General features: G+C 42.5%; 81 protein-coding genes and 2 pseudogenes. 42 read left to right on the forward strand and 41 right to left on the reverse strand.

Going from position 1 to position 115,343, the window contains the following annotated elements; translation table 11 throughout:
* The first annotated feature begins 496 nt into the window (after positions 1-496).
* Positions 497-961: a helix-turn-helix domain-containing protein gene (locus OO184_RS08625; protein WP_265378819.1), complete on the forward strand. Its 465-nt coding sequence runs from the start codon at positions 497-499 to the stop codon at positions 959-961.
* A 78-nt stretch (positions 962-1,039) separates the two neighbouring features.
* On the opposite strand, the gene OO184_RS08630 is transcribed toward OO184_RS08625, so the two are convergent.
* Positions 1,040-1,918, reverse strand: a complete 879-nt coding sequence (locus OO184_RS08630) for a PhzF family protein (RefSeq protein ID WP_265378820.1) — start codon at positions 1,916-1,918, stop codon at positions 1,040-1,042.
* 353 nt (positions 1,919-2,271) lie between these two features.
* Here OO184_RS08630 and OO184_RS08635 point away from each other — a divergent pair, with 353 nt between their 5' ends.
* Both OO184_RS08635 and OO184_RS08640 read left to right on the forward strand, forming a co-directional pair.
* A complete protein-coding gene (locus tag OO184_RS08635) occupies positions 2,272-3,585 on the forward strand; it encodes a glycoside hydrolase family 30 protein (RefSeq protein WP_265378821.1) in 1,314 nt (437 codons plus the stop codon).
* A 41-nt stretch (positions 3,586-3,626) separates the two neighbouring features.
* Positions 3,627-5,069 carry a 6-phospho-beta-glucosidase gene (locus OO184_RS08640; RefSeq protein ID WP_265378822.1) on the forward strand — a complete coding sequence of 481 codons (1,443 nt, stop codon included), beginning with the start codon at positions 3,627-3,629 and terminating at the stop codon, positions 5,067-5,069.
* A gap of 52 nt (positions 5,070-5,121) precedes the next feature.
* Here OO184_RS08640 and OO184_RS08645 read toward each other — a convergent pair whose 3' ends face one another.
* Positions 5,122-6,306: a XylR family transcriptional regulator gene (locus OO184_RS08645; RefSeq protein WP_265378823.1), complete on the reverse strand. Its 1,185-nt coding sequence runs from the start codon at positions 6,304-6,306 to the stop codon at positions 5,122-5,124.
* A gap of 319 nt (positions 6,307-6,625) precedes the next feature.
* Here OO184_RS08645 and xylA point away from each other — a divergent pair, with 319 nt between their 5' ends.
* The 7 genes from xylA to OO184_RS08680 all read left to right on the forward strand — a co-directional run bounded on the left by xylA (position 6,626) and on the right by OO184_RS08680 (position 12,055).
* Positions 6,626-7,945: a xylose isomerase gene (gene xylA / locus OO184_RS08650; RefSeq protein WP_265378824.1), complete on the forward strand. Its 1,320-nt coding sequence runs from the start codon at positions 6,626-6,628 to the stop codon at positions 7,943-7,945.
* A gap of 192 nt (positions 7,946-8,137) precedes the next feature.
* Positions 8,138-8,329: a DUF5397 family protein gene (locus OO184_RS08655; RefSeq protein ID WP_139654836.1), complete on the forward strand. Its 192-nt coding sequence runs from the start codon at positions 8,138-8,140 to the stop codon at positions 8,327-8,329.
* Positions 8,330-8,611 carry a virulence factor gene (locus OO184_RS08660; RefSeq protein WP_265378825.1) on the forward strand — a complete coding sequence of 94 codons (282 nt, stop codon included), beginning with the start codon at positions 8,330-8,332 and terminating at the stop codon, positions 8,609-8,611.
* Between the two features lie 173 nt (positions 8,612-8,784).
* Positions 8,785-9,354 carry a hypothetical protein gene (locus OO184_RS08665; RefSeq protein ID WP_265378826.1) on the forward strand — a complete coding sequence of 190 codons (570 nt, stop codon included), beginning with the start codon at positions 8,785-8,787 and terminating at the stop codon, positions 9,352-9,354.
* Between the two features lie 291 nt (positions 9,355-9,645).
* Positions 9,646-10,020, forward strand: coding sequence for a VOC family protein (locus OO184_RS08670; protein WP_265378827.1), 375 nt, complete (start codon positions 9,646-9,648; stop codon positions 10,018-10,020).
* Between the two features lie 392 nt (positions 10,021-10,412).
* Entirely contained in the window at positions 10,413-10,745 is a 333-nt protein-coding gene (locus OO184_RS08675) for a helix-turn-helix transcriptional regulator (protein ID WP_283256263.1), read from the forward strand.
* Positions 10,745-12,055, forward strand: coding sequence for a type II toxin-antitoxin system HipA family toxin (locus tag OO184_RS08680; RefSeq protein WP_265378828.1), 1,311 nt, complete (start codon positions 10,745-10,747; stop codon positions 12,053-12,055). Before OO184_RS08675 ends, OO184_RS08680 begins: the two co-directional genes overlap by 1 nt.
* Before the next feature lie 43 nt (positions 12,056-12,098).
* Here the strand turns inward: OO184_RS08680 and OO184_RS25180 are convergent.
* The 20 genes and pseudogenes from OO184_RS25180 to tssB form a co-directional block, all read right to left on the reverse strand.
* A pseudogene (locus OO184_RS25180) lies at positions 12,099-12,283 on the reverse strand (integrase core domain-containing protein); the annotation flags it as partial.
* 114 nt (positions 12,284-12,397) lie between these two features.
* Entirely contained in the window at positions 12,398-12,811 is a 414-nt protein-coding gene (locus OO184_RS08685) for an Exc2 family lipoprotein (protein ID WP_265378829.1), read from the reverse strand.
* 344 nt (positions 12,812-13,155) lie between these two features.
* On the reverse strand, positions 13,156-16,761 hold the full coding sequence (locus tag OO184_RS08690; protein ID WP_265378830.1) for a transporter substrate-binding domain-containing protein: 3,606 nt from the start codon (positions 16,759-16,761) through the stop codon (positions 13,156-13,158).
* A 3-nt stretch (positions 16,762-16,764) separates the two neighbouring features.
* On the reverse strand, positions 16,765-17,391 hold the full coding sequence (locus tag OO184_RS08695; RefSeq protein ID WP_265378831.1) for a response regulator: 627 nt from the start codon (positions 17,389-17,391) through the stop codon (positions 16,765-16,767).
* A gap of 3 nt (positions 17,392-17,394) precedes the next feature.
* Complete coding sequence (locus OO184_RS08700; protein WP_265378832.1) at positions 17,395-18,663, reverse strand: hypothetical protein; 1,269 nt, start codon at positions 18,661-18,663, stop codon at positions 17,395-17,397.
* Positions 18,664-18,735: 72 nt separating this feature from the next.
* Positions 18,736-21,318 carry a type VI secretion system ATPase TssH gene (tssH, locus tag OO184_RS08705; RefSeq protein ID WP_265378833.1) on the reverse strand — a complete coding sequence of 861 codons (2,583 nt, stop codon included), beginning with the start codon at positions 21,316-21,318 and terminating at the stop codon, positions 18,736-18,738.
* The gene (locus OO184_RS08710; protein ID WP_265378834.1) at positions 21,311-24,805 is read right to left on the reverse strand and encodes a type VI secretion protein IcmF/TssM N-terminal domain-containing protein; all 3,495 of its coding nucleotides are present in this window, start codon (positions 24,803-24,805) and stop codon (positions 21,311-21,313) included. Before OO184_RS08710 ends, tssH begins: the two co-directional genes overlap by 8 nt.
* 15 nt (positions 24,806-24,820) lie before the next feature.
* Complete coding sequence (locus OO184_RS08715; RefSeq protein WP_265378835.1) at positions 24,821-25,444, reverse strand: DotU family type IV/VI secretion system protein; 624 nt, start codon at positions 25,442-25,444, stop codon at positions 24,821-24,823.
* On the reverse strand, positions 25,441-26,838 hold the full coding sequence (tssK, locus tag OO184_RS08720) for a type VI secretion system baseplate subunit TssK (protein ID WP_265378836.1): 1,398 nt from the start codon (positions 26,836-26,838) through the stop codon (positions 25,441-25,443). Before tssK ends, OO184_RS08715 begins: the two co-directional genes overlap by 4 nt.
* A gap of 3 nt (positions 26,839-26,841) precedes the next feature.
* Positions 26,842-27,519, reverse strand: coding sequence for a type VI secretion lipoprotein TssJ (locus tag OO184_RS08725; protein ID WP_265378837.1), 678 nt, complete (start codon positions 27,517-27,519; stop codon positions 26,842-26,844).
* A gap of 8 nt (positions 27,520-27,527) precedes the next feature.
* Positions 27,528-28,610 (reverse strand): type VI secretion system protein TssA, encoded by a 1,083-nt coding sequence (gene tssA / locus OO184_RS08730; RefSeq protein ID WP_265378838.1) that lies wholly within the window; start codon positions 28,608-28,610, stop codon positions 27,528-27,530.
* 13 nt (positions 28,611-28,623) lie between these two features.
* Entirely contained in the window at positions 28,624-28,923 is a 300-nt protein-coding gene (locus OO184_RS08735) for a PAAR domain-containing contractile injection system baseplate protein (RefSeq protein WP_176414618.1), read from the reverse strand.
* On the reverse strand, positions 28,923-29,519 hold the full coding sequence (locus OO184_RS08740) for a DUF6931 family protein (RefSeq protein ID WP_265378839.1): 597 nt from the start codon (positions 29,517-29,519) through the stop codon (positions 28,923-28,925). The genes OO184_RS08735 and OO184_RS08740 overlap by 1 nt, the downstream gene beginning before the upstream one ends.
* A gap of 34 nt (positions 29,520-29,553) precedes the next feature.
* Complete coding sequence (locus tag OO184_RS08745; RefSeq protein WP_265378840.1) at positions 29,554-31,560, reverse strand: type VI secretion system Vgr family protein; 2,007 nt, start codon at positions 31,558-31,560, stop codon at positions 29,554-29,556.
* A 25-nt stretch (positions 31,561-31,585) separates the two neighbouring features.
* Positions 31,586-32,542, reverse strand: a complete 957-nt coding sequence (gene tssG / locus OO184_RS08750) for a type VI secretion system baseplate subunit TssG (RefSeq protein WP_265378841.1) — start codon at positions 32,540-32,542, stop codon at positions 31,586-31,588.
* Positions 32,533-34,344, reverse strand: coding sequence for a type VI secretion system baseplate subunit TssF (gene tssF, locus OO184_RS08755; protein ID WP_265378842.1), 1,812 nt, complete (start codon positions 34,342-34,344; stop codon positions 32,533-32,535). Before tssF ends, tssG begins: the two co-directional genes overlap by 10 nt.
* A gap of 4 nt (positions 34,345-34,348) precedes the next feature.
* Positions 34,349-34,789 (reverse strand): type VI secretion system baseplate subunit TssE, encoded by a 441-nt coding sequence (tssE, locus tag OO184_RS08760; RefSeq protein ID WP_132346045.1) that lies wholly within the window; start codon positions 34,787-34,789, stop codon positions 34,349-34,351.
* Positions 34,790-34,843: 54 nt separating this feature from the next.
* Positions 34,844-35,338, reverse strand: coding sequence for an Hcp family type VI secretion system effector (locus OO184_RS08765; RefSeq protein ID WP_049581567.1), 495 nt, complete (start codon positions 35,336-35,338; stop codon positions 34,844-34,846).
* 56 nt (positions 35,339-35,394) lie between these two features.
* Positions 35,395-36,876, reverse strand: coding sequence for a type VI secretion system contractile sheath large subunit (tssC, locus tag OO184_RS08770; RefSeq protein ID WP_049582140.1), 1,482 nt, complete (start codon positions 36,874-36,876; stop codon positions 35,395-35,397).
* Between the two features lie 7 nt (positions 36,877-36,883).
* Positions 36,884-37,432, reverse strand: a complete 549-nt coding sequence (gene tssB / locus OO184_RS08775) for a type VI secretion system contractile sheath small subunit (protein WP_265378843.1) — start codon at positions 37,430-37,432, stop codon at positions 36,884-36,886.
* A gap of 725 nt (positions 37,433-38,157) precedes the next feature.
* Here tssB and OO184_RS08780 point away from each other — a divergent pair.
* Together OO184_RS08780 and OO184_RS08785 are read left to right on the forward strand one after the other, a co-directional pair.
* Positions 38,158-38,586 (forward strand): putative toxin-antitoxin system toxin component, PIN family, encoded by a 429-nt coding sequence (locus OO184_RS08780; protein ID WP_265378844.1) that lies wholly within the window; start codon positions 38,158-38,160, stop codon positions 38,584-38,586.
* Positions 38,579-38,833, forward strand: a complete 255-nt coding sequence (locus tag OO184_RS08785; protein ID WP_049581564.1) for a hypothetical protein — start codon at positions 38,579-38,581, stop codon at positions 38,831-38,833. Before OO184_RS08780 ends, OO184_RS08785 begins: the two co-directional genes overlap by 8 nt.
* 160 nt (positions 38,834-38,993) lie before the next feature.
* Here OO184_RS08785 and OO184_RS08790 read toward each other — a convergent pair whose 3' ends face one another.
* From OO184_RS08790 to OO184_RS08800, 3 genes are all read right to left on the reverse strand, one after another.
* Positions 38,994-39,965, reverse strand: coding sequence for a phage tail protein (locus OO184_RS08790; RefSeq protein WP_265378887.1), 972 nt, complete (start codon positions 39,963-39,965; stop codon positions 38,994-38,996).
* Positions 39,966-40,387: 422 nt separating this feature from the next.
* Complete coding sequence (locus tag OO184_RS08795; protein WP_265378888.1) at positions 40,388-40,804, reverse strand: type II toxin-antitoxin system VapC family toxin; 417 nt, start codon at positions 40,802-40,804, stop codon at positions 40,388-40,390.
* Positions 40,804-41,058: a type II toxin-antitoxin system Phd/YefM family antitoxin gene (locus OO184_RS08800; RefSeq protein WP_049581562.1), complete on the reverse strand. Its 255-nt coding sequence runs from the start codon at positions 41,056-41,058 to the stop codon at positions 40,804-40,806. The genes OO184_RS08795 and OO184_RS08800 overlap by 1 nt, the downstream gene beginning before the upstream one ends.
* 218 nt (positions 41,059-41,276) lie before the next feature.
* Here OO184_RS08800 and OO184_RS08805 point away from each other — a divergent pair, with 218 nt between their 5' ends.
* Entirely contained in the window at positions 41,277-41,519 is a 243-nt protein-coding gene (locus tag OO184_RS08805) for a CopG family ribbon-helix-helix protein (RefSeq protein WP_376712545.1), read from the forward strand.
* 973 nt (positions 41,520-42,492) lie between these two features.
* Positions 42,493-44,343 carry a polyurethane esterase gene (locus tag OO184_RS08810; protein WP_265378845.1) on the forward strand — a complete coding sequence of 617 codons (1,851 nt, stop codon included), beginning with the start codon at positions 42,493-42,495 and terminating at the stop codon, positions 44,341-44,343.
* 78 nt (positions 44,344-44,421) lie between these two features.
* Here the strand turns inward: OO184_RS08810 and OO184_RS08815 are convergent, their stop codons facing one another.
* A complete protein-coding gene (locus tag OO184_RS08815; RefSeq protein WP_265378846.1) occupies positions 44,422-45,399 on the reverse strand; it encodes a helix-turn-helix transcriptional regulator in 978 nt (325 codons plus the stop codon).
* A gap of 296 nt (positions 45,400-45,695) precedes the next feature.
* On the opposite strand from OO184_RS08815, the gene OO184_RS08820 reads away from it, so the two are divergent.
* From OO184_RS08820 to OO184_RS08870, 11 genes are all read left to right on the forward strand, one after another.
* Positions 45,696-47,702, forward strand: a complete 2,007-nt coding sequence (locus tag OO184_RS08820) for a TonB-dependent receptor (RefSeq protein ID WP_265378847.1) — start codon at positions 45,696-45,698, stop codon at positions 47,700-47,702.
* Positions 47,699-48,943 (forward strand): MFS transporter, encoded by a 1,245-nt coding sequence (locus tag OO184_RS08825; protein WP_265378848.1) that lies wholly within the window; start codon positions 47,699-47,701, stop codon positions 48,941-48,943. Before OO184_RS08820 ends, OO184_RS08825 begins: the two co-directional genes overlap by 4 nt.
* Positions 48,936-50,735, forward strand: coding sequence for an ABC transporter ATP-binding protein (locus tag OO184_RS08830; protein WP_265378849.1), 1,800 nt, complete (start codon positions 48,936-48,938; stop codon positions 50,733-50,735). The genes OO184_RS08825 and OO184_RS08830 overlap by 8 nt, the downstream gene beginning before the upstream one ends.
* A complete protein-coding gene (locus tag OO184_RS08835; RefSeq protein ID WP_265378850.1) occupies positions 50,635-52,473 on the forward strand; it encodes an ABC transporter ATP-binding protein in 1,839 nt (612 codons plus the stop codon). The genes OO184_RS08830 and OO184_RS08835 overlap by 101 nt, the downstream gene beginning before the upstream one ends.
* Before the next feature lie 40 nt (positions 52,474-52,513).
* Positions 52,514-58,636, forward strand: coding sequence for a non-ribosomal peptide synthetase (locus tag OO184_RS08840; protein ID WP_265378851.1), 6,123 nt, complete (start codon positions 52,514-52,516; stop codon positions 58,634-58,636).
* Positions 58,636-70,332 (forward strand): non-ribosomal peptide synthetase/type I polyketide synthase, encoded by an 11,697-nt coding sequence (locus OO184_RS08845; protein ID WP_265378852.1) that lies wholly within the window; start codon positions 58,636-58,638, stop codon positions 70,330-70,332. Before OO184_RS08840 ends, OO184_RS08845 begins: the two co-directional genes overlap by 1 nt.
* The gene (locus OO184_RS08850; RefSeq protein WP_265378853.1) at positions 70,329-71,426 is read left to right on the forward strand and encodes a Gfo/Idh/MocA family oxidoreductase; all 1,098 of its coding nucleotides are present in this window, start codon (positions 70,329-70,331) and stop codon (positions 71,424-71,426) included. The genes OO184_RS08845 and OO184_RS08850 overlap by 4 nt, the downstream gene beginning before the upstream one ends.
* Positions 71,426-72,223: a thioesterase II family protein gene (locus OO184_RS08855; protein WP_265378854.1), complete on the forward strand. Its 798-nt coding sequence runs from the start codon at positions 71,426-71,428 to the stop codon at positions 72,221-72,223. The genes OO184_RS08850 and OO184_RS08855 overlap by 1 nt, the downstream gene beginning before the upstream one ends.
* A 35-nt stretch (positions 72,224-72,258) precedes the next feature.
* Complete coding sequence (locus OO184_RS08860) at positions 72,259-75,156, forward strand: salicylate synthase (protein WP_376712548.1); 2,898 nt, start codon at positions 72,259-72,261, stop codon at positions 75,154-75,156.
* Between the two features lie 189 nt (positions 75,157-75,345).
* Positions 75,346-76,512 (forward strand): cupin domain-containing protein, encoded by a 1,167-nt coding sequence (locus OO184_RS08865; protein ID WP_265378856.1) that lies wholly within the window; start codon positions 75,346-75,348, stop codon positions 76,510-76,512.
* Positions 76,513-76,775: 263 nt separating this feature from the next.
* Positions 76,776-77,390 (forward strand): rhomboid family intramembrane serine protease, encoded by a 615-nt coding sequence (locus OO184_RS08870; protein WP_265378857.1) that lies wholly within the window; start codon positions 76,776-76,778, stop codon positions 77,388-77,390.
* On the opposite strand, the gene OO184_RS25185 is transcribed toward OO184_RS08870, so the two are convergent.
* The 4 genes from OO184_RS25185 to OO184_RS08885 form a co-directional block, all read right to left on the reverse strand.
* Positions 77,366-77,485 (reverse strand): hypothetical protein, encoded by a 120-nt coding sequence (locus OO184_RS25185; RefSeq protein WP_376712546.1) that lies wholly within the window; start codon positions 77,483-77,485, stop codon positions 77,366-77,368. The genes OO184_RS08870 and OO184_RS25185 overlap by 25 nt on opposite strands.
* 58 nt (positions 77,486-77,543) lie before the next feature.
* The gene (locus OO184_RS08875; RefSeq protein WP_265378858.1) at positions 77,544-78,587 is read right to left on the reverse strand and encodes an acyltransferase; all 1,044 of its coding nucleotides are present in this window, start codon (positions 78,585-78,587) and stop codon (positions 77,544-77,546) included.
* A 10-nt stretch (positions 78,588-78,597) separates the two neighbouring features.
* Positions 78,598-79,254 (reverse strand): SGNH/GDSL hydrolase family protein, encoded by a 657-nt coding sequence (locus OO184_RS08880; protein ID WP_265378859.1) that lies wholly within the window; start codon positions 79,252-79,254, stop codon positions 78,598-78,600.
* Between the two features lie 514 nt (positions 79,255-79,768).
* A complete protein-coding gene (locus OO184_RS08885; protein WP_265378860.1) occupies positions 79,769-80,683 on the reverse strand; it encodes an Rpn family recombination-promoting nuclease/putative transposase in 915 nt (304 codons plus the stop codon).
* 576 nt (positions 80,684-81,259) lie between these two features.
* Here OO184_RS08885 and OO184_RS08890 point away from each other — a divergent pair.
* The 3 genes from OO184_RS08890 (at position 81,260) to OO184_RS08900 (ending at position 85,151) form a co-directional block, all read left to right on the forward strand.
* Positions 81,260-82,000 carry an NADPH-dependent oxidoreductase gene (locus tag OO184_RS08890; RefSeq protein ID WP_265378861.1) on the forward strand — a complete coding sequence of 247 codons (741 nt, stop codon included), beginning with the start codon at positions 81,260-81,262 and terminating at the stop codon, positions 81,998-82,000.
* A gap of 154 nt (positions 82,001-82,154) precedes the next feature.
* Positions 82,155-83,078 (forward strand): LysR family transcriptional regulator, encoded by a 924-nt coding sequence (locus OO184_RS08895; protein WP_265378862.1) that lies wholly within the window; start codon positions 82,155-82,157, stop codon positions 83,076-83,078.
* 744 nt (positions 83,079-83,822) lie between these two features.
* Complete coding sequence (locus tag OO184_RS08900) at positions 83,823-85,151, forward strand: hypothetical protein (protein ID WP_265378863.1); 1,329 nt, start codon at positions 83,823-83,825, stop codon at positions 85,149-85,151.
* Positions 85,152-85,382: 231 nt separating this feature from the next.
* Here the strand turns inward: OO184_RS08900 and OO184_RS08905 are convergent, their stop codons facing one another.
* Positions 85,383-86,327 (reverse strand): phosphatidylinositol-specific phospholipase C, encoded by a 945-nt coding sequence (locus OO184_RS08905; RefSeq protein WP_265378864.1) that lies wholly within the window; start codon positions 86,325-86,327, stop codon positions 85,383-85,385.
* 594 nt (positions 86,328-86,921) lie between these two features.
* On the opposite strand from OO184_RS08905, the gene OO184_RS08910 reads away from it, so the two are divergent.
* Genes OO184_RS08910 through OO184_RS08925 form a run of 4 tightly spaced genes read left to right on the forward strand, consistent with a single transcriptional unit; the run spans position 86,922 to position 93,956 of the window.
* A complete protein-coding gene (locus OO184_RS08910; RefSeq protein WP_265378865.1) occupies positions 86,922-89,873 on the forward strand; it encodes an aminotransferase class I/II-fold pyridoxal phosphate-dependent enzyme in 2,952 nt (983 codons plus the stop codon).
* Between the two features lie 28 nt (positions 89,874-89,901).
* Entirely contained in the window at positions 89,902-91,821 is a 1,920-nt protein-coding gene (locus tag OO184_RS08915; RefSeq protein WP_265378866.1) for a carbamoyltransferase C-terminal domain-containing protein, read from the forward strand.
* A gap of 25 nt (positions 91,822-91,846) precedes the next feature.
* Positions 91,847-93,172 (forward strand): cytochrome P450, encoded by a 1,326-nt coding sequence (locus OO184_RS08920; RefSeq protein ID WP_265378867.1) that lies wholly within the window; start codon positions 91,847-91,849, stop codon positions 93,170-93,172.
* A 1-nt stretch (position 93,173) separates the two neighbouring features.
* On the forward strand, positions 93,174-93,956 hold the full coding sequence (locus tag OO184_RS08925) for an SDR family NAD(P)-dependent oxidoreductase (RefSeq protein ID WP_265378868.1): 783 nt from the start codon (positions 93,174-93,176) through the stop codon (positions 93,954-93,956).
* A gap of 229 nt (positions 93,957-94,185) precedes the next feature.
* Here the strand turns inward: OO184_RS08925 and OO184_RS08930 are convergent, their stop codons facing one another.
* The gene (locus OO184_RS08930; RefSeq protein WP_265378869.1) at positions 94,186-95,946 is read right to left on the reverse strand and encodes an acyl-CoA dehydrogenase family protein; all 1,761 of its coding nucleotides are present in this window, start codon (positions 95,944-95,946) and stop codon (positions 94,186-94,188) included.
* Between the two features lie 796 nt (positions 95,947-96,742).
* On the opposite strand from OO184_RS08930, the gene OO184_RS08935 reads away from it, so the two are divergent.
* The 3 genes from OO184_RS08935 (at position 96,743) to OO184_RS08945 (ending at position 98,926) form a co-directional block, all read left to right on the forward strand.
* Positions 96,743-97,624, forward strand: a complete 882-nt coding sequence (locus OO184_RS08935) for a Tc toxin subunit A (protein ID WP_265378870.1) — start codon at positions 96,743-96,745, stop codon at positions 97,622-97,624.
* Between the two features lie 16 nt (positions 97,625-97,640).
* Entirely contained in the window at positions 97,641-98,093 is a 453-nt protein-coding gene (locus tag OO184_RS08940) for a hypothetical protein (RefSeq protein ID WP_265378871.1), read from the forward strand.
* A 518-nt stretch (positions 98,094-98,611) separates the two neighbouring features.
* Positions 98,612-98,926 carry a hypothetical protein gene (locus OO184_RS08945; RefSeq protein WP_265378872.1) on the forward strand — a complete coding sequence of 105 codons (315 nt, stop codon included), beginning with the start codon at positions 98,612-98,614 and terminating at the stop codon, positions 98,924-98,926.
* 155 nt (positions 98,927-99,081) lie between these two features.
* On the opposite strand, the gene OO184_RS08950 is transcribed toward OO184_RS08945, so the two are convergent.
* From OO184_RS08950 to OO184_RS08985, 8 genes and pseudogenes are all read right to left on the reverse strand, one after another.
* Positions 99,082-99,522, reverse strand: coding sequence for an OsmC family protein (locus OO184_RS08950; RefSeq protein WP_049581534.1), 441 nt, complete (start codon positions 99,520-99,522; stop codon positions 99,082-99,084).
* 158 nt (positions 99,523-99,680) lie between these two features.
* A complete protein-coding gene (locus OO184_RS08955) occupies positions 99,681-99,956 on the reverse strand; it encodes a type II toxin-antitoxin system RelE/ParE family toxin (protein WP_265378873.1) in 276 nt (91 codons plus the stop codon).
* On the reverse strand, positions 99,956-100,222 hold the full coding sequence (locus OO184_RS08960) for a CopG family ribbon-helix-helix protein (RefSeq protein ID WP_265378874.1): 267 nt from the start codon (positions 100,220-100,222) through the stop codon (positions 99,956-99,958). The genes OO184_RS08955 and OO184_RS08960 overlap by 1 nt, the downstream gene beginning before the upstream one ends.
* Positions 100,223-100,345: 123 nt before the next feature.
* A pseudogene (locus OO184_RS08965) lies at positions 100,346-100,564 on the reverse strand (zinc ribbon domain-containing protein); the annotation flags it as partial.
* 325 nt (positions 100,565-100,889) lie between these two features.
* Entirely contained in the window at positions 100,890-101,324 is a 435-nt protein-coding gene (locus tag OO184_RS08970; protein WP_265378875.1) for a DUF29 domain-containing protein, read from the reverse strand.
* 233 nt (positions 101,325-101,557) lie between these two features.
* A complete protein-coding gene (gene tyrP, locus OO184_RS08975) occupies positions 101,558-102,766 on the reverse strand; it encodes a tyrosine transporter TyrP (protein WP_265378876.1) in 1,209 nt (402 codons plus the stop codon).
* A 45-nt stretch (positions 102,767-102,811) separates the two neighbouring features.
* Positions 102,812-104,731: a pyridoxal phosphate-dependent decarboxylase family protein gene (locus OO184_RS08980; RefSeq protein WP_376712547.1), complete on the reverse strand. Its 1,920-nt coding sequence runs from the start codon at positions 104,729-104,731 to the stop codon at positions 102,812-102,814.
* 454 nt (positions 104,732-105,185) lie between these two features.
* A complete protein-coding gene (locus OO184_RS08985) occupies positions 105,186-106,202 on the reverse strand; it encodes an NAD(P)H-quinone oxidoreductase (protein WP_265378878.1) in 1,017 nt (338 codons plus the stop codon).
* An 848-nt stretch (positions 106,203-107,050) separates the two neighbouring features.
* On the opposite strand from OO184_RS08985, the gene OO184_RS08995 reads away from it, so the two are divergent.
* Entirely contained in the window at positions 107,051-107,734 is a 684-nt protein-coding gene (locus OO184_RS08995; protein WP_265378879.1) for a hypothetical protein, read from the forward strand.
* 80 nt (positions 107,735-107,814) lie between these two features.
* On the opposite strand, the gene OO184_RS09000 is transcribed toward OO184_RS08995, so the two are convergent.
* Positions 107,815-108,585: a glucose 1-dehydrogenase gene (locus OO184_RS09000; RefSeq protein WP_265378880.1), complete on the reverse strand. Its 771-nt coding sequence runs from the start codon at positions 108,583-108,585 to the stop codon at positions 107,815-107,817.
* Between the two features lie 429 nt (positions 108,586-109,014).
* Here OO184_RS09000 and OO184_RS25190 point away from each other — a divergent pair, with 429 nt between their 5' ends.
* From OO184_RS25190 to OO184_RS09025, 6 genes are all read left to right on the forward strand, one after another.
* The gene (locus OO184_RS25190; RefSeq protein ID WP_376712549.1) at positions 109,015-109,155 is read left to right on the forward strand and encodes a DUF6012 family protein; all 141 of its coding nucleotides are present in this window, start codon (positions 109,015-109,017) and stop codon (positions 109,153-109,155) included.
* Positions 109,156-109,165: 10 nt separating this feature from the next.
* Positions 109,166-109,441 (forward strand): AMP-binding protein, encoded by a 276-nt coding sequence (locus tag OO184_RS09005; protein WP_265378881.1) that lies wholly within the window; start codon positions 109,166-109,168, stop codon positions 109,439-109,441.
* The gene (locus OO184_RS09010; protein ID WP_265378882.1) at positions 109,422-109,721 is read left to right on the forward strand and encodes an acyl carrier protein; all 300 of its coding nucleotides are present in this window, start codon (positions 109,422-109,424) and stop codon (positions 109,719-109,721) included. The genes OO184_RS09005 and OO184_RS09010 overlap by 20 nt, the downstream gene beginning before the upstream one ends.
* Positions 109,722-109,915: 194 nt before the next feature.
* On the forward strand, positions 109,916-111,523 hold the full coding sequence (locus OO184_RS09015) for an ABC transporter substrate-binding protein (protein WP_265378883.1): 1,608 nt from the start codon (positions 109,916-109,918) through the stop codon (positions 111,521-111,523).
* A gap of 575 nt (positions 111,524-112,098) precedes the next feature.
* The gene (locus tag OO184_RS09020) at positions 112,099-112,701 is read left to right on the forward strand and encodes a lytic polysaccharide monooxygenase (RefSeq protein ID WP_265378884.1); all 603 of its coding nucleotides are present in this window, start codon (positions 112,099-112,101) and stop codon (positions 112,699-112,701) included.
* A 654-nt stretch (positions 112,702-113,355) separates the two neighbouring features.
* Positions 113,356-115,089, forward strand: a complete 1,734-nt coding sequence (locus OO184_RS09025; RefSeq protein ID WP_265378885.1) for an amidohydrolase — start codon at positions 113,356-113,358, stop codon at positions 115,087-115,089.
* The last annotated feature ends 254 nt before the right edge of the window (positions 115,090-115,343 follow it).

Genomic DNA, 115,343 nt, shown 5'->3' on the forward strand with positions numbered 1-115,343 from the left:
ATACATCGCTTTTTTACGGAAATATTACCGGAACTTGCCGGGAGGCTGTCGTGCCGTATTAATGACAATTTCCAGATTCTGAATCCTGCATCTTCAAGTTAAGCGAGTATAGATAGTTTTAAATGGTGGTGGATTTGTTCCTATGTTTCATTGAGAATTTCAATAGGAATTAATTCAGTAGTGATTAATTCAATCCGTTACTTATAATTTTGAATCGCCCATAACATATAAGCAGAGCTTTCAGAGTTTTGCTGCATCGATATATTTATAGAGTGTTGATTTCGATATCACCATTAATTCATAAATCTGTTCTATGGTAATCGTCAGTATATCCATCAAAAAAGAGCATTTTCATTATCAAATAACGTGGATTCATTATCATTTAATCTTGGCTTGAGGTTCGGATAGAATTATTTAATGTTGCGTTACGTTTATTGCGATTTTCGTTTATTTCGTTTAATATGCTAAGTCAAAATAAATGACTAACAGGTGCAACATGATTACTTCCACTTTCTCTGATGTAAATCTTCCGGCTAAACGCGAAAGTGAAATAGCTGGAAAGGGGCTGCGTGAACTTTCAGCGTTCCTTTCGACAAAACTTGAAACTCAGCAAATTTCAATTATTAGTGATGATCATAAATCTCATCAAATTGAAGTGCCTACATCTGCACTTACTATGCTAGTGCAAATTTTAAGTGAATTAGCTTCAGGTAATGCAGTGCAAATTGTCCCTGTTCATGCTGAGCTAACAACTCAGGAAGCGGCAAACATATTGAATGTATCGCGGCCTCATATGGTTAAACTTCTAGAAGATGGTTGTCTTCCTTTCCATAAAACAGGTAGACATCGGCGTATTCGTTTTGCTGATCTGATGGAATATAAAAAGCAGCGTAACGCCGAGAGTATGGAGGCTATGAAGGCATTAGCTAATCAAGCTCAGGAATTAGGGAATTACGAATGACTCATTCCCCGTAGCCTGTGCTTGATGCATGTGTGTTGTATCCAGCTAGGCTGCGTGACTTATTAATGCATTCTTTCTTTAGATCGTGATGGCGCCATTGATACAGGTTACAGCACTGCCGCCGACAAAAATCTTACCATCAGAATGACTGAGCCACACACTTCCCTGACGGCCAAGTTTTTTGCCCTGTGATGAATGAACGACTTTATCGTCAATCATTGTTACTTTGTGGTGGCGCATAAATGCGGCAACACTGCCGTTTCCACTACCGCAAACAGGGTCTTCATTGACGCCGCATGATGGGGCGAAAGAGCGTACTTCAATATCAGCTTCTGCTCCTTCACGGTAGTTACCATACAGGCAAACTCCGGTGATGTTCATTTGTGTGTCGTGCTCATACAACTTGGCATAATCAGGTTCTGTTGCCAGCACGGCTTCTGCTCCCGCAGTATGAGCGACAATCCAGCGAGCTCCCACGTCAATAAGCGCGGGTGTTAACGCGCGATCTAACTGGCAACCTAGAATGCTTTCGAGGCGATCTGTCTGTTCAGTATTAAGCAGTGTGATGGTGGGTTCTGGCAGTTCGAAGGTGATTGATTTATGTCCTGATTGCATTTCAGTAACGTTCAATGTAATCAATCCCGCCCCACACTCTTGAACAATACGCCCTTCTCTCGCCTGAATTAAACCGGCTTCAAGAAGAGCATGTGCGGTACCGATTGTGGGATGACCGGCAAAAGGAAGTTCACTACTGGGTGTGAAAATCCGTACACGATAATCTGCCAATGGATTTTCTGCCGGCAGAATAAAAGTGGTTTCAGAAAGGTTGGTCCAGTTGGCAATGCCTTGCATCTGTATCGGTGAAAGTGCTTGAGCATCCATAACAACGGCGACGGGATTTCCTTTAAAAGGCCGGTGAGTGAATACATCAACCTGTTTAAATGGTACGAGAGACATGAAATTTCCTTATTTATACCCGTTATCTTTCAAGTTGCCTCTTTGTTGGCTGCACTCGCTCACCCCGGTCACATAGTTCTCTATGCTCCCGGGGATTCTCTCCCTTGCCGTCGCGATGCATCTTGAAATCTATAGGGTATATAGTGGTAAAAAGCGGCTTAGAAGTGTATCAGGGAATATACCGTTTAACACGGTGGTTTATAATAAAAGAATAATTTCGGTAAAATATATGTGATGAAACTCAAAGAAAACAATTAAATTAAATCATTTGTGAAATAACATAATACTAATATTAAAATAATTATGTTTAATTGGTTGCAATGAATTAATGCTTTTATGGGACACAATAAATCATGATCAAACTTATCTATACGAATAATAAAGAACAATGGAAAGAAGGATTGTCGATTAAAAAAACAGATGAGAAAGCTAATTTAATTATCACCAATAAACGAGGTAGAAAACTAGATGGTTTTGGCGGTTGTTTTAATGAACTTGGGATGAAAGCTTTATTAGATCTGGATAAAGAGAATAGAAAAACCGTTTTAGATAAACTATTTTTTCCAGATGGAGAATGTAAATTAACATTAGCTAGAATGCCGATAGGCGCCAGCGATTATGCCGTTTCTTGGTATAGTTTAAACGATATTGAAGATGATTATAATATGGATCATTTTTCAATTCAAAGAGACAAAAATTTATTAATTCCTTATATAAAGGAAGCTTTAAAAAGACAACCAAATTTAAAAATTTCTGCTTCACCGTGGAGCCCTCCGGTATGGCTTAAGACTCATCAAGTCTATAATTTTGGCAGATTAAAGCGTGATGCTCAAAGTCAGGATGCCTATGCTTTATATTTCGTAAAATTTATCGAAGAGTATCAGAAAGAAGGTATTTTAATTAATCAAATACATATTCAGAATGAAGTTTCTGCGGATCAAAAATTCCCTTCTTGTGTATGGAGCGGTGAGCAATTAAGAGATTTTATAAAAAAACATCTCGGACCTGGATTCGAACAAAATAATGTAAAAGCTGAGATTTGGCTAGGTACTATTAATGCCCCTGAATTCTCTAAAGAAATTGGGCAGGATTATGATGATTATGCAAACTGTGTATTACGTGATGCGGGGGCCTATAAATATATAAAAGGTGTTGGTTATCAATGGCAAGGGAAAAATGCTATTCAAAGAACGGTACAAAGTTATCCAGAATTAAAATATTATCAAACTGAAAATGAATGTGGTGATGGTCACAATAGTTGGGAATATGCTCATTATGTATTTACACTTTTCAGGCATTATTTAACCAATGGCGCTAATGGTTATTTTTACTGGAATATGGTGCTGCATTCAGAGGGAGAAAGTAGTTGGGGTTGGAAACAGAATAGCATGATAAGTATTCCAAAAGGAATAAATAAAGTGATATATAATCCAGAGTATTATGTCATGCGCCATTTTTCGGGTTTAATTTTACCTGACGCACAACATGTTGAATTAGAAGGTAATATGTCAGGAAATGCCGTTGCTTTCGAGAATAAAACGGGTTCCCTTGTGGTGAATATAAATAACTCTTATAAAGAAAAGCAAAAAATAAATATTAGTTATAATAATGAGATTTGGTCTGTTTATTTGGAATCTAACTCGATTAATTCTATTATCTTTAACTAAGAAAGTAGATTTTTGATGAAGATAATAATCAGGAGTTACTTATGAAGAATAAATTTCCTACCGGTTTTTTATGGGGCGGCGCGGTTGCCGCTAATCAAGTTGAAGGTGATTGGGATCAGGATGGCAAAGGAATGAGTATTGCTGATGTTATGACAAAAGGAGAGCATGGTGTTGATCGTGTCATCACTAATGGTATTGATGAAAATAAAATCTACCCTAATCATCAAGGTGTGAAATTTTATTCCCATTATAAAGATGACATTGCATTATTTGCAGAAATGGGATTCAAATGCTTTAGGACATCAATTGCTTGGTCAAGAATTTTTCCTCATGGTGATGAATTACAACCTAACGAGGCAGGCTTAAAATTTTACGATGATCTTATTGATGAATTGTTGAAATATAATATTGAACCCATTATTACTTTGTCTCACTTTGAAATGCCTTATCACTTGGCTAAGAAATATGGTGGTTGGTATAACCGAAAAGTAATAGACTTTTTTATGAATTTTAGCCTAACGGTTATGGAAAGATATAAAGATAAAGTCAAATACTGGATTACATTTAATGAAATTAATAATCAAATAAATTGGCAATATCCACTATTTGGTTATTGTAATTCAGGCGTGATTTATCAGGACCACGATAATCCAGAACAGGTCATGTATCAAACCATTCATCATCAATTTGTTGCGAGTGCAAAAGTTGTCAAATTAGGCCATGAAATAAATTCTAATTTTAAAATTGGCTGCATGATCCATATGTCGCCATTATATCCAGAGAGCTGTAAGCCAGAAGATGTTTTATATGCACAACAAGCCATGCGTCAGAAATATCTGTTTAGTGACGTTCAACTTCGTGGATATTATCCATCTTATCTTATTAAAGAATGGGAAAGAAAAAATATAGAACTTCATATTGAAGATGGCGATTTAAATTGGTTACGGGAAGGTTGCGCTGATTATTTAGCGATAAGCTATTATATGAGTAATATTGTCTCTTCATCCACGGAAATGTTAGAAGAAAATAGTCAATCCCTCTCCTTCTTTGAGCAAGGAAAACTCAATCCCTATTTAAAATCTTCTGAGTGGGAATGGCAAATTGATCCTATAGGCATTCGATACAGTTTATCTGAGTTATATGAACGTTATCAGAAACCTATTTTTATTGTTGAAAATGGATTGGGTTCCGTTGATAAATTATCTCAAGATGGTGTTATCAATGATGATTATCGTATTGAATATTTAGCATCACACTTATCTGAAATTAAAAAATCTATTTTTTTCGATGGTGTTGATATCCTTGGTTATACTGTATGGGGATGTATCGATTGTGTCTCTTTTTCAACTGGCGAATATCGTAAACGATATGGATTCATTTATGTCAATGTTGATGACAATGGAAATGGGGACTTTGCGCGTTATAAGAAAAAGAGCTTTTATTGGTATAAGGAAGTTATAGCAACGAATGGCGAAGATATCTAATTAAATTAAAAGCTATCCTGTTGTTTTGGGATGGCTTATTAATTTGAAATATTTAATTCTCTTTGGTGATTTTATATTTATCTCGATACTCTTTAGGAGTCATATTATAGTTTCGTTTGAACATGGAGTAAAAATAATGTAAAGAAGAATAGCCGCAAACGGTAACAATTTCACTGATTGAAATAGAGGTATGTATTAAAAGGTTTTTTACTTTATCTAACTTTTCATTATGAATGATAGTATGCATTGTTTGTCCAAATTCATTTTTAAAACGGTTTTCAAGATTAGAGCGTGACATACCAACAGCATCAATAACTTGTTCAACCCTTATCCCTTTACAAGCGTGATGACGAATATAATGCATTGCTTGAATAACCGCGGGATCGCTTAATGCCCGAAAATCTGTCGATTGCCTTGCAATAACCTTTAAAGGTGGAATTAATTGGCGGTGGTATTTCTTAGGAGCGTGGCCTTTAAGGAGTTTATGAAGCAACTTTGCGGCTTGATAGCCCATTTGTTGCGTGCCTTGCACGACGGAAGAGAGTGCGGTACGTGAAAGAAAACGGGCTATTTCTTCATTATCTATACCGATAACACAGAGTTTATCTGGAATAGGAATATTGAGATGTTCACATGCGGCTAAAATATGTCGAGCTCTGGCATCCGTTACCGCAATAATGCCGGTATTTGGGGATAAAGTTTGGAGCCAATCTTTTAATTTATTTTGTGCGTAAAACCAGTTTTCTGGCGTTGTCTCCATTCCTTGATACACCACACCTTGGTATTTTTCTTTTTCGACTAATTGCTGGAAAGCATATTCACGTTCTATTGCCCATCGTTTACCACTCGTCTGGGGTAAACCATAAAATGCGAAACGTTTAATACCTTTATCTTTTAAATGATTAAATGCACTTTCTATTAAAGCGAAGTTATTTGTTGCAATATAATGAGCCGCAGGATAATGACTTTCCAGGTGATAAGAGCCGCCGACACCAATAATAGGAATATCTAACTGGCTAAAAAAACGTTGAATTTCTATATCATCAAAATCAGCAATAATTCCATCACTCTGCAAGGTTTTCAGGCTATTTAATTTCGCGGTGAAATCTTCTTCAATGAAGATATCCCAATTACATTTAAATGCCTGTAAATATTCACCTATTCCTTCTATCACCTGACGATCATAGGCTTTATTAGCGTTAAATAATAGTGTTATATGGTATCGTCTATTCATCATTTATTTCCTTATTGATTTATACCCTTCATCTTTCAAGCTGCTGCTTTGTTGGCTGCTTTCACTCACCCCAGTCACATAGTTATCTATGCTCCTGGGGATTCATTCACTTGCCGCCGCGCTGCAACTCGAAATCTATTAGGTATATACAATCTTAATAATAATTATTTTTCTATTTTCAGGGTTAAATTAATGATAAATTATGAGATAAATCACACAATTAACAATAATCTTAATGGAGAAATAAAATAACGCAATTGAAAATAGCGACATTGATGAACAAAATTTTATATACACATATACCTATTAGATAGAGGCAGATATGCAGCAATATTTTGAGGGAATAAATAGAATTAGTTACGAAGGTCGGCAAAGTAATAATCCATTGGCTTTCCGTCATTACAACCCAGAAGAGATTATTTTAGGCAAAAAGATGAAAGATCATCTGCGTTTTGCCGTCTGCTATTGGCACAGTTTCTGTTGGAATGGTACGGATATGTTTGGTTCTGGGGCATTTGAGCGTTTTTGGCAAACAGGAGGTGATGCCTTAGAATTGGCTAAGCTTAAAGCTGATGTTGCTTTTGAGTTTTTCTACAAGCTCAATATTCCTTTTTATTGTTTCCATGATATTGATGTTGCCCCTGAAGGTTGTTGCTTAAAAGAATATATTTATAATTTGGACGTCATGTCCGATATTCTCGCAGATAAACAAGCAGAGACTAACGTTAAATTGTTATGGGGAACGGCAAACTGTTTTACACATCCTCGTTATGCTGCCGGTGCATCAACCAATCCAGATCTCAATATTTTTGCTTATGCTTCAGCACAGGTATGTCAGGTGATGCAAATGACTAAAAAACTGGGTGGTGAAAATTATGTACTGTGGGGCGGACGTGAAGGCTATGAAAGTTTGCTCAATACAGATTTACGTCAGGAAAGAGAACAAATTGGCCGTTTTATGCAAATGGTTGTGGATTATAAATACAAAATTGGTTTTCAGGGAACATTATTAGTTGAACCTAAACCTCAGGAGCCGACTAAACACCAATATGATTATGATGTAGCTACCGTTTATGGTTTCTTAAAGCAGTTTGGTTTAGAAAATGAAATTAAGGTGAATATTGAAGCTAACCATGCCACATTAGCTGGACACTCATTCCAACATGAAGTTGCCACGGCGATTGCATTGGGGATATTTGGTTCTATTGATGCGAATCGCGGGGATGCTCAATTGGGTTGGGATACCGATCAATTTCCAAATAGTGTCGAGGAGAATTCACTGGTAATGTATGAAATCTTAAAAGCCGGTGGTTTTACAACGGGTGGTTTAAATTTCGACGCGAAAGTTCGCCGTCAAAGCATTGATATTGATGATCTGTTTTATGGACATATCGGCGCCATTGATACTATGGCTTTATCATTAAAGAGTGCGGTGAAAATGTTAGTAGACGGTAAATTAGATGAATATGTCGCTCAACGTTATTCTGGTTGGAATAGTGAATTAGGTAGAAATATTCTTGAAGGAAAAATGACACTTGATGAAGTAGCACACTATGCAGAAACATTGGTTCAGGAACCTAAGCATCGAAGTGGACAACAGGAATTACTCGAAAATCTTATTAATCGCTATATTTATGGTTAAATTAATTATTGGCTAACAGGTCTCGTATTGGGAACAGATAAATTAGCGAAAATAGTACTTAATTATGAGAAAGCACTATACCGCCAATTTACAGTACACAATATCAAGGGGTTAGCATTCCCGAAAGTCGTTCTTGAAACAATATTCTCAAAATACTACACTATCAATGGATTTCAATAATGAGGAACGGTCATGATAACGACACCATTTGTACCTGTTGGCACGATAAAAAGCTTTGGTGTGTTTGGGCCAAAATATGAAGTAGGAAAATTGCTCCGTCCGTTAGAGGATGGTGATTGGATGATAGAAGTCGTCCTGGTAGAAACGGGTGAAAAAACCGAATACCGTCTGACCCACGTTAACAATGACCCCAAGGCTGCCTGAATGTACGCTATTGCCTTTGATTTAGTTGTCGCTGACACCGAACAACACCACCCTAAAGGAGTATCGCAGGCCTACGCTGAAATCGGCGCAATACTGGCTCAATACGGTTTTAGACGCGTTCAGGGCAGTCTGTATGTTAGCGAAGACGAAAATATGGCCCAGCTTTTTGTAGCGATCCAATCCCTCAAGGCCCAATCGTGGTTTCCTCCCTCAGTGCGTGATATTCGTGCTTTCAGAATTGAACAATGGTCTGATTTCACTCCTGTGGTTAAAGGTCAGTGAATTATGTTAATTGGCAATGCTCGTGTTTCGACGCAAGAATTTTTTCCGTTTTCAGAGACGACCCCTGTTCTGACTTGTCATAAAATTAATATTTTATCTCTATATAAATAACAATCTTTTTTATTGTTGATATATAAATACGTATTTCTCAACAATTAAATAGGTATTATAAGATGGCTGAAATAAAATTAAAGAATGGTAAAGTTATTGCTCTTGATGAAGCTGAGAAGGTAAATTCTCGTGAAGCAAAGGGCGGATATTTGTATATGCTTGATAATATAGTTTATAAGCCAATGAATCTAGGCACTTCTGTTGAACATTGTTTTAGAAATGCTGATATTAATTATGGATTGCCAAACGTATACTTAGATGTTTTTAATGCTATATTTTCATTTCAAACTGCCAATGGTATGACTCGTAGTGAGGAAGCCACTTTTATTAAGATGAAACGAATTGATATGAGTAATAGTAATAATCGTTTCTTTCAGATTTCTCATGGTGGGGAGGCGAATCTTAGGAACTTTATTAATAGAGAGAGTGATAAAGAAAGGTTAAAAAGAATTTTACGAGCTTTATGTGCAGCCCGGGAATCGAAATTAAAAGATCCTCAAGGTTTTTATTTATCAAGAGGCTCTGATCCGATATTGTTCTGTGATATTCATTGTGGTTCAACACCTCCTCCAGAAATTGAAGGGTTGATTGAACATACTAAAGGTAGGATGAAAGATCTTTTTGATAATTGACTTGTATTAGTCACAACCAAATCTGACAAAACACCTTGAAAGGTTGAGAGTTACCGGTTTGATATGGATGTTAAATCCTTATACAAAACGCAAGAGGTAACTCTCATGTTTTCCCCACAAGATTCGATCTTAGACATCTCCATATCCCAGAATTCCCACATCAATTTACATATGTATGTATATACAGCCTGCTAACATTATATTACTATGATACAAGCGCAATCCGGTAACAAATGTTACATATTGATTTGCTTTTACTCTCTTATTGAATCTAACTTAGATGAGAATTACATGATGACAGTATCCCCTAAACCTAACCTTCAACTTGTTTACGTATCTGATATTGAACGTTCGACAGCCTTTTACAAGACACTTTTGAATTCTGAACCAGTATTTTCGAGTCCTCGTTATGTGGCATTTGCCGCCGGCGGTGAAGCACTATTCGCTATTTGGTCAGGCGGAACAACGCCAGATGCCTCTACTCCTCGGTTCTCTGAGATCGGTATTATGTTGCCATCTGGAGAAGATGTAGATCGCTTATTTGAAGAATGGCAGAAGAAACCCGATATCAAGATTGTGAAGGAGCCCCACACTGAAATCTTTGGTCGTACTTTCCTCGTTGAAGATCCCGATGGTCATATTATTCGGGTATGTCCTTTGGATTAGATACATTGAGTCCTCCCTATGTCAGCCATGATTTACATAGGAAATAAGCAGCAATGGAAGAACCTGCTTATTAAGAAAGGTTTCAATTTTCATGTTGGTTGTTCCATCCCGTTAGCTGCGGATTTCCGCTAGGCATTCTGCCCGGTAGTTATATAGAAGATTAGTGAAACCCGTCGTAAACCCTCGATAGAACGGGAGCAGCCTCCCCTACTATTAATCCAATCTATATCAATTCAATTTATAATGTCCTACATATAGGACATTATCACCATTAACGTGTATAATGTTCTTTTAATGGGATATTAAAATGCAACATTAAAGTTACAATATAATGTTCTAATAATTATCCATTATAGCTAATAATAGTTTTAATGTGTCATTTTGGGAGCGTTATGATTTCATATGAAAGAACAGCTTCAGCAATTGCGGAAGAATTGGGAGAACGTTTGAAACAAGCTCGACTAAATCATGATCTGACTCAAGCTGAAGTTGCTGAACTTTCAGGAGTCACAAGAAAAACTGTACTGAATGCTGAAAAAGGTAAAGTCCAATTAGAGATTTTTGTTGCCATTATGGCAGCGTTAAACTTAACCGAACAATTAGATCTTTTTCTTCCCAAACAAAACATATCTCCTATCCAACTAGCTAAACTTCAGGGAAAAAAACGACAACGAGCATCCGGTCTTAGAAAAAACAATATTGAAGAGGATACGCCAGGATGGTAATGGAAGTTATCAACGCAATTTACAATCAACATAAAGTTGGTGCAGTGAGTTTTGACTCTAGTAAAAACTTGGGCTTATTTCAGTACGACCCCAGTTTTATCTCTAAAGGGATCGAACTGTCTCCATTGAAAATGCCTTTAACAAATAAAATCTACAGTTTTCCAGAACTAGGCTATGACACGTTTAAAGGGCTGCCTGGATTGATTGCAGATTCATTACCAGATGACTTTGGCAACGCTGTACTTAATGCATGGGTTGCAGCTCAAGGTAAATCTCCTAACGACATTACACCTTTGCAGCGACTTCAATATACAGGGAAACGGGGGATGGGTGCTCTTGAATACGTACCAGCAACTAAAATGAGAAACCTTAATTCCTCAAAACAAGTAGAAATAGATTCATTGGTTTCTATTGCCCAAGAAATTCTAAACTCCCGTGGTGATTTTACTGTTGAGTTGATTAATAACGGTCGGGAAGATCTCGAGGCCATGATGTCACTACTTTCTGTTGGTATGAGTGCTGGCGGAGCTAGACCCAAAGCTGTATTAGCCTTTAATGAGGACTTCACTCAGGTTCGCTCCGGTCAAGTTAAAGTTCCTAACGGTTTTACTCACTATCTTATGAAATTTGATGGTGTCAGTGAGCACAACAAAAACCAAGAAACCTTTGGTGATCCACTGGGTTATGGGGCGATGGAGTATGTGTACCATTTAATGGCAATAGACTGCGGTATAGATATGATGCCCTGCCATTTACTACCTGAAGGCGACAGGCGTCACTTTATCACACAGCGTTTTGATCGCAATGGGAATGAGAAAGTGCATGTCCAAACCTTAAATGGACTTGCGCATGTTGACTATAAAAAACCAGGTTCCTTCTCTTACGCAGAACTTTTCTTTGTTGCTAGGCAGCTAAAACTATCGGCTAAAGCTGCTGACCAGTTACTAAGAAGAATGTGCTTTAATATCATTGCTAGAAATCATGATGATCATTCTAAAAATTTCGCTTTCATATTAAAAAACAAAAAATGGGATTTGGCACCGGCCTACGATTTAGCCTATAGTTACAAGCCTGACAGTAGATGGGTAAACAGTCACTGGATGAGTTTAAACGGTAAAAGGGACAACTTTACTCGGCAAGATTTTTATTCATTAGAAAAATTAAGCCCGTTGTTCACCAAAAAAATGGTCAATGGAATTATTGAGGAAATCATAGAAAAAGTCTCTGCCTGGAGTAAGATAGCCGCTGATTTTGGTGTACCAAAATCATTGATTGATCTAGTTGATACAAATTTGAGATTGAATATCTAATTATTGAGATGTGAGATCTCTGATTTCGACTGATAAATCGTTCTTAGACTCTCATTTTATCGACAAAAGTTTCATAGGGCGTGTTTTACCTTTCAAGCCACCATGTGGTGTGATAGTTGTAAAACGCCTCCCATTCCGCTAATTTGGCCTCTAAATCTACGTCCCCTTATAGTTTAGTAATTGGTAAAATTCTTGCTGATCGATAAGATGGGAGCGTTCAACTTTCCCAATTGGGCCAAATGCTAGATTATTTTTGTACTTTACTGCTAGGTTGCTTATCCCGTTTGGGATACCAACGCCCAAATTGCTTCTTTTAGCTTGCCATTCTGACGAGTAATTTTCTTACTTGCCATAGTAACCTGCCTCGTAAGAATTGATGATTCCGTTAATTAATGCTTTTTTCTTCTTATTTGAAATCTGATTATTGTTGATTTCTTTTTTGTGTACTTTTTGTGAAATGAATATTTCGGACATGCCTATTTCTTGAATTAAATTATCACTCTTAAAATAATTAATTTTTTGTTCAAATTCATGTGAGCTGATGTTATTCATTCTATCCTTAACTCCTTCTCGATAAAATTGTTCAAAGAATGGCGTCATAAGCTTAATAGAATTATTTACATGTGTTTCAAAATTAGGGTCAAAATCATCATTAGAGCGATAAACATAATGTCTGGCTTCCCGTTCATAAGGTGGGAGATTTATTGAACAAGAAGATAAAAATAAGAAAATAGGGAAAAAATATAAAGCACGCATAAAAAATCCTCAATGATTTTGTCCTAATAATAATGCACTGGTCAGGATAAAGTTGCTAACTGTGGCTGTATTCATAGAGAATACCTTCCTTAGATGTATACCCTTCATCTTTCAAGCTGCTGCTTTGTTGGCGGCTTTCACTCACCCCAGTCACATCGTTATCTATGCTCCTGGGGATTCGTTCACTTGCCGCCGCGCTGCAACTCGAAATCTATTAGGTATATACCCGTTAGATAATGTGAGAGCAATGTACGTCAAAATGGTGTTTTTTCCAATTTTTACGATGACAAAAATTGCATTTATATTTTCAAGCTAAGGTTTTTCTGTGTCGTTTCATTTGATTTCTAACTATGCAATTTCCCCCATTTCTGCTTAATTTGCTGTTGGAAATATTCCGCACGAGTTAATAAGACGGCTATTGTTTTCACATCACAATGTTCACTTTTTTCAATTCGCAGGCAGACACGTATTCCTTGCTGATATTGCATCAGCGCAAAAGCGCCTTTCATACGGTGAGCGTGATGCACAACTTTTTCATGGCATTGTTGGTTTTCCTGCTGTTGCAATTCTGCAATGTCTTCGGACATCCCTTGCTGTATTGCACTGAGTAATTGGCGTTCTACAGCTACATTTTGTTGAGCCAATGCTTGAATTTCATCGAATTTTAACGTTGCTTTGTCATTGACTTGCCGGTAATAACGGGTAATTTCTGCCAGCAATTTGCTTTGCACCAATGGCTTGGTTAATACCCCATTCATTCCGGCTTCCAAACAACGAGTCTGTTCGGTAGAAAATGCGTTCGCGGTACATCCGAGAATAATAAATGGCGGTAGTTGCCGTAATTGCTCATGTTTTCTCAGTAACTGAGCCAGTTCGTAACCGTTCATTACCGGCATCTGGCAATCTGTCAGTACGATATCGAAATAGCCCTCTTCCACCAGATTCATGGCCTGTTCGCCGCTTTCAGCTAGCTCAATCCAATGGCCCGATGGCGCTAACTGTAATGACAATACCTGTAAATTGGCAGGTAGATCATCAACCACTAAAATATTCAAAGATTCATGAAGTTCCGTCTCAATGTTTTCGGCTTTTTCACTTATCGCCTGCTTTTCAATAACAGTACGTGTAAGTGGTAGCACCACGGTAACCTGTGCGCCGCCACTAGGTGCGCCAGTGATTTTCAGACTGCCGCCCATTAATTCAACTAACTGTACAGAAATAGGTAATCCCAACCCCGTACCGGTTTTACCGCCATTATTTTGCGTTACCTGTACATAGGGCAGCAAAACCGCTTCATACATGGTTTCCGGGATGCCGCAGCCGGTATCGGCAACCACCAGCGTAATTTCATCTTGCTGACTCTCTGGAAGAGGCTGATAGCTGGCGATGATCTGTACACTACCCTGTTCGGTAAATTTAATGGCATTACCCAACAAGTTATTAATGACTTGGGTTACGCGGGTCGCGTCCAGTAGATGATAATATTCAGACGGCAAATCAAACTGATAGGTGAAAAGTAATTCTTTTTCCTTTGCTCGATGGCTAAAAGTCGCCACACAACTTTCCAGAATCGCTTGCAATGATTCCGGCTTGAGATTCAGCACCATTCGTCCAGATTCTATCTTGGAAAAATCCAGCACATCACCGATGATTCCTTGCAAGGATATGGCAGCCTGCCAGGCGATATGTAGTGGCGTGGATAGCTGAGTTTGCTGTTTTACCTCCAGATCAAGAATACCGATAATGGCTTGCAGCGGGGTGCGGATCTCATGACTCATGTGGGCCAGAAAATCTGATTTTTCCAAACTGGCGAGTTCTGCCTTATCACGTTCCTGGCGTAGTTCTTGCGCCAGCAATTTACGTTCAGTCACATCAAACCAGCCGCCAATGATTCCCTGAACAACGCCTTCGGTATTGCGATAACTTTCGAGCCACAAATAAACATCTTTGTCCTGCTCCTGAATAACAATGTTGCGATCGGAGAAATGCACCGGTGCCCCTTCCAAACAGCGTAGAAAAATTAGACTGATTTCTTGCTCATCGGTCGGTTTTAAAAAGCATAGGGAAAAAAGACTACGGCCAATCACCTCAGATCCGACAGTACCCATTTCATGCCGGAAATAGAGGTTAGCCGCCGTGATGCACATAGTCGGATCGCAGACAAACATTGGCGTAGGCATGTTATTAAACAGCGTTTCCCAGTACGCCAGTAAATCCTGTAAGTTGCTTTCTGCGGTTTTACGCCGTCTGATTTGATGTGCGAGATAACTGCCCCAAAAAATTGAACTTAACGCAATCACAAGTAACGCTCCTCCCCACAGTTTCACCCAAGGAGAGATTTTATTGTCGTTATAAGGCGTGACATTCGCCATAGATAACCACTTCAACCGTAATACTCGCAGTTCATTTGGCGGCAGTGCATCAATGCTTTTATTTAAGATATCAACCAGTTGAGGATAGGCCGGTATGATGGCGTATTGTTCCGGTTGTAACGAGCCTTTAAAGAATTGAATAGAAATATTGGCGCCGTAGCGGCTTGCTTGTAGGTAATCAGCACTGATCAGGCTATCAAAAGTTGCATCTGCCGCTCCAGCCAGCACCATATCAATACCTTGCGTCACGCTGTCAACTTCGATGATAAAAATATCTGGATACTGTTTTAATAGTGATAAAAGTGCGTTGCCGCGCTGAATCGCCACCCGATGGTGTTTAAGTTGTTCAAACTCATAAGGCGCATTGCGCTCATTGCGCGTGATCATCACCCATTCCACGGTACCATAGGGATGACTGAAAGAGAGCCAACGGCTACGTTCGGGCGTGTTGAGCATGGAGGACATTTGCGCTTCGCCATTTTCTAACAGCTTTTTAATGCCTACTGCGCCATCTGTCGGCATAAAATTGAAGGTGATGCCGCTTTTTTCTCCCAGTAAACGTAAAATATCCACATCCAATCCGGTGATTTGACCGTTTTTATCCAGAAAGGAATAAGGTGGCGCATTGCGATTCAGTGCCACATTGACGACAGGATTTCTTTTAATCCAGGCTTTTTCTTGAGCTGAAAAGATGGCTGCGTCGTTATTGTTGCCCAACGCTAGCCCAGATATCCAACGTTCATAAACTTTATTTCTGATGGCATGAGGAATGGATGTCAGAATCAGATTTACTGCTTCGACCATGCCATCACCGCGGTGGCCAAGAAAATCATATCGTTCCCCGAGTGAAATATCCCGGCGGTAAGTCAATCCGGTAAACGGGCGAAAAGCCAGTAAATAGGCAATCTGGCTTTGTCCATCCAGATAGGCATCCATTTCGCCATCCACGACGGCTTGTATTCCCTCCTGCTGATTTTTCGCCACTGAAATAGTGCGGTAATGTTTACGTAATCGCTTAATGACATCTGGATCACTGCCTGGCGCCGCCATAATATTCATTTTGGCAAATGGCATATTCACTTGTTCTTTGCGCATAATCAGGGCAAGTGGTTGTACCAGAATTGGGTAAGTGTCATTTGCTCCATTTCCTGATTGTGATGAGGCGGAATTCGATAACAGTTGGATATCTCCACGTTGCAATGCTTTATAACCGGATTCCCAGTTGCCAAACAGCCGTACCTCCACTGGCCTTTTCAGCACGGTTTCAATCAAGCGCAGATAATCCGCATAAATCCCTTCCAATTTGCCGTCCCAACGATGGATCACCAATGGCGCGCCGATACAACAGAGAATGCCGACTTTTAATGTTGGAAAGCGTGGGGGAAGAATCGCTTGTTCTTTAATGGGCAATGGCAAAAATTCCTGCGATTCTTGCGTAACGTTTGAATAAAATTCCACCGGCAATCCATTTGTCGGCAGTTCTTGCGCATTGCGGTATTCAAATAGGTTGAGACTCCAGCCAGATAGCGGTAACAGTAAGAGGGCAAACCATCGCCATTCTTTGCGCCAGCACTTCATGGCTTATAGCCCCAGTCCAATTTGATGCAAATAATTATAAAGTGCGGCTTCATTATCTAACCCGAGCTTTTTCATTGCGCTGATTTTTTGTGCGCTGATTGTCTGCTTAGTACGGTATAAACGCGCGGCAATATCATTCACACTCAACCCTTGTCCCAACAGTTTAATCACTTCCAATTCTTTGCTGGTTAGCGTTCTTACAACTTCCTCGTCCGGGGATTCGAGAAATTGTTCACTTAAGTAGGGTTCATAACGTCCGGTTGTGCTGTACAACCCTTTTACCAGCTCATGGGATAAGCTATTTTTGTTCAAAATCGCTTTCACTCTGTAGTCAATCAATGAAGCTATTATTTTTCGGTCGCTGATCATCGTAATCACCACAATCGGCAAGTTTGGATATTGTTCCCGTATTCGGCTAATCATCCTCAGACCGTCGCTTTGGTTATTACCCGGCATAATGAAATCTGTAATCAGCATATCCGTTTCTTTTTCTTCCAGTAGAGAGAAAAGCGTGGCGACATCATGAGCTTCCCCCACAATCTGGTAATTTTCCGGCAATGTTGACAGTATCGTGCGTAGTCCTAATAAAAATACCGGATGATCGTCAGCAATAATGACTCGTCTGGGCATAAGTTATTTCTCCAGATTATTTTCTACTTTACTTTTTTTATGTGCTATTTCACGTATCGTTCCTTCAACAAAACCGGCATTTTCTCCCGCATGGACGATTAAGGCGATAATGACCAGATTAAATTCGCCTTTGCCATCGGCAATCCGAACTTTTAGTGTCTGCGGTATTTGCGAGACTGAATTTTTAAGCTGTTCGATTTTATGTCGATCTTCCTGATGTACCCAAGCCATCAATTGCGACCAGGAGGCAGGCGCTTTTCCGCACCGCATCCAGGCAGAACCATTATGATGCCAGTACAGATGCCCGTTGGCGCTTAACCGAAAGCAATTCACCTGTTCTTGATCCAGCATGGCTCTCATTAACAGAAAACGCGCTTTTCGCTGATGCAATTCATTAATTGTTTTAGACAAACAACTACAGCATAACAGCGCAGGCAAAGTGAACGCTGTACTGTACCAAGCCGCTATCTGCACATTTTGTTGGGGGTTGGTTAACGGGGATGAGAATGGACCAAGGCCAAAAATGGTAGCACTCACGATCCCCACTGTACACAGGGATAAAAAGCTGCTTAATACTAATAGATTACCGCTGAGTGCCAGCACCATCGGCAAACTAAAGGAAAACAGCAGTGCGATCCCTTGCCAGTGTATTTTCCCGGCTTCCGGTGGCGGACTGATGAACAATGCTATCATGGCAAGTAGAGCCACCAGCCATAAACCGTAGACTTTCCAGTTCTCAACCCTACTTTTCTCATAGGTGATACAGGAGATAACAAACAGCGTAAATGGCAGATAACTCAACACTGAGCCTACGACAATCGGTAATGAAACCGATATGTCGGTAGGATAACCAAAGAGATGAAGTATCCACTTTGCGATAAATCGCTCAATGATGCCACTTAACGAACAGAGTACGGTCAGGCTAATGATGTCCCTTGGCCTCTTTGGGGCACGCATGACACCGTAAAAAAACTGCCAGATCAGCGCGGTTACCACCAGCATCATCACATTGATGCAGGAAAAGATCAGCGATACGTTTACTGGTCTTCCATACCACTGACTGGCAGTCAGCGAAATCAAGGCGCCCGTTATTAACCAGACAGGCCAGTACCGTGGCGCCCTGGCGCAAAATATGCCTTGTAACAAGCCTGCCGGAAACCACACTAGTGACGACAGGCTCCACACATCCCGTACCTGTAGGCTTAACAGTGCCAGCGTGAAATTGACCAATGTAAAAATAAACCAGAAGATCACTATCTTTTTCATTTTCATCGGGATCTATTCCGTAACACTGATGTTACATTTATGTAAGATAATAATAGCAGAGATAAGCGTTTACTACCCTTAGTTGATAATATTAGAAAGTGACAGTTTCTTTTGGTCTGATCGTAATTGCATTTGACCGTCTATAACATTCATCCAGACATCCTGATTGACGGGCGCATTCCCTAGCAGCAATTGATCTGATAACAGCGGCAGGACAAATTGTGTCAACAGGTTATCAATTTCACGGGCGCCACTTTCCGCGATCTGGCACCTTTCAGCGATAAAATCCACCAGCGTGTCGTTGTAGTGCAACTCACATTGGGTTGATTGACGATAGCGTGCGACAACTTTATTCAGTTTATGACGCACAATGGCATGCAGAACTTCGCCATGTACCGGCAGATAAGGAATAACCTGCAAACGGCCTAAAAATGCCGGCGTAAAAATACGTTGCAGTTCTGGCCGGATAATCTCTTGAATATCTTCAAGAGTTGCCGGGCGATTTTCCCCCTGCTCTTTTACTCCGTGCATTGCTGCTCGCATTACCAAATCTGATGCCGCATTCGTGGTCAGGATGATTAGCGTATTGCGAAAGTTAATCTGTTGCCCTTCGGCATCTTCCATCATGCCTTTATCGAACACCTGAAAGAACAGTTCCAGTACATCGGGGTGCGCTTTCTCCACTTCATCAAGTAACACTACGCTGTAAGGTTGACGCCGAGCTGCTTCGGTCAATACACCACCTTGTCCATAGCCGACGTAGCCTGGAGGAGAACCTTTCAGGCCGGAAACCGAATGGGCTTCCTGATATTCCGACATGTTAATTGTGATCAGATGATGCTCACCGCCATACAACTCATGAGCCAATGCTAAGGCGGTCTCGGTTTTTCCTACACCGGAAGGTCCTGCGAGCATAAATACTCCGGTAGGTTTGACCGGATCGGCCAGTTGTGCTTTAGCAATCCGAATTTGACGCGCTATCTGGTTGAGCGCATGATCTTGCCCCATGACCCGTTGGCCGAGGCGGGTCTCTAACTGACGCAACACATCACGTTCATTTTCTACCATCCGGCCAAGGGGGATTCCTGTCCAACCGGCAACGATGTCTGCGACACAGGCGGCATCAACACAATCAAACACATAAGCATGCTGATGATGGCGCTGATGCAGTTCTGCACGTAACACAGGTAGCCGCTCGTCATGTTCTTCACAGGCAAGGATGTCATTCACCAACTGACGTTGAGCATGATATTCCGGCAAAATTTCTGCCAGTGATGCTTGCAATTCGGCCTGACGCTGCGCCAATTTCTGTAACTGGGCTTCATGACCGCCTTCACGTAATAAGGCTTCTTGTTCGGTAGCAATGTTTGTCAACATGGCACGCAGATCTTCAATCGGCGCTGGTTCATCCGTTTGTGAAACTGCAACGCGGGCACAGGCGCTATCTAGCAGGCTAACCGATTTATCCGGCAACTGACGTCCAGTGATATAGTGGTTGGCTAATGTAACCGCTTCCGTGACCGCCTCTGCAAGTACTTTGACGCCGTGATGTTTTTCCATTGCTGGTGTCATAGCACGCAACATAGCGATTGCCAGTTCTAGCGAAGGTTCTTCGACTTTGATCACTTGGAAACGGCGGGCTAACGCTGCATCTTTTTCAAAGTACTTCTTATATTCAGACCAGGTGGTTGCCGCAATTGTCCGTAATTCACCCCGAGCTAGCGCAGGTTTCAACAGATTGGCCGCATCATTTTGCCCGGCTTGGCCGCCTGCGCCAATCAGTGTATGCGCTTCATCAATAAATAGAATCACTGGTGTAGGATAACCCTTCACTTCATCCAATAATTTTTGCAAGCGGCTTTCAAACTCGCCTTTTACGCTGGCGCCTGCTTGTAACAGCCCCATATCCAGCGTAAATAATTCAGCCTGCGCCAAAACTTTCGGCACACGGCCCTCAACGATCCGCTGAGCAAGTCCCTCGATCAGCGCAGTTTTGCCGACACCCGCTTCACCAGTTAATAATGGATTGTTTTGGCGACGGCGTAATAGCACATCAATTAATTGACGAATTTCTCGTTCACGTCCTAAAACTGGGTCCAGTTTGTTATCACGTGCCGCCTGTGTCAGGTGATGTGTGTATTGTGCCAGTGCGGATTGAGCATTCTCCCCAACAGGCGTTTTAGTTTGTTGTGGTTCCGTATGTGTCTGTGTACGCAACCACTGTTCTATCCCATTTTTGTTACCCTGTAACGATTGCTGTAACTCCGAGGTAAGTGAATGATGCAATGACGGATTCACAATCAGCGCCACAATCAATGCCTGAGCGGTAATCTGTGATGCTCCCCAGTGAGTACTGGCGTACATCCAGGTCTGTTCCATCCATTCAGTCAGGCTGGTAGCCAATACCGGCGGGCGATGGTTACCACTGCGTAATAATGCTAAGGATCGTTGGCAAGCATTCAGCAACGTCATGGCATCAATACCACCGTGGTGACACACTTGTTGCATCGTCGGAAGCTGTTTTTCAAACAAAGCTAACAGCAAATGTTCAATTTCCACTTCATGGTGGGTGCGCTGTACTGCCAGATTAACCGCCGCATCAAGGCACTGACGCGCTTCTACCGTTAATTTACTGACGATCTGTTTAAGATAATTACTCACTTTTAGGTTTCCTTAATTCGTTCCAATCGGTGGTGATTTGTGATGGCAAAGTAGAGAGTGTTCCTTTTGCCACTGTTGGTTCACTTAGATTTAATAACTGGCTATCCAGTCGGCTGCGTTGTTCCAATAGCGCCGTTTGTTGTTGCTGATGTTGCTGCCACTGCTGATAGAGTGTTGCAACAGCTTTGCTTCCGCTGACTTGATAACGCACAGTGATGTTATTGATACCCAGTGCGCTTAATTCATCGCGCCGTTGTGGGAACGCTTGCGCTGCCAATGTCAGTTCGCCACGGGAAAACGCGTGCATAAATTGCAGCAAACCATCGGGGCCTACGTAGCTTTTGCTTAAGGTAAAGCGAGGAAAATAGACATCAATTTGTACCTTGTTGCATGCGCCTGGACTCCAATGCAGAGTCATGCTGTCATTGAAATTCATACTCTTAAGCTGCTGTACGCCGTCATCACAACTCAACGTCACTGAACTCCCCACTGGCAACACCTTTGCTCCACGGTTAGCGGTTGCTGGCTGACTGACAATCGTTACTTCCGCCGATGGCTTCTGTTCTTGTTCCGGTTCCTGTTGTGCCGTTGCCAGTTGCTGCTCGCTTTCCAGTAAGGAGAGTTTTTCTTGCAGGCGACGACGAATATCCGATGTTGCTGAAAGCAGGTCATTCGGCTGGATAAGGTTGTTGATATAGAAAATGAAATCATCGTTAAACGGAAAGAGCACATCTTCCATTGCCTGAGGCTTAATACCTTCCGGACGAATATCCAGCGCATACTCTGCGGTATCCCGTACAAATACATTACTGTATTCATACAAACGCGCGTTCAATTCCCGGCCATCAAACAGTTCTTGTCTGCTCAATTTTTCCATCGGCCAAATCACTTTGCTTTCCCACTGGGTTTGCAAGCGGCTGGCGGCACTTAAGAAGGCGTAACGTAGTACCAGATGTGCATCGCCCTGATAGAGTCGCCATAAAGTTTCATTTACTCCTGCGTCTTGCTTGCTTTCGGTCTCATGGCGCCACAAGGTGAAACGGTTAAACAATGCGCGTAAACCGTTATCATTCAACTCCCCTTTCTCATTACCTAGCGCATTTTTAACCAACACCTCGGTTTCCATATCACTAAGCAATTCGCGTTGGCTATTTAACTGCACTGCTTGCCGGTAGGCGCGATAGCGCGTCAGCACGGTGTCATCCAGTCGTACTGAGATCTGCGGTGAAATGCCAAGCCATGACATGATGCGCTGGCGTAAAGAGAGGTTCCCTAACGAGACTCGTTGCATCACACTACTTTTTTGCACATAACCATGCAGTTGCCATAAACGCTGCTGTGTCTGTAACCAAGGCTGCTGATCCGCCTTTTCTACCGTGGATAAATCATGTTCTAACTGGGTCAGAAAGGCGATATAGGGACTGCCATATTGACCTGCTGCTAATGCCAGCGCTTGCCAGTTTTTCTTGCCTCGTACTAATGTTTCTCCTTGAGGCATAGCATGAGCAAATGCTAACCACTCTGATTGGCGCTGATTTTGATACTGTTGATAGAATGAGCGCTGTAAAGGAGCAAAAAATTCCGAGTTGTTAAGAGCTTGTGCTAGTTCCCTCAAGGTTGCCTGAATATCTTGCTCGCCGGTTTGGGTATAAACACCACGGATACGTGCGTTAATTGTGGCCGTATCATCGTTGGCGAGCGGCCAGAAATCAGCCAGTGTCAGCGAACGTGTTCCTGCCGGTTGTTCGTCGGCTAACAGCCATTGCCAGTTATGGCTATCTTCCAAGAGTGTCTGCAATACATTTCGCCACTGATCGAATTCTTGCTGTGCGTTGCCTTGGCGATATTGCGCCAGACGGAGTGCGACGCGTTGTTCTGCTGATAAAGGATCGTTTTCACCACTTAACAGTGAGGCTGAATAAGCCGGCATATGCTGTAACGTTTCCAGCGTTGCGCCATGCGCCATTGCCTGTTCAGTGTTAATAAAGCGTGACCAGTGTAAAGTTAACAATCGTTTTTGCGGTGCCCCAGCACTACGGAAACGTGCTGGCAAATGTGTCGCTACCGATTCCGGGTTGAATGTGTCAACAGGTGCTTGTTGTTGGTACTCTTGGGCCGTCCGTTGTTCCATCGTATGGCTGACTGGATAAAAAAGCAGAGGTGACAGGGTTTCCTGCAACCAATACTCAACTTGTCGATAACGTAAGTAACTCCGCTCAAGGGGATCTACTTCATGGATATTTTCAAGTTGCGTAACACCACGCCAGGTCGTCATCAATGCGTTGCCTGCGCCGCACACCAGCATCAAAATCAATAGGCTAACCAATACGCGCTTGGTCAATGTCCGCCAGCCGGTCAGCAATACGCTATTGCCACGTTTAACTTGATCAGGCAGAGATTCCCCCAACAAACGGCGGCTGAAAACGCCAGCGGTTTGATGTTCAGCGGTAAAAAACATGCCACGTAGCAGGCCATGCTCCAAATAATGGTCTTGGTCAAACAGTGCATTCAAGTAGCAAGCCAGTGTTGGTTGCAGTTGAGCTACGGTTTCTGGTAATGCTAAGACTTCCGCATTGGGTTGCTGACGTTGCTGATTGAGCAGCTTAAGACGCATCATTTTCAACGTGTTAACAATGGTGCTCATACTCTTGTCCAGCACGTCGGTGACATTACCCACTGTATGATGCTCGATAAAATCGCCAAGCAATTCAGTACGTTGTTCTACTGACAGTTGGGCGCACCAATGGTCAAATCCCGGCAATGTTTCGCTGTGGGTGAGGATCAACCAGATGGGTAAGCGGCGTTCCAGACGTATCTGTAGTGGTTCCAACTGTGCACGTACCTGACGTGCGGCAATATAAAGCGCTCTATTGTCGCTGTTGAGCAACTGTTCCACTGACAGGCAAACGAGTACGCCAGCAGGTTTACGCACCTGCGCGATCCAGCGTATTAGACGCAACCAAGCTTGCCGGTACAGGGATTGACCTTCGGTATAGCGGCCGGAAACCACCATGTACATTGCCCGGCGGAAGAACCACCAGCGGCAAGTGAAGGTATTTTCTGTCAGTGATGGCAGATTTTTCCCCGTCATAGGCACCACATTGCAATGTGTTAACAGCTTCTGTTTACCATTGCCCCGTTCCCCTACCACCAGAAACCACGGTGGAACGGGATCGTTACGGTGTAACAGTGAACGGAATCGACGCCAACTTTGTAAATATCCTCCCTGCCGCCAGTGCTGATAGAGTAAATATTCCAGACGGTTATTTCCTTTCCGCCAGAATTTATTTATCCAGCTCAGTTTATGCATTATTTGTGGCATGAATGTAATTGCCGCACGCAGCAATAATAACAGCAGGAGTAGGCAAAGAAATAATAACAAGCCACCTATTGTCGGCCATGAGAATGTTACCGCAATAGTTAAACTGAGTAATAAAAGGATAACCATCACGCTAAGCCAGCCAATGGCATAAAGTAATTTTTTCATGTTTAATTTCCGAATTTATCGGCCAATACTTAATAAATAGACGGTAATGAAAATATAAATTAATATAATAGATGACATGAATAATATTAATTTTCTGCGCCATTTATTATTGTAACGCTTATTTTTCAATTTATTATCGTATCTATTCATTAATCGGTGATTTTCTAAAGAGAGATAACCACGCAACGTATCAGGAAGATTATCTAATTCTTGCTGGATAATATTGTGTAATTCCAAATTATCGCGTTTGCCATAACGACCATAAAATCCGGCAAGCAGACAAAAAACATAGACTAATCGAACCTGATAATTATCCGGTACTAACGCGGCAAGGCGATCAAAAAATGTATTCCCACCCAGTTCAGCATCGTAAAGCTCTGCTTGTAACGACGATTGACGCCAAACACTCAATTCTTTCTGACCTGCGCACAGAATAGCTTCGTCTGCCCAAACTACCACGGCGAAATTTGCTTCTTCGATATCTTGCGCCCCATAACCCTGCAAACGCGCCCTATTCTGTGCTTGTGTCAATTCAGCTAATACGGCTTGCCGCAGTGTTTCCGCTTGATTCACCTGCTGCTGGATCATGCGCAATACGCAAGTGAATACTGGAATATAACAATCCAACAACTGCATCATGATGCTCTCACTATAACGATTTCTGTTTGTAAATCGTCTGGCGCATCTGCCCAATGCACCGCTACACGTTTACTATCTTCTACCTGACGCCACAACGTACCGCGGTTTTCTACCCGGAAATAGCGAGTATTTGTCCGGTTGGGCAAACCATGCGGCGCAATTTCCTGGTAGTACAAACGCACACCGGGCAAAGCACGGTTAATAATGCTGTCGATCTGTTCCGCCGCTGCCAGTTTAATCAGGCGATCATCAGGAATTTCCCGCTCACGATGGGTAAAGCTGTCAGAACGCAGCACCAAATAGAGCCGTTGTTGTTCATTGACGCCCGTTCCATTGAAAGCTGCATGATAATAACCGTGGCTTTCTTGTTGCAGAGGGATCACGGTGTTCGGTTCCAGCACTAGCGCATTAAGTAAATCAGCAATGGTCCGTTCACAACTATCAAGGGTTAGCGCCAAATCCAGATGCTGGTATTTCTCCAGTACTTCTTCTTGCCCGTTCCACTGGCCTAAGAAAGAACAACGGTCGGTAAAACAGGAAAGCTCGCTGATCAGTTGGCGTAATAACCCAAAAATCTGTAACGGGTGAATATCTCTCGCCTCTTGAAAATGGTGCAACTGTACGACATAACGCGCCAGAGTCCGTAGTGTCAGCAATAATGTGCTTTTTTCCTGAGTATAAATTTCCCCTTCCAGCGTTTGCGGGCGTTTCAACTCTTCCAATTGATGGACACGCCCGGTTAACTCCTGACACAGTTGATCAATGCGCTGGCCCAGTTGTGGCACAGCATAGAGCGTTAAACATGGCGGTAGATAGCGGTTATCCAGTGCAATACCGTCACTGGTGCAGTGCAGTTGGCCAACCGGTAATAATGTATAACCCGTTGCTTGAGCAATTTCATCATGCAAGAAAAAGCGTAAGTTATAGGTCAGTTGTTGCACTTCCGCTTCCGGCCCCTCGCCAAAAGCATCTCGCATACGTTGTTCTTGCGGCCATGTTACCCAACGGCTGGTGATGTTACCGACACTGTTGGCATCCGTGATACCGGTGACGTTACTCTGATTGTGGCTGAGCATACGCAAACCGACATAAATACGCTGCGGTTTGTCGCGTATCGGCCAGCAATCCCGCAATGATCGGGCACTGAGTACGCCATTGACATCACAATCCACGTAACAACCATCGGGAAAAATGAACGCGGCGTGATGGACGCTCAGCACTTCGTCACTGAGGGCGGCCAGATTGAATGCAAGTTTCACCACGCCAAAAGCATAAGGCTGTGTCAGTAACTGATAACGCCCTTGCCAATATTCATGCTGCAATTCATGGGCCTGAAAGTGTTGCGGCTGTAAATATAAGCCTGAATACCAATACATCGGTTTATGTTCAAACATAGGTTACTTCCTCAACAAACTCTCGTCACTGCCGGATTCTGCCGTTTGTCCGGGGAAAACTATTTGTCTTGGGAAAACCACCTCATCTCCCGTGTTACCTGCTGAGAAATCACTGCGGGTAATGGCGTAACGTCCTAGCGTCAGATTAATGCGCATAGGAATAAATTCAGCGTTCCAGGAGCTATTCCACCAACCGTGTTGTTCAAGGCGCAGCGGCAGTGATAATACTCGCGTATGAGTACTATCTGGCGCCGGGTAGTAACCGGCAATTAATGCGATATAACGCGCCTGTTCCGCTCTATCGATGTGTAAAGATACGGATTGCCCCGGCATCATCACGTAATTATCCAACTGTAATATTTGCTCTGTTGTCCCAGTGCCGGCAAATAAATTGCGTAATAACACGGAATTAGCCAGTAATTTATCTAATTGTTCACGTTTCTCCGCTTGAACAATTAATATTGTGCAACTGTTCGACATATTATTAAAAACATTCAGTTGTGGAACCGCAGTTATTTTTAAACGAATGGCATTGCTGGCATAAACCGGTTTGGCTTGTTCAATTGCCTGCAAGCGTTTTTCATCGCTGGAAATAGAATGACTACAACCATTTATTAAAAGAATTACCGTCAATATTAAAAAACGGCGTTTAATGATATTATAAAAATTCATGTTATTCATTTTGCTCTCTATTTATCTTCTGGTCCTTTTATCACGCGCATAATTTCCTGTAGCGCGGAGGTGTTTTCTGACATCATTTCTTCCAGCCATTCGGCCATGCCCATATTTGCCCAACGTGCTGCACGTTCAATTAAATAGGGTACCGGACTGGTAGGTTCATTTTGACGAAAGTAATTGGCGATATTGATCATTTGTCCTATGGCGATAGTGCGCATTTCATGGTGCGCCCGATCTTCTGTTAAATAAGTTGTATTCATGCCGTTTGGCGCATCTCCCCCTGCCGCTATTGCTGCATTGCTATATTCCTGAATTAATTCCGGCGCCGCCATTTCACGAAATCGTTCGATTAAGGCCACCAGATCTTGCAATCGCTGGGTACTGGCGCTCATGCTGTTACCGGCATCTGGCAACAGGCTCGCCATGATGTGTTGCAGTTCTGCCAATGCTTTACTGACCTGTCCAGTTTGTACCAGCAGTTGGTTAAATCGTTCGGCTGGCGTAGTGCGAATACTGCCGTCACATTCAGCGATACCGAAATAACCGTCACTGATCAAGGCACTGCGTAATTCACTATTAACGGCAACGCGTTGTTCAAAATATTGCACTCGTTGCCAAATGTTTAGGCTCAATTTGCCATCATCGGTTAGTGTCAGATTGTCCAATTGTTTCGCCAATTGTTTATCTAACCAGCTCAACCGACCAAGACGGGCATCCGCGCTGTTTGTCTCTGTATCATCCAGCGGCGGATAAAGTACCGGCCAAAAAGTTTCCACTAGATGGGCAAGTAATGTGATACCGCCGCTAATCCCGGCCAAACCATACAGTTCCCCTTGTGCTTGGGTTAACCAACAGGCTATTTGCAAGTCTTTACTCTGTTTTTCCAGCACTTCCTGGCACAAGGTTGAAACCCGCAGCCAATCAGCCTGACGGGTTTCATACCCCCATGTGTCGTCTTGGAGAAAATTATCGTCGGTTTCGCGTGCTGCGTTTATCTGTTCAAAAATAGGTTCGTATTCGATATCGCACCCGGCTGGTTTGTCAACCGTAATGGGTTGTAAAAAACGCGGGATATCTGTCTGGGCTAAGTTCACGGTGACTTCCATTTCAAGCAATAATCACCAATGGGTAACCGGTAGTAATTGTGCCGCCATGTGCGCACAAATCGCCGAGTCTGGCCGCAGGCCGTCCGCCAATCAATACCGTTGGGCTGCCCATGACTATCGTATCCGGCGGACCGACGCACACCAGCATTGAACCCATTGTTGCCGCGGGTAATCCACCAATTAGCACTGTCGGCACACCTGGCGGCATAATCGGTCCGCCTACATGTGGCACCGGCGGTACCGCAGGCGATACCATTGGACAAATATGCATATCACCCACACGGGCTGCTGGCATTGGCATCATTGCTCTCCTGATAATGTGGCTTCATGGTACAGATAATTTTTGCGCCCCTGATCTTGTGACGGCGGCAATTGCCTTAGTTGACCGTGTGCCAGTTGAAAAAATTGCTCAGCGTATTGCATTTGTTGTTCCGGTTGTTCGCCGTAAAGGTGCAATATCAGGCATAACGTATCGGCTAATGTCGCCAGTGACTGCCACGGTTGTGGATAGACTGCTTCCAGATCCGCAGTGGTCATGCTGCCTTCACTCCAAAAAACGGAAAGCGCCAGACATGAAATTGGGTTATCGAACCCAACTGTTTGTGCCTGTTCGAACAGTTCATGACGCAAAGGATCACCGCCATCAACCCGCCAGCGCCGCACTTGTTGCAACAGTAATCGCTGTTCTTGCATCAAATCGCGTTCGTAAACGCAGGAGATAAATGTCAGTGCCAGCTCCAGAGCCTGAGTGTAAGGCAACATAAAAATGGTGTAGTACACCGCGTCTTGCCACAACATTTCCTTATTAAGCGCCGATAGATTCTGCTCATGTGCTGCGTGTTGTTGTAGTGCCAATTTCGCCTGTGGCGAAAGCTGGCAGTGTCGTAATTTAACCATGATTGCAAACTCTTATTATTCGTTGTTCCTGTTATTAACCAATCTTGGTCAAAATTCCTTTCACCATAGCAATGCCGGTCGCATCCACCTGCACAATGCCGCCTTTTAATTGTGCCATTGCACTGCCTTCTACTTTGACTGTGGTGCCGGTTAATTCCGCCATGCCGCTACTCTTCAACGCCAGTTTTCCTGTGCCTTCTACGGTGACGGACGGCGCTTTGATGGTGATCCCTGCTTGGGTAATCGATAATTTGCTGGCGCCGACTTTCAGTTCAATGCCCTGATTTGCTGTAATTGTGCATTGCTGACCCACATTGATGTTGGCGTTACCTCTGGATACCTCTAGCTCATAGCTGCCTGCGCTGACGGTAGTGGTGAAATTGCCGCGATCAAGAATTTGTTTTTTGTCGCCTTTTTTCAATTCGGTTACGGCGTTGCCTTCGGTCAAAATTAACGTGTCATTGCCCTTTTTAATTTGGGTGTCGCGTTTTTCCTGGATTTCCCATAACACGTTGTGATCGATCTGCGCCGAAAAATCATTTTTCACTTTCAGGCGCATATCTTTTTGTGAGTGAAGCAAAATAAATTCTTCGCCTTTTTTATCTTCGAAGCAAAACTGATGTCCTTGCTCCACTGTGCCTTTTGCACTACTGCGTGTCGCAATCCCACTTTGGGTTTTTTGTCTCGGTAGCGCGAATGGCGGCATTTTTACCCCGTTATAAACCGTTCCGGTCACCAGCGGGCTATCAGGGTCGCCATCAATAAAGCTCACCAATACTTCATTGCCCACACGTGGCACAAATTGCGCGCCAAACTTTGCGCCATTCCAGAACTGACTGACCCGTATCCAGCAGGAGCTGTCATCATTTTTTTTATGTTCTTTATCCCAATGAAACTGGATTTTGATGCGCCCCTGTTCATCAGTATGGATCTCTTCTGACGTAGGCCCCACCACCAGCGCAGACAATACGCCGGAAATGTAGGGTCGTGTAACAGAAGGACTTGGCCGGAATGCTTTATTCGCCGGGAATAAGGTCACTTGAGACGAAAACAGTAATTCGCCTTCTTCCAGGTTGCTCTCCGCTTTTAATCGCTGGCGGCCCACGGCATAACGGCCATCGGCGCTGGCGTGCCCTTTCAGGGTGAACTGATGTCCTATTTGTAAACCGGGATAACTGTTAACAGCACGTGCGTAATAGGATTGTGATTCCCATTGTTCCATGCACAGCGTTGCCTGTGCTTCCAGTTGATTACGCTCCTCCTGACGTCGGTCATCATAGATAGAAAGCTTGGGATTGGTAGAATAGCCGCTGTTCGCTTTGGCGCTGGCGCTGATTGCCGCTGCGCTTTTAACGTTATAACCATTCATTTCCGCCGTACCTGGAATCATTGTGCGATGAATATGCCAGGCGCGTAGCCCATAGCCCTGCTGATCACCGATCTTCGATTGGTATGGCAATACCGCTAAAGGCGCGTTAACAAACGTTGAAGGGTGATCCGCCAATACCAGTACATGACGCCCTTCTTCATGGCGAAAGAAGTAGAAAATCCCCGCTTGTTCCAGTTGACGCGTTACAAAGTCAAAATCTGATTCCTTGTATTGCATACAATATTCAAGCTTCGGATAGCGGCTTTTTAGCGCCAGTTCAACGTCGTTAAACCCACGTTTGCGGAAGATATCACATACCATATCCGGCACATTGATGCGCTGATAGACGCGCAGATTGTGGGTTAATGTCAGCATTTTCAACCAAGGTTCAATTCGTGCCTGATAACAAAACTGGCCGTCGCTAAAACCTTGTTGCTGTAATTCAGTCAATAAGCCATGCACGATACGGTGATTCGGTGCTTCACCAAGGCGAAATGCCAAAGGCTTACCAATATGAGACTCCAGCTTATCCCAGTCAGCGTTGGAATAGAGCTGAACGGAAAATGAATAAGGCCGCGATAGGTGCTCTTCACCTTCTATTTTGCTCAGTGCCACAATATCTGACAGGCTACCGATAACCTGTAAAAAACGATTCTTTTGCCCTAACAGCATCTTTTTAATTACCTGAATTTTTTGTTTAACTTGCGTAAGGACCCGTACATTCAGCCAAATAGATACGCTGAATATTGTTTTCGCCGGTATCGCCTAAACAACCATCCCACCCTAACTGATGGCTGCCGTTTAATACGTTGCCTTGTCCACTATGTTGTACCAACAATTCCAGTGAAAACGAGAGCAACGGCCCGGCAAACTGCCACACCCACTGTGTCAGTTTGCGATGTTGTTCATTTCCCGGCATAAAAGCGGCTCGCTGCCGAGCGGCAAATGGCCCCAATTGAATATGAAACCCGGATTGAATATCCCAATAAGCGCGACCCAACATCGGGTTATCGCCTAATGAACTGTGGCCCAAGCAGCAACAGTGCGCCTGTTCAGCATATTGCCAGCGCCCTTTAAAGGGTTGGATGTTGACCGACATACTCAATTCCCGTTGTAACAGATGTTGCAAATTCACCATTGAGCGGACCGGTGTTGCCAGTAATCCGGCACAAGCTGGATGAAGGCGCTGTATCTTGCTCTCCATCAATTGGCCGGCAACGGCTGGAATAACTGCCGGTAAAGCCCGATGGTTTTGTAATTCCGCGTTAATATATAACCGGTATTTCTGCCATGCCTGAAAACGCAAACTAAGTAGACGATGAGTAAAAATATCAATAAACGCCTGAGCTGATTCGTCTCCATAGCGGTAACGCCTATCAATCAGCCATTCGGTATAACGCAACGGCAATGCGCCAAGGGTTCCCAGTAGACCAAAATGATGTACCGCCATGCGATACTGTTCGTACCCTTCTTGCGGTGGTAATAGCGACTCGATTTCCCTTTCCGGCGCATCTAATGTCAGTACAGAGCTGAATTGCACTACATCATCAGGGGTGATTGCCGTTTCTTTATGTCGCTGACAACGTTTGAGCAGACGACGTACATTTTGATAAAAACGGCCGCCAACTAAACGCATCTTATTTTCTACAGCCATGTCAGCCTCCCACAGCGACGCGGCCAACGGCGGGTACTATTATTAACCGCTTCTAACCGTGTTACGGTTTGCGTGAAGCTGTTAATCGGCGCATACATTGCGATAAAACGTTCTAACAGGCTGCAAAACAGGTAAAAATCAACAAACTCTTCGGCTTGTGCTTGAAATGTCAATGTCACTTCCAGCCCCCGCGCCAGAGAATAAGGATCGGCGGGATTCAGGCGTGCACTCACTGGCGCAATAGCAATCTGCTGTAATTGTGCAATCAACCTTGATATAGCTGGATCGCCAAGCAAGTTGTAGAGTTCTAGCGCCTCTTTTAAGCATTGAACCCCCTGTGGACCGCTTAGTAGCATTTGGTTCAAATTGAGCTGCGATACCAACCGCCAGTGCAATGCGCTATTGGGTTGTGGACGTACCGGCAATCGAGGACGGATCAATCCCAGAATTTTTACCCCTGGCAATGCGCTTTCTGATTCGAAATCGCCATCAGGATGACCGTTGCTCAATTGCCGCGGTATATCGCGGTTAGTACAGGTCAGACTCAGGATCGCCACATCAGTTTCAGGTTTCAGATGTTCGCCGTTGCTATCAGAAAAACCGATGAACATATTCATCCCCAGATCGTTATGCCTGAGTGAGGGACGTGGCGTTGCTTGCCAAAATAACGGGAACTGTTCATCAGACCGTGTATGTTCAATACCAAATAATGACGGCACCGGCTTGGAACTTAGTTGTTCCTGTTGACGACTGACAATTTCGACCTGATCGATGGTGTAGACTTCCATGCTTTGTGGGCGACGCGCATCCGGTTGAACCAGATATTCATGTTCCGTTTCCAGTGGAATAATCGGTTCCGCCTGATGAGTAAACAGGTTAATGATCGGCACGCAATTCAGCCGGAAGGTTTCATTGCTGACTTTATCGCTCATACGTTCAATACGGCGCAATGCGATGCAATCCTTAAGCCGGAAACGATATTGCAAATCGCCTGATAAACTGGTGATCAAACCGGCATCCGGTAATGGAATGTCCAGGAATAAAAACTTTTCAGGAAAACTGAAATAGTCACGAAATAAGTGATGAACCGGGTTTATTAATGCATCATCGGCGCATAAGTTATCTTGCGGATCAAAGCCCACTACCTGAACACCCCGACTATTCAGGTTGAATGTACGCTCGCCCAACCGACATTCCAGTTGCTTAACTTGCACCGACAACAATTCATATAAACTATGAGTCAGCACCGGTGCGCCATGTAAGTACAACCGGATATATTGCGTCTGAAAGCTGGCGCCCGGCCACAGGGTAAAACTCAGCGTTAAGATAAAGTCTCGATCGTAAGGGTCTGGTATTAGTTCTGCGTGCGTTAAATCCAATGGCAACATTTCCAGCGGATATACCGTGCGGAAACGACAGGTTACATCACCTACCGGTTGAGAAATCAACGGGGTATGCCGCGCCACTGCCATCATCCCAGTTACGCCGGATGCTAATGGGTCTTGTTGAAACTGTACTAAAGATACCGACGGTACCTGACGTAAAAACTGTGGCGCCAGGACTTCCAACATAGCATTACTGAGTTCTGGCATGTCTTCATCAATCCGCTGGTGGATTTTTGCTGTCAGAAATGCAAAAGATTCCACCAGACGTTCTACATGCGGATCTTCTGAAATGCCTTCTGCGAACCCAAGACGTTTGGCGATTTTGGGAAAACGTTGAGAGAACGCGGCGCCATATTGTCTTAAATAACTCAATTCCCGGTTGTAATAAGTCAGTATTTTTTGTGGTAATAACATCATCTTGTTATTTATCCCATGAAATTGAATAGGTATAGGCGGTACTGTTCCATGAGATAGAAAACACCACTTGTTCGTTGAAGAAAATTCCACTCACCCAGAAAGTGATATTTTCTGGCGTATTTTTCTGTAATGTAATCACGACATTTTGCAAACGAGGTTCGAACCAGGAAATAGCTTGGTAAATATTATTACTTAATGCATCAATACGTTCATCATCGGAAATATCTACATTAATGACATCAGAAACGCCGTAATTTAAAACGGATTTCGGTAACTCACCAAATAAAGGGGAAATTTCAGAAATCGGTCTTGATGAAAATAACATACTCAAATCGGAAATCAGGCTTTGTACCACTTCCTGACGAGACCAGGCTAGAGTAACACCCCGTTTTTCATCTTGTGGATAATCATCTTTCAGGCGATGGAGTAATGAAGGCTGAATCATTATATTTTTCCGGTTAGAAATTGCCGGCCAAAGGCCGGCAGTAAACAGTCAAAATTACTGTTTCTTGTTCTCGATAAGATCCCAACCTTCTGGACCGGCTTTGTTGCCTTTAGTACCATCTGGGTTGAGTGGTGTGAATGTCCATTTAATTTTGGAATAGGTGATAGAAATCTGTTCTTGTGGGAATTCACCACCACGTGTACAGGTTTCATGAACGTCAGAGATAATACATTCGTCCATTTCAACTTCTGCGTAAGGGTGCATTTCCCCTTTAAAAATTGTACAGATTTCCAATTTCACTTTTTTAATCGAGGTACCTTGCGCCACGGCGGACAGTAAGCCAATAGAACTGGTATCCATCACCTTCACACAGTCAATGGTACGGAAATCCGCTGCGCCAGAGGTAATTTTGCGTTTACCGCTGTCTGCAATACGAGCATGGTTAAATGCGCCAAAATTGACATGTTCCAGCTCAATCCACTCTTTATGTTTGCTGTCGGTACTCTCACCTTTAATACCATCAATTTGTAAAAAAATTGAAGAACTCATAATTAACTACTCCAGTTAGTTGTAATAAATAGGATAAATATTAGTAAATAGAAAAATCAGGCCGCCGATGACGGAGGTAAATCAGCCACCAACCGTAAAGACATACTTAACCCTTCTAATTGGAAATGCGGCCTTAAATAGGCCACAGCCCGATATGTTCCGGGTGATCCAGGAACTTCAACAACATCAACTCTTGCCTCCCGTAATGGGTGACTCGCTTTTATTTCTGCGCCAACGGTATCCGAGCCAACAATATATTGGTTGATCCAATTTTGCAGATAAGATTGACATTCTCCGCGGGACATAAAACTGCCGACTTTGTCACGTACAATCATTTTCAAATAATGGGCGAAACGAGAAGTTGTCATAATATATTGCAATTGGGTTGATAATTTTGCATTGGCATTTGCCAAGTCAGAATTATATTTTCTTGGCTTATTCGGCGACTGCACCGAGAAAAATGCGGCATAGTCAGTCCCTTTATAATAAACCAGAGGAATAAACCCTAATTCTGCCAACTCTTTTTCACGGCGATCAGAGATGGCAACCTCGGTCGGGCATTGCAGCATCTTTTCACCAGACACCGAAGAATAATGATGGGTTGGTAATGCTTCGACCAATCCTCCGCCTTCTACACCGCGGATCGCCGCGCACCAACCATACTGTTCAAATGCAGCCACCATACGGCCTGCCAGTGCGTAGGCGGCGTTAATCCACAGATAACTACCGCTATCTCCTTCCTTTACCTGCTCTTCGAAGCAGAATTGTTCGACCGGGATAGTTTTTGCCCCATAAGGCAAACGGCCAATCACTCGCGGCAAAGTCAGGCCGACATAACGGGAGTCATCAGATTCCCGGAAGCGTTTCCAGCGCAGATAATCGGATGTATCAAGTAGTTTGGACAAATCACGCGGACGTGGTAGCTCGCCAAAATCATTCAGCCCCAACATGCCCGCGTTGACTGAACTGATAAACGGCGCATGAGCTGCCGCTGCTACATGAGAAATCTGTTCCAGTAAGTAGAGATCTTCCGGGCTGTTATCAAAGTCAAAATCACCGACAAACGCTGAATAAGGTTCACCACCAAACGTACCGTATTCATATTCATACACATTCTTAAACAGCATTGACTGATCGAAATCCGATGCTGATTTAAAGTCTTTAATCAAATCGGTTTTCGTCGCGTTCAACATGCGGATCTGGGTATTATCTGTTTCGCTTTGGTCAAGTAATCCTTTGAGCCCTACCCAAGAAGATTCCAGACGTTGAAATTCCGGGTGATGCAATACCAGACTCAGTTGAGCGGACATCAGCGCATCAATTGCTGCGATACGTTCCTCAATGCTGTTTACCAAATCGCCGGAAACCACCAGTGAACCGGAAGTGACTTCGGCCAGAAACTGGTCGAGCTGGCTTTTTACCCGATCACGATCTGCTTCCCGACGAATGGCTTGGGTGTTATCAATAATCTGATCAAGAAAATCACCACTTGTTTCCGTCGTTTTCAATTCTTGTTGTTCAACAACGCTTTGTTCCATGCTGTCCTCACTGTGCATTGTTATTTTCCGGGGTATTGTTATTTTCCGGAGTGACGTCATCCGCTGTATTTTCTGTGGCGGTTTCTGCTGCTTCATTTATCGGCGGTAATTTATCCGCATGTTCAGCCAGAATTTCCGCCAGACGGTCACGCAATTTTTCATTGCTCAATGCACGGCCTTTCAGATCACTGAGTTTGCTGCGTACTTCCAGTAAATTGCGCAGCGGTTCTATCTGTTTCGCCAAATTTTCTGGGGTAAAGTCAGACATTGATTTAAATTGCAAATCGACATTCATAAATCCGCTCTGACCCGGCAGTGCGCTTTCAAGCTGTAATTCCAATGAAGGCGATAAACCTTCCATCACTGCATTAAAATTATCTTTATCAATATGCATGAAACGACGTTCGCGCATGGGAATAGATTGCTCAGCAAATTGTCCAACAACACCAATAACCAAAGGCAATTCTTTTTTCTCGACTGCGCCGCCTAATTCAACATCATAAGTAATCTGAACTCGGGGCGGTCTGACTTTATCAAGCTTACGTTGAGTATTCATGGCACCTTTTACCTTTATATATGACAGGAAGTGCAAACTTACTTACGTTAAACCGCACCAAACCTGATTAAATAGCCGAATAATAAGATGAGAAATAAATGGAGGGATCAATTAATACTATTTATAGCAAGTAAATATGCCGTGACGCATTTAATGATATTTAAAACCCACCGTATTTCGGCGGGGAATAAGTTCTCATGAATATTAACTTAATGCAATGGTCTCAGAGTGAAATATAATGCTGTGGATTTTATGTTATTTTGTAACTGATTGTATTTATGTTGAAAAGTTGAGAAAGTATATCGCGATCAAAATGTATTTTCATACTTGTCTTATTTTTCATTTCGCCATTTTTAATAATCAGAATCTGACGAGTCAGAAAAGTATAAATATAGATGGAATTAGAGATTTATTTAATATGTGGTGAGTTTTAGAAGGGAAACAAAATACTTTTCGAATTTTTATTGAATCAAAGCGCTGACTGAAAAACAGCGCTTTGTTAATATTTGATGATGGTAAAGTTTTAGCGTTATTATTTTTATGTCTTTTTAGGTCAGTTAATGTTTAGTACTAATGAAATATCAATTCGACTTATATTAACCATTAACTCTAATCAAACTCATTGATTTTTAGGGATTGCATGAGATGGTTAATAAAACGAGGTCTTTTTACTTATGCGTTTTGAAAGTTTGACATCGTATGTGATGTGACATATATTTCAAAGCATGAATAGATTCGTTTTAGATACTGATGTCATCGTAGCTGCCATGCGTAGCCCAAGTGGTGCATCTGCTGCTCTGTTAGGGGCAGCTTTAGATAACAAGATTGTGTCATTGGCCAGTGTCCCGCTATTTTTTGAGTATGAGGCAAAGTGTACTATGCCTGTGCATTGGATTGCGGCGGGCCTAACTCAGAAGCAAGCTCATGTTTTCGTTGATGGGCTTGCAGCATTGATTGAGCCGGTCAAAACGTATTATTTATGGCGACCAATGCTCCGTGATCCCAATGATGAAATGGTACTGGAGGCAGCGGTTAATGGCAGAGCTAATGCCATTGTAACCTTTAATTTACGCGACTATGGTACTGTACCTAGAACGTTTAATATTGAGGTTTTAACACCGGCTATTGCTATTAGGAGAGTGAGAAATGAGTGAAACATCAACCTATCCACTGCGATTACCAAAATCCTTGAGAGAGGAAGTCACAAGAGTGGCAAAGCGTGATCGTACCAGTGTTAACCAGTTTATTGCTATCGCAGTTGCGGAAAAAATTTCTGCTCTGGAAACTGAGCGATTTTTTTCAGACCGTGCTAAAACTGCTGATATGAAAGCATTCAGGGATATCCTGTTCCGGACAGGTGGAGAAGTGCCTCGTTCTGATGATGAACTTGCTCATCAATAACATACCGAACTGGAAAGCTACTTTTTCAGAGCATAGGAACCGTATTCTTGCCCATCAGGGATTTTTAAATATGGCGATAATGCTCAATCCAAATTTGAGCGTGGCTGGAAAATAAGCAAGCTCATCTTACCTGATGAGCTTTTATATTCTTAGGTCATTATTATTCTGCTTTTACGATGTAGTTAAAGGCGATATTGCGGGGGCGGGTTTCTGTTGCTGCGCGTGCGACAAGTGATGAATCAAAATTGACCACTCTTCCGTAGTCATCCCCAGCAAGTGTATTGCCTTTATGTGTACTATCACCGAGTGAAAATGCTCCTGCGGCGTTAATAACAACAGCTCTGATAGTTGTAAATGTTCCAGTAATTTTTTGAATGGCATCCTCTTGAGATGTTAAAATTACACGCTTGGTATCCACACCACGCCCATCATCCCAACCACGAATAAATTCGCCTCTTAAATCGGGTAATCTACCATCAGGATAAGCTTCTGCTAACTTCGGATACTGTAATTTGTTAAAAGCGGAACCATTACAAGTAAAATATCCGAAAGGTGGATGAGGCAATGGCCAAGGAATAGGAGCGCCAACAGGAATTTCACTGGCTGTTTTAATCAGTTTATCTACCTCTGCTCGAGTATATGCTCCTACATCATTCGCATTCAGATTAATATCCTCAGTCAACGCTTTACCGTTTATTTTCCGACTATTGGAGACTTTGCCATCAATATTTCCCCGCAATGAATTGATGATTTCCTGCACCAACTTTTGTGTCACTGCCAGTGTGTCATTGTTGCCAATTTCATTGGTCAGTTGGACAACGCCTTTTTGTGTTAATGAGGCATTGGGAATTTCTGCTGTGACTTTTTGTTTTAATGCTTGATTTAATTTTGTAGTGAGTTTAGCTATATCACCATCATCTAGAATATCATCGCCAGATTGTGTTGCGATAAAGTTAGCGATAACAGAAGCTATTGTTGATGATTGGCGTAATGCTTTATTTAATACATGAGTGGAAATATTATCTGGTGGAAATCCCACCTGTAAACTTTGGTTTTCCTCATATTTTTCTTGACTTACCACATTAGCATTATTACTAATGGAAAAAGCTTTAAAATCATTTTTTTGGTTCATATTCCCCTCTTGAATTAAATTATTTTCCATGTGATCAATATATTAAATTATCGTATAGATAACTCTATTTATTGGCGCCAATCATAGTCTAGTTCAGAAAAATAATAATGGAATGTTTTTATAACTTACAGGGTTAATTGTTTTTGTATAAGACAGCGGAATAAACAAGATAATGTGTGTGAATTATTTTTTATATTTTTCTGTAAAATAAATTCATAAACTAATAAAGTTAAAGCATGAAAATGTTTTTATTTGGAATAATGACGTAAATAAAATAGGTGAAAATGATTGGATAAATATTTTTCAAATTTATAAAATGATATTTAAATGTTATATTTTGGTTTTATTTTTAATGAATATATCAATATGCATGTTTATTTTTTATTTAATATAAACATGCATATTTAAATATTTCATCATCCTTAAACCCAGGGGTTTAATATTGGCACGCCGGTCAATTCAAAATCAATCAGATTTCGTGTGACGACAGTCATACCATGAACCAGCGCGGTGGCGGCGATAAGTGCATCACGCTCTGAGCATGGATCAGGAACATGCAACCGGGCACACCGCTGAGCCACAGCCGTATCTACTGGCAATATCCGACCAGTAAATTCCGGTATTACATGGTGGTTAAACCATGATCGCAATAATGCCCCTTGGGTTATGTCTCGTCGTTCAATCTGTAAGATGCCGGTTTCCAGCTCCATAATGGTAATGGCTGACAGGAAGAGCTCTGTTGCATCAACACTTTCAGCCCATGCAGCCACACCGGCATTAGCCTTACCCACTCGAACTTTCCGAAGTTCGGAGACAATATTAGTATCAAGAACATACATCATGAGAAATTGGCTGGACGGCTATTAATGGAAACACGTGGTGGATTGAATTCAATATCTTCAACACCGGGCATTGCTAAAGCATCAGCGATATTCCGACGCTGCTTGGTGATTCGTTGATATTCTTCAATGGTTAGCAGGACATGTGCCGGTTTGCCACGATCTGTGATGAATACTGGACCGCTTTTAGCCGCCTTCTTTGCTCTGCTGACGTCTTGATTAAGCTCCCGACTCGATAAGGTTGTGATTGACATGGTGCGCCTCGATATAACAGTTAATTTATGTAGGTACGTTACTACATAACGCTAGAAGGCGCAAATTTTAATCATTCATCCTCTTCCTTCTTTTCCGCTTTCTGATTCGTACAGCTTTAAACCCGGTTTCTTTTGTTAGATTATGTTCAAATTCAACCAACGCACCCAGCAAATGAAAAACGAGAGTTTTCTTTACCTGGTGGCAAAACGGAGATTTAATGAAGAAAATGGCAACCTCAGTAAAACTTGACGATAACTTGAAAAGCCGGTTCCAGTATTTGGCAGAAGTGCGACATCGTTCAGCTCATTGGATAATGCGTGAATCTTTCAAACAGGATGCATTGCGTGCCTGGGAAGCATATCGAGAGGATGGATTACACTTGACGCTTGAAGAAGCGGATGACTGGTTAGCTAAGCTCGAAGCAGGAGAAGATGCGGAATTACCTGAATGCCACGTTTGATTTGGTCTCCGCTTGCTATACAGCAGCTCTATGGTTTTCTTGCCAAAAAAGGCAAAGACACTGTCCGTCGAGCCATTAAATACGAGCTGGCGTGAAAACGCTGGCTCGTTAGCCTGAGGCAGGCCGCCTTGTATCGGATTGAGGGTGAAACAGCAACAATTTTTGCTATACGGCATCAAGAAGAGGCCGGATATTAAAATTAATTCGCTCCCTTGCCGTCTCGATGCATCTTGAAATCCATAGGATATATATCCATTAGCCGATTTAAAATAAATTCTTGGCTATTTTTAATAATGTTTTCATCATGGCCATTTTAATTTTGACCGTCTATGAATTTAATCTTGAGATATGATTTAAAGTAATCATTTATTTTACTACAGCATTAAATGGTGGTCTAACTATTTGTTTTAAATTAAAAATAAATCATTTCATGAATTTGTTATTAATGAGTTTATATTGATGGTGTAATGGAGGCTTATTTTAATATGGAGAATGAGTATCAACATCATGAATTAATTTGTATTGAATTAATATTCAAGAGCGTTGAGGAATTATATAGAATAATGGGCTTTAATTATCTTTCTTTAATCAATTAAATTAAATAAATCAGCGATAATATTTTCTATCACAATCCACACATCTATATTTTTCAAGAATATTAAATGGAATCAATCTCTCTTTATCATGTCATGTAATATAGTTATCCATTAATTTAGTCACCTCTAAAAACTATCAACGATGATAATAAATATGTCAGTGTGTTTATTCTCACCTGCGAGACCATTTAGCATATAAACTAGATTTATTCAATACAAGTTTTATAAAAATATTAAATTTTCATTATGGCTCACTAATTTATAAATTTTTAGATAATTACTCTTTAAATGATCTGCATCAATCTATACTTACCTAGCTGGTTAATATTTTTAAAACACTTTTTTAACTTTATTTTAACTTAACAAGGATATGCATCATGGGTGTTTTTCAGTACAAAGACTTTGATGACACTACTTCTAAAGAGTTATTTTCCGACGCAAAAATTATCTCCGGATATGCTTACCATAATCTGGGCAGCGGATTTGCTGAGGGGTATTACAATTATGGTTATGGTTTAGGGATGCCATTAACATTGGTGACCGCACTTCTCGGCAGCACGACATCGCAGGGCATCACCCCTAAATTGCCTTGGAATCCGGACGCAGAAAAACAGGCACGAGATAAACTCAATGAATCGGGATGGTTTACTATCAGTGCTGATGAGTTAGGCTATCAGGGTAAAACTGATGCCCGCGGTACTTTTTTTGGCGAAAAATCAAGTCATTCCACTGCACAGGCAGAGGTAATGGGAAAATATGATGCTGATGGTAATTTGATTTCTATTGGCATTGCGTTTCGTGGTACGAGTGGTCCTCGAGAGTCAGTTATTACCGATACATTCGGCGACATTATGAATAATGTGCTAGTCGCTTTGGGTAAGAAAGACTATTCGAATGACTACACGCCAAACGCTTTTGGTCGGCTGCTGGACCATGTGGCTAATTATGCCAAAGCTCACGGTTTGACAGGCAATGATGTTGTGGTCAGCGGCCATAGTTTGGGTGGGTTAGCTGTGAATAGTATGGCGGAGTCTAGCGATACGAAATGGGGGGGATTCTACTCCCAGTCGAATTATATCTCTTTCGCTTCGCCATCACAGTATGAAATAGGTAACAAGGTGCTGAATGTAGGATATGAAAATGATCCCGTATTCCGTGTATTAAACGGCACCACCGTTGATGCGTTCTCCCCAGGTGTTCACGATGTACCAAGGGATTCGGCTACAAATAATATTGTTAACTTTAACGATCACTATGCATCAAATTGGTGGAATATATTGCCCTTCTCTATTGCTAATCTGTCAACTTGGGTTTCGCATGTGACGCCGTTTTATCAGAGCGGCATGCAACGTATTATGGAGTCAACGTTCTACAATCTAACTCATAAAGACTCTACTATTGTTGTCAGCAATCTTTCCAACGTCACTCGTGAAAATACTTGGGTGCAGGATTTGAACCGGAATGCTGAGAAACACACAGGCAGTACTTTTGTTATTGGTACCGACGGCAACGACCTAATTAAAGGTGGTAAAGGAAACGATTATCTGGAAGGACGCGATGGCAATGATATCTTCCGCGATGACGGTGGATTTAACATGATTGCCGGCGGAAAAGGTCATAATACCTTTGACTTACAGAAGTCACTAAAAAATGCAGAAATAGCCTATGACAAGGCAGGGACATTATATGTGCGTGACGCACAAGGTGGCATCACCGTTGCTACGGATATTTCGACGATAAGAAGTAAGGAAAGTACCTGGCTATTTCTGACTAAACAGGTGGATTCTCAAGTTAAAGCCGATGGTTTGTATTCCAGCCGTGGAGTAACGAAATACGCCAATTCAGTAACCGGCAACGATGGGAATGATACTCTGACTTCTAAAACCTCCGGTAGCTGGCTGTTCGGTCTGGATGGTGATGATACGTTGATCGGCTTCGGCAATAATAATGTTTTCGTCGGTGGTGAAGGCAACGATGTCATGAAAAGTCAGGGTAATAACAATACCTTCCTGTTCAACGGCGAGTTTGGGCAAGACATCATCTATGGCTACAATAAGACTGATAAACTGGTGTTCCTGGGTACCGAAGGCAGCAGTGACAACAGTAAGTATCTGGATCATGCTTCTATGGTGGACAATAATTTGGTGTTTACCTTCGGCCAAAACTCAGTCACTCTGGTTGGCGTCAGCATAGATAGCTTATTGGCGGATAATATAATACTGGCGTAACATATAAACCATGCGATATCCCTACTTGTAAAGTGGCCATGCAAAATGGCCATCTTTGCTCTAGAGTCAATTGAATAGCTAATTCCCGGCTACGATATTTTCTGTTAATAAGGTGTGACCAACGGCGTATTTCGCCTGCCATGCTTTAGGATTGATCAAATAATGTTGCCGGAAACGTTTAGAAAAGTGACTTGGGCTGGAATAACCCACTGCGGTAGAAACATCAATGACACTCATTCCTTTTTTCAATAAATCTTCTGCGGTTGTCATACGAACATTCTCCAGATATTGATGGAAAGTGCGAAAAACAACCGCACGAAATCCCTCTTTTAATTTCCGTTCATTCAAGCCAACTGCTCTTGATAATGATTTTATCGTCCAGGGGTAATGGTAATCACTGTTAATTATTTTTATTGCATTATAAACAGCACGGCGTTGCAACCCGCTGATTACATTATATTGACAATCATAAATTTGAGACGCTACACAAGCGAGTATTTCTAAAGCTTTGGCTTTTAAATAAACCTTTCTTATACTGCCGCTTAATTGGCACTCTTCTATTTGATTCACTATCTGCATAAATGGCGGGTAAATGGGGCATGCCATCATCAATACATCACTGTAGCTGGCGTTCTTCTCAAAGCCAGCCGCTAATTGGGTGAATGGGGGTAATTCCTGAGCTTCAATTTCGTTCAACGAAAAACGGATATCGAGAATATGCCATGATCCGCAACCAAAGAAGTTCATGCCACGCGTCATTTTAGGTGAATGGAAAAATATCATCATTCCTGAATTGATATCTAAAACATCACCATTTTCAATCGCCATTTTCCCTTTTCCGCTTAAAATAAACGCAATTGATACCGTTGGCGGCCCTTCACAATATTCTGTGACATCTTTGTTAAGCTCAAAGCGGATTCGGTTTATATGAATTCCGTCAGATAATTCCTCAGTTAATAAAGGCGTATTTGTGTTATTTTTCTCCGCATGTGAATGCATGCAATTGCAATGGTCAGCCGTGAAAACTCCTAATTTCTTGCTATAGATCGTCTTCATGAGATCCCCTGTAAAATTAGCATCGGATACCGGTTAAAAAGTGCTTTCGCACTTAAAACAGTGTTTTTTGCATATTAAAGACATTATATTTTTATTTTATATATATATGCATATTGTGAATGTCACGCACTTTATCATTAATGAGAATCATTATCAATAGTGCGTAATGCGCTACTTTTGTCCCTATTCCGTTAGCCCTGATGGAATACTATCGATAGTCTCCCGTTAGGTTTTTTGTTTTACCATACTTAATTTTCGTAAAACATGATTTAAACAGTGCATAACGAGTTATTTATATGAAAAAAAAATATGCTAAGGCGTCTGTCTTATGTTGTTTAATTTCGCCTGTGGTATGGGCAGAACATTCGCCTGGCGCGACAGAAGATGCTTTGATTGTGACGGCCAATAAACGGGAAGAAGCATTAAATAAAGTCGATGGTAGCGTTCTGGTTAAAACAGGTGAGGAACTTGTGCAGGCTGGTATCACTCAAGTACAAGATCTTGAGCGCGCTTTCCCTTGTTTACAAATCCGCTCACGGGGAAACCGAACCTATTCAGCAACCACCATTCGAGGTATTAGTTCACCGGACTTCTACTCGCCTTCTGTTCGAATTTATGTCGATGGCGTTCCTCAGGATCACCAATTCTTAACACAAGAATTAATTAATGTAGAACGTGTAGAATTATTACGCGGTCCGCAAGGGACTTTATATGGCGGAAACGCCCAAGCTGGTGTTATCAATATTGTCACCCGTTCGCCGCAAGAAGGCCCCTGGCTTAACCTCTCCGGTAATTACTCTAAGCTGAAACAAGGCGGCTCTTTCAGCGGATCAATACCACTTATTGAAGATATCCTTTATGGCAGCACCAGCCTGCGTTGGGTAAAAGAGCCTGGGCAAATTGATGCGCCAAATCGCGGCGATAAAAATATTGATTCCAGCAAAACCTGGCTCGGTAGAGGGCAACTGACATTTGCGCCAGAAGATTCTTCGTTCAGTGCTGAACTCAGTTTTGCTCATGAAGATCTCGATTCCCATGAAGAACTTTATTTAACCGACGAGCAATTTCGCCGAAAAGAGTACGATGGCCCTATTCCAGAGTTAACCCGCCGAGTTAACAGTTATGCATTCAAGGCGGAATATGATTTCGGCGACAGTGTATTAACCAGTGTGACTTCTTATCAGGATCGCGATATTTACCGTGATTTCATCGGGGGTAAGTGGAAAGAGAAGCACCACGCTACCACGCAAGAGCTGCGTTTGAACTCCAATTTCTCAAATGGGATTACCAGTGTTCTCGGCGGTTGGTTTTCAGATGAAAAGAATAAACATCATACCAGTGGTTACCCCGGTTACTATGGCGATGCGGCTAACACAATAAAAGGTAAATCTCTGGCACTGTTTGGTGAAGTGAAATTGCCCTTTGCTTCTCAGTGGGATTTGACCTTGGGCGGGCGTTTGTCCCATGAAAAATCGCAGATAGATTATGCGGGCCGTTCTGGCATGATGGCGCTCGAAGCTTTTGATAACCAGGTTTCCAGCAATGAGTTCACACCTAAGACCGCATTGGGTTGGCAATTGACGCCAGATACCCGTTTTTACCTTTCTGCCACGAAAGGGTACAAACCCGGTGGATTCAATAACATTGTCTCCTCCGCCAATGATAGAAAACCCTACAATACTGAAACCTCAGATAATTATGAACTCGGTTGGCATACCTCGTTCTTTGATAACGCGGTGACATTAGACAGCGCTGTTTACTACATTCGTTCGAAAGATAAACAAATTTATGTTGGTCCGATTGGTGCGCAGTTTATACGCAATGTGGGTAAAGCAGAGAGCAAAGGCATTGAGTTGAGTAGCCAAATTAAACCTATGAAAGGGCTGAAATTTTCTCTTGGGGGAAGTGTTGGTAAATCAAACTTCACTGATGCAACCGATACAGAGAATGGCATAAGTTATAACGATAAACGTCTGCCTTATGCGCCAGATGTCATGCTCAATGCAAGTTTTGACTACTTGATTGATCAAACGTTGTTACCCGGTAACCTCTATTTAAATGCTGGCGCCCGTTACTATTCAAAAAGCTACTTTAATGAAGCGAATACTCTTGAACAGGGTGGATACACCCTTTATGACGCTTCATTAAGTTTAGAAATGGCACATGGGGTTAGTGTAAAACTCTATGGCGAAAATCTGGGCGATAAAAAGTATCGTGTCTCCAGTTTCATGGTGGGGCCAAATACGCTCAGTATGATGAATAAAGGCTTGAATGTTGGGCTGGATGTGAGTGTCTCATTATGACGCATAATATTTCCCATCCCCGTCATATATCGTTATTACTGCTAACTTTGGCGGGTGTTTACACCCTCCAAAGCACGATTGGCATGTTGACATTACAAAGTATGCCGGCATTTTTGCGCAGCCACGGCGTCACCCCGGATAAAATCGGCTTGCTCTACTTGCTGATGCTGCCTTGGGCGTTTAAATTCCTTTGGGCGCCTATTATAGAGCGCTATCGTAAATCTGGTTCGGGGGATACAAACCCCCGTCGTATCATGATCTGCGGTAATCTGCTAATTACATTGCTTTTTTGTTCAATGTCATTGGCAAGACCTGCCGAACATATGCCGCTGATTATCGTTGGTCTGTTTTTGATCACCATTTGCTTGACCGTAGTGGATACCACTACAGACGGTCACGCTATTGACCGGTTACCACCAAAGCACCGCCCTTGGAGCAATGTTATGCAAGTTGGCGGCGGTTATTTAGGGTCTATCATCGGCAGCGGTCTGTTTCTATATCTTGTTTCACTGTATGGTTGGCACATTGCCGCCGGAGTGTTAGCTATAGTAATTCTATTGATGTCATTGCCTGCCCTATTTTTACGGGGAACACAGGTAGAGAAAGCATCAACGGTTTTGCAAGCCCCAGTTACTCCCTCTCTCAAGAATGCCCTCCGCCGGGCGCCAGTAAGACAAGCGTTGGTTTTGATATTGTTGTGTATGATCGGTACGCGTCTTTCACTCGGTATGCTTTCGCCGTTTTTGATCGATCGCGGCGTAGATTTAACTCAGCTCGGTATTATTGCCGCCAGTGGTGGCGCATTGGCTGGATTATCTGGCGTTCTGCTTGGCGGCATCATTGTCCGTAAATTTGGTGCTGTCCAAACATTACTGGTTATCATGCTGCTTGAAGCTATCGTATTAGCCTGTATCTTCTGGCTTGCCCGGCAACCAGAAGCGCCGTTATCCCTGCTTTCAGCGGCATATGTCTTCATCACCTTAATCACCGCTGCTAAATTTGTCGCGCTGTATACCCAGATGATGTCGCTCGCTGCGGGTGCTCAGTCCGGTGTGGATTTTGCGTTGATGCAATCCGCAGATATGGGTATTGCAATTATCTGTTCAGTGTTGGGTGGATTGATTGTGACCAAAGCAGACTATTCCACCCTTTTCATGCTTGCGCTCATCTGCACCTTCACGGCCCTATTCTGGACATTGCGTAAATTCCATGATTTCCAAAGGGAGAATGTGCATGCATAGCCATGATACTTCTGTTCAGAATTCGCCGGAGCAGCGTGCGGCTGATGCCGGCGTTATTAAAGAACTATGGTATATGATGCGCCCATATCGCACTTTGAGTTACGTTGCGATTGCACTTTCTATTCTTTCCGCCGGTCTGCAAATGTTGCCGGCGGCGGTTGCCGGGCTTATCACCCAATCTATCTATGACGGGCAATATGACACGCTATTGAATTATGGCGTCATGTTATTGGGATTCACGTTTGCCGCTATGTTGACCTTTAGTGGTTCAACGTTTTTTGCTCATTTGATTGCTGCCGACGTGCAAGCTGACGTTCGCCGCAACATTAGCAGTAAGTTGAAATCGGTTCCTTTGGGCTTTTTCATGCTGACTGACAGCACTGAAATAAAAAAGATGATGTTAGATGACGTCGAACAGCTTGAAGATGGGATCGCTCATATCATTCCAGAGATGTCAGCGACTCTGTTTGGTCCATTGATCGCATTGAGTGTCATGCTGGCTATTGATTGGCGGTTAGCTTTGGCGGCATTCGCGCCAACTTTAGGCGCTTGCCTGTTATTCGTCTATATCCAGATGAAGGTGCAAACGACAACTCAGCGTTTTTATGCCGCCCAAAACCGTATTGCTTCAACAATGGGTGAAGTTATTAATGCGATTCCGGTGGTAAAAACCTACTCAGGCGGTAAAGTTGCATTGCAACGCGCTGAAGAAGCTTTCACCGCCTTGACACGGATTATTGATGTCTGGGTTGAGAAAGTGCAGGTCAAATCTAGTCGGTTTTTCGTGTTATCCAGTGCTAACTTGTTGTTTGTTCTTCCTTTGGCGGTCTGGCTATTCAACCGACAAGAGATCACGTTATTCGAATTCACTTTCTTTATTCTGGCGGCAATGGCATTTGGCAATATTGCTTCATCCATGTTCGCTGTGATGACACGTTTGCAACAGCAAGAGGCGTTAATCACTCGCTATCGCTGGTTAATGAATCAACCTGAACTGGCGCCTTGTATTCAGAGCCAAACACCGGCAGATCACAGTGTCGCGCTGCACAGTGTCAGTTTCTCCTACCAGGATGAACAGGAGAATGCATTAAATAACATTTCATTTTCTATACCAGCGGGAAGTTCATTAGCTTTAGTCGGCGCCAGTGGTTCGGGTAAATCTACAGTGGCGAGTCTTATCGCACGTCTTTGGGACCCGCAACATGGTCAGGTAACGATTGGCGGTGTTGATATCCGTAATATGGATGAACCGACGCTACGCAATAACGTCTCTTTTGTTTTCCAGCGTGTGTTTCTGTTCAACGATACGGTGGCTAATAATATACGACTTGCCCGCCCTGATGCCTCACAAGCGGAAGTTGAAGCGGCTGCTACTGCGGCGCAAGCAGATAAATTTATTCAACAATTACCACAAGGCTACAACACCGTACTGAACGGCGGCGTGAGTTTATCGGTGGGCGAAAAACAGCGCATTGCCGTTGCCGCTGCTATTCTGAAAAACGCACCAATTCTTGTATTGGACGAAGCTACAGCCTATGCCGATCCCGAATGTGAAAAAGAGATGCAACAGGCGCTCAATGCCTTATGCCGCAATAAGACCGTGATTGTCATTGCTCACCGCCTGCCGACTATCCGTCATCTTGATCGAATACTGGTTTTAGATAAAGGACAGATTATCGAACAAGGCACCCATGAGGAACTGGTCGCACAGCAAGGTGCATACGCCAGACAGTGGGCCGCTTGGCGGGGAGAAAAGACCGGGACAGGAGCAAATTATCATGGGGCTATTTAATCGTCTCCAGCAACATCTCCCACCAAAACTGCAAAGAGTTTGGTTCAAAGGGTTGTTATATAAACAGTTTGATACCGTTGCGATTATGGCTCAACTTGCTATTGCTGCTTGGGCTATTACCCATCTGGGGGAAAGTGATAACGCTATGTTGCCGCTTATCACTTTGGGATTACTGGTTCTTTTACTGTTGCTGCGATTTACTTTTATGGCTCGCGCATTACGTAAACTCACCATTGCCGCCTATGGTTTAGGCATAGAAATCCGCCGTTCTTTGCTGCAACGCCTTGTCAGTATGTCTATCGCCACGATTAGAGGATTGAGTGCCGGAAAGATAGCATTGACGTTATCTGAAGATGTGCAATGGCAGGAAAATCAATCAGCCTATACCACACCGCAAATCGCTTGTCAGGTGATGATGCTGACCCTCATCTACCTGGCTTTGTTCTGGTTCGATTGGGTGGTTGCCGGCAGTGCGTTATTGGTGCTAATGGTTGGGATGCTTATCTTGGGGGCTATCCGTAAAAAACTGAATGAAATATTGCGGTTGCGTGCCACTATGATGGCTGATGTATCCGAAGCGATTGTCGAGTACGCTCAAGGTATGTCCTTTATTCGTGCTGCGGCAGCGACCACGACGGTAGAACAGCGTTTTGACCGCGAAATCGACCAATTACGGGTGGCATTCCGCCGTGGGGTGTTCAGAAGTATTCCATTACTGAGCCTGTTTTACATCATCATTGATACCAGCGTGGTTGTTGGCATTTTGGCGGGCGCACTACGTTTTAATGCACCAGAAGCATTAACGCTGTCGGAAATGCTCATCACTATTCTGTTGCTGTTTGCCACGATCACCCCGCTACGTGGAATCATCCCCCTGCTCAATATCACGGCCTTAACGCAAGTGGGCGAAACCCATATTGCAGAGATAGAAGCTGTTGCCACGCAAGCTTCCGGGCCATTAGCCGCGCCTGACAAATATGATGTTGAAGTGAATAACATCTCATTTAGCTATCCGGGTACAAATCAGCCCGCTATCCAAAATGTGTCGTTTTATGCGCCGCAAGGCAGTATGACTGCTATTGTCGGGCCCAGCGGCAGTGGGAAATCCACGCTGGCTTATCTGCTGCTCTCTTTCTATCAACTGGATAAGGGGGAAATCCGTCTGGGTGGGAATGATATCCATCGTTATCAAACTCAGGCACTGTATGACACTGTGACTATGGTATTTCAGGAAACTGCACTATTTCAGGATACCGTCGCTAACAATCTCCGGTTGGGTGATCCCGATGCAACCCAGTTAGAACTGGAGCAAGCTGCTCGCCTTGCCAATATTCACGATACGATTATGGCATTGCCACAAGGGTATGATACACCGCTAGGCGTAGATGGCGGTACGTTGTCTGGCGGTGAGCGTCAACGCCTTGCCATTGCCCGCGCTATCTTAAAGCAATCTCCGGTTTTATTCCTCGACGAAGCGACTGCTTCTCTTGATCCCGAAAACGAACAGTTAATACAACAGGCGTTTGATTCTCTTACCCAGAATAAAACGGTCTTTGTTATCGCTCATCGGCTGAGCACGATAACCCGCGCTGACCAAATATTGGTGATGGATCATGGAACCCTTTGTGATAGTGGAACTCATGACGAATTGTTAGGACGTTGTTCACTTTATCAATCTCTTTGGGAAAACCATCTTGGCTCAGAAGAGCACTGGCATCTATACCCCAATAAGGTGTAACCCACTGTATCGTAACTGTCATTATTTATAGGATATCTTCATGCATACGGATCTTGTCTCTCCAGATTCACTGCGCCAGATTATCTCTGGCCTTCTTAATCAGAAAAATACACTGGTGGATGATAACGACGATTTAATTCGCAAAGGGCTGGATTCAATGCAAATGATGGCATTGTTAAACCAGTTGAGACGTCAGGGATATCGCGTCACCCTTCGTGAACTGTATCAAAAACCCACACTGTATGCCTGGAGCCAGCTTCTGCAACGTCATACGCCTGTCACTCAGATGGCGCCTAAAACCGATGCGACTTTGCAGCCGCTGATTACAGATGCTCGTCCGTTCCCGCTGACCGCCGTACAACATGCTTATTTTGTTGGGCGTTCGCCGGAACAGACGTTGGGGGGCGTGGGTTGCCATTTATATCAAGAATTTGACGGTATCGGGTTGGAACCTGAACAACTGGAAGCGGCAATTCATAGGTTGATTCAACGACATCCGATGTTACGAGTACGGTTTTTGCCGGATGGTCGCCAGCAAGGGATGGCCGACGCTTATTGGAAAAAATTAACGGTTCATAACCTGCGCAGTTTGACAGCAGACGAACAGCAACAAGCGCTGAATAATATACGTGAACAACTAAGCCATCGGGTATTACAGGTTGAACAAGGGGAAACGTTCGATATTCAGCTAAGTTTGTTCGGTGATAATCAGCACCGGTTGCACGCTAATATTGATTTACTGATCATGGATGCCGCCAGTTTTAGCCTGTTCTTTACTGAACTGGCGGCTTTAATTGCTAAACGCAATTTGCCGGTTATCCCTTCTAACTACGATTTTTGCCGCTATTTGGCGCAATATCAGTCGCAATTTGCGCAGGCTCGACAAGAGGCGGAGATATTCTGGCGTAATCGATTGGACACCCTTCTCCCTGCTCCGCAACTTCCGCTGGCTAAGGAACCTTCTCTAATAAAAAACGTCCGTATTCAGCGCAGATGTTTTCGTTTAGCCCCTGAACATTGGCAACGTTTTAAACAACTTGCACAACAAAATGGTGTGACGCCAACGATGGCGTTGGCGACCGCATTTTCCGGTTTGTTATGTCGTTGGAATCATGCAACCCGACTGTTGTTTAACCTGACGTTGTTTGATAGAGCGCCGTTGCACGCTGCCGTTGATAGTCTGCTGGCCGACTTTACCAATATTCTGCTGTTAGATATTCCCGCTGATAATTTGCCATTCTGCCAATTGGCTCAAAATGCACAGGCAACATTCGCCGAAGCTTACGAACACCGCCACTGGTCTGGTGTAGAAGTTTTACGTGAACTTAAAAAACGTGGTAGTCATCCACATGGTGCGCCAATTGTGTTTACCAGCAATTTAGGCCGGCCTTTATATGGTGAAAATACCCGTGATGTTCTGGGAAAACCAAGTTGGGGAATATCGCAAACACCTCAGGTATGGTTGGATTTCGTTGCATTTGAACATGAAAACATGCTGAATATTCAGTGGGATAGCAACGACGAGCTTTTCCCAGATGGGTTAATCGATACTTTATTTACCGTTTATCAGGGATTCATTGAGAACCTAACGGAAAATGCTGCCCAGTGGGGTAAAGAGTTACCGGATCTGATGCCTGAATCGCAATACCAGCTTCGGTCTCAGATTAATGACACAACTGAACCTTTGCCGGATGCTCTTCTACATGAAGGTGTGTTTTTACAGGCAAAACGTACACCAAATATTGTTGCTTTGGTGACTAATAATAAGGAAATAAATTATGGTGAATTAAGTTTGGCCGCTCGCCGGTTGGCAACCGTGTTGCAAAAAATGTCGGTTATACCGGGAGATCGGGTTGCCATCAGCATGGAAAAAGGCGTCGGACAAATTGTTGCGGTATTGGCAATACTTTATGTCGGCGGCGTTTATGTACCGGTCCCGGTTGATCAGCCAGTAAATCGACGTCGTGCTATCTGCGAAAGTGCTGGAATTCGTGTTGTTATCATTGATCCAGAACAACAAGATGATGACTGGTCACAAGATGTACATCGTGTTTCCTGGCATCAGGATGAGCAATGGCAGCCTTTGGCAAACATGGCTAAACGTGCGGTTACTGATCCGGCTTATATCATCTATACCTCTGGTTCAACCGGTATGCCAAAAGGGGTGGTTATCAGCCACCAAAGCGCACTCAATACCTGTTTGGATATTAATCGCCGTCATCAAGTCCAAAGTAGCGACCGGTTATTGGCACTCTCTGCCCTACATTTTGACCTCTCCGTTTATGACATTTTCGGTATCCTCACGGCGGGAGGCGCGCTGGTATTAATTAATGAAGCGCAACGTCGTGACCCATCAACCTGGGAAATGTTGATCGAACGTCATAATGTGACGTTGTGGAATAGTGTGCCTGCACTGTTCGATATGCTACTGACCTATTGTGAAGGGATGGAGGTGGATGCACCAAAAGCGCTTCGTACTGTGATGTTATCCGGGGACTGGATTGGTTTATCACTGCCTGAACGTTACCGTGCTTTCAATCCTGATGGTGTTTTGAGTGCGATGGGTGGTGCAACAGAAGCGGCTATTTGGTCAAACGAATATATTGTCAAAGAGGTTGAAACACAGTGGCGCTCTATTCCGTATGGCTATCCTTTAGCTAACCAGCGTTACCGTGTCGTGGGTGAGGATGGCCGTGATTGCCCTGATTGGGTTGTCGGTGAGCTTTGGATTGGTGGCGCCGGAGTTGCATTAGGCTACTTTAATGATAAAGAACGCACTTCCGCGCAATTTGTTGTCGATCAAGGGGAACGCTGGTATCGCACCGGTGATCTGGGTTGTTACCATCCCGAAGGCTGGCTTGAATTTCTGGGGCGTCGTGATAGCCAGGTAAAAATTGGTGGTTATCGAATTGAATTGGGAGAAATTGATGCGGCCCTCAATCAAGTAATTGGAATCAGTAAAGGGGTTGCATTAGCCAGTGGTGAAAAAGAGAAGTCGCTGGCGGCGTTCCTTGAATTGGAAGGTGATTCTTTATGCCAACGAGTAAACCGTGCGCCGCAGTTGCCCGTTAGCTATCGTGATCTGTTCCCCGCAGTGTATGAAATAACCGCGAATAGCAATGAACCTCAAGTTACAATGTTCCTGTTGGAACATCTATCTCGTCACGGTATTACCTTTACTTCACCACAATCGCTGACAGATTGCTTGAAGTGTTACCAGCCCCAACCGGAATATCATGATTGGTTTGGCCGTATGTTGGCATATCTTTGCCAATCCAAAGCACTGACTGAATCTGCACAGCATGTATATCAAGCCGGATGGTTACCTGCTGCATCCAACAATGAGGCGATATTCATCCCTGAACGCTGGCACGCTGTGCTACGTGATGTTCTTACTGGTCAACAATCGGCAATCGCATTACTTGACGATCCGCAATTCGCACCGGAACAACAATTGTTTGTGTTGCCAGAAACCCGGCAATGGTTGGCAGGATTGCAACAGGTTATCACTGCCCTTTCTCAGCGATTACAACGCCCTGTGACTTTGATGGAGTTTGATGCTCGCAGCGGTCTTTGCGCGCAGTGGCTGGCAGAGCATATTACTGATCAACATCTCTGTTATCTCGGCTTTGAACGTTCTCAAACACTGGTCAATCAGGCGCAAACACGGTTAAGCGGTTATGCTCATGCATCAGTACAATATTGGTCTGAACAAAGTTGGCCTGAACAAATTCCTGAATCGTTGCAACATCAAGCTGATATTATTCTATTGAATAACGTATTACATCGGGAAGCAAATCCTGTACGTTGTATCAAGGAATTGGTGCCGCTTGCTCAACCTGGCGCGTTGATATTGGCAATGGAGTTACAACAGGCATCGTCTCTCTCCCTGATTACGACGGAATTGCTGTCACCTCAAGGTATTCGATTACGTTCTGCGTCACAGTGGTTATCGCTGTCGCCACAATTATTGCCACTACAGGCCGAAACGCCAATCACCATCGGTAACCTTAGTGTGTTATTGATGCAAGCAAGTGACAGCGTCACCATTCCTGATCGGGAAAAGATTAAATCGGTGTTGGCGCAGCATCTGCCGGGATATATGATCCCACCGCGCTTGCATATCATTCCTCGCCTGCCATTGACACCTAATGGCAAAATTGATCGTAAGGCGTTGTCGCAAGAACTACAGTCAGCGACAAAAACAGAAGCAGCACCACACCAGAATGAAATGACTTTGTTGAATGCGGTGGAACAAACCGTTGCTGGCATTTGGCAACGCTTGCTCAATACAGAGCAATTAGGCCGTGACAGTGATTTTTTCCAGCTTGGTGGAGACAGTCTTCTGGCTACACGTTTAGTTGGTGAACTGACACAACAAGGTTTCAAAGGTGAACTGGGGCATCTTTTCCGTAATCCACAATTGGCGGCGTTTGCGGCTACATTGGTTCATCTGACTGAAACCTCATCAGCAGAGTGTGCTTTGCCGAAAGAGCAAAGTGAATACCAGCCTTTCCCACTCACCGAAGTTCAGCAAGCTTATTTGGTCGGACGCCATCCGGGTTTCGCTTTAAGTGGTGTTGGGGCGCATTTCTTTATTGAATACCGGATAGAGCGGTTAGATGTTCAACGTTTAAATCGGGTGTTAAATCGTCTGATCCAGCGTCATCCAATGCTGAGAACCGTGGTTGTCAATGGACAGCAACAGATATTAGAAAATGTCCCGCAGTTCTCCGTCAAACAACATCAATTCACTGACGTTACGCAGGCAGATACATTACGTGAACAGCTTTCACATCAGGTATTAGATGCCGGTAACTGGCCGGTGTTCGATTTCCAGCTTGCACAAGACGATGGGATTATCTCCCGGCTATTTGTCAGTCTGGATAATCTGTTATTAGACGGGTTGAGCATGCAGATATTGCTAGCCGAGTTAGAACAGCTCTATCTCGATGAGCAGCATGAATTGCCGCCATTGAAAGTCACATTCCGGGATTGTGTACTGCGTCAACAACAGGCGCCAGCACATCAGAGTTCGCTGCAATATTGGCAGGAGCAAGTGAAAACATTACCACTGGCGCCACAATTGCCACTGCGTATTGCCCCGGAAAGTGTTCAATCCCCACGTTTTGTGCGCTATAGCGATCGATTGTCTGCACATGAGTGGAGTCAGTTAAAACAACATGCCGCTCCCTATCAGATAACGCCTTCCGCGCTATTAATTGCGGCTTATGCAGCGGTTCTTTCTGCGTTCAGTGCTAAATCGGAGCTAACGCTCAACCTTACCCTGTTCGATCGTCCACACTGGCATGAAGATATAAATCACATTCTGGGTGATTTCACTTCTCTGTCATTACTGGCTTGGCGCCCGGAGAAAAATTGGTTATCAAGTGCCCGTAGATTGCAACAACAGCTATGGCAGGATTTAGATCACCGTCATATTTCAGCAATCAAAGTGATGCGTGAACTGGCACAGAACCGTGGCCCCGATGCGGCCATTATGCCGGTCGTTTTCACCAGTGCCTTGGGAACACACCAAGGGCAATTCCTTTCTCATTCATCGTGGATGAAACCTGTTTGGGGTATTTCCCAAACGCCACAAATCTGGTTGGATCACCAGGTTTATGAATCTGATAATGAACTTTGTCTGAATTGGGATGCTGTCGAAGAATTGTTTGAACCGCGTCAGTTGCAAAACATGTTTAATAGCTACATGACGCTGTTGCGTACCCTTGCAGCACAGCCAAAAAGCTGGCATTCCGCGCTGGAACAACTGATGCCGCGCCAGCAATCCGTGATGGTTGAAAATACTGCTGTTGTCATTGCGCCATCACTGCGTTCGGAGGGATTCGATCCTCAAATATGCAGCGAAATTCAACGCCTGTTCTTGTCCATAACAAATCATCCTATTAACGCACAACAAAACTTTTTTGAGGCAGGAGCCAGCTCGCTACAGCTAATTCAATTGCATAGCAAATTACAACATGCGGGTTTTTATCATCTTGCCGTGACTGATTTATTTGCTTATCCAACACCAGAGACGCTCAGTTTGCGCTGCCGGAAGGATTCCCACGATGGAAATCGCCAGTCGATTACCCCTCGTCAGCGTCAACAACAAAAGCGTTTGCAACAACGGGAAAAACGTCATAAAGGAGCTGCATAATGACTGATTTAACGCCTCACTACGATAATTGCGATCCTATCGCAGTGATTGGCCTTGCCTGTCGCTTTCCGCAGGCGCCAGATAGCGATGCTTTCTGGCATAACCTGCAACACGGGGTTGAGTGTACTGTGCCACTCTCCCGACAAACATTATTAGATGCAGGTATTCCTCCTGAAATCATTGAGAGTGAAAGTTTTGTCAATCGGGCAGCGATATTAGAGAAGGCGGAACAATTCGACGCTTCGCTGTTTGGCTATTCCCGCCAGGAAGCGGAAATGCTGGATCCTCAACAGCGTCTTTTTCTCCAGACCGCCTGGCATGCGCTTGAACATGCCGGTTATGCGCCACGTCAGGTTCCACTGAAAACCGGTGTTTTTGGTAGTAGCCGGGTCAGTACTTGGCCTTCATGGTCACAATTTACCATGACTGATGTTGGCAAAGTTAAAGGGCTTCAAGCGTTAATCAGTAATGATAAAGATTATCTTGCGACACGTACCGCTTATAAATTAAACCTAAAAGGCCCAGCGCTGACGGTACAAACAGCGTGTTCAAGTTCACTGGTTGCCGTGCATATGGCTTGTGAAAACCTGCGTGCCGGTGAATGTGACATGGCATTAGCCGGTGGTGTGGCTGTTTCCTTCCCTCAAGAAAGTGGTTACTCGTATCAGCCGGGAATGATCTTCTCCCCTGATGGACATTGCCGCCCCTTTGATAGTCAGGCCAATGGCACCTACGGCGGCAACGGCGTCGGTGTTGTCACACTGAAACGTTTGAGCGATGCTTTGCGTGATGGCGACCCCATCATGGCTGTGCTACGTGGCAGCGCTATTAATAATGATGGCAATGAGAAAGTTGGCTTTACTGCCCCGTCGGTTAATGGTCAACGCAACGTTATTATCGAAGCACTCCAACTGGCGGATGTCAGCATTGATGATGTTGGCATGATCGAGGCACACGGTACAGGAACGCCTCTTGGCGATCCGATAGAAGTTGACGCGCTACGCAGCATATTCTTTGACCGTAGTGTGGCAGTACCGCCTTGTTATCTTGGCTCAGTGAAAAGCAATATGGGCCATCTTGATACGGCCGCTGGCATTGCTAGCTTGATTAAGGTGGTTCTGTCTGTTTGGCATGGCTATATTCCACCGACGATTAATGTCCAGCAACCCAACCCGGCGTTACGGTTGGAACAAAGTCCATTCAGGTTGGCAACACAGGGACAGAGCTGGACACAAGCATTACGTACTGCGGGCGTCTCTTCGTTCGGGATTGGCGGTACCAACTGTCATGTCGTAGTGCAATCATTGCCGGAAGAGTTACAACGTCACCGTAGCGATAATGCACAACTTGCGCCGTTGTTGCTTTCCGCCGCTTCTGAATCCTCGTTGCGTCAATTGGCGCAACGTTATGCGACTGCGCTTGATGATGCGCCAGAGCATCATGCAGATCTGGCTTGGACCGCATTACAGGGGCGTGATCTTTTATTACCCTGGCGTTTAGCGTTGATGCTAACGCCACAAAGTGCTGTAAATTTATCCGCTTTTGCCAACAAAAATCCAACACAAAATGTTTTCAGTGGACAAGTCAATAGCGAAAGTAAGCAACTTTGGCAATTCAGCGGCCAAGGTTGTCAATGGTCTGGCATGGGAAAAGCAATGTATGCCAGCTCTCCTGTTTTTTCCGCTATGTTGGATCGTTGCTGTGCAGCTTGTGCATCAGAGTTGGCATTGCCATTAAAAGCTGTGATGTTCGGAGAACATGATGCCGCATTAGCTACTACCGAATATGCACAACCAGCGATTGTGGCGCACCAAATTGCGCTGGCGGCACATTGGCACGCGCTTGGATTAAAGCCTGATTATGTACTGGGACACTCGGTTGGCGAATTTGCCGCTGCGGTTATCGCCGGGGTTTTCACACCTGAACAGGTGATGCCGTTAGTGGCGATAAGAGGCAAGTTAATGCAAAGCTGCTCCCAAGGGGGAGCAATGCTGGCAGTTTTTGCCAACGAAGAAGAGATTATCCCCTTCACTCATTCACTGACATTAGATCTGGCGGCTTGCAATGGCCCACAACACTGGGTTTGGGCTGGTACAGAGACAGAAATTACTGCTTTGACCCAACGTCTGGAGCAACAACAGATTCGCTGCCAGCGTCTTAATGTTGCCTGTGCGGCACATTCAGCCATGCTTGATGGCATATTGGAGGCATTTTCTCTACGTTGTAGCCAGTTGCAACCTGCATTGGGGGAAATTCCGCTGATTTCTACCCTGACAGCCAATCTTGTAACGGCTGAACAATTGGCTTCACCAGATTACTGGCGTAACCATATGCGTCAGACTGTACGCTATTACCCGGCTGTTGAATTTGCCCGCCAGCAAGGGGTGGGATTATTTATGGAGATAGGGGCTGATGCACAATTAACCGGCATCGGGCGGCGTGTCAGTCTGCCACAGGAAACTTGGATTGCTAGCGTTCAGCGTCAAAGCTCTCCAGAGACAAATCAGCAAACGGCTCTGATGCAACTTTACTGTGCTGGTGTGCATCTTGATTGGTCGCAGCTTTTCCCACTTACTGGGGAAAAATGCCACGCTCCGCTTTATCCATTTGATGAGCAGCATTATCGCTTCCCTGCTACCAAATCTGTGCAGCCCACAACCAATATCAATGCTGAACTTGATGTGAATGCTCTGCTCGATCCTGCCATTGAGCAAAATCCCGATGCTGCAACACTACGGGTACTGTATACCGATGCATTGATATATCAATGTCATGGGCGTGATGCTGAACAAGGTTTCAGTGCCATCGACACTATTCGGGCTGGCCGACTGCAACCTTGTTGGCGCCCTTTGTTGGAACAATTATTAACCTATTGCGTCCAGCAAGGTTATTACCGGGAAGTTTCTGGGCCAACAGCAAATAAAATGTATCGCCCTGATCGCGCCTTGCCATATGCCAAACGCAGATTATTAGAGTCATGTTTACTCACTGCTTTTCCGGCTTTAATTTACGCAGGTGAGCGTCTATTCGCCCTGTTAAGCGATCGTTCGGATCTGCCGCGCCAGTTTGTGGCAACACAGGTCATGACCAACTCATGGCTTCCTGCACCACAACCGTGTCCTGACACTCACTATGCCCTACACTGGCATACCATAAACGCAGATAACCCAAGATCTTCAACGGCATATACACTCCGCTCTTCAACTGCGAGTGACGAAATGGTTAATCATTGGCGTCAGGCGGGTATTCATTTACAGCCAGCAAGCGGAAACACCTTATTACTGCTTACCGGCAATGATGTCGCTGAATTATGCAATCAGGTTATTACCGAATTAAAACGCGATGAAGCAACATCATTAACCGTTGTCACCTGTTGCGCTCAACCGGAAACTACCTTATCACCAGAGAATATCAATCCAGCTCAATACGCTGTCTGGGCGTTGCTGCGTGTCGCGGTTGAAGAGTATCCCCACCGCCGTATTCAAACGATTGATATTTCTGATATCAACGATGCTGACTCTTTATCATTGGCGCTTGGATATCTGAATGAACATCACCGTTGGTTGAAAGTACGCGGAAATCAAGTCTCGATACCGGTTTTACAACGGCAATCCTTACTGTTTTCCCAACAGCCAATGTCGATTCCCCATCAGGGTTGGCATATTGTGACCGGTGGCATGGGGGGGATCGGTCAGATTTCCATCCGTTGGTTGTTGGCCCAAGGCGCACGTAGAATTGCGGTATTTGCCCGCCGTCAACATGAAGATTGGAATACTTTTGTACAAGAGTTATTACTGAATGCTGAATGCGAAATACGCTGGATTAACGTTGATGTTACTGATACGCCAGCCTTGTTAAATGCAGTGCAAACATTAGCACAAGAGGATGGTATCGCCGGGGCAATTCATGCGGCGGGTATCGCGGATCACACCCGGTTGGCAGAACTTGAACCTCAACGTCTGTCACAGATGTTATCGGTGAAAGCCCTAAGTGCATCGGCGTTGCAAACTGCTCTTAAGCAACATAATGCACACTATCTGTTGCTTCATTCTTCTGCTGCATCCATGTTGGGCGCTCAAGGACAAGGTGCTTATGCCGTTGCTAATGCTTACTTAGAATCTTTGGCGTTGACAGCATCAAATCCATTGATGGTAAAAACCTTGGTCTGGGGTGTTTGGGGGGGCGTTGGTATGGCCAGCGACCGGCGATTAGTAGAAAAATTAGCACAAGATGGCATGTTGCCGTTCAGCATCAATGAAGGTATCTGGCATTTTAATCAATCTCTGCGTACCGCATCTCCCTGCTATCTGGCAATACGGTTAGATGAGCATCATCCCGATATTTTGCGCCGTTTACGGGCTGACATAACAATTACAGCGCCTACTCCTTCGCACTCTGTCGATAACATGCGGTATCAGGATAATGAAGAAAGACTCCATTGGTTGCGTCAACGCGTCGCCGCATTATTACGGCTAGAACAGCCTGCACGTTTGGAATCACAACAGGACTTACTGCAATTCGGCTTGGATTCCCTGTTATTTCTGGAGCTAAATGCAGTGATCCACCAGCAATTTGGTTTCAGATTAACGGCTGAATTGGCTTATCAGAATATGACTTTGGAAGGGCTTAGTAGGCTCATCGGAGATGCATTACCTGAACAGCCAGTAACATCCTCTCAGCCTGAGATGATTATTGACAGCGCCCAACATCATGCGCCATTCCCTCTGACACCTATTCAGCATGCTTACTGGATTGGTCGTACTCAAGCCATTGATTTTGGCGGTGTGGCTTGTCACGTCTTATTTGAATGGGATCTGGTGCTGGATAACTTTGACATTTCGCGTTTTGAGAAGGCATGGAATGCTTTAATTCAGCGTCATGGCATGTTGCGCATGGTAGTGGATGAAGACGGACAACAAAGAATTCTGCCTGAAACCCCTTGGTATGCCTTATCACAAGATGATTTGCGTATGCTGGATGAAACCACTCGCGAACAGGCATTGGTTCAGCGTCGTCATACGCTTTCTTATCAGGTCCCGCCAGCAGAACAGTGGCCGTTATTTGAAGTTTCTGTTTCTCTGTTACCGAATGCACGCTGTCGCTTACATATGAATCTGGATCTGTTGCAGTTTGACGTCCAGAGTTTTCGAATCATGATGGACGATTTGCAACGCGCTTATCATCAGCAACCACTGGCTCCACAGGTGTTTACTTTCCGTGATTATGTGATGGCGGAACAAGCTCAACGGGCAAGTAAAGAGTGGCGGGCATCATGGGAATACTGGCAGGAGCAATTACCTTCGTTGCCTCCGGCACCAAGATTGCCGTTGAACCTACAACTGCCTCAGCGTAGTCAGCCACAATTCACGACTTATGAAGGTCGATTAGCACAATCTGATTGGCAAATGCTTAAACGATGCTGGCAACAATGGGGTGTGACGCCTTCTGCCGGTCTGTTGACGCTATTTGCTCATACTCTGGAATGGTACAGCCGCCATCCGTTGTTTACCCTCAACCTGACATTCTTTAACCGTCAGCCTTTCCATCCAGAGGTTCAAGATCTGATTGGTGATTTTACCTCTGTCATGTTGATGGATTTTGACTTACGTAAGACAACTTCCCTGCGTGCCAGCATGGAGAAAACACAAGCTTTGCTATGGCAACGACTGAGCCATAACTATGTCAATGGCGTTGAGGTGTTGCGAGAACTTGGCCGCCAGCAAAATGGTGAAGCGCAAAGCAGACAACCGCTGACGCCGGTGGTTTTCACCAGCATGTTAGGGATGGCGCAAGAAGGCGTCGCCATCAAACAATCCATCACCCAGTTGCTGGGCGATCCGGTCTTTGTTCTGAGTCAAACTCCGCAAGTCTGGCTGGATCATCAGGTGATGGAAGTGGATGGTGATTTACTGTTTAACTGGTACTGCATGGATGATGTGTTGGAACCGGGGGTTATTGAGGCACTATTTGCCGCTTATAACGCGTTGTTAGTGCAAATTTGCCGCCAGCCTGAACGCATAGAACATTATGATCTTCATACACCACCTTCTGGTCATGCACGTTATGATTTCTGGCCGCAACAGCCTGAATTGCGTCAGGCTGAACAATATTTGCGCTCCAAGCCTGAAATCCGGCTGGCAGAGATTCAGCCACGTCAGGACGACACGCAAGGTTATAATTTATGGCTGGTGGCAGAAAACAATTTGCCATTATCGCTACCAGAACCATTGGCAATAAACACCGATGTGCTACCGCTGCCTGAGTTGGCGGAACAACAGACGTTTGAGCACTCCTGGCAATATATTGAGCAGCAAGCGTTATTTGGTCTGAGCCAGACATTACTGCGTCATAATCTGTTCACTTATCCTCAGCAATGTCACTCTCGCACAGAGATTGAACAACGTTTACAACTTGCGCCACAGTATCAGCGTCTTCTTACCCAATGGTTGACGTTATTAAACAACCAGAGATTTATTGAGAAAACCGCTGATGGATACCGTTGTTTGCAACCACTTAATCATGTTCCTGCCCCTACGGCAAAACTGGATGACGCAGTGTGGTGTCAAACAATTAGCCGCTATGTAGCGGCATGTATCGAGCAACATGACGCCCTGCTTGCCGGGCGAGGTAATGCGTTGGAACTGTTGTTTGCCGATAAACAGACCACTGCTAGCCTCTATAGCGAGAATCCAGCGTTACGATGCCTGAACCAAACTGCCGCTGAAATTATCCGGCAATTGAGTCAGGTATCTAACGATTTTACTGTCCTGGAAGTCGGCGCAGGGACCGGCGCAACCTCAGCGAAGGTACTCGAACGTAACGCACAATCAATCGAACGCTATCACTTTACCGATGTTTCGCCGCTATTTCTGGATGATGCACGCCAGTTGCTCAATCATTATGGGGAAACCGTAAAATTTGCTCTGTTCGATATTAATCAGCGTATTGATTTTAGCCAGCATCCTGAATCCGGTTATGACCTGATTATGGCGGTTAACGTGCTACATGATGCAACCCATCTGCGAAATACCCTACAACGTCTGTCACGGTTACTGAAAGCGGGTGGATGGTTGCTGATTATTGAATCAACGAAATCCGAAAGCGCGATGCAACTCGCCAGTGTCGGCTTTATTGAAGGTATTAATGCCTGGAGTGATGATCGCGGTGATAGCGCATTAATGGCGCTTGCTGATTGGCGTCAATGTCTGGAGAAATCCGGCTATCGGGTTTCATTGGAATGGCCGGGGCAAGATGGGCCAGAACTGCATCAACAACTGATTCTGGCGCGGTCTGAACGGCAAGCGCGGCTTGATGTCAGTGAAATAGCGGCGCAATTTTCCACTTTGCCTTACTCATTGCATGTTCAACAACAAGAACAATTACCGCTAATCGTGACCGCTAAAGAGAGCGTGGTACAATCATCAACTCCAGAAACAGTACAATCTGAAACAGCAGATGACCAGCTCCATGATATAGAACAGCAGGTAATCGCACTCTGGTGTTCACTGCTTCCTCAACCAATACAGCGGCACAGTGACTTTTTCCAGAGTGGCGGTGACAGCTTAATTGCTACCCGGATGGTGGTGCAATTGCGTCGTCAAGGTTACAAACAGGCAAATCTGCAACAACTGTTTGAGCATCCTAAGTTGAGTGAGTTTTGTCGTACCTTGCGAGTAGTTGAAGCAACACCCGCTACACAGGTTATTCCACTTGAGACTAAGCCAGCATCGGAGCAGACGCTTCCACTTACTGCATTGCAATATGCTTATTGGTTAGGCGAAAGCCAACTGTTTCAGTTTGGTAACGGTATTGCGCATTTCTACGCTGAACTGGCTATCAATGATCTTGATCTACCTCGTTTCACTACTGCCTGGAACCGTGTGATCAACCATCATGCGCAATTACGTGGCTATGTGAAGGAGGGACAATATCATATTTTGCCGGAAGTTCCCTGCTATACCCCGACGGTAATCGACTGCCGCAACATGATGCCGGATCAATGCGGGACAAAACTCGCTGATGCCCGTGAAACCTTGCGTACTAAAGGTGTTCCTAGCGATAACTGGCCGCTGTTTGATTTAACTCTATATCATACTGATGACCGGACACATTTATTGCATTTGACTATCGACCTGTTGGTCGCTGATGGTAAAAGTTTGACGTTAATCCTGGGCGATTTGCAACGTGGATATCAGGAACCTAACTGGCAGCCAGAACCACCAGCAGCGATGATTAGTGACTATATTCAAGCACTGGAAGATGAGAAAGCCGGGGAAACTTGGCAACAAAGCCGGCAATACTGGCTTAAGCGCTTACCTTATCTGCCTGATGCTCCTGAATTACCATTAAAAGATCATCAGTCACAACAGCTTAATCAACAATGTCTGACAGGCTATATCAGCCCACAGCAATGGCAGCGTTTGCAACAGCGTGCGGCAGAACATCGAGTGTCACCGTCACAGGTTATGCTGACGTTATTCACTCATATTCTGGCGGTATGGAGCAACAGCGAGCATTTCACCATCAATGTCCTGCATGGCAACCGGCTGTTAATGCCACAACATTGCGATACGCTGGTAGGAAATCTGTCCACCACGTCATTATTGGAAGTGGATTTACGCAATAACACTGGATTCAGCGACGCGGTAAGTCGGGTACAGAAACAGTGGTTAGCTGATCTGCAACATGCGCTATTTGACGGCCAGTTGGTGCTCAGAGAGAAAAATCAGCACCGCCACAATCTGAATGCCGGCATGCCGATCGTGTTCAACGATACAACCGGCACGGCGGGTCAAGGGCCATCAGGGTTAGGAACGCTGAATCTTTTTGGCGCGCAAACACCGCATGTTTATCTCGATTGTATGCTGATTTCCAGCTCAGACGGCGGCGTTATCATTCAATGGGCAATTTTGCCGCAACTGTTCCAGTCACAAGTTGCAGAAAACATGTTTGCTCATTATCAGGCTAGCGTCGTCGCTCTGCTTGAATCCGATTATCACTGGAGCGCCCCACTGCCAGAGTGGCTTCCGGTAAGTGATCGGATTTTGTGCCAAAACAGTAACGCGACAAAGGAAGTTTTTCCGCCGCATACGCTTTGTTCGTTGATTGAGCAGGCGGTAAACCGCTACCCGCAACGTACCGCTGTAGTCGATGCTGATCGTCAAATCGATTACCGCACTTTGTGGTCACAAAGTCTGGCGCTGGCCGCCCATCTACAAGCGCAAGAAAATCAGCATTCGTCTCTGATTGGCGTGGTGATGGAAAAAGGTTGGCAACAGATTGTCGCGGTTGTAGCGATTTTATTGGCGGGACGGGCTTATCTGCCTATTGATGCCAGCTATCCGCAACAGCGCATCCATCAGCTATTGGCATCAGGAGAAGTTGATACTGTATTAACTCAACCTAAGTTTGCTCAACAGATGAGTTGGCCTGATGGTGTACAGATTATCTCTCTGGATGAAATGTTACTTAACCGCTTGCCGGAAAATACCGGTGAACAGCGCTTGTCTGCTTGCCCTGAGGATTTGGCTTATGTGATCTTCACATCAGGCTCTACTGGCAAACCGAAAGGCGTGATGATAGATCATCGGGGAGCAGTTAATACCATCCTTGATATTAACCAACGTATTGCCCTCAATGAACACGATAGCGTACTGGCAATCTCAGAATTGACATTCGATCTTTCAGTTTATGACCTGTTCGGTACTTTAAGTTGCGGGGCAAAACTGGTTATTCCTTCTCCTGGTGACAGCCGACAACCCGACAAATTACTGACGTGGTTACAGCAAGAATCGGTCACAGTTTGGAACTCCGTTCCGGCATTTGTGCAGTTGCTTGAGGAATACGCCAGAGATTATCCACATTCCTTGGATAGTTTGCGTTGGGTATTGATGAGCGGCGATTGGATACCGACCAGCTTGCCGGAAAAATTGTCTGCCCTTCACCCTGCGCTGAATCTTCTCAGTTTGGGCGGTGCAACCGAAGCATCAATTTGGTCGATTGCCTATCCTATCGTTCAGATTGATCCAAACTGGCGCAGCATTCCATATGGAAAGCCACTGGCTAATCAGACTTTTTATGTACTTAATGCAACGCTTTCACCCTGCCCGGTCTGGGTAACAGGGGAACTTTATATTGGCGGACAAGGGTTAGCTTTAGGTTATTGGGCTGATTCAGAAAAAACCGTCCAAGCCTTTATTACTCATCCTCAAACGGGTGAACGGTTGTACCGTACCGGTGATTTAGGGCGCTGGCGGCCAGACGGTAATATTGAATTTTTGGGGCGCAATGATCACCAGATTAAAATTCGTGGTTACCGGATTGAGCTAGGCGAGATCGAACATCGCTTATGCGAGCACCCGGCTATACAGCAAGCGTTAGCGTTTGCGCATACTACGTCAACCGGTGCATTGCAACTTGTTGCCGGTGTGCGTTTATCTGCACCGTTATCTACAGAACTTTTACCGGTTCTGCCTCATTGGTTGCAACAGACTTTGCCTGTTTGGATGTGTCCGCAGCGATTTATCGTTCTTGATGTGCTTCCGGTATCCGACAACGGCAAAATTGACAGACACGCATTAGCTGCCTTGGTTGACGAAGCTGCACAGGAGGTCAATCCAACATCAGTTGCTCTCAGTATGACAGAACAAGCTGTGTTGAACCTTTGGCAATCGGTATTGGAACGACAAACTATCAGTGTGCATGAGAGTTTCTTTACGCTAGGTGGAGATTCTTTGGCAGCAGTGCGGTTAATGGTGAAAATTAATCAGGCATTTAACCGTCAATACCCACTCAGTCTGCTGCAAACTTACGATACCGTACACTCTTTGGCTGACTTTATTGAACATCAGCCAGAAAACCCTTGCCAAGGGGTAATCTTGAATGAGGGAAGCGTTGAGCAACCAGCCTTGTTTATCGTACATCCTATTGGCGGGCATCTGTTGGGGTATCGCCATTTGGCGGCTAATTTCGGCGACCAACGCATGATCGGACTGGCGTTTTCGCCAGATAATTTAAATACCGATATCCCTTCCGTGGCGGCGTTGGCGGCTGATTATATCAGTCAAATCCGCGCTTTCCAGCCGCAAGGACCTTATGCTTTGGCAGGTTGGTCTTTCGGTGGATTGGTGGCCTATGAAATGGCTCATCAATTACGAGCGATGGGTGAAAGTGTTTCTCAATGTATCTTAATTGACAGCTTTGCGCCAAATGTGCGCACCGATTTGACGCTGAATGAAACATTTTGTCATCGTCATTTCCTGCTCGATTTGCAGGGACAATTCCCCGGTTTGACGCTGGATAATCATATTGTCGCTGCCGATACGGAGACGTTCCTTAATGCACTGCACGATGCCTTGCCACAATCTGCACAGATTGATAGCTCGCTGACCGCACTTTATAACGTGTGGCGCCATAACTTGAATGCGTTGCTTGACTACTGTCCGCCGCAGACTTCTCAGCCTTTCGGGCTGATTCGGGCAACACAGGCATTACCTGATTTTATGGATTATCTCGATCCAACGACCATCGCCTCAAGCGATCTTGGCTGGCAGGCTTTTGGACCAGTCCATGTGACACAACTTGCGGGCGATCATTACACCTTGTTCCAACATGAACATGTTGGTTCACTGGTTACCTGTCTGAAAGATATCTTGAATTCAGTACCAACCACTAATCTTGTTAAGGAGAACATATGATAAAGCCACGGCGGGTTCTGATTGTCGGTTCAAAATTTGGCGAATTGTATCTTAATGCATTCCTACAGCCTCAGTCTGGTCTGGAACTGGCTGGCATTTTGGCACAGGGCAGTACTCGCTCGCAGCAACTTGCGCGTGATTTCAATGTGCCGCTATTCCGCTCATTGGATGAGCTGCCAGACGATATTGATATTGCCTGTGTGGTAATACGGGCGGAGGTTATTGGCGGCAAAGGCGATCAGCTTACTCAGGCGCTTTTGGCGCGTGGAATTTCTGTCATCCAGGAACATCCCCTTGATGCCGAAGCTATCAAAGGGCATCAATTAACTGCAAATAAACATGGCGCTCTATTTTGGGTAAATAGTTTTTATAGCCAATGCGATGCGGGAAGAAGTTGGTTACACGCGGCGCGGCAGATTAGTCACTTATCACAGCAGCGTCCAGTGAGCGGTTATCTGACAACCAGTCGCCAATTGCTGTTCTCCGCGCTCGATCTGTTGTTACAGGCATGTCACTGCCCGGAACAGATGGAGATAGTCTATGTCGGTCAGCGAAGCAGCGCATTTCATTGCTTTGAACTTAGCTTTGCAGGAACAACAGTAACATTGAACGTGCAATCCTATCTGGACCCGAGAGATCCCGATATGCACAATCTGGTGATGCATAAAATGACGCTGATTTGGCCTGCCGGTTATCTTACGCAGGAAGCCAGTTACGGGCCGGTCATTTGGACTCCCGTCCTTCATGCTCCTGATCATCTGAATAACGAGCAAAGCCTCTACCTGAATGCCAGTCAGCCGGATGGTAACTATTTGCACCAGGCAACATCACAAATTCTTTGTCCGGCGACCAAAAACTGGATGACGGCATTTGAATGTGATGGCGCTAAAGGTGTGGCATTTCTACTCAATGCCTTGAGTTCTGTATTGAACGGCGCTCCTTGCCCGTCTGCTTTTGCTTACGATTATCAACTGCGGTTAGCAGGTTTATGGCAACAAATTTTGCGCATTATGGGAGAGCCTATTACTCAGGACTTGCCGCCCCCTGTTTGGATTGAGCCGGCAAAATTGATGTTAACTAAGGAAGAATGTTGATGACGTGGGTACTCCCTATACACCCGATGATTCGTTCATGCCTGACGACTCACGGCAAACCCAAATACACGCTGCTAATCTGCCCCTTTGCCGGGGGCAGTACTAGTGCATTCCAGCACTGGTCTACACTGGAAAATTCAGAGATCGCGGCTTCATTGGTGATTTACCCCGGACGTGACAGCCGCATGAATGAAAATGCTGTCACTAGTATTGCGCCATTGGCGCAATCACTTTCTGACCTGATGGCATCATTCACCTCCGCACAGAGAGAGAACTTGATACTTGTCGGTCACAGTATGGGCGCTCAAGTCGCTTTTGAAACTTGTCAACGCCTTGAGCAACAAGGTTGTTCGCCCAAAGCGTTAGTACTTTCGGGGTGTCATGCTCCTCATTTGCAATCTCGCCGTCAACTTAGCGGATTACCTGATCATGAGTTTCTCGAACAATTGGTTGATATCGGCGGTTGCAGTCCGATTTTGCGAGAAAATCCTGGTTTGCTTGAGCTGTTTTTACCGATGCTGCGGGCTGATTTTCTTGCTACAGAACGTTATCACCGGGTCATGCAGACTGATGCTGTAAAACTGCAAACACCAACATTGCTGCTTTATGGCAGTGAAGACAAAGAGGCTTCCGCGATAGAAGTTCAGCAGTGGCAGCAATGGCTTGCAGATGGAAATCAACATTTTGCACATTGCTGCAAACAAGTTGAAGGCGACCATTTTTATATTACTCAAGAACCTGAAAGTTTTATTCGTCACATTACACAATTTATACAATATGTACAGGAGTTTGCATAATGGCACCTTTTTCTATTCCAGGGAAAACACTTACTATGACGCCAGACTATCTTTGGAATGGCAAAACGTTGGACCAACAACTTGCCGGGTGGTCTGGTATTTGGGGCGATAAAACAGCGCTGATCTATCAAGAACAACAACTAACTTACCGTGAATTGCACCAATCCGCAGAGAGATTGGCCAGCGGATTATTTCGTCGTGGGGTCCGTCGCGGGGATAACGTTATGGTACAACTGCCTAATCGCATCTCCTTTGTCGTTACCTGTTTTGCCCTGTTTAGGCTCGGCGCTCATCCGGTGTTATTAATGCCGACACAGCGGACACATGACGTTCATGCCCTTTGCCAAATTGCACGCCCGGTCGCTTACATTATTCCTGATTGCATCCATGATTTTGACTATCGGGAAATGGCACGAGAAATTGCGGCATCTTGTCCCGATTTGAAACACATTATTGTTGATGGAGTGGCGGAGGAATTTACCGCATTGGCCTCCATTGATGATGAACCGGCAAATATTCCCGGTCCAAGCTATGGTGATATTGCTGTTTTATTGCTTTCAGGGGGAACGACAGGGACGCCGAAATTAATTCCCCGTACTCACGATGCTTATACTTATGATTTTGTGCTCTCTGCGCGCCTGTGTGCAGTAACCACGGAAAGTGTTTATTTAGCTGTGCTGCCTGTTGCACATAACTTCACATTAGGCAGCCCCGGTATTTTGGGTACCCTTTCTCAAGGCGGCAGTGTTCTTCTGAGTGATACCGCCAGTTGTGATGAAGCCATGCCATTGATCGAACAATATAAGGTAACCCATCTGGCATTAGTGCCGGCTCTGGCACGGCTCTGGGAACAGGCTCGCGATTGGGAACAAAGCGATCTTTCCTCCCTGCGCTGTTTGCAGGTCGGTGGCGGCAGGTTAACGCCAGAACTGGCGGAACAGGTAATAGCACGCCTTGGACCTTTGCAGCAGGTGTTTGGTACAGCGGAAGGATTACTCTGTTATACCCGATTGGATGATCCTCATGAGGTCATTATTAATACTCAAGGACGTCCGTTATCAGAAGAAGATGAGATCAAAATTGTTGATGCCAATTTGCAACCTGTAGCACCCGGTGAGGTAGGAGAACTGATTACACGTGGCCCCTACACCATTACGGGATATTACCGTGCAGAACAGCATAATACCGTGGCTTTCACCACCGATGGATTCTATCGTACTGGCGATCTGGTGCGTATGACCTCAGACGGCAACCTGATCGTTGAGGGCCGAATTAAAGAGCAGATTAATCGCAGCGGCGAGAAAATTTCGACCCAAGAAGTTGAAACCTTGTTGCTGCAACATCCTGACATTGATGATGCCGTTGTCATTTCTGTGCCTGATGAACTGTTGGGTGAACGAACCTGCGCCTGTTTACCTAACAATGGCAATCAACCAGAACCGGTGCAGATAGAGGAATTTCTACAGCAGAAAGGGGTTCAGCGTCATAAAATTCCTGACCAATGGTTGTTTGTCCCATATTGGCCGTTAACTACGGTGGGAAAAATTGATAAACGCCGTTTGGTACAGATGGCACAAGCAGAACATGGCTGTTCAATGCAGCAATATCATGAACAAACCGTCTCAATTGCCAGCACTCCGTTAGATTTGGTTACGCATTTGCTTTCGGATGACAATGCACGACCTTATATGCTTTATGAAGTAAAAGGTGAATGGTCATTGGGGATAGGCTGTGCGGCGACTATCAGTGCGGACGCATCGGGGCAATTGATTGATTCACAGGGTAATCGTCATCCATACGATATCAGCACATTGAGCCAAAAACTGGAACAGGCGCTAAGCGCCCTCCCCATTCAGGATTGGCGGGCCTATGGAAGAACTTTATTTGAGTTCTCTCATATGACCTATGGGTTGCCATTAGCACAACAAAACGAAGCGTTAATAAAAATCACTATTCCACAACATGAATTACGCATAACTCAAGGACAGGTTCTGATACGAACACTTGAAGAAGGTCAACTCGCCATACTAAGTGAGAAAATTAGCCAGGCTGATCAATTAGGCACACCCGTTTTCTCATGTACAGAAGATATGGCAATCATTAATAAGCCAGACGCGGCGAAACATTATCAGGATAACGTCGCCAATGCGGTTAAGGATATTGCTGCGGGCCACTACCAGAAAGTGATCCTGTCACGTCGGGTTGAACTTGGCTCAGACATTGATATGCCACACAGTTACTGGTTAGGTCGTCAGGCTAATACACCTGCCCGCTCCTTCTTCTTACGGGATGAAGACTTCTCTGTTTATGGTTTCAGTCCAGAAACCGTGGTTGAAGCAGATGGCTCAGGTTGGGTCAGCACGCAACCATTGGCTGGAACTAGAGCATTGACACATGACAAAGATCAGGACCAACGATTGAGAGCAGATTTGCTTTCTGACCCGAAAGAGATTTCTGAACATGCCGTTTCGGCCAAATTGGCATTAGAGGAACTGGCGCCGATTTGTCAGGCTGAAACACTTTGTGTGTCAGAATTTATGGCGATTCGTGAACGGGGTTCAGTACAACATTTGGCATCACGGGTCAAAGGATTACTGCAAACAGACAAAAATCGTTGGGATGCGTTTATCGCCCTATTCCCGGCAGTAACCGCTTCTGGGATACCAAAAAAACCTTCTTTACAAGCAATTTCACGTTATGAAAGCGAACCACGCCGGCTTTATAGTGGCTGTGTCATGTTATTGGATAGCTCAGGTAAACTGGATGCAGCGCTGGTATTACGTTCTCTCTATCAGCATCAAGGGCGCAGTTGGCTTCAGGCGGGTGCAGGCTTGGTAAGAGATTCAAAACCAGAAAGAGAATGGCAGGAAACTTGTGAAAAACTTGACTGCATTATGAAATACGTTCGCCCTTATTTTGGCAAAAAAGAGTAAAGAAGTAATAACACTTCCGGGAAAACCAGAGCTGTCTCTGGTTTTCCCTAGACGACTAATTTTCTACTATGCTTAACAGGTCACCTCTAATTTTTCCTTCCGTGACAACCAGTAGCTTAAAAAACTAACAAATAGATATCAGCTTGCAACTATTCCTGCTGGTACCCATTTTACCTGGAGGCAACAAATATGTTCTCTCGTCGTGATATCTTGAAGGCATCCGCAATTGGCGCGGCGGCTGCTAGCATGGGCGGTATGATTAAAGCTGCCGCTGCTGATGAACAACATAATACAGTCACTGCTGGTAATAATAAACCGCCAACAAATGCCAAAAGTTTGTATAAATATAAATTCACCGATAGCAAAAAACGGATATTGGAAAATGGATGGGCACGGGAAGCTACAGTAGAACAATTTCCGATATCTGAAGGTGTTGCTGGTGTTGATATGTTACTTAAACCGGGTGGTGTCCGTGAACTTCATTGGCATGCTATTGCCGCTGAATGGGCATATATGCTTGAAGGTCATGCGCGTATTACCATTATCGACCCGGAAGGCAAAAGTGAAGTAGCCGATTTTGGTCCCGGCGATATATGGTATTTTCCTAAAGGTCATGGTCATTCTATTCAGGCGCTTGCAGATGGCGCGCATTTTATTCTGGCTTTTGATAACGGGCACTTCTCAGAATTTGGCACTTTCAGCATCACTGATTGGATAACGCATATGCCGAAAGAGGTGCTTGAGAAAAGCGTCAACATGCCGGCATCTGTTTTTTCTAACATTAAACAGGGTGAAGCTTACATCGTCGGTGGCCCTATCCCGCCAAAACTTCCCTTGCCCGCTGACGATGGAGGATTGAACGATGCTCCACTCACCCACCGTTATGAACTATTGAAGAACAAACCCTTCTTTGAGAACGATGCGGGGAGTATTTATCGGGCATCATCGAAAGAATTTCCTATTTCTACAACAATCACCGGTCTCATAGAAACAGTCAAACCTGGTGCAATACGTGAACTACATTGGCACCCGAATGCCAACGAGTGGCAATATTACATTTCAGGCAAAGGACGTATGACCGTGTTTAGTTCCCACGGACACGCACAAACCGCAAAATATGGGCCAACTGATGTTGGTTATGTGCCACAAGGATTTGGTCACTATATCGAAAATATTGGCGATGATGATCTTACAGTGCTGGTTGTACTGGATAATGGTATTTACGAAGATATTTCACTCTCTGATTGGCTAGCTAAAACTCCGTCTTATCTGCTGGCGGATAACTTCAATAATAAGCCTTCCGACTGGGCGGATCGTCCTAAGGATAAGTTAGTTATATCACGCCGTAGGAGTTGAGATATTACACCGTGGTATATTGAAGAAACTTACATAACCTTGTATATCAGAAATAGCCTCGTTTACACGGGGCTTTATTTACAGTAGTGGAAATGATAAGAGGTCGATGTTAATACCAGAACCTCGGCCAGACTACTGATGTAATCGCCGTTATTGAGCAACGGCGTAGCGAAATCAGTGCAGTACTGGATGTAGATATTACACTTAAAGATTTACCTGATATAATTTATGATGTCATATCACGATTATGAAGGAAGTATTGAATGTTCCAAATTAAAAAAGCGCCTATAACAACAATATTTATAGTATGTGTGACAATTGTTTACTCCACATTTGTTTCATATTCATTAACAGGTAATTTTATCGGCAAAATAAGTATTATAGATTTAGAGAGATATGGAGGATTAACACCAAATAGATTATATGAATTTGAATATTGGCGACTTCTGGTTTCTCAGTTCATACATGTTAAACAACTGCATATGGTCTACAATGTGTTATCACTTTCCATTCTAGGAATTTTATTAGAAAAACATCTTGGATCTAAATTTTTCTTAGTTTTATGGTTTACTTCTGGTGCTTTGGGAACTCTTTATAGCACTAACTTTGTTAGTTATCCTTGGAATATTGGCACAGGAGCATCACAAGCTGTTTTTGGCGTATCTTCCTTTGCATTGCTGTTGATTTTTGTCAAAGAGCATACCTCTAGTATATTAAAGTTTGCTGTTGTTTTTTCCATGCTGCCGGCAATGGCTTTAGATTTTATTTATGCTCACTACCCTAAGCCAGGTCATGTTCTTTCTATTTGTATTGGGCTTGCAATGAGTTTGTTTTTCTATAGGAAAAATAAATCTTATTTTGATAATATTTCCATTTGAAAATAATAATTATCCACATTTAGCCCATAAGGCGTTTTACCTTTCAAGCCACTGTGTGGTCTGTGATAATTGTAAAACGCCTTCCATTTAGCCAATACACTTTACTGCCAAGAAGATATTACTGTAAGAAACCGACTCTCCCTGTCAATAACGTTAGATGGTTATAATTTTTGATGTTATTTTTGATTTCCGTAACAAAACACATAATATATATGACAGGATAAAAGCCAGCAAAGAATAGGCTATTATGTAAACATATATATTTATGTAATTAAATTTTTCTAAAAATAAATTATGGACAAATTCGTTATGTATTTCAATAACAAAAATATTGTGAACGAGATATATACCTAGTATATTCTTGCTAATGTCATTCATTAATGATGGTATTTCGTTGATATTCAAATTAACCAAGAATAAAAACAGGCAAACCGAAGAAACCTGAAGGAATATATTATAAAACTTCCCATAAAAGAAGATCATCCCCGTTCTGGATGAAATAATTGATAAAGATATCAATGATATAATAGAAAATACTAGAAGCATTATATGTTTACAGGAAAAAGCCTTTATTTGAGGTTTAGTTAGCCCTAAATATCCGCCTATCAAGAAACTAATCAAACCCTCAACTTGGAACGGAAGCAAAATATTGAATGGGATTAGGGAAAAAGAGAATTGGTAATCTGTTAGTGCATTCAGTAATGTAAGATTAGAAATAATAAGCATTATGACAAGTATTTTCATAATCCCCTTTGCATTTGTTTCATTAAATGTATTACGCATTAGTGGTGTTAATATATATAGAGAGACAATTGCAAATATAAACCATAAATGGGTGGCGTCAGATGTGGTTCTACTAACATTAATATAATTTAAAAAATCAACAGTAGGTACTGTTGTAAATTTACTGATAAAACATGTGTCATACAGATAATAAAAGATAAGCCAAAACAACAATACGGTTAATATCCCTTTGGCTTTATTAATGATGTAATCCACCTGCTTTTCATGTTTGTTATTTAGTAAGAAATAACCACTGCACATAAAAAACAACGAGACTCCCAACTGACCGATCTGCCTAAAAAAATACAAAACCACGTCATTATCATCGCGCAACAAGAAAAATAAAGTAACGTGAGAAATTACAACGAAAAATATAGAAACGATCTTTAATAAATCTATGGTTAATATTCTCATTATTTGTCTCTTAAATGGATAAAATGAAGTTTGAAATTTTTGGGGCAAGCCTGGCCATACCTATTTTTGATGGATGCAAACCATCGGACACTGTGCCCAAGCTATTGCTGGTCATAATATCGATATTTCCTTCATTGAATCCAGATTGTTTTAACAAATCCAGATATGGGATGGAGTGTTTTTCGCAAATTTCCCGACAAACGTTGCAATAGTCAGACAAGTAGTACCCTTTGGCGTTTTTACTATTCATACCTCTTTGTACTGATATTGGCGTTGTTATAATAAACCCTATTCTCGCTAATGGGTATTTTTTGGTAATTCCAGTCATTAATAACTTCATCCCCCCAATAAATGTCAGAGAGGTTTTGTCTTTATAATCACCTATTTCCACCCCTCCATAGGAGCCGAAATCAAATCCAAAATCATTTACCCCTCCCCATATTGTAATAACATCTGGATTGCTTCCCATTTTTTCATATCTTAAACAAATGGCTGAATTGTCATTTTTATCTTTTTGGGCTATGCATGTTCCCCCTATTCCGTAGTTTTTCCATTCTTTTAGACCTAAACTTTTAGTCACTATTGGTTGATACCACCCTCTTTCAGTTATACTGTCTCCGAGGGTAAACCAACACCCTCCCTGCAAATGCGATTGAATATAAGACATTCACTTTCATCCTTCTAAAAATAAAATGTAGACCGACTGGCTTTCTATCAGTATCGAATGTTAGCTGGAATGGACGCAGGCGTTTCATAGAGTGGCGTCCGGATATTCGGCGAGAAGCCGTTGTGTTTTATTGGTAGTTTGGTCTGTATGACGAGTCATCATCCTGATCCCATGTAAATCATGTCCGTATGAGGATCGCTGACCGGATAGTGAAAATGAATTTCGTCACTGCGGCTGGATCTCGGATAAAGTTGTCTCATATAAATAGTACGATATCAACCTCTTTTACAACCCTTCAATCGTATACATTTATAACAGACATACGGATTGGCTATTATTGTCAGGCACTAAAAAATGCCGATAGAGATAATTAGTTTGCTAAATAAATGGCTGATAAATTAGCTAAGGAGAAAAATGGATCTGAAACATAATATTGAATTACTGACCACCTGAGTTTAATAACAAAAATGCCGATCTTGAATATCGGCATTTTGCAGCGAAAGAGGAGATTAATTTAATGCTTTAACATTTCAATTTTATCCCGGCTCAGTCCGGTACTGGTGACAATAATGTCCAGACTGACACCATGTCGTAATAATGCGCGAGCCGTTTCCAGTTTACCTTCCTCTCTACCTTCTTCTCTACCTTCTGTTCGGCCTTGCTCGCGCCCTTTTTGTTCAAGCTGTTCTGCAATAGTCATCAACATTGTTTCATGCTCCGGAGACTGTTCAATCAGTTGATGGACAAATTGGGAGAGATCCAGCGTATGTCCATTCAGTAAAATATAGCTTAACGCAATATTGCGTTGCTCAACTGTATTATACCCTGCATTCAAGAGTTCCACCAATTGGGGGACCCATTCCAGCATATCCCTACAACGAATATGTTTTTGCACCAGCTCCATCAGCGCAACCCCTTTATGTGTCAGGATTTCTTCATCGCTGAGCACACTGACGTCCACCAACGGAAACGCCTGACGGTATAAGCGAGCAGCCTGTTCAGGGAGCGCAAAACAATCCAGCCACCGGTTTGAGTAAGGATAAGGTCGAACCTCGCCATGATAAAACAGCAGAGGCGCCACCAAAGGGAGTTCAGTATGGCCTTTTTTCAGGTGAGCCGCCATCGCTGACATGGCGTAATACATCAACCGCCAGGCCATCAACGGGTCAGGGGTGGACTGATGTTCAATCAGACAGTAGATATAACCTTGTCCCTGGGTTGTTTCAACCGAATACAGCACATCACTGTGCAGTTGACGCAAATGCCGGTCCACAAAACTGCCGGGTTCCAGTTTCAATGTGGCTAAATCACACAACGACTGGATCTCTTCGGGCAGATAAAGGGATAAAAACTCCCTGGCCGTTTCAGGCTGCGTTAAAAAATGTTTGAATAATGCGTCATGGTGAGGCCGTTTTTCTTTCTTTGCCACAATCCGTTTCTCTGTCTTATCAGTTAGTCATCGCTGCTCATCGCCAAGGCTATAATATCTCTGGAAGACCCGCAACCAATGAACAACATATTATCATCTGCCTCCGGCCAATCAATGAGTTCCATTACTGAATATGATTCCCTCTTCAGAACCTTTCTTTTCGGTGATTATCCATTACCATGAATAGTGTTATCGCCTTTTGGCTATTGTTAACCGTATCCACCACATTTATCCTCTTAAACACCAACCGTTATCCCATTTTTATAAAAAACTACGTTTGATTATGCACAAAATGGGATAACCATATATTTAAAATGAGAGGATAAAATGTCTGATTCCAGAGTGGAACGTAACAAAGCTGTTTTCCGCTTATTACTTGAAGATGCAATGCCGAATTGGCCATCCAGATCGGTTACGGTCTCAAGCTCAATTAATTTGCATCATCTTTTCTCTGCAAAGATTAATTGAGTCTCTGCTTGATTAATTTATCCCCTTGGGATGCAGTCTGGGGATAAGCATTAATACTGTCCCTGCCTTTAATCTCCCCATTATCCGTTAAAAAATGAGAGCTGTGATATGAACGAGACCATTGAACTCCTGCTTAACCACAGAAGCGATCGTAGTTTTCTTGATAAAAATATTCCGGAAGATGTACTCGATAACATTATTAAAGCGGCTTACCGCGCCCCTACCTCAGTTCATTCCCAACAGGTATCAGTGATTGTTACCAGAGACCAGAAGACCAGAGAAAAAATCACTGAACTTTCCGGAGGTCAGAAATGGATAGCACAGGCGCCGGTCTTCCTGACATTTGTTCTGGATCTGTATAAGACCCACAGGGGCCTTGAACTTGTCAGAGAAAAACAGTTGGCTCATACCAGCATCGAAGGCATTATTTCCGGTAGCCAGGATGTGGGGATTGCGCTGGCTTCTTCCATGATAGCGGCTCGTTCTCAGGGACTGGGTGTGGTGCCTATTGGTGGTATCAGGAAAAACCCGGCACAGATTATTGAACTGCTGGAGCTGCCGGAAATGACCTTCCCTGTTAATGGCCTGACCATAGGTTACGTGGATAAGCCCGCGTACCTTAAACCTCGTCTTCCCCTTGCCTCGTTCAGCCATGATGAGAAATATGCTAAAGGGGAGCTCAACACGATGATCGAAAAACATAACGACGAGCTTACGGCGCATTGGCAATCTATTTCACGGGAGGAAGGGGAAAACTGGAGCGCAACCGTCGCTGGTTACTACAACCGGATATATTACCCCGACATCTTACCAACGCTGTTAAAGCAGCATTTTGAGTTAGACAAATAAACCGAAGCGGAGCATAGACTCCGCTTTTTTATCTCTGCAAGAGACGGGAGCTAAGAGAATAATGTCTGGATTTGAAAGAAAAATGGGACAATACTGTTATCTGTATTCATCCTCATGCACAATCAAAACATTCACTTCTTAATCAGGTGGTTACATGAATCAGTTACTGGCGATACGTGCTTATATTCGCGTTGTTGAAGCTACCTCGTTCAGCCGTGCGGCAGATCAACTGGAACTTCCCCGCTCAACGGTAAGTAAACTCATTACGGATCTGGAAAAGCACCTCGGCGTAAAACTCATTAACAGAACCACTCGTACAGTCACGGTCACGGCTGAAGGAAAGGAATACTATTGTCATGCAGTAAAAGTTGTTGCCGACATTGACGCTGCGGACAATGCTGTCAGGGTTAAGAAAAATAAGCCACAGGGACATCTACGTGTCGATGTGCAGGTTTCTTTTGCCCATAACTTGCTTATTCCGGCGCTTCCGGAATTTCATCGGGAATACCCGGATATTACTATTGCTCTGGGTATAAACGATAAAACCATCAATATTGTTGGTGAAGGTGTCGATTGTGCAATCAGGGCCGGAAAAATTCAGGATTTGTCACTTGTAGCCCGTAAAATTACTGATATGGAGTACGTAACCTGTGCTTCCCCTGCATATTTAAAAAGCAATGAGGTGCCGCAAACGCCTCAGGAGGTAAAAGAGCAACATAAAAAAATTACTTATTTCTCTTCCACGACTGGGAAAATCGTTCCTCTCACTTTCACCAGAAAAGAGGAAACTATAGAAATTGTTGATAGCCAATTCTCGGCTAATGAAGGTGATGGAGTGATTAATCTTATGCTCGCTGGATTGGGTATTTCCCAACACCTGAGGGCTTTTGTGCAACCGCATCTGGATTCTGGAAGGCTTGTACATATACTGAAAGACTGGTACCAGCCGCCTCTGCCTTTCTATGTCGTTTACCGACAGAATACTCACCAGAGCACCAGATTTAGTGTCTTTATTAATTGGCTAATTGAACGTTTCGGGCAACCCCAAACTTTTGTATCAGGTCATATTAATCTTTAATGCGAAAAGCCCACTATATTTGGCCTGTTCAAAAAGGAATCTACCAAGATAAATGTTGGTCTATAGGTGAAATGGTACTAAACCCGGCGGGGATAATTCTATTTATTGAAGAAGTTATTCCCATTAGTCCATCAGTATTGAATTCTTTTCCTTATATCATTATTTCAATATGCAATCTAATTACTCTTTACTAATTAGATTATAAAGCTGGATAATTATTTTGGAAATAAAAAGAAAAGCCGAATATATCTAACTAAACTTATCTAATCAAAAATGATGAAAAACTAATTATATGTTTAATGACTTTATCAAGGAAATGAAAAGATATTTTTCTAATACTGTCCGACGATTCTTGACATTCCATAATGGGCTTCTAGTCTTTATACATCATTTGAGTGTCTGACCTAAAACTTGAACATTCCAATCCTGAATGTCGGGATTGGAAATTCACAATCTAATATAAATACAGGTCCAACTATGAATCCATTTGATCATGTAGTCCCTATGCGAAAAGAAGAATTGCACCGTGTTCCCGCTGCACAGAGTACGTCCAATCGTTTTGCCGATGCTGAAATCCCGCAACACCCGTGGATGGCTCCGAACGACTTCGGGAGCCCGCACCAGGATAGCTGGTGTTCCGAGTCCGTGTCGCTCAACGGTCCCGTTAACGACAATCTTCTGCTTATCGAGCAGTACAACCCTTTCGGATACACGCCGAACATGGTTTGTAATAGCTAGAATCAAATGGTGGGCGTCTCGCTGGAATACGACACATCCCAGTTCTGGGTAGTGGTGTTCGACGAAAACTGCAACATCATTTCGGCCACGCCTGCGGGAAAGCTTTCCACTGATATCTTCATCTTCGGCGGCGGCTACTTTTACCTGGATAACAACGACAACACGATAGTCGTACAGGACAACCAAATCGTCAGCTATCCGACAGCGGATGTGCAGCCAATAGAGGGCGAGATTTATCAGCTCACACCGAACTGGCAGAGCGCCGATATCATCGAATTGGTCACTGGTTCCGCGGAGGGCAACTCCCTCTACTCATCTCTTCCTGTTTGGGATGAGAATCGTCCGAATCTCTATTGGTGCCTGATTGCCGGTGAGTACGACTACCAGAACTACCCGAATAGCACACTCAGTTCTCCTGCATGGATAGCGGTTGTACAAATCGATCCGAACGATGGGAGCACAACGCTAATTGGCGCGAAGGAACTGGAAAAACAGTGGAACAACAATACCTTCTCTGTTGATGAGAATGGGGCTTACATCGTCACCAACGGTATCGACAACGAGGGTCTTTGTACGGAAGGGTATCTCTGGGCGTTCGGTCTGGAGGGGGATGACATCACCATTCGCTGGCAGACGCCTTACAAGAATGCCGGATACCGGAAGCCGGGTCAGACGAATATCGGTTCGGGAACTACGCCGACACTCACCAAAATGGAGGACGGGACTGAACTGGTGGGAATCACCGACAATGCCGATCCACGCCTGAATGTGGTAGTTTGTAACCGCTCGGATGGAAGTATCATCTCCGAGACCCCGTGCTTTTTGGCAATGAGGAGCGCCGACGAAGCCTCGTTGATCGGCGTTGGCGATACCTTTGTGGTCGAAAATAATTTCGGCCACTATCCGACGTGGCCATTCTCGCAGTTAGTTCCGAATGGTCCCGGTATGGAAATGATCCGCATCGACCCAGCGAATACCGAACAACCCGATGAAAAGAGATGGTCTCTGCCGGACATTCATTTTTACGCGATGAACATGCTCTGTCGCGGAAGCGGTATCATCTTCGCGCATACTTGTAACTGGTCCGATGATATCTCAGCGTCAAAAGGAGGAATGTACTATATCAGCGCGATTGACTCTTTCAGCGGCCGAGTGATTTGGCAAATTCCCCTTGGCAGAGGTACGAACTATTGTCATGAGTATGGCGGCATTTACTTCAATAGAAATGGCGATCTCTACATTGGCACCAACCAGTATCTGGTCGCTATTAAGAATTTCCAGAGCCGTTCCCAAAAGCTTAAGGAACAGGTGGCCGAAATCAGTGTGAACAATTGAGGCGATTGCATCAACCAGGCTCAGTGACCACAATCTAGCCTAATGGGAGCGAAGCTGCAAAATACAACGGTTGATTTTTTTAAATTGGATTTGCAGCTTTACTCTCACTTTGTCATCTACAGCACTTTTAAGGCTGTACTGAAATGGCAGCATTAAAATAACGGCTAGTAACTTCCATATTTAGTCCGATTGATACTTCAAAGTGATCGGCCAGCCAAAAGCCCTGTGGACCTAGTTGGAACTTGAACAATCTGGCATTTTGTTGGAATTGCAACCTTCATAGAGTAGAGAAACCACATCGCCGTTATTCCATCTGCCGACAAAGTCCATTGCTACGATTCCGAGAGTTGGTTTATCGTAGCCCGAATATGCAGGTTGGTAGGTATGAATAAGCCAATTTTTAAGGCTTTTGTTCATATAAAAAGCATAATCAAGAGTGAAATCAGGGCCACTGTATGCACTCGTGTTAGTCAGATATAGAGTATCCCCGCTATCTTTCAATGCTTTTTCGAGATGATTAACGACAAGGTGATATTTCTCCTTCTTCCCAGGATTATCATAGTGATCCTCAATGTCCATTGATGTCCAAGCTATCCCAGGCAACCCTTTATTCCTTGAAATAATAACAATTTTTCCTCTGACATCACCAAGCTTTGGAATTTGGCAGTCGTCATGAAAGAGCGGAGAGTATTTGTCCTTGTAGCGCTTGAAAATAGCATTGAATAGTTCGTCCGGTTCCTTTGATTGCTCTTGTTTGATACTCATCAAAATCGTTTCTAATGGATTAGCTTTAAGAAAATTCTCACAGTCATTAATTACCTTATCGAATATGATGTATTCATTGATGATCCCGTGATGGATGTCGAAAATCCACCTGCCCTCATAGCCATCAATGATAAATCCCCTATTATTCGTCTCAGCATGACATCGGATATCTAAATAGCGAATTCCTAGTTGCAATTGGTCTGATATTGATAAATCCTGGCATTGAACCATTCCCGATATATTCCTGTGGGCACAACTTTCATGTGTTCCCGGAATAGTGATATGACTCAAAAGTCGATTATCATCATGTAATCGTCCCATCCAAGCATTAGGAGCCCATCCTGACAGTGAATTTTCGGTTTGATGGTTAATATTTAATTTTTCATCGATATTATTACGGTTATTATCCATATTCATTTCTCACTATATTAACTTAAGTTGTCTAAGAGATATTTAGCGTATGACATAGAGCGGCATTATTATTCTCAAGTATAGCTACTATTTTGCAAAAATTAGAAACTCACTAATAATAGGAAATTAAGGCAGGTAGTTATTGAAAAATATAGTAACTATATTATTAATCATAATAGAATAAACAGACATTACCGTTATTAAAATAATGACCAGAAATCATCTTCTCCTATTATACTTACAAATCAAAATCAACATATTGGATTTTGATTTTAATTATCTCAATCATTGTATAAATCAGTAACTCAATAAATATATTATATACCCGTCATCTTTCAAGTTGCCTCTTTGTTGGCTGCGCTCACTCACCCCAGTCACATAGTTATCTATGCTCCCGGGGATTAGTTCCCTTGCCGTCGCGATGCATCTTGAAATCCATAGAGTATATATCGTAATCAATAATCTAAAGAAAATATTAAGATCAAAAATTTTTTAAAATAAATTATAGTACAAATATATTTTTGGCTATTTACCGTCAATTTTAAGGTCATGGTTTAACCGCGATCAATATACATAATTATTCTGAAAATTATAATGGATAGTGGCGCCCGATTAGTTATCACGACCTCAAAACAGAGTGAGAAAATAAAAGAAGTATTTGCAAAAGAAAGCGGTTTTAATGAAGTAAAGGTCATATCGGCAAATGAATTAATAGAGGCCCAAGAGGATGCATCTTACCGGGGCGGATCAAATCTGGCATTGCTCCAATATACCTCAGGTTCAACCGGTGAGCCTAAAGGCGTCATGGTTGGTTATGAAAATTTAATCAATAATCTGGAGGCAATAAAAAATAGGTTTTCATGTTCAGAAGATGCCTGTGGCGTCATTTGGCTTCCGCCCTATCATGATATGGGCTTATTAGGCGGTATACTCCAGCCTTTCTATAGCGGTGTTCCGGTTGTACTGATGCCGCCTACCGCAGTAATTCAGCAACCCGCACTGTGGTTAAAAGCCATTTCAAAATATAAAGCGACCATTTCCGGCGGACCTAACTTTATCTATGAACAAAGTGTTGAAAGAATAAGTGATAAGGATTTGGAGTCTATCGATCTTTCAAATTGGAAGAATGCATTTAGCGGAGCAGAGCCAATCAGAGCAGATATCCTGCAACGTTTTTCCGAACGATTTAGCTCTTACGGTTTTAACAAAGATGCTCTTTATCCCTGTTATGGGTTGGCAGAGAGTACCCTGTATGTTTCCGGGCCTGTAACTAATAACTACGGAATGAAAGTAGAGAATTTTAATTCGCGAGCATTGAGTGAAGGAAACGCTATTAAAGCCAACAGCGTGAATGGCAACACTACATTGGTCAGTCATGGCAAGCCATACGAAAATCAAGAGATTATTATCTGCAAAACTGATATGGCAGACATATTACCTGAAGGTAAAGTTGGCGAAATTTGGTTGCAGGGGCCTTCCGTAACTTATGGTTACTGGAATAATGAGAATGCTACCAGCGATGCGTTCAATCAGTATACATCAGATAATAAAGGCCCTTATTTGCGAACAGGCGATTTGGGATTTTTATTTGATGGAGAGCTATATATTAGTGGCAGGATAAAAGACGTCATTATTATCAGAGGAAAAAATCATTATCCCCAAGATATAGAAAATACGTCACAGATATCTGACACTGCGCTTATTTCAGGAGGATGTGTCGCTTTTGCGGATGAAAAAGGGGTTATCGTCATACAAGAAGTAAAAAGAAGCGACATTAAGAAAATCGATGTCAAAGAAATAATGAAGAAAATAAGAGTGAATATTACGAATAACCATGAAGTCTCTGTTAGTAAAATTATTCTTATCCGGCCGGGTGGAATACTCAAGACATCAAGTGGTAAAGTGCGTCGCAAGGCCATGCAGGAATTGTTTCTCTCTGGCAAATTAACTGTAATCGATGAATGGAATGCCCAGTCTGCAAGTCGTGATCAGCAAAACAACCATCAGGATACGAGTAGATCCTTCGTTATAAACTGGTTTGACAACTGGTTAATTCGAGAAACGGGAGAAGCGTTGCCTGATATAACGGCTGGAGAAGTTCATCTCTATAACCTCGGGATCGATTCACTCCAGAAAGCCACTTTGCTTGCCGATTTTTCAGATTTGACCTCTCACCAATTACCTTCAGATATCTTCGAGCGTCATGAATATCTGGGGTCTTTTTTAAATGAATTGGAAGCCATTTATAATTTTATCAGTGGATATAACCAACTATCGCCTGAGTTGCGCACGCAGATTACGAGTCAGCTAGAAAATGAAGGCGATCATCAGGCATTTGCAGATATTAATGCTATACCCGAAGAGTTCTTTAATCCTGTACATTTGAAAGGCGTAAAAGAAATTGAGGCTCGTCTCGAATCAATGAAAGGCGTTAGTCTCCCCTTCTTTACCACTCATGAAGGAGTGAATGGTTCTCATACAGTAATGAATGCGGAAAACTACCTCAATTTTTCTAACCATAATTATCTTGGACTGGCGCAACATCCTGAGGTTAAATCAGCCTCTATAGAAGCCATCAATCAATATGGCACCAGCCCTTCTGCGGCAAGGATTGTGGCGGGTCAACGCCCTGTTCATGTTGATTTGGAAGCAGAGATAGCGAAGTTTACCGGTCATGAGGACGCCATTACTTTTGTAAGTAGTAATTTTTGCAACGTAACCGTTATTGGCCATTTAATGCAGCGTGGCGATCTCATTTTGTACGATGAATATAGCCATGACAGCCTTCTCCAGGGCGGAAAATTGTCTCAGGCGGACATGTTGCCGTTTGCGCATAATAATTGGCAAATGGCTGATGAACTTCTTGATAAGAAAAGGAAACATTACAGGAAAGTCATGCTCTTTATCGAAGGTGCTTATAGCATGGATGGCGATATTCCTGATTTGCAGAAATTTATCGAAATAAAGAAAAAGCATAAAGCGTTGTTGATGGTAGATGAATGTCTTTCCATTGGGGTTTTGGGAGAAAGTGGACGGGGTGTTTGTGAGCATTGTGATGTCATGCCGTCTGAAATAGATATTTGTATGGGTGGAATTAGTAAAAGCTTTGCAAGTTGTGGTGGTTATATCGCTGGCAAGCGCTCCTTTATAACTTATCTACGGTATACGACGCCGGGTTTTGTTTATACCACGGGCATGCCGCCGGCTGCGGCCGCATCGGCGCTTACCGCCATTAAAGTGATACAAAAGGAAAAATACCGAGTTCATGAAGTACAAGAATTATCAAAATATTTCGTTAATAAAGCGAATGCGCTTGGCTTAGATACAGGATTCAGTAAAGATACCCCAGTTATCCCTCTTATGATCGGCGACGAGAATAAATGTATCTATATTTATCAAAAGTTGAGGGAGAATTTAATCAATGTGCAACCTATCTTGCATCCAGCCGTGCCTGAGAATAAAGCGCGTTTACGTTTTTTTATTAACTATGGACACACGGTTGAGGACATCAATAAAGTTCTTAATATCATAAAAGAGCACATTTAATTAACTTTCGATATAATGGAAACCAATAATGAGCACGATGATGAAAAAAAGAGAGCATTATAAGAACGCCTGTCTCTTTTTAGGGCATAATGCTTCAGCGGTCATATGGAATAATGCCGATGATATGTTTGCCATTGAAGATGAAAAAGAGAGTCGCTCAAAAGGTGGAGAATATGTCCCCATCCACACAATATTGAAATTGATGAAATATGACGTTGATGAATTGAATGTCATTAATTTTCTTGGCGAGGTTGATTATAACCATACGATAAAGGCTTTATGTGGCAACGATAGAGAAATATTTGAAAAATTCATAAAAAGAGTAAAGCTGTATGAATTGAAAATAAACCATCATGCTACCCATGCGATAAATGGCATCATTGAAGCCTGGGAACATCATAAAGAAAACAGCCTACCTAAAAAATACCATATATTGATTACTGATGGTACGGGAGATGATTATGAATCGACAACTCTTTATACCGTGATAATCGATAAAAACAAAGCATTGGCAGATTGCATAAAGACATTACAGCGGGTGAAAAGAATTTCCGCAGCAGATCTCTCATGCGGAATATTATTTGCCCGTGTAGTCTGCAACGCCGATACAGGTTTTTCGCCGTTAAAAGACGAATATAAGTCACTTGGTTACGAAACAGAAATAACACGCCTGTTAGACGATAATAAACTTAATAAACTCAATCGGATTATAATAAAATTATCCGATGGTTTTATGTCAAATAAGAAATATGGTTTAATGTCAGCGATTAGAAGTGATATCAAATCTTTCCTACCCGGCGTTAATGATGAAAACTTTTCTAAAAATAAGGCGTATTACCACGAACGTAATAAAATCCAGCTTGAATGGAGCAGTTCTCGTAAGCCTGTTACCCTATTGGGGATAAAGAAATCTCCGTCAGAAATTCTGTTAGAAAAAAGCGAACATCAGCATTTTTCACATGGCTTTTCTGTTAAATATATGCAGGAAATGGCCGTGAAGCATGTGAGAATGCCGTTGTGGTTGTTGCGATATTTAAATGGATTAAGTCAATATGAGATCCGTGTTATTTCTTCCTATATTGCTAACAAGTTTTTAGAAACTTACTTGGTAAAACTCATTGCTAGTGAAAAAGTGGAAAACCTGATTGTTGGCGGTGGCGTTCATTTCAATGTCAAACTCAATAATGTTTTACTGAACAGCATAAAGGGAGATATCTGCTGCTCTCCCCTTGCTGGTGATATTGTACATGCACTGACAGGCGCTGTTATTCTTGATAATACATTATCCCATAGAAGTATAAATCTATTATTGCTAAAACGTGATTTATCGTTGCCGTATAACGGTAAGTATGCAAAGAATATCATTTATACAGATAATCAAGCTGATTTTATTGAAAATACAGCCCACTATGTGAGTAAGGGATATATTGTCAATACAGTAAAAAACTGGGGGGAATTAGGTCCCAGAGCACTTATGTCAAATTCCACGCTATGTTTACCGACTGATGAGTTGAAGCAAGAAATTAACCTTCTTAATGGCCGGGATGATCATATGCCAATGGCCCCGGTATTAAGAGAAGAGAATTTACCGGTTCTCTTTAATATTAAAGAAGTAAACAGAGTAACAGGCTCCCTTCATGGCATGATTATTGCACTAAGTTATAACGATAATATACCTGAAGAAAAATATCAGGGGGTGATGCATAAAATGCATGATGGCAGAACCACTGGCAGGCCGCTTGTGGTTAAATCAGACGTTGATATCAAAGTGCTACAGAAAGTTGAAAATGAAACTGGCTATGCAGCGTTAATCAACACCTCTTTCAACATTCATGGTTATTCTACCGTTCAGCGAATGCAACATGCATATTACGACTTCGATTATCAGTGCAGGAAAGCAGAACAAACGGGTATCCATAAGCCTTTTCTTATTATCGGTAACTTTTGATAAAATATAAAAGGAGTGCAAAAGAGTGAACTATAAAGAGATTAAGGAAGTAAAAGGTTTACCTTTACTTGGTTCAATACTGGATTATAAATCGGATGCTTTATCACTATTCCTTAATGCAGCAAGGGAGTATGGGGATATTTGCACCATAAAAATGGGTCCAGAGAGTATAATTTTCATTAACAACCCAGACTGGGTAGCAGAAATATTAGCAAAAAGGATAGATTTTTTTGTTAAAAGCCCCAGTTATCGCGAATTAGAGTTATTGCTTGGTCAGGGAATGGTCACGACAGAAGGTGAAGTGTGGAAAAAACAACGCGATAATGCCAGGCATGCTTTTACTATATCCAGTTTAAACACGTTGATCGCTCCGATAAAAGATATCGTCACGAACTTTTCTGATAATACTATTTTAGATGGGCATCGACGTGACATATTCAAAGATATGCTTGATCTTTCCATGAATATTGCCTTGAAAACGCTCTTTGGACAAAGTAGTAGTGATATCAACAGGCACAGTGTTTCAATAGCGCTTGAAAATGCTTCTGATTATGTCATTAAACGTCTTGAAGCGATTATTAAACTGCCGCCTAACATCCCTACATTTCCTGCATTAAAATTCAGGAAGGAAAAATCCGTACTTGATAAACAAATCATTGAAATGATTAAAAATCATGACAATCATAGTGGGAAAGACTGCCTGTTAAATATGATCTTGGAAAATGAAACCGATCATGATGAGATAAAGAATCAATTACTTACCTTTTTTCTAACGTCTTACGAAACGATTGCATCCGCAGCCACCTGGACATTTTATTTCATTTCCCGCTATAAACGCTGGCATAAAATTATTAAAGATGAATATACACAAGCGGTATTGGAAAAGACCAATGATATTTTCGGATTAAAATATACCAATGCGGTTATTAATGAAAGTATGCGTCTTCTGCCTCCGGTATGGTCTTTTTCCCGGACGGCTAAAGAAGATGTCACTATCGGTGAATATAAGATCGCCGCAGGAAAAATGGTGGTTGTTTCCCCTTATTGTTTGCAGAGACATCCAGATTATTGGGAAAAAGCTGACGACTTTATCCCTATGCGCTGGCTAGGCGAATTATACAGCCATAAACTTAACCGTACTTTTATTCCTTTTGGCGCCGGTCCTAGGATATGTCTGGGTATGAATTATGCTCGCATGGTTTTACCGATTATTATCGGTGAGTTTTGTAAAAGAGGATTTTTCGAAACAAGTTATCAGGGATATCCGGAACTAAAAGCAGGTATTACTATCAGACCTGTGAAGGGTGTTAATGGTGTTTGGCGGTGTCTGGCTGATGATGAGGGAGTATAAAATGAATTTGGCAGGAAAAAACATCTGGGTCATTGGTGCATCGATGGGAATTGGGCATGCCTTAGTTAAGGAACTTGACGCTTATACGACAAATTTGGTCATTTCTAGCCGGAAAGAAGATTTATTGAAAAAATTGGCGACGGAAATTAATCTTCCAGAGGAAAATGTTATCCCTTTCGACATTACACATCATGACGAAGCAAAAGAAGCGGTGCATAAAGTGCTTCAACTGATGGGGAATATTGACTGTATCATTTTTACTGCTGGCGTCAGTCAGCGGTCTTTAATCACAGACACACAGCTTTTTGTCTATGACAAATTGATGAATTTAAATTTTTTATCTATTGTCAACATAGCATTAACCCTACTCCCTTCGATGATTGAGAAAAAGAGCGGACATTTTGTTGTTCTCTCCAGTGTGGCAGGTAAGTTTGGTACTCCGAATCGCTCTGGTTATGCAGCATCGAAGAATGCATTACATGGTTTTTTTGAGTCTCTGCGTGCTGAACATACGAAAGACAATATCAATGTTACGCTTGTTTGCCCCGGTTTTATTAATACTGATATTACTATCAGATCTCTCACTGGAAATGGCGAGCCTTATCAACGCATTGATAGTGAACTGGAACACGGCATATCAGTCGATTTATGCGCCAGAAAAATTGTTAAAGCAATCATTAGCGAGAAAAGAGAGATATATCCCGGAGGTAATAGGGAAATCATCGGTGTATACCTTAATCGATTTTTTCCACGATTATTACAGTATATTGTTGCATTAAAATAAAAATAATATATCCCCGTTATCTTTCAAGCTGCCTCTTTGTTGGCTGCACTCACTCACCCCGGTCACATAGTTATCTATGCTCCCGGGGATTCGTTCCCTTGCCGTCGCGATGCAACTTGAAATCCATAGGGTATAAGTAATTGTCATTTAATTAACGGTGACCTTTTAGCTGGTCACCGAAATTTTCTATATATTCACGACAATGTCTTGTATTTAGACTGTTTTATGATTAATTAATTTTTATTTGATGATGATTATCTGCATACCAGGAGATATAATCATTACTTGATATTGGTGTTTCAATTCCAGCCTTATCCATGTCAAAACTAGAAATATAATCATTTATTCTGTCTGCATGATTACGTATATATTCGATGCGTCTCTCCTCTACTTTTTGAGATTGCTGTAAGTTAATCATTTCACTTCTCAGAAGGTTGCTCATAGTACGATGAACCCAGTCGAGGAGATAACCTTCGATGATCATATCAAAATCATCATCAGTATGATGATACGTATCAATAGTTGTCGTCACCACGGATAAAACTGCATATGTCTGGCTTAGTTCTAGAAAGTCTCCACTATGCTTATTAAGCATATTAAGATTTGTTTTTTTATTGTCACTCGCCATGAATATGCTTAGTTTTCTATATAAGAAGTTCATATAATCATTCAAAATGGAAAATAATTCATATTGGACAGATATTTTATGGGTGTTTTTTGTTTTATTGGCAATAATCATTCCGCCAGCTTTTAGTGATAACACAAGATTGTCCCCTTCTGAAGTAATCGCACCAAAATTAGATATTAAATAAGGAGATATCTTGTTAAGCGTAAATAAGCCCTGTGCACCGCAGCGTTCACGACAATTGATTAATATTTCTTGTGTGCGCCATGTGCATAGGGACTTAGCGGTAATGATTTCAATAAGCAGTTCGTCTTTAAATTTAAAGTTTTTAACTGATTCTGATAATATAATTGAAACTTTTCTTGTTAATTCTTTTAAATATAACGCATGAATAATCGTACTCAGAGTATCCCAGGCAATACCCTCTTTGAAATGAGAATAATTAATTATTGGCATGGCACCTGAATAACCGAATGTTTTTCGTTTATTTCCATATGTGCTGGTTATATGAAGAGCTGATTTGGCTGCTGCAACTGAGATTACTGCCATGCATAACTTACCTGAATGTATTTTATCTGTAATTAATGAGAATCTTTCTCTTAATTCTTTAATATGCAATGATATTTTACCATCTCTGGTCAGCGTTATCATATTGCCGGCAAGGAGTCCTTCAAAAGGAATTTCAACATTATCAAATGAAGTGATTGCGTTATCTAAATAAAATCCTGGCTTATCACCAAGTGGAGTAATTTTAACGCCAGGAGTTAATTTACCATTAACGGATAGCGGGAAAATAAAAGGGAAAATACCATATTTCTTTCCTGATACATTTAACTGGGCTAAAACTATAGCTACTTTTGGTAGTTCACAAAGTGTGGTATTAGGCATAAATTTATATGCATTGGGACCGGGTGAATTCAATATAAATACGCCTTTTTCCGGCAGATAATTAGCCTGTGTTTCGATTGCTATTAGATCATTCCCATGAGCCAGTTCAGTCGCCAGATAGACTCCAATAGCACGACCTGAACAAAGTTTTTGGTAGAGATCTTCCACATAGGGCGTTTGCGCTCCTAAGTTCGCGATAGTACCTATGGTTAAATTAAAATGAATTGACATCATAGAAACTACAGCAGGATCATGTGGGGCTACAAGCTCATGAAGAGCGACTAACTCCTTAAATGATGCTATATGAATATGATTATTTTGAATATATCTAAGCAGTTCTATGAACTTTTTTACTGGTGATGGGTAACTACCACAACTGTTTTTAAGTATTTCTAAAAGATTATCAGATATCCCTATATCTCCTATGGATAAATAAGATTTTAATCTTGACTCTGAATTGCATAATGATTTATTCATATATCGACGAGACCTTTACTAGAATAACAATATCTATGTTAACTACCTGTATATACCTTATAGATTTCAAGATGCATCGCGACGGCAAGGGAGAGAATTCCCGGGCGCATAGATAACTATGTGACCGGGGTGAGCGAGTGCAGCCAACAAAGAGGCGACTTGAAAGATAACGGGTATATTAGTTATCTAATAGTGTAATAGGATACGCGGTAAACATATACTTTTAATTTAATAAAGTTATTAACGGAGGTGACTGTCAAAAACTTTCTTTATTAAATCCCATACTTTATAAACTAATAATAATGGTTACATGTTACAGTTTCATGTGAAAATTACTACAGGTGTTCTGTTTCATTCAGACAAGGTGAATAAACCTGCAAAAAACAAAAGGTTAAGCTGAGTATTTTGGCATGGCGATATTGGCGCTTGAGATTATCTAACAAATTTTCAATTTTCAGATCGCAAAAATTAGATAGCATTCTCTTAAAGTGATCGACTATTCCGTAAATGCAACTTTGAAAAATTATTTATTCATGAATAGTAAAAATTAATTATATAATAAAACCATCGCAAAATTAAAAATAAAATCTTTAATGCTATCCTATAATTGAATTGAAAATCATTAATAAAATTCTCAAGAGAATTATAACACAACTATATTTTGAGGATGGCCATCGTTACTTTTAAAGCCATAGTGTAATCGCGTTGACGGCGCATAATATAACAACTCGTTATATTATGAAAACAGAAATATCAATGTATCTAAATTTCTTTTTCTATTTTAAGGAACAAAATTATGGTAAATGATATTAATTCTACTCAGTTATTAGATAAACGTCCTAGTTATCAAACGCTCTTTAACGACAATAAAGATCTTTACTGTTTTCCCGGTTCACCTGAAGCTAATGATGGGCCTTTGGCTTATTTGGTTGACTTGTACCAACAAGCGCTAATTTTTGAAGATGTCGCTGATAAAAAAGGCGCCAGACTGCTTAGCCAACGGCGACCAGATATTGAAAAACTCTTACTCGATAGTAAAAACACCAACCAAATTAGTAGCATATTACCACTTATCATCGAAGTTTTAGCGCAAAAAGCGCAGGCTCATTTAAGCAATAACCAACCTTTAACCGATACACTGGCAAAAATTCATTATCCTTTTTCACTGCCATTTCACTTCCCTCTCCATCAAACAACCGCTGTACTGGAGAAAAAGAAGATCCCATTGTTAGAGCTTATCCAACAAGTTGATCGCGCGTTTCCTAATTTTATCGATAATAATCTACATCTGCCTTCATTACAGAATGCCATGATGGTCAGCAATTCTCTGGCGCCCAAACTACAGGAATTACTGCTTGAAGCTTCCCAAGGTAATCAGCAAGATTTCTTTGCTAAATATTATGGCATCTCTGGCGATGCTACTAAGGCAGCATCGGCATTATCTCAGCTCACGGTATTCACCCAACAAACAGGTCTGAATTCCCAAGATGTTGAACGCCTGCTAGCAACTAATGGTTTGACCGACAATAACCTGACGCACAGTTCAGTGACTTTCTCTGCAAATGTGGCTAAACCTGCAAATACCGGACAACCATTTCCTTCTGGAGCCAATTACGGTGCATCATTTATCAACGCGGGTACCGATCCAGCGCTATTATCTGGAAAAAATCACAGATAAAGAAACTGGAGAACAAGTGGTTTGGATTAAGGGAATTAACAATGATCGCTTTGACCGTATTCAGCGTTTTCTGCATATTCAACGGGTATCGAAACTGACCTTTGAACAACTTGACCAATTATTGGTAGCAGCTCGGCAGGCTGAAAAGCAGCAGAATTTTACTATCTCTGAATCTACATTACGTGCATTAGGCGTATTTTTACATTTTCATCGAGAATATCAGGTGAGTGCTGAACAATTTTCTGCACTTATCAATGAAATCACGCCTTATGCGCTGGATAATCATCTCTCCTTCTTTGATCGACTGTTCAATGCGCAAGGGTTGTCAAAACGAGCTTCCTCAGCATCCGTACTTAATCTGGATAACAGTGAATTTGATTCGGCTGCTACCGAAGGAGAGGATGCATTAACCGTTAATCAGTTATGCGTTGGGCTGAATATTAATGATGGGATGGTAGTTGGAAATTAAAGGATATTATTATTCATTTGCATTATACCGCACTAGATGGTGGTAATCAGTTTGCCAAAGAAGTGACTGATAAATTAGCAGAAGAGGCAAATAGATCCACAACGTAATATTGAGTTATTAAACATCTTAGTTTAACAATAAAATCCTCTACTTTATTGTGGAGGATTTTTTATTAATTTGAATAATACGATTTATACCTAATAGATTTCGAGTTGCAGCGAGGCGGCAAGTGAACGAATCCCCAGGAGCATAGATAACTATGTGACTGGGGTGAGTGAAAGCAGCCAACAAAGCAGCAGCTTGAAAGATGAAGGGTATATATTATTATTGCTATCTTATTCTCTATAAAAAGATCATTATCATAAAAACATAGCATTAATTTCTAGCACAAAAACATCCAGACATTATTTATCAGACAGAACACCTTTTATATTGACATGAAGTTGGTGCAAAGATTATTTTCATAATTTACACTTCAAATGCGTCAAATTTTCTTTATTATTAACTAGGAGTAGAACATGAAAAAATTGATATCTGTGTTATTTATTCTCATTGGTATGATTAGTGCCCCTGCATTTTCAGCGGAAACAAATAGCGGCATTGTTAAAGTCGCAGAAATTAAAGCTGATTGGGATAATCCTGCACATTATTTTTATACATTTAGCGGAAGTTTAGCGGGTAACTGTGGAAGGCCAGGTTATATTTGGTCAGGATCAAGCGCTGAAAACGTTAATAGGCTATTAAGTCAAGCTTACGCAAAAGGTTTAAATATTAAAGTTGGTATAGAAAACGTAAGTTGTAATATCACTACAGTTTACGTTATTAAACAATAGTCATTATTTCTTATGTTTTTATCAATGGGATAAAAGATAGATAAACATTGATTTACTTAACTTTATAATAAAATCCTCTACTTCACCGTAGAGGATTTTTTAGATTAATGTAAACAACATTTTCTTTTAGAAATTATTTCGGCACAACACCTATTTTATTCACAATATATTTCAGTGACAAAACTTGGTGCATTCTCGATGGTATCGTGAACCGGACAGGTTTTATTAATAAAGTCGACAAAGGCATGAATTTCTTCTTCACTATTATCAGCTTTAATATGAAATTTTGTCACTATTTTAGAGAAGCCTAATTTCGCTTGTTTATTTCTACCAGTGAAACCATCAGTATCAAGCTCCCCTTCCAGATCAACGTGAATATCAATTAAGTTAATTTTGTGCAGTTTAGCAAAAGCCTTTGCTACGATACATTTACAGGCCCCAAGGGAACAGAGTAAAGCTTCAACTGGATTCATCCCCTGATCAGTGCCGCCTAAATTACGTGGTTCATCCAAATAAAAGGAGAAATCTCTTGAGGTACATTCAACTTTCAATCCAGCTACAGATTTTACTGTGGCAGTAAATAATTCTTTCGCCATGATTTAACTCCTTATAATTAATATTAGTTTTTTGTAGGGTTAGCAGAGATAGTTATCATAACTTTTAATTTTTCTCTATTTTGTTTTTAAAGTGCTTATCCTTTAATTGTTCTTTCCCGGCTTGTTCCTTATGTGACTTAGCTAATGTTTTCATAGAATTATCTATCTTCGCGGGTATGCCAAAGACGTAGTATGTATATGATTGAACCTTGAATCTCGTAACGCATTTCATAGCCACCAACAAGCAACCGCCTGACTTCTCGTGGATCGAACGCATAAAGCTGTTCGCCCAGGCGTGGATTCGTCAATAAGACTGCCGGGGCTTTGGTCAGTGATTGAACTACTTGAGCAGAGGCTTGTTTGTTTATTGGGGCCATGAATTCATATAAGCGCTCCAAATCTGAAAGCGCCTTGCTTGTCCACTTCAGATCCATCAGCTAGGCACTCGTAGAGGCTTGTCAGTATCTAGACTTTCAGCCCACTTCAGTACTACCTGGTGATCAACTATGTTGCCGGCATCCACGTCAGCAAGAGCTTCACGAGTCAGTCTTTCGCGCTCTTCTTCTTGAGAAACCCATGCAGTAATCGCCTGTTTTATGATCCAGTTGCGTGAACGCTCCAGCCGTTCCGCGAGTTGATCAACTCTTTCGGCAAGAAGACACGGAACATGAGCTGTCAAAACTTTTGTTTGATTATTCATATAGATACCTTTGATTAATAACGATTCGGTTTGAATCATTATTAATCATATAGATTGAACCTGAATAAATCAATCCGGTCAGGCTTGCTTGATTTATTGACATGTGACTACTCCCCGTCCTACCTATCGGGCGAAGCTTCCTTGTTGCTCGTACTTGATGAGTCTGACACAAGCCTCTCCTCTGTGGGCAGAAATGGCAAGTCTTGCCGCCTTTAATTCGTCTATGCCCTGTTGTTTGACTTTAATGCTGTGTTGATATTTCTATCATGTTCAACACCACATTCAGGGCATTTCTGGCATTTTATAACCGCAACAATGACAGGTTTTCGAGCTGGCGTACCACTAGTTGAGTTTAACGATAGCGCGGTATTGTTATTGACGATTCTACGCTCGACTGTTAGGTAATTTTAGGTAGCCATTGTGGATGTTAGGGAGTGATTTTTTCTGGGTATTTTCATAGTCAGAATGCACGGTCAGTAACGATTCCAGCCATTGTCGCTCCGGAAAATGAATTTAGCATGACGGGGATATGCATATTTGGAGTTATAAATCGAAGCAGGAGGCACCACTATGTTCACGTCTCTATTGTTTCAAAGAGAACAAACCGTCACTGAATATCTCCCGCTCAGAAATGGACATATTAGTGACGGCTTAACCAGAACTCAGGTTAATCAGGATAAAACTCAGAAGACAAGATATGAGACATACTCCAAATGCATACATCAGGAAATACGTCCAAACCGGTTTCATTCATTGCTGAGGCAACGGCTTTAGACCAGACAACATCAACCCAGTCTGAATCATTTAACTTTGTCTTTAAGCTCGGCGATTCTTTTAAACCATAAAGAATCTCTTTTCTTTGCGCTTTAATTGTTTTCTCCCAACTTGTTCCTCTATGGCTTGACTGGTATTGCCATTTTAATAAGTGAGCAATTAATACTGCCATGCTGCTAGCCAACTCACGCTGTTCACTCTTGCCTACGTCTTCAATCTCCTCAGCAATATTGGTTATATCAATCTCAGAGAATTTACCGGCACGTAATAACGCCGCCTGCTCATTTGCCCAAGCGACCACATCAGTTTCGTAACGGGTATGATTCATAATTGCCTCCACTAATAGGTCTATTATGCTATGCAGATAGTTTATATAGCAGTCTGTCAGAGAATCCCCTTTATACCCGTTATCTTTTAAGTTGCCTCTTTGTTGGCTGCGCTCACTCACCCCAGTCACATAGTTCTCTATGCTTCCGGGGATTCGCTCCCTTGCCGTCGCGATGCATCTTGAAATCCATAGGGTATAAGGTCAAAGAAGAACTATCTTCGATAACCCAGTATTCACCCTACTTCCGGCAACATTCCGCTCACTATGCCAATTTGGATTGCTATTACTGCAATACCGCAGGCAAATACCAGCAATAGTACAGGTTTACCGCCAGGTACCCGATATCGACGCTCATTTTGCTGACGGGATTTATAGGCCAGAAGGCTAGGCAATACTAACGCTAAAATTGACAGCGCGACGGCGGCATATCCCAACGCCATCACAAATCCTTTTGGGTAAAATAGCGCGAAAATCAATGGTGGCACGAAAGTTAACAAACCCGTTTGCATACGCCCGGCTAAATTATCTTTGCGTTTAAACAGATCACCCAGAAAATCAAATAGGCCAAGTGTGACGCCGAGGAATGAGGTTGCGAGAGCCAGGTTGGCAAACATTTGTACTGAAAGTTCAGTTTTCGGTGAAGCGACAACTTCACGAATACTGTGTAATAAGCCATTCAATCCTGCATTTTCAGCTAAGATATCGACAAATGTGTTGGAATGGATACTTCCTAATGTCGCCAATTGCCAGAAAATATAAGCAATTAGCGGAATTGCACTGCCGATAATAAATACCCAACGGAGTCGACGTATATCGCCATCCATATATTTCACAATACTGGGAACACTACCGTGAAAACCAAACGATGTGAATATCACAGGGATTGAAGATAATATTAACCCTTGTTCTAATGGTAATGTCAGTAGATTAATATGCTGGACATGCGGCATCATCAGCCCCAACATCAATACCAGGAAAATAATTTTTGCACTGAAAATAACTCGGTTAACCATATCGACTGAACTGGTGCCAATGCAAACAATTCCTCCACCAATCACGGTAAACAGGATAACGCCCACGGAAGCAGGAAGGGACAAATTAAGCCATTTATTGAGGCTGACTGTCAGTAATTCCCCGGCGCCGCTAATATAGGCTGATGTTAACGCATACATCAGAAACATCATGCTGAAACCGGCTAACATTTTGCCGCCGCTGCCAAGATAACGTTGAGCAAGTGTCCCTAATCCTGTATCAGGAGACTCATATTGATAAGCTTCAACCAGTAGCAATGCGGTGTAACTCATCAAAACCCACAAGCCAACCAACATGATCAAACTTACACCAAATCCTACACCGGCAGTAGCTAATGGCATGGCTAACATACCAGCGCCGATGGTTGTTCCGGCTATAATAAAAGTACTGCCAAAAGTACGGTTCTTCACGTTTTTTTCCCTTCGAATCAACAACAAATATTTAATATTAGGAAATCAGGCTACTTTCTTTTTTTCTTCTTCATCGACAATCTGAGTCAGCTTGTGGATAAAAATTTTCTGGAGCCTTTCCCAATACTCGTCAAAATCGTCAGCATTACGTAAACAATGAGTCATCACAGCAGCACGTAGGACATATAAACTGTGGACTTTCTGCCATTCTTGTTGTTCAAAACCGCAACTTTCAACGTAATACCAAGGCGTATCGCCATACTCTCTATAACCAAGGGAGGTGGAAGAAGTCAAAAAATCATTGGTATAACTGCGTCCAGAGGTATATGAACAAAGCTCGTACATCCGTTTATTAAGACGGTTGTGGTGACTTAAGTTGTTATTTCCTTGCTCTTTAAAAGTAAAATTGACCATATGGAAATCAGGAGCCGGCATGGTATGAATTTCAAACCGGCGTTTGCCAACAACCAATGGTTCTGTGGTTAAAAGTTTTTTAATCATCCAATTAGCCGTTACAATACCGGCAGCAATCACTTTTCCGTAGCCGCTGATATTAAGTGGAACCAATCGGTGTGCGGCCCAAATTGCCGCGGCGATAGCTCCGGCTTTAGATCCCTCCATAATAGAAGCGCCGAGTACGACATGCCGGTCAACGGCTTGTTCTGGTTGAGTATCAACATCTTCAAAAACATAAGCTGCACGGTAAGAAATTAGGTCAACAATACGTTTATCTTTCATACATACCGCACCGGCGGCGTATTGAATAAATCCAACTTTGTGAGGATCGACGGTGATTGAATCAGCCTGACACATGGCCCGGAAGCTTTGGTAAATTTCAGGTTTAGGCCAAATAATATCTTCGGGAATGATTGCCAATTCACGATAACGATGGATAAGTTCATCATATTCCATGAATTCTCCCCGTTCATTGAGGAACATCGCGCTGGCATAACCTGCATAAGCAGCATCGATATGCACATAAAATGAGACGCCATAACGCTCTTCACACTCTTTGCGCAACGCAATAACTTCATCAACTCGGTCAATGGCTCCTACTTCCGTAGTTCCAACTACGGTTACCATCGCCAGAATAGGCTCCCCCTGCTCTATCAAATCGAATGTAATTTCACGCATTTTTTCAACATCGGTACGATAATTCGCATCGACTGGCAATGGCACGATATGCTGTTGACCAATGCCTAGAATATCCATTGCTTTCATCCATGAATAATGTTTCGACTGTGGAACCAGGACCTTGCCAAACATCCCCTGCTTTATCCCGACGCCACGGCAGGAAAGTTCACGAACTTCTTCGAAAATGCCACGTTTTTTTAGTTCGTCCGTCAAATCCAGAATATCTGATGGCGACATATTCAACAGTTGTTGTTCTGATTTATTTGCGACCAGATCGCTGGATTGTGGGTGTTGTGCAATGGCAAGAGGCATGGTTTTTAAATTACGCGCAACCCATAGCCCTTCATAATTGGCGACAGTTCCTCCTGATGTAATATGTCCCCAAGCTCGGCGAGGGTCATAACCAAACATCCTGCATAGATCCAACCCGGCTTCAATTTCTAGCTCCGTTGTTGTCGGTGATGACTCGTGAGCACAATTGTTCGGGTTATACATCATCGCCATGACATAAGCGAGATTGGAAACCATCAGGGTATCGGCATTCATATGCCCCATATAGCGAGGGGAAAACCAGGGAATAGAGGTGTTTTTCAGTTTGGCGGATAGCTGGTTCAGAATACCCTCTGTCCGATAAAGTGTTTCTCTATAATCAGGTGCATAACGATCAACCGAGGTGACTAAGGCGGGATCTTCTGGGTGAAAATCAGAGCGCCAGTGCATGTGCTCACTTACGGCATATTCCATCATTTCTCTGAAAAAAACCGTATTTTCTGATTTAGGGCCTAAAAACAACGCATCAATGTTTAAGTGCGAAGTAAACTGCTTGGTCATAATCATATACCCTTTCAACTAACAAAAACGGCTGTCAGCAACAGAGAGATTATGAAATTCTTTATTTGTTAATGAAATCACTATCATTCTCTGATGGGTAGACAGAAAATTATATGCCACCTAACCTACTGATAGCTGGTCATACCTCATTTTTTTAGACATTAAGAAAAATCTATCAGGTGAGATAGATTAGTCATTAACATATCTATAAATGAGCATTTGTTAATAGATATAGACCATATTTGTTAAAATATTAACAATGACGTTAAATATAAATTCTGATTTTGTGCGCGAGGGCAAATAACGAATAAAAACAGATCAAAAAATAGAGGGAAATGATGATTTATCAGTGATTAGGCTTATTAATTATAAGGATTTATTTTAACGTGAAATGGTTAGTAGATGGAATGCAGGGCTACAAGTTAAAATAGCCCTGATTTAAACAGAAGTACTATTAAGATGATACATTTACCAGCATAACCTTGCCGATAACATCACCGGCTTCCATCATTCGATGTGCATCAGCGGCATCTTTCAGATCAAATACTTTACAAATTAATGGACTGACTTTTCCTGATTTCAATAATGACCAAACGTGTTTTTCCAACTCCCTGGCTATTTCAGCTTTTTCCTCTACACTGCGAGAACGCAATGTAGAACCTGTATGGGTCAGACGTTTTAGCATTAAGGGCATCAGATTAAGATTTTCCGGGTTTCCTTTCATCATACCGATCTGAATAATTCTCCCGAATTTAGCAGCAACCTTATAGTTTTTATTGACATAATCACCACCGATTAAATCAACGACTATATCAACCCCATGATTACCAGTGATTTTCAATACCCGATCAACGAAATCTTCTTTACGGTAATTAATAACAAAGTCGGCACCTAAACTGTGTGCAACTTTAGCTTTCTCATCAGAGCCGACGGTAGTAATGACTTTAGCGCCAAAGGCTTTTGCTAACATAATAGTGACACTGCCTATCCCAGAAGTACCACCATGAATCAGCAAGGTTTCTCCTTGTTTCAACTTACCGGTCTGAAAAACGTTAGCCCAGACGGTAAAAAAGTTTTCTGGCAATGCGGCTGCCTGAACAAAATCCAAGCCATAGATGGGTAAAGCAACGGAATCATGCACCAGGCAATACTCAGCGTAACCGCCTCCGGCAACAAGGGCACAAACTTTATCGCCAAGATTCCAGCGTTCACAACCTTCACCTTTGGCAACCACCTCTCCTGCAATCTCCAAACCCGGTAATGGCGATGCATCAGGTGGTGGTGGATAAGAACCCATTCTCTGAAATATATCAGGCCGATTAACACCTGCCGCAGCTACTTTTACCAACAAATAGCCTTTTCCTGGCCGTGGCAGTGGAACTTGGACCAGATGCAATTTCTCCGGTCCTCCGGGTTTAATGATACTGATCGCTGACATATATTGGGGTAACGAATTAATTTGGCTGTGCATATATACCTCTTATTTCTTTTGACGATCCTTTTTATTGGGTTACGTTTAATATGATAAGTGGAGATTTAAACAGGTTTTTCCATTTTGCTAGATAGCTTGGCGTTTTAAGGATCAGTTGTAACTTTGCCCAAGTCAACTAACATTCACCATTTTTGCGATTGAACCATCGGTAGATAATCTTGGTAAATTTCAACTTCCGGTATCCACATCCCCTTCGATTTTTCTTTCAATAGAAAATGAAATTCAAAGGTAGTCAATAAAATTATCGCTAGTTATAGTGAGATAATAATATTTGACCAGCATAATCTAGCTAAATTATCATCAAATTAGGATGGAATTAAAGTAAATCAATACTTGATGACCTTATTGTTAGTCGCGTTTGTAGAGAAATTATCAGGAGGTTAGTATGGCCATACCGGCATATCATATATGTGGTTACAAGATGATGGTGGTGCAGACATTAAAGATCTGTCTCATTTAGAATCCGATGAAATCAGATACGAGAAAATTACGTGGAAATACCTTGATGGTAATATCATTTACTTTGATTCGTGGAAAGAGCGCTAAGAAACTTTACACGCGCCAAAATTTGTACTCCCCGTAGCGTCAACTCTACCGTATGCCATCAATGAGTTTGTACCGGGTACTATACTTTGAAACTTTTTCACAAACGATTAAAAATAGAGAAGTATCAAAGTGATAAAAAGAAAACCGTACTGAGTTAGAAGAATTGAACCGCATCACCGACTAGTATGACTTCTTAGAAAGAGATTGGTGAAAAAGCTTTCCTATCTTACAATTTACTGTAAGGTAATTTCCCGAAATTGCAAAATACCATTGAGGTGCTAATGGAAATATCAGCAAAACAACCCGATGACCGGACAGGGAAATCGAAAAGCGGGCTTGATCAGTCTGAGTTGATCAAAGCACGCATTATCAATCTTGCTGAACACTTTATTAATGTGCTTAAAAACAAAGACTCGGAGAGTATTTCTCTGTTGTTAACCCTCCCTGATGATGAATTTTGGGCCGAAGTCAAAGGACGAGCTAACTATATTGAAATAGTGGAAAATATCACATCGGAAAAGAAAGAACATGAGGAATTTATCGAAAGCAGAAACGCTTTTCTTGCCCATCTTGGGGAATACGGTGGCGTTTATAAGTCCAGTAAGGTTGCTGATATATTAGGAGTGACCCGCCCGACAGTAAATAAATATGGTGAAAATCATAAACTCATTGTATTAAATTGGGGAGTAGAGAATTTATATCCTGTATTCCAGTTTTCGGTAAACAAAAAAACTAGCAATAAGGGATACTTAAAAGGTGTGCCAGAAATACTGGCTAATCTAGGTCCCGTCAGCGGTGTAAAAAAGTGCGGTTTTTTCCTCCATAAAATCAAAACATTGAATCTTGGTATCGATCTGGCTGACTCCTCGACGGTACTGGATATCCTTAGAAATGGCGCCTCCAATGATGAAATTGCTCAATTAGTAAAACTGGCGAAAATATTCGGTTCTGTTGATTCTATGTAAATAATTCCAGCATATAATTGAAGAGCAGCCATTTTACCCTACTCTCCTTCAGAATATAAACTGCCTTAAAATGCGTGTTCTCACAGTACTGCTGTTTGTCCGCCATCGACTAGCAGTGATACGCCGGTTACAAACGATGCGAGATCCGAGCCTAACCATACGACCGCATTTCCTACCTCTTCCGGTTCCCCTAATCTTCGGAGAGGCATTCTCTCTCGTAATCCATCAAACATTTTCGCGACTTCCGGCGAGGAAAGAGGAAGTGCGGTATTGATCAATCCTGGGCATACTGCATTAACACGAATTCCTGACGGTCCGAAAGCATCAGCCAATGCGGCCACCATCATATTCACCCCTGCTTTGCTAGTGGAATAGGCAGTTGTAAGTTGGCCTGTCCTTATGGACCCCATACTTGACGTTGCCACAATACTTCCGCGTTTGCCCAGTTTTATCATCTGTTCAGCCGCCGCTTGTGCGCCAAATAAAACGCCATCAAGGTTGACTGTAAGCAGCTTGTGAAAATCATCGGCACTAATCTGTGGGCCATCAGTAGCTAATGCAATTCCTGCATTGCAAGCCATCAGATCAACACCGCCGAACGGTGTAGCGACATCGACCAATGCATCCATATTGCCCCGCGAGGTGACATCACACTGGTGGAATATGGCTTTTGTTCCAAGAGAATTAAGACGCTGAAGTACCGGCGCTCCTCCCTCACGGGGTTGATCAGTGATATCACCGATAATTACGGTTGCCGCGCCATGACGCGCCGCCGCTAAAGCAATACCTGCTCCGATACCACTTGCGCCGCCAGTGACAATGACAACTTTACCTTCTAGCATACGGTCCATTTTGATGTTCCTCATTGTATTGCGCTATCACAGGCGCTATTTGAGACAGATCATACGGTGACGTTATCAATAATTGCTTAGTGAAACACAGAATATTTATAGAGGGTTATTCCAGGAGTGCTCGTTTAAGACATATCGGTAAGGTAATGTTGATTTTATGAATTATGTCCCATTTTTCCTAAACGCTTAACATATTCGGCTATTTTTGCCCATCCCCCGATAAAGGTTTGGTCATTATGATAAAAAAGTATTGCTTACTGCCTTTTTAACCCTATCTTTTAATTAGAAATAATCTAATTTACTTCATCAAAATTACGGAGAATAAAATGTTATTGAATTTGACACCGAGGTTTTATTTGTGCTAGAGCGATGTTCAGATTGATATCATTGATGTGTCCATTCCTGAGCTGGGATTAACCTTGAAAAGCAATTAACGGAATTTTCATAGAGACTGATAAGCGGTTGAATGATTTTACTGTGGTAACACGCTGGGCGGTGAATGGTGACATTTCAGTACATAAAATTCACTATCATGTTATTAGTTACATCAATACATTATTGAAACAATAAGGATATAGGTATGATTGAAAAATATATAGAGACTATTTCTGACCCTCAATTCGTAGAGGAAAAACCAAAAGAATCTACTCACTCTAGTTTAATTGATATTTTTATACAGAAGGCTACGGAATACCCTGATCATCCAGCAATAACTACCACCGAACGTACGATAAATTATCGGGAATTAACTGAGAAAGCACAATCACTGGCAGTACATTTATATAAAATTGGCGTACAGCATGAAACGCCTGTAGCAATCTTATTGGAGCCCGGAATTGAGTACGCTAGACAGTGATTTCTTCCAGCTAGGAGGGAGTTCATTACAGGCTTCCAGACTCATTATTGAAATCGCGCGCAAGATGCAGTGTCACTTGCCAATTCAGATTTTATATGATGCCCCCACACCGCGAAAATTAGTAAAAAACCTCCAACAAAATAAACAAGAATCCTCGGATTTACTTGCAATTATGCTTAAAGACAGTTTACTTCCTTCAGATATTCAGCCGCTGTCCCAACCACTCCAGCCGTGGTTGACTCCAAAAACAGGGAGAGTAGCGCTAAATATTTTATACTAATACTTAATGATAGTTATACCTCTCGCATTCAAAATAGGGTATTCAATAGAGTCATATAATTTTAACTTAACATCTGAAATAGTCATCAACATTCTGAAGTTTGGTTTGCAAGATTGCATAAAAACCTTAATTATCAAATAACTGGATTCCCTGAAACAGATACCCCAAAATGAGATCTTCTTGGAGAACAAACGATGAATAAAACATTAAGGAATATATCCTTATTCACAGGCATTATATTTGGTAATCTGGCATTATCTCATGCCGCAATTATTCCAGCAGGTACATTATTGTCAGTTGATCAAAATATCGTTCGCAATAATGGTTCAGAACCTGTGTCTCTTGATGTTCATAAAGTTGAAAATGATGTGGAATTTAATATTGTTCATGATTTTTTCAGTGGATTAGTCAGCGCAGGCAGCGATGGCAAAATCAATCCTGATTTAGCCGTCAGTTGGGAAACCAAAGATAATAAAGTGTGGTTATTTCATCTAAGAAAAGGAATAAAGTGGTCTGATGGCTCCCCTATTACTGCTCATGATGTGGTTTTTAGCTGGCGGCGTTTAGTTGATCCCAAAATGGCGTCTCCGTATGGCAGTTATCTTGGAAATATGCACGTAGTCAATGCTAAAGATATTGTTTCTGGTAAGAAAAAAATCGATGAATTAGGTGTAAAAGCACTGGATAATTTGACTTTGCAAGTGACGTTAGAACAACCGGTATCCTATTTTTTACAGATGCTGGCGTATCCTGTCATGGTGCCTATCAGCCAAAAAGCGGTTGAAAAATATGGCGAAAAATGGACTCGTCCCGATGTATTTGTTAGTAGCGGGCCATTTAAGTTGTCCGAATGGGTTGTGAATGAGAAAGTTGTTGGCGTCAGGAATTCACAATATTGGGATAATGCCCACACTGTTATTAATAAAGTCACTTATCTTCCAATAGCATCAGAAACAGCCGATATAAATCGTTATTTGGCCGGAGAAATCGATATCACTAAGAATATTCCATCAGTTTTATTTAAATCCTTAAAGACTAAATTAGGTGATCAGGTTCACATTACGCCAGCGTTAGGTGTTTATTATTATGATTTTAATAATCAAAAAGCGCCTTTTAATGATGTCAGAGTCAGACAGGCATTAAATCTGGCTTTAGATAAAGAGATTATCGCGAATAAAGTTTTAGGGCAAGGCCAAGAACCTGCTTATAATCATACGCCGCCCAATACCGGAGGAATGGATTTAGGGCAGCCTGATTATGCATCATGGACACAACAAGTAAGAATTGATAAAGCCAGGAAATTATTAAATGAAGCGGGTTATAATAAAAATAATCCATTGAAATTTAAACTTCTTTATAATACATCAGAAGAGCATAAACGGATTGCTATTGCGGCGACTTCAATGTGGAAAAAAAGTCTGGATGTAGATATTATTTTGCAGAATCAAGAGCGAAAAGCCATGTTGGATGTTATTCGTCAAGGTAATTTTGAGATGGTGAGATATGCTCGGATTGCTGATTATGATAATCCTGCCTCGTTTTTAAATAACTTTGTTACTGATAGTTCTAATAATACATTCTTATATAGCAATCCTGCTTATGATGATTTGATAAATAAAGCTAAAGCAACAAATGAAAGAAAATATTTTCAGCAAGCAGAAGATATTCTGGCAAAAGATGTACCGGCAATTCCTGTTTATTACTATATCGGCGTCAGATTAGTTAAACCTTATATTGGTGGGTATTATATGAGTCCATTGGGTTTTGTATCGACAAAAGATCTTTATGTTATTAAGAATTAGTAGAATATTATTGTAGTATTTAGGTAGATATTACGGTTTTGAACAGTTTTGTTGTTTTAAGCCGTAATATATTGGTGAGTTATTATTTAATATAAAATCATAGTTATGTAAAAAATCAATTATCAATATAAATATTGATGACGGATTATTTATTCCATTTTGTTATTGGTGATATTGTGTTATCCTCACCTAGCACGATACCATTCTCATCATTTACTTTTCTACCATCTAAATATCGATAATTTTTTATTCGAATTACCTGCATAGGAATATTCCGGTAGAAACATATCACCATAACTATAAATAAGTATTTTTAAGATAACAGATGTTACCTAAGAAGCATCAATTGCCTATTATATGATCTATATCAAATAAATTAGGAAAATCATATCGTTTTATATTATAAAAAATAGTAGCAGGCATATTTTAAACAAAATTTCAATAACTTAATATAATTAGATTATTAATCAATTTATGAAATGGATAATCATATTATATTTATCTAGAATTGATATTTAAGTCCTGGGGCTTTATTTGTCGTAGATAAATTATCCTGTAAAATGGAGGACACTATTATGTATAAACAACATAAAGTGAAAGTGATGACTTTAGCCGCTACGATGATTACAGCTTTATTCAATGGCGTATGGGCTCATGGTTATATTGATAGCCCAGGAAGTCGTGCATTCCTTTGTTCTGCACAGGGAAATGAACAAAATACGGATTGTGGGTTGGTCAAGTATGAGCCTCAATCTCTTGAAGCTAAGAAAGGCTTTCCGCAAGCTGGTCCGGAAGATGGCCATATTGCCAGCGCTGGTATTGGTCATTTTGGCGCATTGGATGTTCAAACCGAAGATCGCTGGAAAAAAATCCCTATTACTGCCGGTGATATTGAGTTCCAATGGGAAATTGTGATTCAACACAAAACCTCAAGTTGGGAATATTTTATTACTAAACCTGATTGGGATCCCAATAAACCTTTAACCAGAGAGCAATTTAATAGTACACCTTTCTGCTTTGAGGATTATCAGGAAAAAATGCCGGGCAGCAGAGTTATTAATAAATGTACCTTACCAGCGAGTTATCAGGGTTATCACGTTATACTGGGTGTTTGGACAATCTCAGATACCCTAAATGCATTTTACCAAGTGATTGATGCAACAATTAGCCCTGCTTGATATTTGGTATATCTTATAAAATAACTATTATCGGGAACAGCGTTATGCTGTTCCTGTTTATCGGATTTCTTGTTCCATCTATTGAACTAAGTTAATTCCGATGTAAACAAAGATGTTTATGAAAATAAAATTAAACCCATGCCTAAAACCTTTGAGCATGGTATCTAGGTTAATCTCTTTCCCTTCACTATTAGATGCTTACGACTTTCACATCCTTTGTTTTGTGACAGTAACGACAAGTTAGTCAAATTTAGTTATATCCGTGCTCAAAGATGCTTGATTTTTCCTGAAATCGGGATCATCCTAAATTAGGTATAAATAAGGTTTCATAATTCCGCTACACATGGTTTTCTTCAACTCATTGTTATACATAGAGTTTTTGGTAGATAAGGTGTAGAGCCATTTTGGAAAGTTATTTATAACATCCCAGCTAATAATAAAAAGGAGGAATTTTTTCAGTATTTAACAATTTAAATCAGTAAATTGACTGCATATCGTATTCTGGGCATTTTAAATAAACTCAAGAGGAAACTGATTATGTGCCAAGCTTGCGTAGGAAAATTACTGGGAACAATAAGCGCTTTGCATCTTAGCAAACCACAAAGACCGATAGATAAAGAAATCTCTGAGACATCTGCCACTGAGGCATCTACGATGATGCCGTGGCCTCCTCCTGACAAAAAAGCGGATATTATCTTCCACGCCGACCTTAAAGGTGGTAGCCGCATCATCACTATGGACGGGAGTTATAATCTATACGAGGCATTAGCGATCGCAGACGGAAAAATTCTGGCCGTTGGGACCTTTCATGATATAGAGAAATTTCAGTCATACAAAACACGGATGGTCTACCTGGAAGGGGGGCGCACGCTTCTCCCTGGTTTTATCGATCCACATCAACATACACTTACAGGTTCGGTAATAAAAAGATTCTTCGTCGATTGTGGCTATAACGACGAGCGCAAGACTAAAGAGGAAGTACTAAACTTCATACAAGAGAAGGCAAAGGCAAATAACGTGCAGAAGAACGATTGGCTATTGTTCTCGATATATGACAATCTTCGTCAGGGCGGTAACCTTACGATGTCGGAATTAGATAGTTGTGCGCCCGATAATCCGGTTTTTGTTTATTATATAAATATGCATACGGCGACAGCTAACCAGAAAGCATTTGACACAGCTAATATTAATAAAGACCCAAAATACTACGACAACAATAACATTTTTACAGATGGTAGTCATTTTGGTACAGAGGGCGATCCAGGAAGCAAAAAATATGACGGGATGATCTATGAGGAGGAGGCAATAGAACTTTTCATTGGCCCCGCGTTAAAGGGGCAATTAACTGAGTTCAGAGTAAAAGAAGCTATCATAGAATGGCTTGACGAAAACGCAAAACTTGGCAATACAACTATTCATGAGGCTGGCGTGGTAGTTCCGCCCAATATTACACTGCCTGATTTGCTCCGTGAGTACGCAGAAGTAGTCGAAGGGGGTAATTGCCGCGCCAGTGTTAGCTTGATGTATGCTGATTGCATGCAATCGGACGAGCTGGATTGTCTGTCTAAAAAATATGGTGTTGGCTCAGCCGCAATGCAGAAATTAGATGCTGCGATGACACTTTATGGGATGAAAATCGTAGGTGATGGCTCAAACCAAGCCAAGACAGCCGCTCAAACAGAGCCATATCTTAACAGTGTTGACTCTGGGAAAACTAATTACCACAAAGGAAGACTTATCTCAATGGTCGACAATATTGCAACATACGGTTGGCCAGTTCTTATCCATTGTAATGGTGACAAGACTTTGGATGATGCCTTGGAGGCTATTCAGTTAGGTTATTCTACGCATCCTAGTAATGGTATTAACCGCATTGAGCATTGCACAATTACACGTCCTGATCAGCTTGATACAATGAAAAATCTTGGCGTTCAACCAAGCTTTCTGATGAACCACGTCTACTATTATGGATATGCATATCAAAATGACTTATTCGGGTTAGAACGCGCAAATCGGATGGACCCAACGCAAGAGTGTGTGGATAAAGGTATCCCTTTCTCGCTCCATACAGATGCACCCTGCTCTAACATAGGACCACTTCAATTGATACACACGGCAGTTAACAGAAAATGCGATGTGAATGGTTCTCCAGTCATTGGCCCAGAGCAAAGAATTCATCTGACTGAGGCATTACGTGCAGTTACCATTAACGCAGCTGCTCATATCGGAAGAGCCGAACAAATCGGTTCTTTGGAGGTCGGGAAATTCGCTGATCTAGTTATCCTTGAAAAAAATCCTTACGAGGTTGATTACGACAAGCTCATCAAGATTAAAGTCTGTGAGACCTGGATTGGTGGAAAGAAAACGCAGCCGCATTCTACCTGCTGAACAAAGAAACCGGTTATATTCTAACGTGTTAGATTGGGCACCAGCATATGTGCTGGTGCTCGTGATTATCGGAATTGCATGTGGCTAAAGCCTCATCAATGCTTGCTATATTATTCCTCGCAACAGCATCGTCATTAACGAGGTTTCGGGAGCAACGGAATAATAAACGACGTTAAGTGGTCATTTTAAATAGCTATATACATATACCCAATGGATTTCAAGATGCATCGCGACGGCAAGGGAGCGAATCCCCG

The organism is Photorhabdus aballayi (assembly GCF_026153155.1).
GTDB classification, from domain to species: domain Bacteria; phylum Pseudomonadota; class Gammaproteobacteria; order Enterobacterales; family Enterobacteriaceae; genus Photorhabdus; species Photorhabdus luminescens.

What these genes read in the sequence shown, in the direction of transcription:
- OO184_RS08915 (WP_265378866.1), top strand. Translation starts at nt 89,902, where the DNA reads ATGAGCACGATGATGAAAAAAAGAGAGCATTATAAGAACGCCTGTCTC.
- OO184_RS08875 (WP_265378858.1), bottom strand. Translation starts at nt 78,587, where the DNA reads ATGAGAATATTAACCATAGATTTATTAAAGATCGTTTCTATATTTTTC.
- OO184_RS08805 (WP_376712545.1), top strand. Translation starts at nt 41,277, where the DNA reads ATGAAGAAAATGGCAACCTCAGTAAAACTTGACGATAACTTGAAAAGC.
- OO184_RS08740 (WP_265378839.1), bottom strand. Translation starts at nt 29,519, where the DNA reads ATGGTTAAATTACGACACTGCCAGCTTTCGCCACAGGCGAAATTGGCA.
- OO184_RS08655 (WP_139654836.1), top strand. Translation starts at nt 8,138, where the DNA reads ATGATAACGACACCATTTGTACCTGTTGGCACGATAAAAAGCTTTGGT.
- OO184_RS08675 (WP_283256263.1), top strand. Translation starts at nt 10,413, where the DNA reads ATGATTTCATATGAAAGAACAGCTTCAGCAATTGCGGAAGAATTGGGA.
- OO184_RS08715 (WP_265378835.1), bottom strand. Translation starts at nt 25,444, where the DNA reads ATGATGCAGTTGTTGGATTGTTATATTCCAGTATTCACTTGCGTATTG.
- OO184_RS08825 (WP_265378848.1), top strand. Translation starts at nt 47,699, where the DNA reads ATGACGCATAATATTTCCCATCCCCGTCATATATCGTTATTACTGCTA.
- OO184_RS08710 (WP_265378834.1), bottom strand. Translation starts at nt 24,805, where the DNA reads ATGAAAAAATTACTTTATGCCATTGGCTGGCTTAGCGTGATGGTTATC.
- OO184_RS08865 (WP_265378856.1), top strand. Translation starts at nt 75,346, where the DNA reads ATGTTCTCTCGTCGTGATATCTTGAAGGCATCCGCAATTGGCGCGGCG.
- OO184_RS08685 (WP_265378829.1), bottom strand. Translation starts at nt 12,811, where the DNA reads ATGCGTGCTTTATATTTTTTCCCTATTTTCTTATTTTTATCTTCTTGT.
- OO184_RS08660 (WP_265378825.1), top strand. Translation starts at nt 8,330, where the DNA reads ATGTACGCTATTGCCTTTGATTTAGTTGTCGCTGACACCGAACAACAC.
- OO184_RS08850 (WP_265378853.1), top strand. Translation starts at nt 70,329, where the DNA reads ATGATAAAGCCACGGCGGGTTCTGATTGTCGGTTCAAAATTTGGCGAA.
- OO184_RS08955 (WP_265378873.1), bottom strand. Translation starts at nt 99,956, where the DNA reads ATGGATCTGAAGTGGACAAGCAAGGCGCTTTCAGATTTGGAGCGCTTA.
- OO184_RS08835 (WP_265378850.1), top strand. Translation starts at nt 50,635, where the DNA reads ATGAGGAACTGGTCGCACAGCAAGGTGCATACGCCAGACAGTGGGCCG.
- OO184_RS08895 (WP_265378862.1), top strand. Translation starts at nt 82,155, where the DNA reads ATGAATCAGTTACTGGCGATACGTGCTTATATTCGCGTTGTTGAAGCT.
- OO184_RS08785 (WP_049581564.1), top strand. Translation starts at nt 38,579, where the DNA reads ATGAGTGAAACATCAACCTATCCACTGCGATTACCAAAATCCTTGAGA.
- OO184_RS08695 (WP_265378831.1), bottom strand. Translation starts at nt 17,391, where the DNA reads ATGCCCAGACGAGTCATTATTGCTGACGATCATCCGGTATTTTTATTA.
- OO184_RS08910 (WP_265378865.1), top strand. Translation starts at nt 86,922, where the DNA reads ATGGATAGTGGCGCCCGATTAGTTATCACGACCTCAAAACAGAGTGAG.
- OO184_RS08845 (WP_265378852.1), top strand. Translation starts at nt 58,636, where the DNA reads ATGACTGATTTAACGCCTCACTACGATAATTGCGATCCTATCGCAGTG.
- OO184_RS08735 (WP_176414618.1), bottom strand. Translation starts at nt 28,923, where the DNA reads ATGCCAATGCCAGCAGCCCGTGTGGGTGATATGCATATTTGTCCAATG.
- OO184_RS08890 (WP_265378861.1), top strand. Translation starts at nt 81,260, where the DNA reads ATGAACGAGACCATTGAACTCCTGCTTAACCACAGAAGCGATCGTAGT.
- OO184_RS08900 (WP_265378863.1), top strand. Translation starts at nt 83,823, where the DNA reads ATGGTGGGCGTCTCGCTGGAATACGACACATCCCAGTTCTGGGTAGTG.
- OO184_RS08725 (WP_265378837.1), bottom strand. Translation starts at nt 27,519, where the DNA reads ATGAATAACATGAATTTTTATAATATCATTAAACGCCGTTTTTTAATA.
- OO184_RS08670 (WP_265378827.1), top strand. Translation starts at nt 9,646, where the DNA reads ATGATGACAGTATCCCCTAAACCTAACCTTCAACTTGTTTACGTATCT.
- OO184_RS08630 (WP_265378820.1), bottom strand. Translation starts at nt 1,918, where the DNA reads ATGTCTCTCGTACCATTTAAACAGGTTGATGTATTCACTCACCGGCCT.
- OO184_RS08700 (WP_265378832.1), bottom strand. Translation starts at nt 18,663, where the DNA reads ATGAAAATGAAAAAGATAGTGATCTTCTGGTTTATTTTTACATTGGTC.
- OO184_RS08625 (WP_265378819.1), top strand. Translation starts at nt 497, where the DNA reads ATGATTACTTCCACTTTCTCTGATGTAAATCTTCCGGCTAAACGCGAA.
- OO184_RS08820 (WP_265378847.1), top strand. Translation starts at nt 45,696, where the DNA reads ATGAAAAAAAAATATGCTAAGGCGTCTGTCTTATGTTGTTTAATTTCG.
- tssK (WP_265378836.1), bottom strand. Translation starts at nt 26,838, where the DNA reads ATGTTTGAACATAAACCGATGTATTGGTATTCAGGCTTATATTTACAG.
- OO184_RS08745 (WP_265378840.1), bottom strand. Translation starts at nt 31,560, where the DNA reads ATGCTGTTAGGGCAAAAGAATCGTTTTTTACAGGTTATCGGTAGCCTG.
- xylA (WP_265378824.1), top strand. Translation starts at nt 6,626, where the DNA reads ATGCAGCAATATTTTGAGGGAATAAATAGAATTAGTTACGAAGGTCGG.
- OO184_RS08680 (WP_265378828.1), top strand. Translation starts at nt 10,745, where the DNA reads ATGGAAGTTATCAACGCAATTTACAATCAACATAAAGTTGGTGCAGTG.
- tssF (WP_265378842.1), bottom strand. Translation starts at nt 34,344, where the DNA reads ATGATGTTATTACCACAAAAAATACTGACTTATTACAACCGGGAATTG.
- tssE (WP_132346045.1), bottom strand. Translation starts at nt 34,789, where the DNA reads ATGATTCAGCCTTCATTACTCCATCGCCTGAAAGATGATTATCCACAA.
- OO184_RS08815 (WP_265378846.1), bottom strand. Translation starts at nt 45,399, where the DNA reads ATGAAGACGATCTATAGCAAGAAATTAGGAGTTTTCACGGCTGACCAT.
- tssG (WP_265378841.1), bottom strand. Translation starts at nt 32,542, where the DNA reads ATGGCTGTAGAAAATAAGATGCGTTTAGTTGGCGGCCGTTTTTATCAA.
- OO184_RS08840 (WP_265378851.1), top strand. Translation starts at nt 52,514, where the DNA reads ATGCATACGGATCTTGTCTCTCCAGATTCACTGCGCCAGATTATCTCT.
- OO184_RS08970 (WP_265378875.1), bottom strand. Translation starts at nt 101,324, where the DNA reads ATGAATCATACCCGTTACGAAACTGATGTGGTCGCTTGGGCAAATGAG.
- OO184_RS09015 (WP_265378883.1), top strand. Translation starts at nt 109,916, where the DNA reads ATGAATAAAACATTAAGGAATATATCCTTATTCACAGGCATTATATTT.
- OO184_RS08830 (WP_265378849.1), top strand. Translation starts at nt 48,936, where the DNA reads ATGCATAGCCATGATACTTCTGTTCAGAATTCGCCGGAGCAGCGTGCG.
- OO184_RS08645 (WP_265378823.1), bottom strand. Translation starts at nt 6,306, where the DNA reads ATGATGAATAGACGATACCATATAACACTATTATTTAACGCTAATAAA.
- OO184_RS08855 (WP_265378854.1), top strand. Translation starts at nt 71,426, where the DNA reads ATGACGTGGGTACTCCCTATACACCCGATGATTCGTTCATGCCTGACG.
- OO184_RS08985 (WP_265378878.1), bottom strand. Translation starts at nt 106,202, where the DNA reads ATGCACAGCCAAATTAATTCGTTACCCCAATATATGTCAGCGATCAGT.
- OO184_RS08870 (WP_265378857.1), top strand. Translation starts at nt 76,776, where the DNA reads ATGTTCCAAATTAAAAAAGCGCCTATAACAACAATATTTATAGTATGT.
- OO184_RS08945 (WP_265378872.1), top strand. Translation starts at nt 98,612, where the DNA reads ATGAAAAAATTGATATCTGTGTTATTTATTCTCATTGGTATGATTAGT.
- OO184_RS08935 (WP_265378870.1), top strand. Translation starts at nt 96,743, where the DNA reads ATGGTAAATGATATTAATTCTACTCAGTTATTAGATAAACGTCCTAGT.
- OO184_RS08950 (WP_049581534.1), bottom strand. Translation starts at nt 99,522, where the DNA reads ATGGCGAAAGAATTATTTACTGCCACAGTAAAATCTGTAGCTGGATTG.
- OO184_RS09025 (WP_265378885.1), top strand. Translation starts at nt 113,356, where the DNA reads ATGATGCCGTGGCCTCCTCCTGACAAAAAAGCGGATATTATCTTCCAC.
- OO184_RS08665 (WP_265378826.1), top strand. Translation starts at nt 8,785, where the DNA reads ATGGCTGAAATAAAATTAAAGAATGGTAAAGTTATTGCTCTTGATGAA.
- OO184_RS08925 (WP_265378868.1), top strand. Translation starts at nt 93,174, where the DNA reads ATGAATTTGGCAGGAAAAAACATCTGGGTCATTGGTGCATCGATGGGA.
- OO184_RS08780 (WP_265378844.1), top strand. Translation starts at nt 38,158, where the DNA reads ATGAATAGATTCGTTTTAGATACTGATGTCATCGTAGCTGCCATGCGT.
- OO184_RS08995 (WP_265378879.1), top strand. Translation starts at nt 107,051, where the DNA reads ATGGAAATATCAGCAAAACAACCCGATGACCGGACAGGGAAATCGAAA.
- tssB (WP_265378843.1), bottom strand. Translation starts at nt 37,432, where the DNA reads ATGAATACTCAACGTAAGCTTGATAAAGTCAGACCGCCCCGAGTTCAG.
- OO184_RS08635 (WP_265378821.1), top strand. Translation starts at nt 2,272, where the DNA reads ATGATCAAACTTATCTATACGAATAATAAAGAACAATGGAAAGAAGGA.
- OO184_RS09000 (WP_265378880.1), bottom strand. Translation starts at nt 108,585, where the DNA reads ATGGACCGTATGCTAGAAGGTAAAGTTGTCATTGTCACTGGCGGCGCA.
- OO184_RS08960 (WP_265378874.1), bottom strand. Translation starts at nt 100,222, where the DNA reads ATGAATAATCAAACAAAAGTTTTGACAGCTCATGTTCCGTGTCTTCTT.
- OO184_RS08790 (WP_265378887.1), bottom strand. Translation starts at nt 39,965, where the DNA reads ATGAACCAAAAAAATGATTTTAAAGCTTTTTCCATTAGTAATAATGCT.
- OO184_RS08860 (WP_376712548.1), top strand. Translation starts at nt 72,259, where the DNA reads ATGACGCCAGACTATCTTTGGAATGGCAAAACGTTGGACCAACAACTT.
- tssC (WP_049582140.1), bottom strand. Translation starts at nt 36,876, where the DNA reads ATGGAACAAAGCGTTGTTGAACAACAAGAATTGAAAACGACGGAAACA.
- OO184_RS08810 (WP_265378845.1), top strand. Translation starts at nt 42,493, where the DNA reads ATGGGTGTTTTTCAGTACAAAGACTTTGATGACACTACTTCTAAAGAG.
- OO184_RS08765 (WP_049581567.1), bottom strand. Translation starts at nt 35,338, where the DNA reads ATGAGTTCTTCAATTTTTTTACAAATTGATGGTATTAAAGGTGAGAGT.
- OO184_RS08930 (WP_265378869.1), bottom strand. Translation starts at nt 95,946, where the DNA reads ATGAATAAATCATTATGCAATTCAGAGTCAAGATTAAAATCTTATTTA.
- OO184_RS08980 (WP_376712547.1), bottom strand. Translation starts at nt 104,731, where the DNA reads ATGACCAAGCAGTTTACTTCGCACTTAAACATTGATGCGTTGTTTTTA.
- OO184_RS09005 (WP_265378881.1), top strand. Translation starts at nt 109,166, where the DNA reads ATGATTGAAAAATATATAGAGACTATTTCTGACCCTCAATTCGTAGAG.
- OO184_RS08905 (WP_265378864.1), bottom strand. Translation starts at nt 86,327, where the DNA reads ATGGATAATAACCGTAATAATATCGATGAAAAATTAAATATTAACCAT.
- OO184_RS08880 (WP_265378859.1), bottom strand. Translation starts at nt 79,254, where the DNA reads ATGTCTTATATTCAATCGCATTTGCAGGGAGGGTGTTGGTTTACCCTC.
- OO184_RS08640 (WP_265378822.1), top strand. Translation starts at nt 3,627, where the DNA reads ATGAAGAATAAATTTCCTACCGGTTTTTTATGGGGCGGCGCGGTTGCC.
- OO184_RS08800 (WP_049581562.1), bottom strand. Translation starts at nt 41,058, where the DNA reads ATGTCAATCACAACCTTATCGAGTCGGGAGCTTAATCAAGACGTCAGC.
- OO184_RS09020 (WP_265378884.1), top strand. Translation starts at nt 112,099, where the DNA reads ATGTATAAACAACATAAAGTGAAAGTGATGACTTTAGCCGCTACGATG.
- OO184_RS08795 (WP_265378888.1), bottom strand. Translation starts at nt 40,804, where the DNA reads ATGTATGTTCTTGATACTAATATTGTCTCCGAACTTCGGAAAGTTCGA.
- OO184_RS08690 (WP_265378830.1), bottom strand. Translation starts at nt 16,761, where the DNA reads ATGAAGTGCTGGCGCAAAGAATGGCGATGGTTTGCCCTCTTACTGTTA.